The organism is Streptomyces sp. NPDC042364 (assembly GCF_056437585.1).
In genome coordinates this window covers 57,672-173,014 of record NZ_JBWKAJ010000007.1, presented here as the reverse complement: position 1 = coordinate 173,014, position 115,343 = coordinate 57,672, and the positions used below count along the sequence as shown (strand labels likewise).

Genomic DNA, 115,343 nt, shown 5'->3' with positions numbered 1-115,343 from the left:
GGCGGCGACCCAGCTGATGGCGACCGCCGTCGTCACCATGCTGCTGGCCAAGCGGGCGGCGCGGCCGGGGCGGGTGCGGATGGCCCGACTGGGGCTGGCCGTCTCGGGCGCCGGCTTCCTGGGCGCGGCGGCCGTCAATGACCCGGTGAGCCTGGTCCTGGCCAACCTGGTCCTCGGCGCGGGGCTCGGCGCGGTCTACGCGGCGGCCACGGCCGCGCTCGCCGCCACCGACGACGCCGACAAGGCCTCCGCGGTCACCGTCTGCGGTGTGGTCGGCGTGACAGCGCTGCTGATCATGGGCGTCCCCGCGGCCAACCACGACCTGGGGGAGGGCACCGGCTTCCTGCTCATGGCGCTGTGCTGTCCGGTCGCCTGGCTACTGCTGCGCCGCCTTCCCGACGGCCACGCCGGTCCCGCGGCAACGGATTCCGGGCCCGCCGGTACGCGAGGGGTGGCCTCCACGAGACCGTCGTTCGTGCTGCTCGCCGGCACCGGGCTGCTGTGGGCCGTCACCCAGGGCGCGTGGTCGTACGCCTCGGTCCTGGGGCGCCAGCACACCGGGATGTCGCACTCCGCCGTGTCGGCCGTCCTCGCCGTCTCCAGCGTCGCGGCACTCGTCGGCGCCGCGGTGGGACCCGTCGCCGCACGGCGCTTCGGACGTATGCGGTCGATGGCCGCCTTCGTCATGGCGCAGGCCCTCGCGATGGCGGCGCTGATCTTCACCCGCGACCCCGTGTTCTTCACCGTCGCGGCCGTCCTCTGGCAGGCCTGCCAACTGGCCGTCCTGGTGCAGATGCTCGCCGCCGCCGCGCTCATCGACCCGACCGGCCGCCTGGTCGCCTCCCTCAGCGGTGCGGGAGCGCTGGGCACCGGCGTCGGACCGTTGGCCGTCGGTGCCGTCCTGGACGGTGCCGGGGCCGGGGTGCTGAGCCTCGTCCTGGCGGCCGGCACCGCCCTCGCCTCGCTGCCCCTGCTGAGGATGACGGTGGCCGGCGGTCAGGCCACCCGCGAACCGTGGCCCGGACGCGTCCCGACGGCCTGAGGACGCGGTCTCGTCCGCGCGGGCGGGTCGCCCGGGCGACGAAGGTGCTCAGCTCGTCAGCTCGTCGGCAGGGGCACAAGGTCCATCCGGCCTCCCGCGAGGGCGACGACGGCGGAGACCAGGGCCTGCAGACAGGTGAGTTCGGCCGCCTCGTCGGGCAGCGAGAGGCGCTGCGACGAGAGGCCGTCGAAGCCGGCCAGGAAGAACCGCGCGAGGGTCTCGGCAGGCTGGGCCAGCCGGTACCCGGTGCGCTCGGCCGCCTCGGTCACCAGCTTCGTCGTCACGGCCGTCACCTCACGGTAGTGGTTCTCGAGGGCCTCCTGCAGTCGTGGTGTCCGGAGCGCGAACATGGACAGTTCCGTGAGGAGCTGATGGGTGGTCGGCTGCTCGCGCACGGTCTGCCACAGGGCCGCGGCGAGTGCCGCGACCGTCTCCTCGAAGCCGGCGTCCGCGGGCGCCGCCCGTTCCACCTGTGCGATCAGAGCGTGGGTGAGCTGCTCCATGACGGCCCGGTACAGGTCTTCCTTGGTGCCGAAGGTGTAGTGCACCGTCGCCTGGGCCACGCCCAGCTCGGCCGCGATGGCACGGGTGCTTCCGGCAGCCACACCCTCCCTCGTCATGAGGTCGATGGCGGCCTTGATCAGCTGGGGGCGGCGCTCCGCCGCGGAAACGTGAGCCATGAAGGCATCATATCGACTTGGTCCAGGACCGACTTAGTCCGACGAACAAGTCGTTCGATCACGTCAGGGGCGGGAGACGCCGTCGCCCCCCGCGAAAGGGTCCCTCTCACCTGCCGTCCGCGGGTGGGAGGGACCTTGCACGGACCTTGCACGGACCTTGCACGACACTCCCAGGAGCCTCGCGGCAGTCGGGATCACCGCACCGGCCGTCGCCCCCGCGACAACGCGGAGACCGGGTGACGCCGCGGGACGCCGGCGGACTGACCGTCGGTCAGGTCTCCACGCGGCTCGGCGACCGTCCGCGCGCTGCACCCGCGCCTACGGCTTCGGAGCGGGCTGTTCGCCGGAACCCCGGATGACCAGTCGGGTGGGGACGGTGATCGTCCGGGCCCGGCCGCGGTCCCCGTCGAGGCGGGCCAGGGCGGTCGTCGCGGCCGCCCGGCCGAGTTCCTCCGCGTCCTGCGCGACGACGGTCAGGGCCGGCTCCAGCGCCTCGGCGAGCGCCACGTCGTCGAAGGCGACCACGGCGACCTCCTTGCGCTTGCTGCGGGCCAGTTCGGCCACTATGCCCAGCGCCATGATGTTGTTGCCGGCGAACAGGGCGGTCGGGGGATCGGCCAGAGCGAGGAGTCGGGCGGTCGCGGCCTCGGCGCCCCGCTGGTCGTGGGCGTTGGCGACGAGGGCGCGGTCGTAGGGGATGTCGGCCTCCGACAGCGCCGAGCGGTAGCCCGCCTGGCGCTCACGGCGGGTGTACAGCTTCGGGGGCAGGTCGCCGACGAAGCCGATCCTGCGGTGTCCGTGGGCGATGAGGTGCGCGACGCCCTCCTGCGCCCCGGCCCGGTTGGAGCTGACGATGCTGTCCGTGACCAGGCCGACTCCGGGCCGGTCGAGGAAGACCACGGGCAGTCCCGCCGTGCGGTGGGACTTGAGGTGGGAGTGGTCGGCCCCGACGGACGGGACGACGATCAGGATGCTGACCCGGCGGGCCAGGAACTTGTCCGTCAGGGCGCGTTCGCGCTCGGGGTCGTCCGCGGAGGACCCCATGAGCAGGGTCAGTCCGCGTTCTCCGACGGTGTCCTCGATGGCTCGGGCCACCGCCCCGAAGAAGGGGTTGGCCAGGTCGGGGATGACCAGTCCGATGGTGGTGTCCGGGCCGCCGACGCGGATGTTGCGGGCCATGAGGTTCGGCTGGAAGCCGAGCTTCGCCACCGCGGCCAGTACCTGTTCCCTGGTCCGCGCGGAGACGGGGCCGTCCTCGTTGAGGACCCGGGAGACCGTCTTGGCGCTGACCCCTACCTCTCGGGCGACATCGGCCAGGGTGGGGCGGCGGTTCGCTGCCATGGAGGAAACCGTCTCCTGAAGGGCTCTCCTCTCCGGCCGCGGCCTTCGGCCGGAGACGGGAGAGCGGGGTTGAGCTGTCAAGTGGCCCGGACACCGGCGGCCTTCGCGGCCTCCGAATCCGCAACGACAGTATCTCCGGCCGCGTCGACGGTGAGTGCGCCGGTCATGATGGCGACGACCTCGGCCATGGAGTAGTCGGACGGCTTGATCACGGCGGCCCGCCGGCCCAGCCGGTGGACGTGGATGCGGTCGGCGATCTCGAAGACATGGGGCATGTTGTGGCTGATGAGGACCACCGGCATGCCCTTGTCGCGGACCCGGCGGATCAGATCGAGGACCTGGCCCGACTCCTTGACGCCGAGGGCGGCGGTGGGTTCGTCCATGACGACCACCGAGCGGGCCCAGGCCACGGCGCGGGCGACCGCGACCGCCTGGCGCTGTCCGCCGGACAGGGTCTCCACCGACTGGGTGAGCGAGCGCAGACCGATCTTGAGGTCGGCCATGTGCTCGGCGGCCTCCTGCCGCATGCGCTTCTTGTCGAGCATGCGGAAGGCGGTGCCGAGGACACCGGGGCGGCGCAGCTCACGGCCGAGGAACATGTTCGAGGCGATGTCCATCGACGCGGCGACCGCGAGGTCCTGGTAGACCGTCTCGATGCCGTGGGCGCGCGCGCTCTGCGGCCCGGAGAAGGTGATGGGCTCGCCGTTCAGCCGTATCTCGCCCGCGTCCGGGACCACGGCGCCGGTCAGGGCCTTGATGAGGCTGGTCTTGCCGGCTCCGTTGTCGCCGATGACGGCGAGGACCTCACCGGGCAGCAGATCGAAGTCGGCGCCGTCGATGGCGGTGACGTGTCCGTACCGCTTGACGAGGCCGCGGGCCTGCAGCACGGGCGTGGGGGCGGGGGTCGCGGTCATCGTGCCTTCTTCCGGGAGATCTGGTCGACGGTCACCGCGAGGATCACCAGGACGCCCGTGATCAGGGTCTGGTAGATCGAGGCGACGCCCATCAGCTGGAGCCCGTTGCGGAACACACCGACGATGAGGACGCCGATGAAGGTGCCGAGGACCGAACCGCGGCCGCCGAAGAGGCTGGTGCCGCCGAGGACCACGGCGGTGATGCTGTCGAGGTTGTCGGTCTGCCCGGCCTGCGGATCGCCCACACCGGTGCGGGAGATGAGCAGCAGCGCGGCGACGCCGTACAGCAGACCGGCCACCGTGTAGACGCCGACGGTGAGCCGGGAGGTGCGGATGCCGTTCAGCCGCGCGGCCTCGGCGCTGTTGCCCAGGGCGTAGACGTGCCGGCCCCAGCCGGTGCTGCTGAGCGCGTAGGCGAAGAGGAGGAACAATCCGATGGTGACCAGCGAACCGTAGGTGATGTCCGTGTTGCCCAGCGGGAAGGTCTCCCCGAGGGCGGTCAGCGGGCCGGGCAGGTTGCTGACCGTCTGCTCCTCGGAGTAGATGTGCGTCAGCGCGAACGCCACGTTCAGCATGCCGAGGGTGACGATGAACGGCGGCAGCGGGATCTTCTGCACCAGCAGGCCGTTGAGCAGCCCGAAACCACCGCAGACGACCAGACCCAGCGCGATCGCGACCAGCGGCGGGACGGAGCCCTCGGCCGCCATCTTGGCGATCACGATGCTGCCGAACGCCATCACCGCCCCGCACGACAGGTCGATCCCGGCCGTGAGGATGATCAGGGTCTGCCCGATGGCGAGGGTGCCCACGACCATGACCTGCTGCACGATCAGCGAGAAGTTGCCGCCGGTGAGGAACTGGTCGGTGGAGAACGAGAAGAAGGCGCAGGCCAGGAGGAGGGCGGCCAACGGGCCGGTGGTCGGTGCCGTGAGCAGTCTGCGGACCGTGGTCGGCGCTTTGAGCTCCGAGTACGGCGATGTCGTCGCTGTCATGCGAAGTCCTTGTCGGAAGACAGATGTCCTGGTCGGAGGACGTGGCGTCCTGGTCGGAGGACGAAGGGAGCTCCCGCCACCGGGGCGCGGGGGCGGCCGTCCCCGGTCAGGGAGGGGGCGGCCGCCCCGCTGAGGTCGGTGCCGGGGTCGTACGGTCCCGGGGGTGGGGCTCAGCCCCAGCAGTTCTCCAGGCCGTAGGCGGTGTCCTTCGACGTGACCCCGTCCTGCGCCTTGTCGGTGATCAGCGTGACGCCGGTGTCGGTGTAACCGGACGCCTTCTTGCCGTCCTTGGCGAACGTCACGACGGCCTTCACGCCCTCGGCGGCCATCTTCAGCGGGTACTGCTGCGACGTGGCGGCGATCTTGCCGTCCTTGACGGCCTGGGTGCCGGTGCAGCCGCCGTCGACGGAGACGATCAGCACGTCCTTCTCCCGGCCCTTGGCCTTCAGGGCGGTGTAGGCGCCGAGGGCCGCCGGCTCGTTGATGGTGTAGACGACGTTGATGTCGGGGGCCTTCTGCAGGCAGTTCTCCATCGCGGTCTGGCCCTTGGCCTGGTCGCCGCCGGTGTCCTGGGCGCAGACGACGTCCTTGTCCGAGGCGCCGAAGCCCTTCAGGAAGCCGTCGTGCCGCTGGACGCCGACCGAGACGCCGGGCGCCAGGTCGAGGGTGGCTATCTTCGCCGTCTTGCCCTTCATCGCGACCTTGGCGTACTCGCCGATCAGCTCACCGGCCTTGAGGTTGTCGGTGGCGAAGAGGGCGTCGACCGCGCTCTCCGGGTCGGTCGGGGTGTCCAGCGCGATGACCAGGACGCCCTTGGCGCGGGCCTTCTCGATCGCGGGAACGATCGCCTTGGAGTCGCTCGGGGTGATCAGGATGCCCTTCACGCCGGCGGCGACCATGTTCTCCAGAGCGGTGACCTGCCCGGCGTTGTCCCCGTCGAACTTGCCGGCCGCGGTGGACAGTTCGGCGCCGTTCTCCTTGGCGGCCTTCTCCGCGCCCTCCTTCATCTTCACGAAGAACGGGTTGGTGTCGGTCTTGGTGATCAGGCCGACCTTGACGGTGCCGGAGCCGGAACCGGAGGAGGAGTCCGAACCGGAGCCGGACCCGCAGGCCGTCAGGGTGAGGGCCGCGACGCCCGTGACCGCGGCCGCTCTGAGGAGGGAGGAGGACAGACGAGTGGTGCGAGACATGATCGACTCCTGTGGGATAGCGAGCGGCACGGGGCTGGGATCGGAGCATGCCGCCCGGGGTGTCATCGTTGACTTATGTCATCGTTGACACTGCATGGCGAGGATGATGGACTCCGGATCCGGGCAACGTCAATGCCTTCCACCCGTCACAAATCGGCAACGTACGCAGTCGTCAGCTCCGTGCGGCCGGTGAGCCCCCCGTCGTCGCGCCGGCCCCTTCGCCCGGCCCTTCCGAGCCTTCTTTCGAGAGAGAGCAGCCCATGAGTCCGAGTCGGATCACTGTTCTGGGAGAGTGCGTCGCGGACGCCTTCACCGAGCCGGCCCACGCCTCCAACGAACTCGCCCTGCGGGTGCTGCCCGGCGGCGGACCTGCGAACACGGCGGTGGCCCTGGCCCGGCTCGGTACTCCGGCCCGCTTCCTCGCCCGTCTGTCGGGTGACGTGTTCGGCCGTCTGTTCCGGACTCACCTGGAGGCGTCGGGCGTCGACCTGTCGTACGCCGTCGCCGCCGCGGAACCCAGCACGCTGGCGGTGGCCGAACTGGACGCCACCGGGCAGGCCGCCTTCTCCTTCCACGCCCAGAACACCGCCGACTGGCAGTGGACTTCCGAGGAACTGGCCCGGGTGGACCTGTCCGGGACGGCCTGTGTGCACACCGGATCGCTGGCGCTGGTCCGTGAGCCCGGCGGTGCGGTGGTGGAGCGGTTCCTGGAGTCGGCGGCCGCGCGTGCCACCGTCAGCATCGATCCCAACGTCCGGCCGCTGCTGGTGCGCCCCGAGGTCTACCGAGCCCGGCTGGCGCACTGGTGCGCTCTCGCCGACATCCTGCGTCTGAGCTCGGACGACCTGGACCTTCTCCTGCCGGGCACCTCGCCCGAGCAGGCGTGCGACACCTGGCACGCCGCGGGGGCGCGGCTCGTCGTGATCACCCTCGGCGCCGGCGGCGCCCTGGCGTCGCTCGACGGTGAACGGCTGCGGGTGCCCGCGGTGGCCACGGAGGTCGTCGACACGGTCGGCGCGGGGGACTCCTTCACGGCCGGCCTGCTCCACCACCTCGGCACCCTCGGACTCCTGGGCGGCCGACTGGACGGCCTCGGTGTCGAGGAGGTCGCGGATGCGTGCCGGTTCGGTGCCCGGGTGGCGGCCCTGACCTGCTCGGTCGCGGGCCCGAATCCGCCGTGGCAGGAGCAGTTGGCGCAGCCGGCGCCCGCCGGGGGTGCCTGAGCGGCGGGCGGGCGCGCGGGGGATTCCCCGCCGACCGTTGACGTGCCGACCGGATGCAGCTCATCATCGGGCCACTCGATGTCATCGATGACATGGGTCGGCGATGACGCACGGCCGGGGCGGCCGCCCCGGCCGAGGCGGTGATGACTGCCCCTGCCCCTGCCCCTGCGCCTGCCCGGGCCCGACGACGGGCTCGTGTCGTGTGCGGACCGCGCCCGGGAGCGTGGTTCCGGCCGCCGGTCCGGGCCGCGGGCGGGACCCGCGCGCAGGACACCCACCACTGAACCGACAAGGACCCGAAACCGTGAAGAAGACCCTGCTCGCCGAGTTCACCGCCCGTGAAGGGGCGCGGGACGAGGTGGCCCGCCTGATCGGGGAGTACGCCCTGAAGGTGCGCGAGGAGGAAGGCAACCTCGCCTTCGACGTCTACACCAGGTCGGCCGAGCCGCGCGCCTTCTGGATCTTCGAGGTGTACCGGGACGAGGACGCCTTCCAGGCTCATCTGAACGCCCCGTACGGCGGCCCGTTCAACGCCGCGCTCGCGCCGCTGATCGAGGAGGACGCCTCCGTGCTGACGTTCCTCGATCCACTGGCGTGACCGGGCCGAGCACTGCGGGGCGAGGTGTGTCCCGGGCGGGTGGGGCCGACCCGCCCGGGGAGGCGTGCGCTGCCGGGCGGCCGGGTCAGCGCCGGGTGTAGATGAAGCCGATCTTGTCCACCTCGACGCCCGCACGGCCGTGGAAGCCGGCGATCTGCCAGCCCGACGGTGCCGTGCGCGTCACACACGTCGAGGTGGTGGTGCCACCGGCCAGGGTGCGGCCCTGATTGGTGGTGAACTCGGCGGAGAAGATCCGGGTGCGGCCGTCCTTCTGGCCCTGGCAGAGGGTGGCCGCGGTGAGGTACTCGCCGCTGCCCAGGGTGAGGGAGGACGCGGTGCCCCCGGTGCCGCCGTGGGTGAGCGTGGTGCCGTTCGCGAGGGTGAGGCTCAACTGGTCGACGCGGGTACCGGCCCGCAGCGCGACGGTGGTGGCCCGGGCCGCGGCCGGCACGCCGGTGATGTCGTTGAAGTAGTCGCCGTGCGGCCCGCCGAACTGGTCGCTGAGCTGGAAGGCGGTGTTGCGCGACCAGGAGAAGTCCACCGTGAGCGGGTCGTGGTCGGAGAGCATCAGACCACCGTCGGTGAGGAACTCGGCGTGCTCGTTGTCGTAGCGCGTCGCGTTCAGCGAGACGAGCTTGCTGCCCCGGTAGAGGATCTTGTCGACGACCTCGCAGGTGTTGGGCACGGTCGTCCCCGTCTGGTCGCAGACCAGTGCGTCGCTGCCCTTCGCGGGGGCCACGCCGCCGCGGATCAGCTGGACCCAGGCGTCGGTGAGGCCGTTGGCGGCGGCGAACTCGGCGATGGTGTCGCCGGAGCGGGTGTACCGGGTGTTGGTGTCGCCCATCACGACGACCGCGTTGCCCGCGGAGTGGGTGGCGATGAAGTCGGTGAGCTGGCTGAGGTTGGCCCTGCGGGCGGCGAGGTCGTCGTCGTTGGTGCCCGCGTTCGTGTGCACGTTGTAGAAGTCGACGTAGACGCCCTCGGCGAGGCGCTCGCGCATGAAGGTGAAGCCCTTGGGGGTCAGGCAGTCCCCCGAACCGTAGGTGCAGTTGTTCCAGCGCACACGCTCGAAGTCGTCCTCGTCGTAGGGGAGTTTCGAAAGCGTGTTGAGACCGCTGCCGATGCCGGCGCCGCCGCTGGTGGGGGTGCGGTAGGGGTGCGCGGTGTCGGCGGCGTAGAGGAGGGCGTGGTAGTTGAAGTCCTCCTGGGCGTGCACGACGTCGTACGGCGCGATCCGCCGGCCGATCGTCGTGGTGCTGGACTCGCGGGGCGTCGGCGCGCTGGATATCGCCTCGGGGAGGCCCGCGACGTTGTAGCTGAGGACGTTGAAGGTGCCGGAGTCGGCGGCCGCGGCGGAGGGGGCGGCCGCCGTGAGCCCGCCGAGGACGGCGGCTGCCGTCGTCAGACAGGCGAGGAGTCTGCGCATGGGGAGTCTCTCCTGGACTGGATCGTTGGGGGGCGGAGGTTGGGGGTTGGGGGTTGGGCTGGCTCGTTGGAGGTTGGTGCTGGGCTGGGGAAACCGGGCCGGGGTGGGGCGGGTACTGCCGGGGGAAAGCGGTTGCATGTTGATCGTGGCTGAAGTTACCCCCGGTTACCCCTGCTGTGTCGAGAGTTCGGGCGGCATTCAAAGGGAGTTGCCGGCTCGTACACCCGGGCTCGGCGGCTCACGCGGGGCGTGTGATGCTGGCGGCATGACTGAGCAGCCCGAGCTCGTGGTGGTCCGCCGGCCGGGGCGGGACCCCGGCGACGAGGACGGGCTCGCCCGCTTGTTGGCGGACTACCATCTGCGCACCGAGGCGGAGAAGGGCCGGGCCGTCACCGGCGTGGACGGGCTGCCCGACCGTTACCGGGCGGAGATCACGGATCCGCTGACCGCCTTCGCCACCGATGTCGTCCTGCTCGCGTCGAGCGGGCGGGCCGCGGTGGGCTGCCTCGTGGGGACCGCTCCCGTCGACGGGCGGTCCGAGATCAAGCGGCTCTGGACGGACCCCGCCCACCGCGGCCGAGGCGTCGCGTCCCGCCTGATCGGCGCCGCGCTGGCGCATGCCGCGGAGAACGGGGTGGCCACCCTGCGGCTGTCGGTGTGGCGGTGGCGCACCGGAGCCATCGCCCTCTACGAACGGCTCGGCTTCACCGTCACCGAGTCGTGGGACGCACGGGACCAACTGGTCTGCATGCAGCGGGAGGTGTGAGCCCCGGGACGGCGGCGGCTGCCCTGGTGGCCCCGGTGTCCCTGGCCGGTCCCGGCGTCGCCGCACGCCCGCACCGGGCGGTCATCGCCGAGCCCGGCCCATGGACGGACCCAACGGGCTGCGGACCGGACGGGCTGCCCCCTGCGCGCGGACCGCACAGGCCGTCCCTTCTGCGCGCGGGCCGTACAGGCCGTCCCTTCTGCGCACGGGCCGTACAGGCCGTTCCTTCTGCGTGCGGGCCGACGCCGGGCCGGCCCGGGATCACCCCGCCCCGGAGGTCGGTGATCCCGGGCCGGCCTGCCTCGCTCCCGCACCGCTCCGCTCGGCCGACGGGGCGGCGGACGGGGTCGGCGTCGCCGACGGTGCCCCGGCCGGGGCGGACGAACCGGCCGTCACGGGCGCGTCGGTGGCGGGGGCCTCGGTCGGGGTGGGCGAACCGGGCGTCGTGGAAGGGGCGGTGGAGGGGACCTCGCGGGGACCTGGTGTCGCGGGTGAGGGTGACGCCGAGCGGGACGGAGGGTGAGAGGAACTGCTCGCCGGCGGCGGAGCGAGAGGCGGCGAGGGGGGTGTGCGCGTCTCGGACGTGGAGAACAGTGTCGGTACGGCGACGAGGGCGGTCACCGCGCAGGTGACGGCGGTTCCGGCGGCGGCACGCAGCAGGCGGCGGCGCGCCGCGGTGCGGCGGATCGCCTCGTAGCGGCCGGGCGGCGGACCGAGATGCTGGGCGGGCGGGCGCAGGACGACGGTGAGCGGGTCGTCCGGCTCGGACTCCGGGCCGTCGTCAGCGGGTGTGATCAAGGCTTCTCCTCAGATGGGCGCGGAGCAGTTCGCGGGCCGCGTGGAGGTCGGCCTTGACGGTTCCTTCCTTGCGTCCGGTCAGTGCGGACACCTCCCGGATCGGCATGTCAGCGTAGTAGTGCAGCAGGATCGGAACGCGCAGTCGCTCCGGCAGCGACTGCACCAGCAGCCGCACCGAGGGGTCGGCCTGCTCGCTCTGATCGCCCTGCGGGCGCACCGCCGCCTCGGCGGTGGCCCGGTGCATCGCCCGGCGTTCCCGTTCGAGCTTGCGCCAGTGGTCCCGTACCAGGTTGGCCGCGGTGACGTAGAGGAAGCCGTGGGGTTCGGCCACGGAGGTCCAGCGGGCCCAGAGCCGGGTGAACGCCTCCGACGCGATCTCATGGGCCGTCTCGTCGTCGTCGACCAGCCTGCGGCACCAGCCGGCCAGGCGGGGGTAGAGGGCGGCGAACAGTTCGGACGCGGCCTTCTCGCGGGACCGTTTCAACGCTCTCCAGGGTCGGGGGGCCGCCGTGCCGTACGGGCGGAGGTCGGGGTGGTCGTGCGGGTGTGCGGCAGGGGAGGGACGATGGGTCACGGGGCCGGCTCGCCCGTACGGCCGGTGGCGCTCAGCGAAGCGAAGACGATCACGTTGTCCCGGTACTCCTCGCCGGTGCGGGGGCCGCCGCAGGTGATGAGACGGAGTTCGGGTCGGTCGACGTTCCCGTACACCTCCCGCGCCGGGAAGTCGGCCTTGGCGACGGTCCGTACCCGGTCGACGGTGAACTCCGCCGTCGAGCCGTCCGCCCGTCGAGCCGTGATCCGCGCGCCCCGCCGCAGTCGCGCGAGACGGAGGAAGACACCGTCGCCGTAGGGCCCGACCGTGACATGGCCCAGGATCACCGAGGGGCCGGTCTGGCCCGGCGTCGGTGAGTGCCGGTACCACCCCGCCCGGTCGTGCGCCGTCACCGGCGGCACCTCCACGCTCCCGTCCGCCGCCAGCCCCAGCCCCATGACCGGCGTGTCCACCCCGATGGCCGGGATCAGCAGCCTGACCGGCGCCGAACGCCCCAACGGACGTGGTGACCCGCCCGGGGAAGGCGGCCGCCGGGACGCGTCCGGCGCCGGCGGAGACGGAGCCGGGTCCGCCGGCGGAGCGGCCTCGTCCCGGCCCCCGGCCCCGCCGCTCCCCTGGCACCCGACGAGCAGCGAGGCCGCCGCGACGGCGACGAGGGAGCGCCGGGAGAGCGCCGCGGCGGGGGGACGCCGGGACGGAGTCGCGGGGGTGGCCCGCCGGGAGAGCGCCGCGGCGGGGGTGTCCGCGGCGCGTCCGGTGGGCGGCGGGGCGGGCGGTGTCATACCTCGTCGGCCCGGCGGCGCCGGACGAGGACGATCGCGCCGACGCCGCCCACGAGGGCCGCCGCGGCGCCCGAGCCGACGAGCACGGCCCCGGTCGAGGAGCCGCCCGACCCCGGTGCCTCCCCGGTGTCGGGCGCTCCGCTCGGCACCACGGAGACCTGGCTGGGGACCGGTGACGGGTCGGTGCCGTCCGTGTCCTCCGCGGGCGCGGGGGTGGCAGATTCCTCGGCGGGCCCGGCGGTGGACGGCACCGGGGTGGGCGTCGTCGAGGTCGCCGTCCGCGGCGCGGCGGACGGGGCGGTGTCGTCGGCGAACGCGGGCACCGCACCCGCCAGGACGGCGGTGCAGGCCAGGGCCGCGGCACTGAGGACGGTACGGCGCATGAGTCGCTCTCTCTCGTCGGGCCGCCCCGGCCGGTGGCCCGGCTGGGGCGGCGTTGCGTATCGAGCGGAGAGACGAGACAGCGGGGGACCCCGTTGTAAAGAGATGGCAAAGCCGTGGTCGGTCGTCGTCGCCGGACGGCGGTGGGCTCAGACGAGGAACTGCGGCTCGCCAGACGAAAAACTGCGGCTCCACCGCCACCGCGGCGTCCACCACCCCGCACCACTCGGCGAGGGCGGGCGCGACACCGCCCCCGGCATCGCCGCCTCGGCGCTCACCGACGACGACTGGTCCCTCCGCGACCGCGAGCCTCAGGTCCCGCGCGCCGCTCGCACCGGAGCCTCGGTCGCCGAGATCGCCACCGAGGTGCATCTGGCCCCCGGGCACCCTCCGCGACCACCTCTCCGCCGCGACGCTCAGGCTGGGCGCCCCCGCCCTTCCCCATGCTCGGCTTCGCTCGCGCGGGTGGACCCCACCGCGGCCACCCACCACGCGGGGCAGCAGGGCTGGATCCCACCCAGGGCCAGGGCCGGATCCGATCCGGCGCCAGGGCCGGATCCGATCCCGGGCCCGGCGAGTCCCGTCAGTACACGTCCCGCACGTACCGCTTCTCGTTCGCCAGCTGCTTGACGTACGCGGCGGCCTCCGCCTCGCTCAGTCCGCCGTGGGCGACCGCGATGTCCCGCAGCGCCCGGTCGACGTCCTTCGCCATCCGGGAGGCGTCACCGCAGACGTAGAAGCGGGCGCCGTCCTGCAACCAGTGCCACAGCTCCGGGCCGTGCTCGCGCATCCGGTCCTGGACGTACACCTTCGCCCGCTGGTCCCGTGAGAAGGCGGTGTCCAGCCGGTCCAGCACCCCGGCCCGCCGGAGTTCCGTCAGCTCGTCCTCGTAGTAGAAGTCCGTGGCCCGGTGCTGCTCGCCGAAGAACAGCCAGTTGGGGGCCCGGTGTCCGAGGGCCTGCCGCTCCTGGAGGAAGCCGATGAAGGGGGCGACACCGGTGCCGGGGCCGACCATGACCATCGGGGTCGCGGCGTCGGCCGGCGGCCGGAAGTGCGGCGACCGCTGCACGAACACCGGCACCTCCATGCCCGCCTCGCCGTCCGCCAGGAACGGCGAGCAGACCCCGCCGCGCGGCTGCCCCCGCAGGTTCTCGTACCGCACCACCGACACCGTCAGCGACACCTCGTGCGGGTCGACGAGCGGGCTCGACGAGATGGAGTACAGGCGGGGCTGGAGCCGCCTGAACACCCCGGCCCACTCGTGCGCGGAGGCCCGCACCGCGAACTCGGCGACCACGTCGACGGCCTGCCTGCCCCATGACCACTGGGCGAGCCCGTCCTTGTTGTCGGGCCGCATCAGCTTCTTCAACTCCCGGTTGTCCCGCGTGCGTTCGGAGACGAAGCGGAGCAGGTCCGGGGTGATCCGGGTGATGTCGAGATGCCGGTGCAGCGCCTCGGCGAACGGCACCTCGCCGACACCGCCGACCTCGACGGGGGCGGAGCCGTCCAGCCCGGTCACCGCCAGCCACTCGTCGACCAGGCCGGGCGAGTTGACCGGCCGCACCCCGAGCGCGTCACCGGCCTCGTACGACAACCCCGTCCCCTTGGTGTCGAAGGTGAACCGGCGTACTTCCTTCGCCGCCCCCGGCAGGCTGAGCAGCCGGTTGCCGACCAGCCGGGCGTGGGCGGGCGCGGGCCTGGCGGACCGGGCGGCGCCGGGCACCGTGACGGGCGCGGTCTGCGGGCTCGCCTCCGTGAGCCCCCGCGGAGCCGCGGTCCCGGTCCCGGTGCCGAGGGCGGTGAGCACCTGGCCGAGCCAGGCATCCGCCGACGGCTCGTAGTCCGGCTCGCAGTCCGTGCGGGGCGCGAGCCGTACCGCGCCCAGTTCGTCGAGCCGGGCGTCCAGCCGCCTGCCGTGCCCGCAGAAGTCGTCGTACGACGAGTCCCCGAACGCCAGCACCGCGTACCGCACACCGTCCAGTCGCGGCGCCTCCCGGTGTGCGAGCGCCTCCCAGAACCCGGAGCCGTTGTCGGGTGCGTCCCCGTCGCCGAAGGTACTCGTGATGAGCAGCAGGTCTGCGTCGCGCGGCAGTTCACCCGGGGCGGCCTCGTCCATGCCGATCAGTGTCGCCCGGTGCCCCGCCGCGCCAAGATGCTCGGCGGCGGCCACCGCGAACTCCTCCGCGGTGCCGGTCTGCGAGGCCCACAGCACCACGACGTCCCGCCCCGCCGTCCCGGCCGAGGGGGCGGCAACCGGCTCGGCCGACCGCGAGTACATCCCGGCCAGCACCCCGTTCACCCACAGCGCGTGCTCGGGGCTGAACGGCGCGTCCGGCGGCAGCACGGGCACCCCGGCGACCCCGGACCCGAGCCCGGCGAGGAAGCCGGTGAGGTACTGACGCTCCTGCGCGGAGAGGACGGGCGGGGGAGCGGGTTCGAGACCGAAGGGGTCGGCGCCGGGAGCGACCGTGGCCGGGACGAGCGTCTCGACCGGCCGGGCGTCGACTGCCCGCGCCCTGGCCGGCTCGGCGGCGACCGGCACCGGCGCGGGCGCCGCCACCTTCGTCAGGCTTACCGCGCACACCTTCAACTCGGGCTGGAAGGACAGCGGGTCCACGGCGTCGCTGGTCACCGCGTTGATGCTCAGGTACTCCCCGAACAGGTCGTTCCAGTGGAACGGCGCGAACAGGCACCCGGGCCGCACCCGGTCCGTCACGACGGCCGGCAGCACGGCCCGCCCCCGCCGCGAGGCGACCTCGACGGAGTCGCCGTCGGCGATTCCCAGCCCTTGCGCGTCCTCGGGATGCACCTCGACGAACGGCCCGGGGTTCAGCTTGTTGAGCTTGGCGACCTTCCCCGTCTTCGTCAGCGTGTGCCACTGGTGCTGCAACCGCCCGGTGTTGAGCACGAACGGGAAGTCGTCGTCCGGCAGTTCGGCGGGCGCCATGTGCGGCCGCGCGTGGAACACGGCCCGCCCGCTCGCGGTGGGGAACGTGAGCCCCCCGTCCGCGTCCGCGTACCGGATCGGGTTCCGCGCGGGACCGGTCTCCTCCGCGGCCGGCCACTGCACCGTCGTGGACCGCAGCCGCTCGTATGTCACGCCGCGCAGATCCCAGCCGGTCTTCGGGTTCCACGCCCGCTTGATCTCCTCGAAGACCTGCTCGGCGCTGTCGTAGGAGAAGCCCTGCCCGAAGCCCATCTCCCGCGCGACGGCGGCGATGATCCGCCAGTCGGCCATCGCCTCGCCCGGCGGGTCGGCGGCGGCGGAGGCCAGCGTCAGATTCCGCTCGCTGTTGACGAGGACGCCCTCGGACTCGGTCCACAGGGCGCCGGGCAGCACGATGTCGGCGTACGCGTTGGTCTCGGTGTCGGCGAAGACGTCCTGTGTGACGACGAACTCGGCGGCCTCCAACCCCTCGATGACGGTCTTCCGGTTGGCCACGGACGCCACGGGGTTGGTGCAGATGATCCAGCAGGCCTTGATCTCGCCGTCGGCCATCCTCCGGAACATCTCCACGGTGCCCTTGCCGGTCCCGTCCGCGCGCAGTGTCTCCGGCGCCAGCCCCCACAGCTCCTCGACGAACGCCCGCTCCTCGGCCACGAGCACCGATCTCTGCCCCGGCAGCCCCGGCCCCATGTACCCCATCTCGCGTCCGCCCATGGCGTTGGGTTGCCCGGTCAGCGAGAAGGGCCCGCTGCCCGGCCGGCAGATGGCGCCGGTCGCCAGGTGGAGATTGACGAGGGCGTTGGTGTTCCAGGTGCCGTGCGTGGACTGGTTCAGCCCCATGGTCCAGCAGCTCGTCCACTCGCCCGCCTCGCCGATGAGCCGCGCGGCCTCCCGTATGTCGTCCGCCGCGAGCCCGGTGACGGCGGCGACGGCGTCCGGCGCGTAGTCGGCGAGGAAAGCGGGCATCGCCTCCCAGCCCTCGGTGTGCGCGGCGATGAACTCCGGATCGGTGTGCCCGTTCTCGTTCAGCAGATGCAGCAGCCCGTTGAGCAGCGCGAGGTCCGTGCCCGGACGTATCTGCAGGAAGAGATCGGCCTTCTCGGCGGTCGCCGTCCGCCGCGGATCGACCACGATCAGCTTCGCTCCCGCCTTGACCCGGTCCATCATCCGCAGGAAGAGGATGGGGTGGCAGTCGGCCATGTTCGAGCCGATCACCAGGAAGACATCGGCCCTGTCGAGATCCTCGTAGGAGCCGGGCGGCCCGTCGGCGCCCAGCGACAGCTTGTAGCCGGTGCCGGCGCTCGCCATGCACAGCCGGGAGTTCGACTCGATCTGGTTGGTGCGGATGAAGCCCTTGGCCAGCTTGTTCGCCAGGTACTGCGCCTCCAGGCTCATCTGGCCGGAGACATAGACCGCGAACGCGTCGGGCCCGTGCTCGTCGATGATCGCGCGCAGCCGCCGGGCCGTCTCGGTGATGGCGTCCGCGACCGGCGCGGGCACCGGCTCGTCGCCCCGGTCGTCCCGCACAAGGGCCGTGGTGAGCCGACCGGGCGCGGCCAGCATGTCGGCGGTCGTCGCGCCCTTGGTGCACAGCCGGCCGAAGTTCGCCGGGTGGGACTTGTCGCCGGTCGCCTTCAGGACCGTACGCCGCCCGTCGGGACCCGTCCCGACGTCCAGCAGCATGCCGCAGCCGACACCGCAGTACGAGCACACGGTCCGCACCTGGGTGGTGGTGCTCTGCGGGCCCTGTGCGGCCACGGGCGGCCCCTCTCTGTCGGCGTGGGGGTGTCCGGTCGTCTTCCGGTACGGCAGTCGGACTGCCTCCGCTCGGCGTCCTGGTGACCGCCGGGCAGGCTCGATCGTACGAATTGCCCGTTACGCCGATGTCACATGACCTGATCATGAGGCGTTACGCCCGCCACACACCGTGCGGCGAGAGGGTGTGAGGGTGAGATCCGGCCGATGTGCCGGGCGGGGGGCCACCCTCCGTGTCGCGGTCCATGTCGCGGTCCGTGTCGCGGTCCGTGTCGCTGTTGGGCCGAACGGGTGACCATGGGTAAGAATTGGCCGATGCAGTCAATCAGTGCGCGCCAGGGGGAAGGCCGGTGAACAGGGTGAACAGCCACGATGTCACCGACGAACAGTGGGAGGGGCTCGCACAGGTCGTGCCGCTGCGGGGCCGGGACGCATGGCCGTCCGCGGTCGACCACCGGACCATACCGGAGGCCGAGACCGAGGCCCGGCGCCGTTTCGTCGTCCTCCGCGTCAATGTCTTCGCGGACGCCCGCGATGTCGCGGAGACGCTCATGGCGGGCATTCCGGTCCTCCTCGACCTCTCCGGCGCGGAGACCGAGGTGGCCAAACGGGTCCTCGACTTCAGCACCGGCGTCGTCTTCGGCCTCGCCAGCGGAATGCACCGCGTCGACCGCAACGTGTTCCTCCTCACACCCCGGGGGACCGAGGTCCGGGGCCTGATGGAGAACGCCGGGGTCCCCGGGATCTGAGCCCCGCGGGGCCGGCCGGAGCCCGGGTCCGCCCGCGTCCTCGCCCCGGCCGCCCGCCCCGGGCTGTCGAGCCCCCGGGTGCCGCCCGAGCCCCACGGATTCTGTGGGGCTCGGGCGGCCTCCCCGAAGCCGCCCGGCATCCGGCGACGGGCATCGGCGGGGGCGATCACCGGGGCAGCCTCCTGCGATCACCGCCGGCCCCGTCGAGGAGCACAGCCCGGGCGGTCGGGCGCCCCGGCGGTACCGGTCCGCCCACACCCGGCAGCGCGGCGCCGCCACGCAGCCACGCCCCGCCCGCGGCTCGGCGCATCTCCGGGTGCCACCGCCCTGTCGGCGCCGGGGGCGCCGCCGCGCCTTGCGACCCGGCGAATCCCCGAGTGCCGTTGAAGCCTTGGGGCGGGGGTGCCGCTCCTCCGCTCGGGGCCAGGTACTCGGCGCACCTCTGAGTGCCTCCGACCTGCCGGGGTTGGGGTGCCGTCCGCCCCCGTCCCCGTCTGCGGCCAGGCGAATCCCCGAGTGCTGCCCGCTCGGCCGGGGTTGCTGGTGCCTTTCCGCTCGGCTCGGGTCTCGGAGATCTCCGGTGCTGCCGATGTCCCGGGGCGGGCTCGGAGAGTCCCCCCGGGGCCGCCCCCTCGGCTGGTGGCTCGGCAGTCTCGCGGGTGCCGCCGACGCCCCGGGGCCGAGTGCCGTGCCCCGTCACGGGGGTTGCCCGTACCCTTCGCCCGGCGCTCCACCGACCGGTCGGGCGCGCCCCCGCGTGGAAGCGCTCCCTCGTACGTAGGAAGACCGTGCGGTGGAACGGTTCGCCGGACTCGGCGGCCTCTACGGTCCGCATATGACCGTGTCACCCCCGTCACCGACGCTGCCCGGCGTGCACGCCGGTGTCCGCTCGGAGCGGCCGAGCGTCACCGAACTGCGGCTCTCCGCCTTCGCAGGCCATCGCGGCGCGGCCTTCCCGCTCAGCCCGCTGACCCTCCTCGCGGGACCCAGCGGCAGCGGCAAGACGACTGCGCTCAGGGCGTACGAGGCGCTCGCCCGGCTCGGCGGCGGTGCCCCTCTCGACGAGGCGTTCCCCGACCCGTACGGCTGCGTGCCCGAGCGAGCCCGCCCGGACGCCCAGCTGCGCCGCGGATTCCGCCTCGGCTGCACCGCCGACGGCCCCGAGGGCCCCGTCCGGCTCGACATCGCCGTGCAGGCGGAACCCGAACTCCGCATCGTGGGGGAGCGGTTGACCTCAGGCGGGCTGACCCTCCTGGAGACCGCACTGGTGGACCCGAGCCGTGCCGTCGTGCAGGCCGCCTGGCACACGGCGGGCGCGTCCCCGGTCACCCGCGGCCCCCTGCCCCACGACCGCCTCGGCACCGCCCTGCTCCCCCTGCGCGTCGCCGGCAAGACCGCCGGCCAGCGCCGGGTCCTCGCCGCCGCCGAACAGATGGTGGTCGCCCTTCGCTCGGTCTTCGCCTGCGACCCTCACCCCCGCCGGATGCGCGACGCCGTACCGCTCGGCACCGGCCGTCTGCTGCCCGGCTGCGACAACCTCGCCGACGTGCTGTGGCGTACGCGCACGGAGTGCGGCCGACGCCACGCCCAACTGGTCGCTGCGGTCCGGGACGGCTGCGCGGGGCCGGTCGTCGACCTCCTCGCGGAGCCGTCCCGGGGCGAGGGCGGCCGGGGAAACGAGCGTGGGGCCGGGTACGGCGACCGATGGGTGCGGGCGGTGCTCGACCGGGGTGACGGCGTACGCACACCCCTGGCCCTGCTGGGCGACGGAGAGCTGCGGTATCTCGCCCTGGCCCTGGTGCTGTTCACCGGCCCCGGCGTGCTGGAGGTCGACCCGGTCGCCGAAGTACCGGCGGCGCTGCAGACCCTGACCGTCCTGGCCGACGGCCTCGACCGCTGCCTCGACCCCCGGCAGCGCGCCCAACTGCTGCGTGTGGCGGCCCGCATGGGCGAGCGCGGCCATATCCGGTTGGTGGGCGCGGTGAGCGACGCGTCATGGGCCGCCGGGGTCCCGGGCGCCACGGTGGTACACCTGGACCGTGACAGATCCTGAAGCCCCGGACGGACTCGACGTCCCCACCCTCCAGCGGCGGCTCGCCGAGTTCGCGGCCGTCCGCGACTGGGGGCCGTACCACACCCCGAAGAACCTGGTCTCCGCCCTCAGCGTCGAGGCCTCCGAACTCGTCGAGATCTTCCAGTGGTTGACACCCGAGGAGTCGGCCCGGGTCATGTCGGACCCTGACACCGCCGATCGGGTCAAGGACGAAGTCGCCGACGTACTGGCCTACTTGCTCCAACTCTGCGAGGTGCTCGGCATCGATCCGCTGGCCGCGCTGGACGCGAAGATCGACCGCAACGAACGGAGGTTCCCGGCGCCGTAAGGCCCCTGAGACCGACCCTTCCACCCATGGGTCACTCTCCGTAGCCGACGAGCCGTCCTCTGTCGACTTGTTATCCATAGATTTCAGGCTTCCTCTGGCTTTCTGTCTCAGTCGACCTCACTGTGGGTAATGAACAGACAAGAGGTCGGGCGGACGTGTGAGAGCGCGTCGGGACAGTCGGGAGCAGCGCATGGACGCGGTGCGGCTCATCTTGGCGAGCAGGCGCGCTCTGGCGGGCAGCGTCGAGGAACCCCAACTCATGGCGGAGGCATGGCAGGCGTACGCCCTCGCGCAGGCGATCGGCAGTCGCCTCGCCGTCTCCGGCCCACCCGAACTGCGCGGCGAGGCACTCGGGTTGACCGAGCTGGCCGGCAGCGGCTGCGGCATACTCGGCGCGCCCCCGCTCGGCGTCGGCGACTTACGTGCCGCCCGGCTCACCGAGTTGGGTGACGCCCATGACTCCCTCACCCGCCTCGGCGGCCTCCTCGGCGAGGTCGGCATCGCCCTCGTCGGCCTCGCCAGCGCCGCGGACGAGGAGTCGACGTACTGGCAGTGCATGGAGGCGATCGACGCCGCCGACGAGGCCCGTGACAGAGTCCTCGAAATGCTGCGCCGCCTGGCAGTGAGAGACCAGGTCCTCGCCGAACGGGACGCGGCCGCCGGCTGAACCGCTTCCGCGGTCGGGGGAGGGGCAGCGCGGTCCCCCGCGCCCGACGAGGACCGGCCCACAGGACAGTGCCGCGGGGGCGCGGGGAGCCGCGCGAGAAGGGCCCTGACCACCCGCCGGACAAGCGGGGCGCCCGAGCCTGACGGCGGAGACCGGTCAGACGGCGTCCGTGCCCTTCGCCGGGGCGCGAAGCGGCGCCGACAACTCGGCGTCGAACCGGGACAGGTCCGCGTTCAGGGCGGCCATCAACTCCTCCATCTGCTGGAGCACACCCCCGGGCTGCGCAGGTACGGCGGCCTGCTCCGGCACGGATTCCCGGGACATGTGACGGCCTCCTCGGCCCTCGCCCCCCAAGGGGCACGTGTGCGAACGCCCCGGCGGGGACCGCCGGCGGCGGGCGCCGGGCGGGCCGGCTCCTCCCGGGCAACGATCACCCTTCCCGCGGGTCACCGGCACCGCCCGCCACCTGCGTCGGGTCGGCGGATGTTCACCCGAACGGGCACCGCGAGCGGTCTCCGAACCGGTGGAGTCGACCGGCGTCCGAGCGTGCAGGATGGGGGTATGGATCTTCGCATCTTCACCGAGCCCCAGCAGGGGGCGACCTACGACACGCTGCTCACCGTCGCCAAGGCCACGGAGGACCTCGGCTTCGACGCCTTCTTCCGCTCGGACCACTACCTCAGCATGGGCTCCGTGGACGGTCTGCCCGGCCCCACCGACGCCTGGATCACCCTGGCCGGCCTCGCCCGTGAGACCAAGCGCATCCGGCTCGGCACCCTGATGACCGCAGGAACCTTCCGCCTGCCCGGTGTGCTCGCCATCCAGGTCGCGCAGGTCGACCAGATGTCCGGCGGCCGGGTCGAACTGGGCCTGGGCGCGGGCTGGTTCGAGGAGGAGCACAAGGCGTACGGCATCCCCTTCCCCAAGGAGAAGTTCGCGCGCCTGGAGGAGCAGCTCGCCATCGTCACGGGCCTGTGGGCCACCGAGGTCGGCAAGACCTTCTCGCACCAGGGCACCCACTACCAGCTCACCGACTCGCCCGCGCTGCCCAAGCCCGCCCAGGCCAAGGTGCCGGTCCTCATCGGCGGGCACGGCGCGAGCCGCACCCCGCGCCTCGCCGCACGGTACGCCGACGAGTTCAACATGCCGTTCGGCTCGATCGAGGACAGCGAGCGGCAGTTCGGGCGGGTCCGAGAGGCGGCCGAGGAGGCCGGCCGCAAGGGCGACGACCTCGTGTACTCCAACGCCCTCGTCGTCTGCGTGGGCAAGGACGACGCGGAGGTCGCCCGCCGCGCCGCCGCGATCGGCCGCGAGGTCGACGAGCTCAAGACCAACGGCCTCGCCGGTACCCCCGCCGAGGTCGTCGAGAAGATCGGCCGCTACCAGGCCATCGGCTCGCAGCGCCTCTACCTCCAGGTCCTCGACCTCGACGACCTGGACCACCTGGAACTGATCTCGTCGCAGGTGCAGTCGCAGCTGTCCTAGGGCCTGCCGTTTGGATCATGCCGACTTCGGGTTCCGTAGGCGAGGCGTCCTGTCGTCGTGCAAACGTTTCTCGGGCGCGCGGCCCCGGGTTCAGGCGGCGGGACGCGCGTGCACGCTCACCGCGTACCCGCCGCCCCGCTCGTAAGGGGCGCCGTCCCAGGTGGCGTAGCGCTCCCGCAGGGTCAGTCCGGCCTGTGCGCACCACTCGTCGAAGTCCGTCAGCGTCACCGTCGGCTCCGGCAGCGGCAGGTGCTCCGCGTCCAGCCCCATGCCCGTGACCAGCAGCCCGCCGGGGCGCAGTACGGCGGCCAGCTGCCGGACCACGGCCGGCTCGGTGCCGGGGGCCAGCAGCGGGATTACGTTCCCCGCGGCGACCACCAGGTCGAAGCCGGGCTCCAGGCCGAGGGTGTCCAGTCGGGCCAGGTCACCGTGGAGCCAGCGCAGGGCGGGGGCCTCGCGACGGGCCACGGCGAGCATGGAGCCGTCGACATCCACGCCCGTGCAGCGGTGGCCCAGTTCGGCGAGCCGGATCGCCACCCGCCCGGTGCCACACCCGGCGTCGAGGATCCGGACGCCGGGCTCCAGCAGCGCGGCGCAGAAGGCGGCCTCGCCGTGGACGTCCTGGCCGGACTCGGCGAGCCGCGCGAACCGCCGGGCGTACTCCTCCCCGCCCTGCCCGCCTGTCAGCTCCGCCCACCGGTCCCGCTGCGTCGTCATGTCCCGTGTGCCTTCCGGTCGGAAATTCCCGCGCTGCCGTCGAGGGTGTTCTCCAAGGGTTGTCCCGTGATTCCCGGCGTCGCGCGCCCGCCGGGAATCACGGGACAACCCTTAGGTTGTACACGCAGGTCAGGCGTCTACGAGGAGCCGACCCACGTGTTCCCGCACAGAGGGCGCCGCTCGCCGCGCGGATCCGCGTCGACCTTGGCGAATCAACGTCCGTCACACGGCGGCTGGAGAAGCGCCCGCGCGGGCCCAGGGGCTCGGCCGTCGGCGCGTCTCTCCGCCTCTCCCGGCGCACGACGAGAGCCGGAGCCACTGACTCCGCCGCTTCGAGCGGCCGGCCGGTCCCCCGAGGCCGCGGCCCCGGGCACCCGCGTACGGCCGACCGCCGGGCCGTCCGGCCGGGAGCAGAGCCACGTGCGGCCGCCGCACGAGCCTCCGGCGCGCACGGCCGCCGTACGAGGTGCTGCGGCAGGGTGAGAAGGTCCGCAGACCCCGGCGTCAGACCTTCCGGATCCGGTCGGCGATCTCCGGCCTCGCCGTGAACCCGGCCGCCTTGTACGTGGCGACGCCGCCGACGTTGGAGCTCGGCGTGCACACGCGCACGCTGGACGAGCCCATCTCCCGCAGTGCCGCCGCCCCGGCGACGGTGATCGCCCGGCCGTAGCCGCGGCCGCGGTGGTCCGTGTGGACGCCCATCGGCTCGACCAGACCCGGCTTCCCCGGCCCGGCCGACCAGACCGTCACCACTGCCGCGGGGTTGCCCCGGTCGTCGTAGGCGCCCAGGCAGCGGGCGTCGGCGTGGCACGGTGCCGCGGCCATCCTGTGCCGGTACTCGCGCGTGGGCTTCGTGGTGTCGAACGCGGACCGCAGGACGTCGGCGAAGTCCTGTGCCTGCTCCGGGCCGATCTCCTTGATCCGCACGCCGGGGTCCTCCACCGCATCGGCGAGGTCGCGGAAGAGCGGTGTCCACGGCTCGTCGACGCCCCAGCCCTCCTCGGTCAGCAGGTCGTGGAGCAGCAGGCCCTGCGGTGCCTCGACGGACACCGCTCCTTCCGGCAGCACACCGCGCTCGGGCAGCGAGAGGTCCTCGACGAGTCGCCGCGCCAAGTCCTCGTCATGGAAAGCGTCGGAAGCGACCGTCATCCGCACGAGTGTCGGCGTATCCAGCATCCCGACGGCGAGGATCCGCCCGTTCCGGCTCCAGGTCCGTACCGCCGCGGCCGTCTCGGCCGTCCCGAACCGGTAGTTCCAGCCGATGTCCCCGGGATGCAGCTGCATCGGCGTTCCGTCGTGCTGCCACTCCCGCAGCGCCGCGACGGCCTCGCGCACACCGTCGGGCGTCGGCGTCCTCAGCACCATCGTCATAGCCGGGATCAGACACCCCGTCACGGCGGCGCGCAACCGATTACGGAGCCTCGCACAACCCCGCCGACATGGCGGAGGTCTTCTGCCGTTCCGGGGTAATCCGGTACCGCCATGGGGTCGACGGCACTCATACTCGGTCACGTGTTCCTGACGATCTCCACCACCGGCAATGAGCAGCACCCGGCTACTGACCTCGGGTTTCTCCTCCACAAGCATCCTGACCGAGCGTTCTCGACCAGCCTGTCCTACGGCAGGGCGCACGTCCTCTACCCCGAGGCGGACGTCGCGCGCTGCACGGCCGCGCTGTTGCTGGAGGTGGACGCGGTGGCGCTGGTCCGGCGGGGCAGGGGGAAGGGACGCGGCGGCGCGCCCGACGCGGCGCTCGCCCAGTACGTCAACGACCGCCCCTACGCGGCCTCCTCGCTGCTCGCCGTCGCGCTGAGCAGCGTGTTCTCCACCGCGATGAGCGGCCGCTGCAACGCCCGGCCCGACGCTCCCGGCGAAGCCCGCCCGCTGCGCATGGAGATACCCGCGCTGCCGGCACGCGGCGGCCCCGCCCTCGTCGCCCGGCTCTTCGAGCCGCTCGGCTGGACCGTGACCGCCGAAGCGGTGGCGCTGGACGCCCGGTTCCCGGAGTGGGGTGCCTCCCGTTACGTCCACCTGGTCCTGGAGTCGGAGTCCCTGACGCTGGCCGAGGCACTTCGCCATCTGTACGTCCTGCTGCCGGTCCTCGACGACGCCAAGCACTACTGGGTGTCGTCCGACGAGGTCGACAAGCTGCTGCGGGCCGGTGAGGGCTGGCTGCCCGACCACCCGGAGCAGAAGCTGATCACCAGCCGCTATCTCTCCCGCCGCTGGTCGCTGACCCGCCAGGCCATGGAGCGCCTGGAGCTCGTACGGCTCGCCGAGGCGGACGACAGCGAGGTCGAGGAGATCGACAACGCCGTCGAGGAGCCGGAGGAGCCGGAGGAGACGGGGGAGACGGGGGCGGCCGAGCAAGCGGAGGGCGCCGAGGCCGCCGCCGACGAGGACGGGCCCACACCGCTCGCCGTGCTGCGCCGCGACGCGATCATCGCCGCGCTGAAGGACGCCGGTGCCGCCCGGGTGCTCGACCTCGGCTGCGGGCAGGGCCAGCTGGTGCAGGCGCTGCTCAAGGACCCGCGGTTCACCGAGATCGTCGGCACCGACGTGTCGATGCGCGCGCTCACCATCGCCTCCCGCCGTCTCAAGCTCGACCGCATGGGCGAGCGGCAGTCCTCCCGCGTCCAGCTCTTCCAGAGTTCGCTCGCCTACACCGACAACCGGCTCAAGGGGTACGACGCCGCCGTGCTCTCCGAGGTCATCGAGCACCTCGACCTGCCCCGGCTGCCCGCCCTGGAGTACGCCGTGTTCGGCTCGGCCCGCCCCCGGACCGTCCTCGTCACCACCCCGAACGTCGAGTACAACGTCCGCTGGGAGACCCTCCCGGCCGGCCATGTCCGCCACGGCGACCACCGTTTCGAGTGGACGCGCGAGGAGTTCCGCGCCTGGGCGGCGACGGTGGCCGAACGACACGGCTACGACGTCACGTTCGCGCCCGTCGGGCCGGACGACCCGGAAGTGGGACCCCCCACCCAGATGGCCGTGTTCAGCATCGGCGACGTGAACGAGAAGGAGGCGAAGGCGGCATGAGCGACACCATCGTGGAGACCGGCGCGCGGAAGGCCGCCGGGCGCACCCTGCCCGTCACCGATCTCTCCCTCGTCGTGCTCATCGGCGCCTCCGGCTCCGGCAAGTCGACCTTCGCCCGCAGGCACTTCAAGCCCACCGAGGTCATCTCGTCCGACTTCTGCCGGGGGCTGGTCTCCGACGACGAGAACGACCAGAGCGCGACGAAGGACGCCTTCGACGTGCTGCACTACATCGCCGGCAAGCGGCTCGCCGCGGGCCGCCGTACCGTCGTCGACGCGACCAGCGTGCAGCCGGAGTCCCGCAAGCAGCTGATCGACCTGGCGCGGAAGCACGACGTGCTGCCGATCGCCATCGTGCTGGACGTGCCCGAGGAGGTGTGCGCCGAGCGCAACGCGGCCCGCACCGACCGCGCCGACATGCCGCGCCGCGTCATCCAGCGCCACATCCGCGAACTCCGCCGCTCGCTGCGCCACCTGGAGCGCGAGGGCTTCCGCAAGGTGCACGTCCTGCGGGGCGTGGCCGACGTCGACAACGCCACGATCGTCACCGAGAAGCGCTACAACGACCTGACCCACCTCACCGGCCCGTTCGACATCATCGGCGACATCCACGGCTGCGCCAACGAGCTGGAGGCGCTGCTCGGCAAGCTCGGCTACGTCGACGGCGTCCACCCCGAGGGCCGTACGGCCGTCTTCGTCGGCGACCTCGTCGACCGGGGCCCGGACAGCCCGGGCGTGCTGCGCCGGGTGATGTCCATGGTCGGCTCGGGCAACGCGCTGTGCGTGCCCGGCAACCACGAGAACAAGTACGGCCGCTACCTCAAGGGCCGCAACGTCCAGCACACCCACGGCCTCGCCGAGACCGTCGCGCAGATGGAGGGCGAGAGCGAGGAGTTCAGGAAGCAGGTCCGGGAGTTCATCGACGGCCTCGTCAGCCACTACGTCCTCGACGGCGGCAAGCTGGTCGTCTGTCACGCCGGACTGCCGGAGAAGTACCACGGCCGTACCTCCGGCCGGGTGCGCAGCCACGCCCTGTACGGCGACACGACGGGGGAGACCGACGAGTTCGGGCTGCCCGTGCGCTACCCGTGGGCGGAGGACTACCGGGGCCGCGCGGCCGTCGTCTACGGCCACACCCCGGTGCCGCAGGCCACCTGGCTGAACAACACCATCTGCCTCGACACGGGTGCCGTGTTCGGCGGCAGGCTCACCGCGCTGCGCTGGCCGGAGCGCGAACTGGTCGACGTACCCGCGGAGAAGGTCTGGTACGAGCCGACCAGGCCGCTGGCCACCGAGGCGCCCGGTGGCCACGAGGGCCGGCCGCTGGCCCTGGCGGACGTGCACGGCCGCCGCATCGTCGAGACCCGCTACGACGGCCAGGCCCGCGTCTCGATCCGCGAGGAGAACGCGGCCGCCGCCCTGGAGGTCATGAGCCGGTTCGCCGTCGACCCGCGGCTGCTGCCGTACCTCCCGCCGACCATGGCCCCGACGGCCACCTCGCACATCGAGGGCTATCTGGAGCACCCGGCGGAGGCGTTCGCCCAGTACAAGGAGGACGGCGTCGCTCGGGTCGTGTGCGAGGAGAAGCACATGGGCTCGCGGGCCGTCGCCCTGGTCTGCCGTGACGCGGACGCGGCCCGCCGCCGCTTCGGTGTGGACGGCCCCACCGGCTCCCTCTACACCCGTACCGGCCGCCCGTTCTTCGACGACGAGGCCCGCACCGAGCTGGTCCTCTCCCGGATGCGCGAGGCCATGACGGCGGCGGGGCTGTGGGAGGAGCTGGCCGCATCCGACAGCGCCTCCGGTGCGGTCGACTGGGTGCTGCTCGACGCCGAGCTGATGCCGTGGTCGCTGAAGGCGTCCGGGCTGCTGCGCACCCAGTACGCGGCGGTCGGCGCCGCCTCCGGAGCGGTGTTCCCGGGGGCGCTGGCCGCCCTGGAGAGCGCGGCGGCCCGGGGCGTCGACGTGGGTGAACTGCTGGACAGGCAGCGGGAGCGGGCCGCCGACGCGGCCGCGTTCACCGAGGCCTACCGGCGCTACTGCTGGCCCACGGAGGGCCTGGACGGCGTGCGGCTCGCCCCCTTCCAGATCCTCGCCGTCCAGGGCCGCAGCCTCGCCGCGCTGCCGCACGACGAGCAGCTCGCCCTGATCGACCGGCTCGTGGAGTTCGACGCCAGCGGCCTGCTGCAGACCACCCGGCGCCTCTTCGTCGACACCGGCGACGCGGACTCGGTCCGTGCCGGCGTCGACTGGTGGCTGGAGATGACCGGCCGCGGCGGCGAGGGCATGGTCGTCAAGCCGGTCGGTGCCGTGGTCCGTACCGAGCAGGGGCGGTTGGTGCAGCCCGGCATCAAGTGCCGGGGCCGGGAGTACCTGCGCATCATCTACGGCCCGGAGTACACCCGTCCGGACAACCTGGCCCGGCTGCGCGGCCGTTTCCTCAACCACAAGAGGTCGCTCGCCATCCGCGAGTACGTCCTCGGCCTGGAGGCCCTCGACCGGCTCGCCGAGGGCGAGCCGCTGTGGCGGGTGCACGAGGCGGTGTTCGGGGTGCTGGCACTGGAGTCGGAGCCGGTCGACCCCCGGCTGTGACCGCCGGGCCCGCGCCGGTACGGCGACTTTACGGCTGATAATGTCGCAGACAGGCGTGGCCGTGCTCCGCGTTCGAATGGTTTCAGCGGTTCCGGCACTGCTCGGGGGCAGCGATCGCAGCCAATCGCAGGCGATCGCTGTCACCCGAGTCGGTCCCATCGGTCCCATTCGAAGGTATGCGGGGTAACCCATGCGTCGCAGCGCAGCGCAGTCCGGGCGAGAGCGGTCGGCGCTCGACGCCGCCTACGACGAGTGCCGCCGCCTGGTCCGCACGACCCGGCCCACCGAGTACGCCCTGATGGGGTTGATGCCCCCGGCGGCCCGGCCCGCCTGCTGGGCCCTGTACGCGGCGTTCGCCCACGCGGACGACCTGCTCGACGCCACCGACGGCACCCCCGAGCAGCGCGCCGCCCGGCTCCAGGAGTGGCGGTCGGCGCTGGAGGCCGATCTGACGAGCGGCACCAGCGACGACCCGATCCGGCTCGCGCTGACCGACGCGGTCTGGCACTGGGGGCTGGACCTCGGCGACCTGCTGGGCGCGCTGGAGGCGGTCCAGCGGGACGGCGACCGGCAGGGCGTCGCGACCTGGCAGGAGTGGCGCGAACGGGCCCACGCCCAGAACATCAGCTGGCCCGAGCAGTTCATGCGGCTGCTGGTGCGGTGCGGCCTGCCCGTCCCGGTCCGGCTGCGGGACGTACCCGGCTTCACCCGGTTCGTGGAGGGGCTGTTCCTCGCGGACATGCTCCGTGACCTCCCCGAGGACCTGGACGGCGGACACGTCTGGTTCCCCGCCGAGGTGCTCGACCGGTTCCAGGTCGCTCCGGACGACCTGATCGCCCGCCGGTGGACCCCCGCCGTCCGGCGGCTGATCGCCCACCTCACGGGTGAGGCCCGCGCCTGGCTGGAGGGCGCCCGCCGGGTCCTGCGCGGCAGCCTGCCGCTGGGGCCCGCGATCGTGCTGGACACCACCGTCGACCTGTTCGCGGCGGAGCTCGACGCGATCGCGGGTGCGGGACCCGCCGCGCTGAGCCGGCCCGTACGCGTCCCCCGCCACAAGCAGTGGCGCGTCCTCGGCCCGGCCCGCGTCCGCGCCGCCGCGGTCTGGCGGCTGACCCTCCCGCCCACGACGGCCGCCCCCGGCGTCCGCCCGGCCGGCGGCCCCGACGACGGTGCCGAACCCACCCCGCCCGAGTGGCAGGCGGTGCCGGTCGCCGATCCGCCCCTGCCGCCGCGCCCCCACGCCGAGGGCGTCCGCCCGCCCGAGATCGAGCCCGCCCAGCTGCCGCACCACGTGGCCATCGTCATGGACGGCAACGGCCGCTGGGCCACCGGCCTCGGCCTGCCCCGCGACGAGGGCCACCGCGCCGGGGCGGTCGCCCTGCGCGACGTCGTCCAGGGCGCCCTGGAGGTCGGCCTGCGCCATCTGACGGTCTACGCCTTCTCCACGGAGAACTGGAAACGCTCACCCGACGAGGTCTCCAAGCTCTTCGCCATCATGCGGGCCGAACTGCTCGACGGCGAGCTGCTCCAGCACGATGTCCGCCTGCGCTGGATCGGTTCCCCCGACGGTCTCCCGGACGACGTCGCCGACGTCCTCCGCGCCCAGGAACGCGCCACCCGCCACCGCACGGGCCTCACCCTCAACGTCTGCGTCAACTACGGCGGCCGCGCGGAACTCGCCCGGGCGGGCGCGGCCCTGGCCCAGGCCGCCCTCGCGGGCGACATCGACCCCTCCCGCGTCACCGAGCAACTGTTCGCCGCGCATCTCCCGCACCACGCCATGCCCGACGTGGACCTCCTGTGGCGCACCAGCGGCGAACTCCGTATCTCCAACTTCCTGCCCTGGCACGCCCACTACGCCGAACTCCACTTCACCGACGCCCCCTGGCCCGAGGCGGACCGCCGAGACCTCTGGCAGGCCCTGGAGACCTACACCCGGAGAAAACGCCGCAAGGGAGCGGAGACGGAGACGAAGTAGGCCGGGGGTCCGGGGGCGGAGCCCCCGGAAGGGGCGCGGCCCCCAGGAGGACGGGAAGGGTAAGGGCGGCGGGGGCGTAAACCTCACCCCAGAAGCCGCAACCGAACCCCCGCCACCCCCACCTCCACCGTCTGCCCCCACGTCAACTCCAACGCATCCCCCTCCATCCCGTCCCCGAACACGATCAGCCGATCCGACTCCACGGTCATCCGCAGCCGCGCCCCCGCCCCCAGCGACCCCGCCACCATCGACGTACCGGTCACCGGCGACGGCCACGCCTCCCGCACGAACCACAGCAGACGCGCCTCCCTGGGCCCCGGCAGATCCAGCCGGCTCGCCCGCTCCTGCCACACCGACCGGATCCACCCGGTCGCCCCCGTCCCCGTCCCCACCAGCACCCCCGACGAGGCCTGGGGCTCGACGACACCCCTGTCGCCGTCGAGCCCCAGGCGGTACCGCGCGGTCTGGTGCCCCGCCGCGCCCAGATAGACCTCGTTGAGCGCCACCAACCGCTGGGTGTCGTCGGCGACGGCCTCCACCATGGTCAGCTCGTCGACCGCCGCCCCCCGCCCCACCGCCGAGCCGAGCAGCTTCCCCACGTCCGCGACCCCGTGCCGGACCAGCACCCCCGGATTGCGCCGAGGATCGGCGTTGACCCCCACCACGGGCTGTCCCGCGAGGTACTTGGCGACATTGGCCACCAGCCCGTCCTGCCCGACGACGACCACGACGTCCTCGGGGGCGAACAGGAACCGGTCCAGGTCCGCACGCTCGACCCGGGCCTGACGCCAGGTCAGCGGTACCGAGGACGTGACCTCGGCCAGCGCCCGCCGCTCCCGGCGGTGCCGCTCGGCCACGTCCTCGATGTCCCGCCCCCGTGACTTCAGGAAGAAGGCGGCCTGCCCGTGCGTGCCGTGCCGGGCCACCAACTCCTCGTACTCGGTGGTGCGATGGACCAGCACCACCCGGGGCGCGAGACTCACGCCGGGTCCCCGGAACCGCCCGCCCCGCCCAGCTTCGCCAGCAGCCCGGTCAGCACGTCCGGTGAGACGGTCACGCTCTCGATCCGCGGCAGGTTCTCCGCGAGCCGCGTCCCGGTCAGCGCGTGCAGCGTCGCCGCGTCCACCTCGCCGTGCACCCGCAGCCACGCCGACTGAGCCTCGGCCCGCGCCGCCCCGACGGCCCGCGCGGCGGCCGCCTCCGCCTCCGCGAGCTTGACCTGCCGAGCCGCCTCCGCCTCGGCGAGCCGTACGTTCCGGGTGGCCTCCGCGTCGGCGAGCTGCACGGTGCGCGTGGCCTCCGCCTCGGTGAGCCGCAGCGTGCGGGCCGCCTCCGCGCCCGCCCGCACCGCGTCCGCCGCGGCCTTCTCCTCGGCCTCACGGCGTGCGTTCGTCCCCCGCTGCTCGACCAGCTGCTCCTCGCGACGGGCGAGTTCGATCTGGCTGGCCAGCTCGTTCTCCGCGATGGCACGCTCCCGCTCGACGGCCACCGCCCTCCGCTCGTAGGTCGCCCGGTCCGCCTCCTGCTGGATCTGCTCCCGCGCGGGGGTCCGCAACGCCCGCTCCACCTCGGGCTCGGGCCGCAGCGCCACCACGCGTACGGCGACGATCTCGATGCCGGTGGCCGGCAGCCGGGGCTCGGCCGCCAGGCCGCTCGCCACCCGCTCCCGTACCGCAGCGACCCCGTCGACCAGCGCGGACGACAGCGCCGTACGGGCCAGGACGTCCAGGGCGTGCTGCTGGGCCGTCTCCGTCAGCAGCGTCGACAGCTGCTCCAGGGGAGCGCCCCGCCAGACGCCCGTGTCGGGGTCGATGGAGAAGTCGAGCCGCGCGGCGGCGATCGCCGGGTCGCTGACCCGGTAGGTCACCGTCGCCTGCACCGCCACGTCCTGGAAGTCGGACGTACGGGCGTGGAAGGTCATCGCCAGTTCGCGGTCGTCGACCGGGACCTCGGACAGCGCGGCGGTCAGCGACCGGTACCAGAAGCTCAGCCCCGGACCGTCGTGCACAAGCCGTCCGGAGCGGTGGTGACGGATGTGCGCGGTGGGTGCTCCGCGCAGATGCCGCCAGCCGAACCGTCTGGTGATGTCGGCCATGAGTGTGATCCCCCTCGTCTGTCCCCACGGACTCGTTCGCGTCAGTTGGACGATAATGGCTGGACCTGCTTATCGTCAAGGGGACGACATCGGGGAACCGTTCCGGTCGACCAGTGGGTGAACACACGCCCGAATGGTCAGGATGAAGGCATGGGATTCCACGTCGACTCCGAGGCCGGGCGGCTGCGCCGCGTCATCCTGCACCGGCCCGATCTAGAGCTCAAAAGGCTCACCCCCAGCAACAAGGACCTGCTTCTCTTCGACGACGTGCTGTGGGTGCGCCGGGCGCGCGCGGAGCACGACGGTTTCGCGGACGTGCTGCGCGACCGGGGGGTCGCCGTCCATCTCTTCGGCGACCTGCTGACGGACGTCATGCGCGTCCCTGAGGCCCGGGAGCTCGTCCTCGACCGGGTCTTCGACGAGAAGGAGTACGGCCCGCTCGCCACGGACCACCTCAGGGCCGCCTTCGAGTCCCTGCCCCTCGGTGAACTGGTCGAGGCGCTGATCGGCGGGATGACCAAGCGGGAGTTCCTGGACGCGCACCCGGAGCCGGCGAGTGTCCGCTTCCATGTCATGGAGCTGGACGACTTCCTCATCGACCCGCTTCCCAACCACCTCTTCACCCGCGACACCTCCGCCTGGATCTACGACGGGGTCTCCATCAACGCCATGCGCTGGCCGGCCCGCCAGCGCGAGACGGTCCACTTCGAGGCGATCTACCGGCACCACCCCCTCTTCCGTGGCGAGGCGTTCCATCTCTGGTCCGAGGGGCAGGCCGACTATCCCTCGACCATCGAGGGCGGTGACGTCCTCGTCATCGGCAACGGCGCCGTCCTCATCGGCATGAGTGAGCGGACCACGCCGCAGGCCGTCGAGATGCTCGCCCACAAGCTGTTCGCCGCCGGTTCCGCCCGGACCATCGTCGCGCTGGACATGCCGAAGCGGCGGGCCTTCATGCATCTCGACACGGTCATGACCATGGTCGACGGTGACACCTTCACCCAGTACGCCGGACTCGGCATGCTCCGCTCGTACACCATCGAGCCGGGCGTCGGCGAGAAGGAGCTCAAGGTCACCGACCACCCGCCGGAGCACATGCACCGCGCGATCGCCGCGGCGCTCGGGCTGAACGAGATCCGCGTGCTCACCGCCACCCAGGACGTCCACGCCGCCGAGCGCGAGCAGTGGGACGACGGATGCAACGTGCTGGCCGTGGAGCCGGGGGTCGTGGTGGCCTACGAGCGGAACGTCACGACCAACACGCATCTGCGCAAGCGGGGCATCGAGGTGATCGAGATCCCCGGGAGCGAGCTGGGGCGGGGGAGAGGCGGTCCGCGCTGTATGAGCTGCCCGGTGGAGAGGGCGCCTGTATAGAAATGTGGAACATCGTATAGACTTCCATCCGTCGTTCGTCCTCCCGTCCCCCGACCCTGGAGCGTCCTCATGGCGACCGCCCTCCCCGCCCTCGCCGGGCGCCACTTCCTCAAGGAGCTGGACTTCACCGCGGAGGAGTTCCGCGGGCTGATCGAGCTGGCCGTGGAACTGAAGGCGGCGAAGAAGGCGGGGACGGAGACCCGGAGTCTGACGGGCCGGAACATCGCACTGATCTTCGAGAAGACGTCGACGCGTACGCGCTGCGCGTTCGAAGTGGCCGCGGCCGACCAGGGGGCCTCGACCACCTACCTCGATCCCTCCGGCTCGCAGATGGGGCACAAGGAGTCCGTGCGGGACACCGCCCGAGTGCTCGGCCGGATGTTCGACGCGATCGAGTACCGCGGGGACAGTCAGGCCAACGTGGAGGAGCTCGCCGCGTACGCCGGGGTGCCCGTCTACAACGGCCTCACCGACGACTGGCACCCCACGCAGATGCTCGCCGACGTGATGACCATGACCGAGCACAGCGACAAGCCGCTGACCGGGATCGCCTTCGCCTACCTCGGGGACGCCCGCTTCAACATGGGCAACTCCTACCTGGTCACCGGCGCGCTGCTCGGCATGGACGTCCGCATCGTCGCCCCCCGCTCCTACTGGCCCGCCGAGGAGGTCGTCACCCACGCCCGCAAGCTCGCCGAGATCAGCGGGGCGCGCGTCACGCTCACCGAGCAGGTCGACGAGGGGGTGCGCGGCGCCGACTTCGTGGCCACGGACGTCTGGGTGTCGATGGGTGAGCCGAAGTCGGTCTGGGACGAGCGGATCGCGGCGCTCTCCCCGTACGCGGTGACCATGGACGTGCTGCGCGCCACCGGGAACCCCGACGTCAAGTTCCTCCACTGCCTGCCGGCCTTCCACGACCTGGGCACGAAGGTGGGGCGGGAGATCCACGAGCGCCACGGGCTGGACTCGCTGGAGGTGACCGACGAGGTGTTCGAATCCGAGCACTCCGTCGTCTTCGACGAGGCGGAGAACCGCCTCCACACGATCAAGGCGGTACTGGTGGCGACCCTGGCCTGAACCCGGCCCTGCCCGGGCCGGTGCACGCGGCCCGCCGCTCGACGGTGATGCGCCCCCCTCGGCGTCCAGGACGGTTCATCGGGAGGGACCCCGGGACGGTCGCGTGGTGCGCGAGGGGTGCGGCGTAGACTGCTGCCGAGTCGTTATGGGCATGGGGCCGAGGGGGAACCGTGGGGGCTGGCGATCACGAGTCGACGCCTGCAACGAGGCGCAGGGTGCTCGGTCGAGCGGCAGTACACCTCGCCGCCATGCATGTGAGCGGAGCACTGCTGCTGCTCACCTTCCTGGTGGCACCGTTCTGGGCTCTGGACGCTTATGGGGCAGCCCCGGCCGGTGATCCCTCGGCGGACCTGCCGCCGTTCGCGATCTACGCGGCGGTCCTGTTCGGCTGCGTGAGCTTCCACGTGGCGGTGCAGATCCCCTCCGGACTGCTCGGTACGTGGCTGGGCCGGAACTGTACGGCCGGCGTCAGTTACGTACTCGTCCTGGCGGTGGCGGGTGTGCTCACGGCCGTACTGCTGTGGGGAGTCCTGGAGGCCGGCAGCGCCGGCGAATTCCTGCCCTTGTGGGGCGACTTCATGGCACGCGGCTCCTTGGCCATGGCTGCGTACGTCTGGCTGAGCCGCCGCCTCCGGACTCGGCCTGCTGCCGGATAGCAGAAGAAGCGTCACCGGTCGCGCTGCTTCTCCCGCCGTAGAACCGGTCTCCCTTGAGGGCTGGGCGGAGCCGGCCTCCCGGCGGGGCCGGCCGCGAACCGCCATCCCGGTCGCCGATCCGGCGAACCCGCGCGGCCACACCCCAGCCAGCCGCGTCGCCAACCTGTCCGGACAGCGCACCTAGGGCCGCTGCTGGTGCGGCACCGACGGGAGGCGGAACCAGACCGCCTTGCCCGAGTCCGTGGGGCGGTGGCCGCAGGCCGAGCTGAGGGCGCGGATCAGCAGCAGACCCCGGCCGTGCTCCTGCCAGGGGTCCGGCTCGTCGTACCCGGGCGCCGTGAGATCACCCGGCGGCGCCGGGTCCGGATCGTGCACCTCGACCGTACAGCCGGACGGCATCAGCTCGACGACCAGCTCTATCGGGCCCTCTCCCGTCGCGTGCTCCACGGCGTTCGCCACCAGCTCCGCCGTGAGCAGCTCCGCCGTGTCGCAGTCCGTCCCGTGCTTCAGATCGGTCAGAGCCGTCCGGACCAGCGCGCGGGCCGCGGGCACGGCCGCAGCCGTGTGCGGCAGCGCGATGCGCCAGGAGGAGGGGGCGGAGGGCTCGTGCAAGGTGGCGGGTCCGTTCATGGAGCAGGTCATGGCTCGTCCTGCTTTCAGCGTTACGAATGGTACGGCTCGCCCTTTCGCGATCACTCGGCGGGCGCCGTGCGGGGCCTTCGGCCCCGTTGTCGGGCGGTGTACCCATACGGACGTCCCGCCGCTCACCGCCGAGCCCGCCGTTACCTGCTTGTCGAACGTCCGTGACCGAGTCACGGAGCCGGCCGGCCAGGGCACGCCACCCATCCCGTCTATCGCGCCCCCGTGACGACAGTCAGATATCGGTGATAGCTTCAAGGGGGCAGGTAAGCAGCCGCAGCGTCGCGGTAGCCCCCGAGGAGGCCGCCCGTCATGAGTCCCTTCACCGGCTCCGCCACCCGCACCTCCGACTGGCGACATCTGCGCTGTTCGATCGCCGACGGCGTCGCCACCGTCACCCTCGCCCGGCCCGAGAAGCTCAACGCGCTCACCTTCGGCGCCTACGCCGACCTGCGCGATCTGCTCGCCGAGCTGTCCCGCGAGCGGTCCGTGCGCGCCCTGGTGCTGGCCGGCGAGGGCCGCGGCTTCTGCTCGGGCGGCGACGTCGACGAGATCATCGGCGCCACCCTCGGCATGGACACGGCCCAGCTCCTCGACTTCAACCGCATGACCGGGCAGGTGGTACGGGCCGTCCGGGAGTGCCCCTTCCCGGTGATCGCCGCCGTGCACGGGGTGGCGGCCGGCGCCGGAGCGGTCCTCGCCCTCGCCGCCGACTTCCGTGTGGCGGACCCCACCGCTCGCTTCGCGTTCCTCTTCACCCGCGTCGGCCTCTCCGGCGGCGACATGGGCGCCGCCTATCTCCTGCCCCGCGTCGTCGGCCTCGGCCACGCCACCCGCCTCCTCATGCTCGGCGAACCCGTCCACGCCCCCGAGGCCGAACGCATCGGCCTGATCAGCCGGCTCACCGAGGAGGGTTCCGCCGACGAGGCCGCCCACGCCCTGGCCCACCGCCTCGCCGAGGGCCCGGCCCTGGCCCACGCCCAGACCAAGGCCCTCCTCACGGCCGAGCTGGACATGCCGCTCGCGGCGGCCGTCGAACTGGACGCCGCCACCCAGGCGCTCCTGATGAACGGCGAGGACTACGCGGAGTTCCACGCGGCGTTCACGGAGAAGCGCCCACCGAAGTGGCGGGGCCGCTGAATGACACCCCAGGGGACAGCAGACTCAGGGGCGCGGGACGTCGTCGACACGCGGCTCCGCCGCGGCGCGCGACCGGCCCCCGCCCGCCCGCGGACGCCCTCGCACCGCAGCCGGCCCCACCGCATCGCGATCATCGGCGGCGGACCTGGCGGCCTCTACGCCGCCGCCCTCCTCAAACGCCTCGACCCCACCCGCGACATCACCGTCTGGGAACGCAACGCCCCCGACGACACCTTCGGCTTCGGAGTGGTCCTCTCCGACGAGACCCTCGGCGGCATCGAGCACGCCGATCCGGTGGTCTACGAGGCCCTGCAAGGGGACTTCGTGCGCTGGGACGACATCGACATCGTCCACCGAGGCACCCGGCACACCTCCGGCGGACACGGCTTCGCCGCCCTCGGCCGCCACCGACTCCTCCAGATCCTCCAGGACCGCTGCCGCGCCCTCGGCGTCGCCCTCCACTTCCGTACGGAGGCCCCGTACCCGGAGTGGCTCTGCCGGACGTACGACCTGGTCATCGCGGCGGACGGGGTGCACAGTGCGACACGCGAGGCGTACGCGCCGGTGTTCCGGCCGGCCGTCGAGACGCACCGCTGCCGTTACATCTGGCTGGCCGCCGACTTCGCGTTCGAGGCGTTCCGCTTCGAGATCGCGGAGACGGCACACGGCGTGATGCAGCTGCACGGCTACCCGTACTCCCGGCCGTCGCCCGACCACCACCCCTCGACGAGACCCCCCGGGTCCCGGAGGCAGCCCGGCGCCTCCACGGTGATCGTCGAAATGCGGGAGGAGGTGTGGCGGGCCGCCGGATTCGAGGAACTGGACACCGCCGAGTCGGTGGAGCGGTGCGCGAAACTCTTCTCGGACGCGCTCGGCGGACGGCCGCTGCGCTCCAGCAACTCCACGTGGACGACGTTCCGCACGGTCGTCAACGACCGCTGGTCCCACGGCAATCTGGTGCTCCTCGGTGACGCCGCGCACACGGCGCACTTCTCGATCGGCTCCGGCACGAAGCTGGCCGTCGAGGACGCCCTGGCGCTGGCCGCCTGCCTGGAGGAACAGCCCGACCTGGAAAGGGCGCTCGCGGCGTACGAGGAGGAGCGGCGCCCGGTGGTCGCCTCGACGCAGCGCGCGGCGCGGGCCAGCCTGGAGTGGTTCGAGAACATCGGCCGGTACCGGCGCCAGCCCTCCCGGCAGTTCGCGTTCAACCTGCTCACCCGCAGCCGCCGCGTCACCCATGACAACCTCCGGCTGCGCGACGCGCACTTCACCGGCGCGGTGGAGCGGGAGTTCGGCTGCCCGCCGGGCACGCCCCCGATGTTCACCCCGTTCCGGCTGCGCGGTCTGACCCTGCGCAACCGGGTCGTCGTGTCCCCCATGGACATGTACTCGGCGACCGACGGCCTCCCCGGCGACTTCCACCTCGTCCACCTGGGAGCGCGGGCGCTCGGCGGTGCCGGGCTCGTGATGACCGAGATGGTGTGCGTGAGCCCCGAGGGGCGCATCACCCCCGGCTGCACCGGACTGTGGAACGCCCGGCAGGCAGAGGCGTGGCGCCGCGTCGTCGCCTTCGTGCACGAGCAGGCTCCCGGCACGGCCATCGGCGTCCAGCTCGGCCACTCCGGCCGCAAGGGCTCCACCCGGCGCATGTGGGAGGGCATCGACGAGCCCCTGGCCGACGGCAACTGGCCCCTCGTGGCCGCCTCCCCGCTCCCGTACAAACCGGCGAGCCAGACCCCGCGCGAACTCTCCCGCGCCCAACTCACCGACATAAGGGAGCAGTTCACGGCAGCCGCCTGCCGTGCCGCCCGCAGCGGCTTCGACCTCCTCGAACTCCACTGCGCCCACGGCTATCTGCTCTCCGGTTTCCTGTCCCCGCTGACGAACCGCCGCACGGACCGGTACGGCGGCCCGCTGGACCGCCGGCTGCGCTACCCCCTGGAAGTGTTCGACGCGGTGCGGACCGTGTGGCCCGAGGAACGGCCGATGACGGTCCGTATCTCCGCCACCGACTGGGCGGAGGGTGGCACGACCGCCGACGAGGCCGTGGAGATCGCCCGTGCCTTCTCCGCGCACGGGGCGGACGCCGTCGACGTCTCGACCGGGCAGGTGGTGGCCGACGAGCGCCCCGAGCACGGCCGCTCGTACCAGACGCCGTACGCCGACCGGATCCGCCACGAGGTGGGGGTACCGGTGATCGCCGTGGGCGCGATCTCCTCCTGGGACGACGTCAACTCGCTGATCCTCGCGGGCCGCACGGACCTCTGCGCCCTGGGACGCCCCCACCTCTACGACCCGCACTGGACCCTGCACGCGGCGACCGAACAGGGCTACGAGGGCCCGGCCGTGACCTGGCCCGCCCCCTACCGGGCCGGAAGCCGCCGCCCGAACACCGGCCGCACGGACGCGCCCAGGCCGCGGCTCACCCTGGGGGGCGCCCCGTAGCCCCGGACGGTCACACGAGGCCCCGTTCCGCCGGCAGCGCGCACACCGCGCCTGCCGATGCGACAAGCCCGGTCCTTTGCGGGGTCTTACGTGCCGAGGCCCGCGAACACCGCCCCCGCGTCCCGCAGCCGCTCGTGCAGGGCCCGGAACACGGCCGCCGAGCGCACCCCCGGCCAGTCCGCCGGCAGCAGCGCCGCCGGCAGTCCCGGATCGACGTAAGGCAGCTGACGCCAGGAGTCCAGGACCAGCAGATAGTCGCGGTAGGCCTCCTCCGGCGGGGTGTCGGCCCGGCGCTCCCAGCCGTGCAGCACGGGCGCGTGCCGGTCGAGGAACGACTCGTGCTGCTTGGCGATCCCGGCCAGGTCCCACCACCGGGACACCGCCTCGGCGGTCGCCGCGAACCCCAGGTGCTCGCCCCGGAACAGCTCCACGTACGGGTCGAGCCGCAGCCGGACGAGGGTGTGGCGGGTCTCCTCGTACAGGCGGGCGGGCGCGATCCACACCCCCGGCGCGGCCGTGCCGAAGCCCAGTCCGGCCAGCCGGGAGCGCAGCACGTGCCGCTTCTGCCGTTCGGACTCCGGTACCGAGAACACGGCGAGCACCCAGCCCTCGTCCTGTTGCGGTGCCGTCGCGTAGATCCGCCGGTCGCCGTCCTCCAGGAGCTGCCGCGCGTCGCCGGACAGCGCGTACCCGGCGGCGCCCGCCGCCGTACGGGCGGGCAGCAGCAGCCCCCGGCGCTTCAGCCGGGACACCGAAGAGCGGACGGAGGGCGCGTCGACACCCACCGCGGCGAGCAGCCGGATCAGCTCGGAGACGGGCACGGGACCCGGCACCGAACGGCCGTAAGCGCCGTAGAAGGTGACGATGAGCGAACGTGGTGCGTGCTGTTCGGACACGTTGATCATTTTAGGTCTTCGGTATCACCACTGGTCACCCGTGGTACGCAGTCGGAACCGCTGGAGTTTGCCGGTCGCCGTCCGCGGCAGGGCGTCCAGGAACACGATCTCGCGCGGACACTTGTACGGCGCCAGCTCGGCCTTGAGGAAGGCGCGCAGCGCCCCGCCGTCCCGGTCCGCCCCCGCCGCGACGACCACGTACGCCACCGCGACCTGCCCGCGCGCCTCGTCGGGCCGTCCCACGACCGCCGCCTCCAGCACCTCCGGATGACGCAGCAGGGCGTCCTCGACCTCGGGACCCGCGATGTTGTACCCGGCGGAGATGATCATGTCGTCGGCGCGGGCGACATAGCGGAAGTACCCGTCCGGCTCACGGACATAGGTGTCACCCGTGACGTTCCAGCCGCCCCGCACGTACTCCCGCTGCCGCTCGTCCGCGAGATAACGGCACCCCACCGGACCGCGCACCGCGAGCAGCCCCTGCTCCCCGTCCGGCACCGGCACCCCGTCCGCGTCCTGCACCCGGGCGTGCCATCCCGGCACGGGCACCCCGGTCGTCCCCGGCCGTACGGCGTCGTCGGCCGCGGAGATGAAGATGTGCAGCAGCTCGGTCGCCCCGATGCCGTTGATGATCCGCAGCCCCGTCCGCTCGTACCAGGACCGCCAGGTGGCCGCCGGCAGGTTCTCGCCCGCCGACACGCACCGCCGCAGCGCCGACAGGTCGTGTCCGTCCAGCTCGCCCAGCATCGCCCGGTACGCGGTCGGCGCGGTGAACAGCACCGACACCCGGTGCTCCGCGAGCGCCGGCAGCAGCTGCCTCGGGCCCGCCTGTTCGAGCAGCAGGGCGCTGGCCCCGGCCCGCATCGGGAAGACGACGAGACCGCCGAGACCGAAGGTGAAGCCCAGCGGGGGAGACCCGGCGAACACGTCGTCGGCCCGGGGCCGCAGCACATGCCGGGAGAAGGTGTCGGCGATCGCCAGGACGTCCCGGTGGAAGTGCGCGCATCCCTTGGGCCGCCCGGTCGTACCGGAGGTGAACGCGATCAGCGCCACGTCCTCGGCCGCGGTGTCGACCGCCGGGAAGGGCCCGTCCGGCGCGGGCAGGCGCAGCAGGTCCTCCGGCCCGTCCCCGCCGTACGTCGTGATCCTCAGCCCGGGCACCTCGGCCTTCACCAGGTCGTCCACGGACCGGATGTCGCACAGCGCGTGCGAGACCCGGGCCAGCTCACACACCGTCACCAGCTCGTACGGCCGCTGCTGTGCGAGCACCGTCACCGCGACCGCCCCCGCCTTGAGCACCGCCAGCCAGCACGCGGCCAGCCAGGGTGTGGTGGGCCCGCGCAGCAGGACCCGGTTGCCCGGGACGACCCCGAGCGCGGAGGTCAGCGCGTGGGCGATGCGGTCGACCCGGGCCGAGAGCTCGCCGTACGTCCAGGTCTCCCCCGCGGGGGTGCGGAAGACGGGCCGGGCGGGGTCGGTGCCGCCGAGCAGTTCGGCGGCGGCGTTGAGCCGGTCGGGATAGCGCAGCTCGGGAAGGTCGAAGACGAGCTCGGGCCACTGGTCCGGGGGCGGCAGGCTGTCACGGGCGAAGGTGTCGACATGGGCGGTGACCCTGGAGTTCATGACGTTCGCCCCCTGCTCGGTCCTGCGGTGGTGGACTCGCACGTCGTGGTGGGCTCGCACCTGGAGCGTATCGCCTTGGTGACGACAGTCAACAGACCGCGATAACCTGAAGCGGCCCGATGGGGAAGAGGGGACGGCAATGACCGCATTCTCGCTCGAACCGGATCAAGTGACCCGGTGTGCGGCGCTGCGCGCCCTCGCCGCCGAACGGCTGCGCCCCCTCGCCGACAAGGGCGAGCCGGGTCGCGTCAACCGCCCCCTGGTCGCCGAGCTCGGCCGGCTGGGTCTGCTGCGCGGCCTGTTCACCTCCGGCGCCCTCGACCTCTGCCTGATGCGCGAGTCCCTGGCGTACGCCTGCACCGAGGCCGAGACCGCGCTCGCCCTCCAGGGCCTGGGCGCCCACCCCGTGCACGCCCACGGCACCGAGGCCCAGCGCGCCCGCTGGCTCCCCCGGGTCGGCGACGGTGACGCGGTCGCGGCCTTCGCGCTCAGCGAGCCCGGGGCCGGTTCGGACGCGGCGGCGCTGGAGCTGCGGGCCGAGCCCGACGGCACCGGCCGCTGGCGGCTCACCGGTGAGAAGTGCTGGATCTCCAACGCCCCCGAGGCGGACCTCTACACCGTCTTCGCCCGCACCACCGTCGGCGCGGGCGCCCGCGGTGTCACCGCCTTCCTGGTCCCCGCCGACCGCCCCGGCCTGACGGGCACCCCCCTCGACATGCTCTCCCCGCACCCCATCGGCACCCTCGCCCTCGACGCCGTCCCCGTCACGGCGGACGACGTCCTCGGCACACCCGACCGCGGCTTCCGCGTCGCCATGGGCACGCTCAACCTGTTCCGCCCCAGCGTCGGCGCCTTCGCGGTCGGCATGGCCCAGGCCGCCCTGGACGCCACCCTGACGCACACCTCCGGACGCGAGGCGTTCGGCGGGAAGCTGTGCGACCTCCAGACCGTCGCCCACCAGGTCGCCGAGATGGCACTGCGCACGGAGGCGGCCCGGCTCATGGTCTACGCGGCGGCCGCGGCGTACGACTCCGGCGCCCCGGACGTCCCCGGCCGGGCCGCGATGGCGAAGCTGCTGGCCACGGAAACGGCTCAGTACGTCGTCGACGCGGCCGTCCAACTGCACGGCGCCCGGGCACTGCGGCGTGGCCATCTCCTCGAACACCTCTACCGGGAGGTGCGGGCACCACGGATCTACGAAGGGGCGAGCGAGGTGCAACGGGCCGTCATCGCAAAGGAGTTGTACGCGCGGACCGCGGAACGGGAGCCGTCCGCATGACCATCGAACGGGTGAACCCGGTCGAGCTGTCGCCGCCCACCGGCTTCTCGCACGCCGTGGTCGCCACCGGCGGCCGGGTCGTCTTCCTGGCGGGTCAGACCGCGCTCGACGCGGACGGCAAGGTGGTGGGGGAGACACTGGTCGAGCAGTTCGAGCGGGCCCTCCGCAATCTGCTGACCGCGCTGGCGGCCGCCGGCGGCACACCTGCCGACCTGGCCCGCGTCACCGTCTACGCCACGGACGTCGCCGACTACCGCGCCCACGCGTCGCTGCTCGGCCGGGTGTGGCGGAGGCTGGCGGGGCGGGAGTATCCCGCGATGGCGGTCGTCGGTGTCGTACGGCTCTGGGACGAGCGGGCCCTGGTGGAACTGGACGGCTTCGCGGTCCTGCCGTAGCCCCGGGGGGCGCGGAGCGGCCGCGGCCCGGGGAGTGCCGGGCGCTCCGGGGGAGTCCCGGGCGGACCGGCGGAGTCTCAGGCGGCGACGGCGAGACGGCTCGGGGCGACGACACGGCCGTCGGGCAGGATCTCACCGGTGTCGTCGAAGACGATCGCCCCGTTGCACAGCAGGTTCCAGCCCTGCTCGGGGTGGAAGGCGACGATGTGCGCTGCGTCGCCGTTCGCGCTGTCGGCCGCGGGGCACAGGGGCTGGTGTGAACACATGGCGCACCTCCACGTCATTGTGAGTGCCGGCGGCGAGTCACCGCCTCGCAGTACCGACGATGCACGCCCCCGGAACCCACCCACAAGGCGTCGCGGCGAGACGTGACAACACCCGGACCTCTTGTGACACGACGCGGACACAACCCGGGGGTCGCGGGCGTCGGCGACCCCGCCGATCCCACCCGGGCAGGCCGAGGGCCGAGCCCCCGCGGCATTGAAGGGGCCCCTGGAAACCGCCACTTGCCCGGGGCCCCTTCCGTCCGTCCGGCGCCGCCCTACTTCAGCAGGTGGACGCGCTGGGTGGTCAGGTCGTAGCGGGCGCCGACGATGGCCACCTCGCCCGCCTTCACCTTCGCCGCGAGGTCGGGCTCGGCCGCCAGCTTCGAGCGGACCAGCCGGACGTTCGCGTCGATGGTCGCCGCCACCCGGGCGTCGCCCTCCACATGGTGGTCGATCGCCGGCGCGATCTGGTCGGCCACGTACTGGATGTGGGCCGGCAGCCTCTCACCGGTGCCGTCCGCCTGGACGGCCGCCTTCACGGCGCCGCAGGACTGGTGGCCGAGCACCATCACCAGCGGGATGTCCAGTTCGAGCACGCCGTACGCGACACTGCCGAGCACCGCCTCGTCCAGCACCTCGCCCGCGCTGCGCACGGTCATCAGGTCGCCGAGACCCTGGTCGAAGACCAGCTCCGGGGGGACACGGGAGTCGATGCAGCCGAGGATGAGCGCGAAGGGGTGCTGGCCGATCGTCACGGCCTTGCGGGTGGCGGCGTCCTGGTCGGGGTACCGCTGGTGGAGGGTCCGCCAGCGGCGGTTGCCCTTCGACAGTTCCTTCAACGCCTTCTCGGGGGTGTCCGGCCGGGTGGGGGTGGCGGCCGGGGTGGAGCGCTCGGCGCGTGAGACGGGCTCCGCTTCGGCGGGGAAGGCGCCGACCGCGAGTCCGCCGCCGAGGACGGCGGTGCCGGCGAGCGCGGCGCGCAGCAGCGATCGCCGGCCACGGGGCCGCGGGAGGGATATCGGGCCGTCGGCGGAACCGGGTGCCTCGGTGCCGTCGCCGCTGTGGGGTGTCTGGTCAGAGTTCACGCGGAGGAAGGTACGTCCGGCCAAACGTCCAAACGTTCGCGTTGCGGAATCATGGACGAGCGTTGATCAATCATGGCCGGCCGTTGAATCGTTCTTGGCCGGCCGCAGGAAAGGTCTTGGCCAGTCGGTCACCTGACGTTCGCCCGGAGGCCGGGAGCGCTCCCAGGGCTCTGCCCGGACCCCGTGCGGGTCCGGGAACCGGCGGGTTCAGAGAAGGTGTCCGAAGACCACCAGATTCTCCGTGTAGTCCTTGGCCACCCGGTCGTAGGTGCCGGCGCAGGTGATCAGCCGGACCTCCGCGCGGGGCGTGTCGGCGTACACGCGCTCGTCCGGGAAGTTGTCCTTGTCGAACCTCTCCACGTCGTCGACGACGAAGTTCGCCTTGCTCCCGTCGGCCCGTACGACATTGAAGACATCGCCCTTGGCGAGCTTGGCGAGTCCGGCGAACACGGCCGGGGACGTGGTCGTGTCGACGTGACCGGCGATGATCGACGTGCCCGCCTCGCCCGGGGTGGCGCCGTCGGCGTACCAGCCCACGAGGTTGACGTCGTTGGGGGGCGGGGCGTCCAACTGCCCCGTGCGGCCGATCTTCAGCGGGGTGAAGGGGGCGTCGACGGAGATCTTCGGGATGCGCAGCCGCACCGGTTGCGAACGGGGCAGAGACTTGCCCACCGGGCGTGCGGAGGGGGAGGCCGGCACGGAGGGGGAGGTTGTGACGGAAGGGGATGCCGGCACGGAGGGGGAGGCCGTCGCGGAGGACTGCGCGGCCTGCGGGGCGGGCCGGGCGTCCGGCGGCCTGGCGGTGTCGGACGAGGAACCCTCGCGTCCGAACAGGATCAGGGAGAGGACCAGCAGGCCCAGGGCGAACAGCAGGGTGACGGTCGACCGGGAACCACGGCGGGTCGGCTCCGGACCGGTGTCGCCGGGGGAAGAGGGATGGGCTGCCATCGGACACCACCTCACAAGGCACGGCAGCGGACGGGCGGGGCGGGGGGTGCGCGCCGGGCGGCCGGGCCGTCACACGATGCACGGTGTGACGGCCCGGCTGTTATCGGACCGGATATCGCGCCGGGCATGGGTCAGGCCGCGCTTCCGCCGGCGTTCTTGCGGCGCAGGGCGTACAGGCCGGTGCCCGCCACCGCGAGGACGGCCAGCCCGCCCGCGGTCGTGGTCGGTGAGGCGAGCCCGCCGCCGCCGGTGTGCACCCCGCCACGCGGCTTGTCGTGGTCGCGCTTCCAGCCACCCTTGTCGTGGTCGCCCTTCCAGGAGCCCTTGTCGTGGCCCTGCTCCTTCTCCTTGCCTTCCTTGCCCTCCTTGCCCCAGGACTCCTTACCGCTGCCCTCGCCGGAGCTCCACTCGTCTTCGCTGACCGCGCTCAGGGCGCCGCCGCCGGTGTGCACGCCCCCGCGGGGGCCCTTGTGCCAGCCGTCCTTGTGCCAGCCGTCCTTGTGGTGTTCCTTCTTGTCGCTGTCGCCGCCGCCGACCGCGGTGAGGGCGCCGCCGCCGGTGTGCACGCCCCCGCGGGGGCCCTTGTGCCAGCCGTCCTTGTGCCAGCCGTCCTTGTGGTGTTCCTTCTTGTCGCTGTCGCCGCCGCCGACCGCGGTGAGGGCGCCGCCGCCGGTGTGCACGCCCCCGTGGGGACCCTTGTGCCAGCCGCCCTTGCCGTGCTCCTTCTTGTGGTGCTCCTTGCTGTACCCGGAGTCCTCACCGTCCCACTTCTCCCCGTCGGCGTAGGCGCCGGGCGCGGTGATGGCGAGAACGGCCGTGGCCGCCGCTGTCGCGAAAAGCATGCGGGCTGAACGCATTTGATGGTCCTTCCGTCCCGTCCGGGCAGCTGGCGCTACATCAGCTGAAGGGACCCGGACTTGACTGATCCACCGTCAGCCGGTTTTCCGCTCGCCACCACTCGGGGCGGTCAGCCGGGTGAACCCGGGGGCCTCGGGCCTCCCGGGACCACCCGTTCGGCCCCGGCCGGCCCCCAGGGGCGGCCGGAGCCGAACGGGCGGGCGTCAGTGGTAGGCGTGGACGACGGCGTGACCCTTGCCGCGGCCGATCATCCACTTGTTGACGGGCGTGGTGATCAGGAAGGCGACCGCGAACCCGCCGAGGAGCGCCGACCAGAACAGCCCGTCCGACAGGTGGGCGTCCATCGCTCCCGGAGTCAGGGCGATGATCGCGTTGTCGACCAGCTCCATCACGGCGATGGAGACGGTGTCGGCGGCCAGCGCCACCCGGATCGCGCTGCGGAGGCCCAGACCCGCGCGGCGCACCGCGAACAGCGTGAACGAGTACCCGAACACGAACGCGAGGGCGATGGCCAGCGCCATCGTCGGCACATTGCCCCACCGCAGGGCGGTGCCGATGACCATCCCGAGGATCTCCCCGATGGCGCACCCGGTCAGGCAGTGCAGCGTCGCCTTCACCGCCGTGCCCCAGGAGGCTCCGCCGTGCCCTTCGTGCGCGGTGCCGTCATGGTGAGCGCTGTGGTCCATGACCCGTCATCCCCGTCCTCGTCCGTGGTGATCCTTTGCCTGACACCCGCCACCATATACCCCTGGGGGGTATATGGCGAGGGGTGGCGAGCCGGTGCGGGCGACTTCCCGTCACGAGGTTCCGCCTGCCCGGCTGAGCGGGATCGCCGACCGCCACGTACTAAGGAGATACGTAGTGATCGACGAGCGGTGGGGGCGATGTGACGGGACACCTTCTGGGCTGGACGCTGGTGGTGCTGGGGGCCGGGGTCGCCGCCGGCAACCTCGTCCGGATGGCGCTGGTCGTCGGCTGGGCCCGGTTCGAGGCGGGAGCCGAGGTCGTGATGGGCGCGGGCATGGCCGTGATGGCGGCGCCCCCGACAGCGGTCCTCTACGGCACGTACGGCCTGTGGTGGGCGGCGGTCTTCGCCCTGCTCTGTCTCGGTGGCGTGGCCCTCTCCGTACGGCATGCCGTACGCGATGGTCTACGGCGGCTCCGGCACGGCGCCCATCTCGCGGTCGGGAGCGCCGCGATGGTGCTCATGACCCTGGCCATGCCCGGTGCGACCTCCGGACCGACACTCGTCCTGGCCGGCGCCTCCGGGCACGGGCACGGGCACGGGGTGGCCGCCGGCATGGGCGGTGGTCATGGAGTGAGCGAAGCCGTCGCGTCCTCTGGGTCCGCCGTGCTGTGGCGTGCCGCCTTCTGGGTGCTGGCCGCCTACTTCCTGGCCTCCGTGGCCCTGGCCGTACGGGCCCGGATGCGGGGCCCGGCCCCGTCGTCCGCGGCGACCGTTCCGAGGGCCCGCCACCGCCGCGCCGCCCGTACCCCCGCGGTGCTCTCGGTGCCGAACGCCCGTCTGGCCGGTCACATCGGCATGGGCGGCTCGATGGCGACGATGCTGCTGATGATGACGGCGTGACGGCGTGACGGCGTGACGGCGTGACGGTGTGAGGGCGTGAGGGCGTGACGGTGTGAGGGCGGGTCAGCCGAGGCCGGGCGGGCAGACGACGAGCAGGGGCAGCAGCGGCACCGTCACCGCCATGACGGCCATGGCGGCAGACAGGGCCCGATGAGGAGTCGTGCGCGGGCCGAGCACCCGCCGCATTCGGATCAGCACCGCCCGGCCTCCCGCCCCGAACGCGCCGCGCGGAGCCCGGGCCGCCGCCATCTCGTACATCGCGGTCGCCAGGGCCTCACGGGAATGCCCGTGCAGGGCGCGGTCGTCGGCGACCATCTCCAGCAGCAGCGCCGTCTGCTCCCGGACGTGGCGGGCCACCGGGAGCCGGCGGAACAGGGAGTGGAACGCCTCCGCGGCGGCCAGGACCAGATGATGACGGCCCGCGACATGGGCCTGCTCGTGCTCCAGTACCGCGGCGAGCTGCTCGGACGTCAGCTCCCGGACGGCCCCGTCGCTGACCACGATCCTGGGCCGGCGGCCAGGCAGGCAGTAGGCGGCGGGCACGTCGTACGGCAGGACGACGGCACCCAGCCGGGCCGACCGGCGGCCCACCAGGTCCACCGCCCGGCGGTGCCGGGCCCGCGCCCGACGGGCCCGGACGAGATGGAAGGCGAAGCTCCCCGCCAGGGCGAGTCCGAGCGTGGCGGGCAGGGCGACGGCGAGCCGGGCGGCGGTCCGTGGATCGGCGCCGTTCCCGAGGGCGGCGAGCCCGCAGGAGTGCAGCAGGCCCAGCAGGCCCTCGTGCGGATGCCCGGCGGGCATCGCCAGGTGGTACGCGGTCAGCGCGACCCCCAGCGAGAAGGACAGGGCCAGCGCGTGCCAGACCGCGAGGGCCGTCGCGGGCGCCCGGTGCGGCCAGTCGGCCCGCACGAGCAGGGGAGGGCCGACGAAGCCCACGAGTGCCGTGTAGGCGACCAGTACGGGCGTCGCGTTCACGGCTTCGCCTGTCGTCCCACGGTCCGCAGGGCCTTGCGGAGGGCGGCCACCTCGTCCTCGGTCATGTTCTCCACGAAGTGGACCAGCGCGGCCGGGCGGTCCTTGCTCGCGCCCAGGCCGTCCTCCATGAGCGCGGCGGCATACGCCTCACGGCTGCGCACGGGCGAGTACAGCCAGGCGCGGCCCTGCTTGCCCCGGAGCAGCCAGCCCTTGTTGTAGAGGATGTTGGTGACCGTCATCACCGTCGTGTAGGCGACGGGCCGGGTCCGGTTGATGTCGTCGACGACCTCGCGCACCGTCGCGGGACGGTCCCATGTCCAGAGGCGGTCCATGATCTCCGCTTCCAGTTCCCCCAGCCGCCGCATGCCCCGTCTTCCTCTCCCCGCACCGGATGTGCGCTGTGATTACGTAAGTCCATAGTAGGTTAGTAGAACGGTCGGCCCGCGCGCCGCCCTCGGCAGCGGGCCCGCCTCGGCGGCGCCCGCGACGTACTCACCACACAAGGGACCCATGAACCGTGCCGACGACGAGGCCGTGACCGGCCTCGGGGCGCCGCACAGCCGGCCGCGTCCGCCCTCGCGGGCCTGCGGACTGCTCGTGTGCGCGCTGCTGCTGGGCCTGCTCGGCATGCACGGTCTCGGACCGGTCCCCCCGCACGGTGCGACCGCCGGACACCACCGGACGACGGCGACCGCGCACACGGGCGCGGAGATGCCGACGCCCGGCGGGGCCGCCGGCGATCGGGTGTGGACGCCCGGCGCGGAGGCGGCCGTTCGCGCGTCGATGGCGGGCATGGAGGCGGCCGTTCGGGCGTCGATGGCGGGCATGGAGGCGGCCGTTCGGGCGTCGATGCCGGGCATGGGGGCGGCCGTTCGGGCGTCGATGCCGGGCGCTTGTGGTCATGACGCCGACGGCGGCACGGGCCACCTGCAGCACGCCGATCCGGCCTGCGCCTCGGCGTCAGTGGGCCAGGCCCCGGTCGTCGCCCCCGTCCTGGTGCCCGATGTGGTGGCATGGTCCGCGCAGGCGGACGCACGGGCCTCGATGACGGGCTCCGGCCCCGAAGGAGGCCGCGCCCCACCGTCGCTCGCCGAACTCCAGCTCCTGCGGATCTAGAGAAGCCCGCACGCCGCCGCACGCCCAGGTGAACGGCGCCGTGCTCCGGAAAGCCCTTCTTCCGACTTCTCCATTCGAAAAGCGCAGGAGCTCCACCATGACCGCATACCGCGGGTTCTTCCGTCGTGCCGCCCTCACCGTCGCCGCCGGTGCGGCCGCCCTCGTCCTGACCGCGTGCGGCGGTGACGGCGACGGCCACGACATGGGCTCGATGAACTCCGAGTCCGGCTCGCCCAAGGCCGGTTCGTCCGCCTCGGCGAAGGCCGGCGGCCACAACAAGGCGGACGTCGGCTTCGCCGAGGAGATGATCCAGCACCACCGCCAGGCCGTGGAGATGGCCGAACTGGCCGAGAGCCGTGCCGCCGCGCAGGAGGTCAAGGACCTCGCCACCAAGATCAAGGGTGCCCAGGACCCGGAGATCGAGACGATGTCCGGCTGGCTTACGGCATGGGGCGAGAAGGTCCCCGAGGACATGTCCGGCATGGGTCACGACATGGCGGCCGCCATGCCCGGAATGATGAGCGGCGAGGACATGGCCGCCCTGGAGAAGGCCTCCGGCGCCGCCTTCGACAAGAAGTTCCTGGAGTTGATGGTCGAACACCACGAAGGTGCCGTCGAGATGGCGAAGGCCGAGAAGTCCGACGGTAAGTACGGCCCCGCGCTCGACCTCGCCGACGACGTCATCACGGCCCAGACGGCCGAGATCCAGCAGATGAACAAGATGCTCGACAAGAGCTGACGCCCTTCAGGACGTCCGAGCGGGCGGGGCGGGGTGCGGTGGTGGCGGCCGGGGACCCGGAACGCCGCCACCGCCACCGCCACCGCAGGAGACGCCGCCACCGCCGTAGAAGGGGCCACCGCCGGTGAACGCCGTCACTCAGGCCTCGGGCCCGGTGGCGATGGCCGAGGGCCAGATCCCTGAACACGGCGGGCCGTCGGGCCGTACCCCGTGCCACACGCCCCGGTGGCGCCGCCCCTCGGCGGGCGCGGCCCGGGGAAGAGAGCGACAGGAGCGACCCCGATGGCGGACAAGATCTTCACCGTGGAAGGCATGACCTGCGGCCACTGCGCCACGAGCATTACCGATGAGGTCGTACGCGTGGCCGGTGTCACGGCGGTCGACGTCGACGTCAGGTCGGGCCTGGTGATCGTGTCGGGAACGTCGGTCGAGGACGACGCCGTACGCGCGGCCATCGTGGAGGCGGGGTACGAGGTCGCGGAGGTCGTACGCCGTACCGCGGCCTGAACGAGGTCTCCGGCCGCCCCCACGGGCTGCCCGAAGCCGAGGTGCGTAGGTGGTGTGGTGGTGCGTTCAGTCGCGGTGCGCAGTGCGGGGAGCGATGGCGTCCGCGGTGGCGACCAGGGCTACACCCAGGCCGGTCAGTGCGGCGCCGAGGCCCGTGACCAGGGTCGTCAGGTGCCATGCCTGGTAGGCGGACATCAGTGACGCGCGCAGGGTCTGGCCCATGAACGCGGTCTGGCGCAGTTCGGCGAGCTTCTCGTCGTCGCCTCCGGCGGCGTGCAGTTCCGCCGTGATCTCGGCGTAGGTACGGCCGCCGGTGGCGTGGGCGAGGTTGCCCTTGATGAACTGGGCGTAGGCGTGCGCCGCGGTGCCGGTTTCCACGCTGGTGCCGGCGTAGGGGGCGAGTTCGGCGGGCAGCCCGTGGCCGGGGAAGGTGATCTTCTGGGCAGCCAGTTCGGTGCGGATCTCCTTCCTGCCGCTGCGGCCGCGCAGAAGCATGACCGGTCCGGCGACCGAGAGGGCGATACCGACCGCCCCGAGCAGGGCGGCGGCACGCCGGTGTGGTCCGTTCATGACGTGGTCTTCTCTTTCCTTGGGTGCGTGCGGGTTCGGCAGTGCGTCCACACCGGATGGGGCAGACGCCGTACTCCGCCGAGGAGTGTTGTGGTCAGCGGTGGCTGAGCCGCAGCCGCCAGGCCTCCGGGCCGCGTTCCAGGTACTCCACCGAGAAGGCCCCGGGGGAGCGCTGTTCGATCTGAGCGAGCAGCGGCAGCGGGTCGTGCGGGGCGACCAGCACCATCGCGGTGCCGGCCGGTACGGCGTCGAGCGCTCCGAAGACCGTGGCGTGACGCAGGGAGTGCGGGACCTCCCGCACGTCCAGCTCTGGTTCGGCTGCCTCCTCCGCGCCTCCACAGCCGCAGACGCCGCCGCAGCCGTCGGCTTCCTCGACCTCGACCTGTTCATGGCGCATGTCGTGCCCGTCCGCCGCGTGATGCTCTTCTGCGGCGCCTCCGGCGCGCGTGCCGTCGGTGAGTCGGTGGTGCATGTCGGTGAGCAGCCCGGCCAGGGAGACCTCGGGTGCCATGGCGAGCAGCGGCAGCACGAGGCCGTTCTCCTTGGCCACGTGCTCTTCGAAGAGGACCTGAAGAGCCCGGGCGTCGGCCGCGGCTTCCGCCGGGACGCGTGCGACCCGCAGGGCGTCGACGAGCGCGGTGAGGCAGCGGTGCTCACCGATCAGGCTCTCGATGAGCAGGCGGGCCTCGGGCAGGCCGCGAGCGGCGGGATAGAGCGCGGCTTCCTCGGCCGCGGCGTGCGGCAGCAGCGCCCGCTCGCAGAAGGCCACCAGCCCGGCGTGGATCTTCTCGGCGGCGCCCGGGTCGCGGTCCACGGCGGTGAGCAGCATCTTTACCCGACCGGCCAACTCCCCTGCCAGGCGGGCGTGATGCGCCTCGGCGCCTTCGAGGGCGGTGGCGTCCTCGGGAGTCGAGGCAAGGGTGAGCATGCTCATGATGGTGTCTCCAGCAGGTCGCGGTCGGCTCGGCCGGCCGATGCGGGTGTTGTCGTCCAGGAGCGTCTGCCCTGGAGACGTTGCGTCCGGCCGCCGGTGCGGCCGGACGCACGACCGAACCGGGGCGCCGCGCGCCGTACGCGCTGCACCTGCGGCGGCCGGGGACGGGTGAACGGCCGCCCGGCAGGCACGGAATACGGTCGTACAGATGGGCATCTGCGGCTCGATCAATGCCCAGCATGCAACGCGGACCGCATCGGCTCCCCGGCCGACCGGGCCCGACCATCGGGACCATTGGTCCCTATCCCGGCCGACCGGGCCGGGCCGGGCCGGAATGCCGTTCCGCGGGAACGCCGGCCCAGGCGCACCGCGACCTGCGCCGCCCGGCGTTCCCGGCCATGGAGGACGATCAGCACGGGCGACGTACGTGGACGCCCCGCTGACCGCTGACCGCTGGCCGCCGACCAGGAGGCCGCTGACGGCCGACCAGGAGGCCGGGCTCGGCACCCCGGCGGGCGGCCGCGCCCGCCGCGCCCTGCTCCACGGCCCTACGGGACGTGGCGGACCTCGACGAGCTGGGGGCACCGGCGGCGCAGCAGGCGCTCCAGCCCGTGGTGCAGGGTGAGCCACGCGGCGGGGCATCCGTGGCAGGCGCCGACGAGGCGCACGGTGACGACACCGTCCCGCACGCCGACCAGCTCGATGGCACCGCCGTGGGAGCGGGCTCGTTCACCCACCGGTCCGGCGATGAGGTTCCGTGCGGCCGTGTGCAGCGACGTATCGTCACGGGCCCCTTCGGCGTCCGCCGCGGGGCTCCAACCGTCCGGATCCTCCAGGGCGTTGTGCAGCGCGGTGCGAACCCGGGATCCGTCCGCCCGCCAGGAGCGGCCTTCGCCCAGTCGGGTGACGATGCCGGCGGGTTCGACACCGACGTGGGCGAGGGTGCCGTCGGCGAGCAGCGCCGCCAGCGGCGGCGGCACCGAGGCGGGCGCACCCGTCCAGGTGAGGACACCGGTGGGGATGATCCAGCGCAACCGGTCGGGATGGCCGGGGACGGGCTGTGGATGCAGGGGGATCATGGGCGCCGTTCACCCGCCTGTCAGCGCGGCAGTGAGGGTGCGTGCCAGGTAGGCCATGAGCCAGGCCGTCACGGTCAGGTAGGTGAAGGCGATCGTCGGCCACTTCCAGGTGCCGGTCTCCCGCCGGATGACCGCGACGGTGGCCATGCACTGCAACGCGTAGGCGAAGTAGACCAGGAGCGCCGCGACGGTGGGCGCGGTGAACACCTCCTGGCCCGCGCGGGCTCCGTCCTGGTAGGTCATGGTCCGCAGGGCGACCGCGGGATGGTCGGGGCTCTCGGCGGCGGCGACCTGCCCCAGGGTGGCGACGAAGGTCTCCCGGGCCGACTGGGCCGACAGGACACCGACGTTGACGCGCCAGTCGAAGCCCAGCGGGTCGAAGACCGGGGAGACCAGCCGGCCGAGATCGGCTGCGTAGCTGTGGTCGATGGTGTAGGCGGACACCGCCACGGAGTCGCCGGTGTCGACACCGGCCGCCTGCAGCTGTGCGGGGGAGTGCAACGGCAGGTTCAGCGCCAGCCACAGCGCGATGGAGGTGGCGACGATGACGGTCGAGCACTTGCGCAAGAATGCCCGGGCGGAGGACCACATCGCCAGCAGTACCGCGCGGGGCGCGGGCAGCCGGTAGGGCGGCATCTCCATGAAGAACGGCATGGGCGTGCCGTCGCGGTCGGTGACCTTCTTGATCACCCAGGCGGCGGTCATCGCCGAGACCGCGCCGAGCAGATACAGGCCGAACATGATGAGCCCCTGTGCGCCGAACGGCCCGATTCCGGCGGACGGTTCGACGAGCATGCCGATCAGCAGCACATAGACCGGCAGCCGCGCGGAGCAGGTCATCAGCGGGGCGGCCATCATGGTGGCCAGGCGGTCCTTGGCCGAGGGCAGGGTGCGGGTGGCCATGATGCCGGGGATCGCACAGGCGAACGACGAGAGCAGCGCCACGAACGCCCGCCCTTCCAGCCCGGCACGCGCCATGACCCGGTCCATCAGGAACGCCGCCCGTGACAGGTAGCCGACGCCTTCGAGCAGGGCGAGGAGCAGGAACAGCAGCATGATCTGCGGGACGAAGACGAGGACGCCGCCGACGCCGCCGATGACGGCGTCACCGAGCAGTCCGGACAGCCACCGGTTGGTGACGTGGCCGGAGACGAGGCCGGACAGCCATCCGAACAACGACTCCACATACCCCTGGAGCGGTGCCGCGAGGGTGAACACGGTCTGGAAGAACGCCATCATGACCGCGAAGAAGACGACCGTGCCCCACACGGGGTGCAGCAGTACGGCGTCGAGCCGCTGGGTGGCCCTGTGCCGCTCGGCGGGGCGGAAGTCGGCGAAGGCGAGCACCGACTCCGCCCAGGCGTCCAGCTCGGCCGGGTCGGTGGGCGGTGCGAGGACGGGGACCGGCCAGGACCGCCAGGCGGCGATCTGCTCGCGCAGCTCCCGGACGCCGAGGCCGCGGTGGCCGATGACGGGGACTACCGGGGCGCCCAGCGCCTGGGAGAGCGCGTCGAGGTCCAGATGGCCCTGTCGCGCGGCCAGTTCGTCGGTGAACGTGACCACGACGCAGGTCGGCAGGGCGCGGGAGAGGACCTGCGCGACCAGCGTCAGCGACCTGCGCAGGGTGGTGGCGTCCACGACGACGAGGAGCGCGTCCGGCCGCTGCGTGCCGCCCAGCCGGCCGTCCAGGACGTCGACGGTGATCTGCTCGTCCGGGCTGATCGGCTCCAGACTGTACGTGCCGGGCAGATCCTCGATCACATGACCGCGCCCGCCGACGCGGCAGGCCCCCACGTAACGGGACACGGTCACGCCGGGGTAGTTGCCGGTCCTGGCGCGCAGGCCGGTCAGCGCGTTGAAGACGCTGGTCTTGCCCGCGTTGGGGCTGCCGACCAGCGCGATACGCGCCTCCGCGGTCACCGCCGCGTGCGTGCCACCGGGCTCGTGGCAGCCGGCGGTCACTGATCCACCTCGGTCGTGTACACGCAGGCGGCCTGGGTCCGGCGCAGGCACACCTCGTAATCCTTGACCTGGTAGACGACCGGGTCCCGCAGCGGGGCACGGCGTACGACCTCCACCACCGTCCCCGGCGTGAATCCGAGGGCGCTCAGCCGGCGGGCCGTGTCCGGCGCACCGTCTGCGACGACCTCGACCACCCTGGCCCGCGCACCGGGCACAAGGTCGGCCAGCGCACACAGCGCGCCCCCCGACACTGCCGCGCGCCGTCCCGCCTGCACGGCATCCCCACCACCCACGCTCATCTGCGTCTCCGCTGCACCATGCCGGACGGGAGCCGCCGGCCACCCAGTTGGTAGATAAGGCGAGGCTAGCCTTATGCGGGGCTGTCGACGGCGGGCATTCGGCCTGGATGGACAGGCCGTCCGGTCCGGGTCCCAGAACCACCCGGCCCCTGGACGGGGCTCGTACGACGCCGACCGCTCCAGCGATCCGACACGTCAGTTGGACGGCCCCGGGCATTCCGCCGCGGCGCTTCCCGCCCCCTCCAGCGTGGTCACGCCGTCTGTCCTGGACGGAGACGCTCACGCCACCGGGCGCGGGTGAACACGTCATCGAGCCGACCGGAGGTCCCCGCAGCCACAGCCCATCACGGCTTGGTGGGCTCGGCCGCTTCCCGCCCGCGGGCGTGACCCGCCGCACCCAGGGATCCGTCGTTCCCGCATTCCCGGCAAGTGCCGTCGCCCGGTCAAGCGGGCGATGCCTTGCCGGCCAGGCAGGAGTCAGAAGCGCCGGCGTCGGCTGCGGCGCACTGCGTGGTGTGTGCCCCGGTGAGTTCGCGCCCGGTGACCAGTTCGGACTCGATCCGCACGAAGACCCCCTCGCGCATGGGCATCCAGGAGTGCGGTCCGGTCAGCGACAGGCGGTGGTGCTCGGCGGGGTCGGTCACCACGGTGGCCCGCCCGGTGACGACCACGCTCCAGCCGGACCGGGTCTCCGCGTCGAACTCGTCCGCCTCGAAGGCGACGACGACACCGTCGATGGCTTGCACGAGACCCGAGCCTGCCGAGGTGAACAGCAGCACGGAGGCGTCGTCGTCCAGAGAGAAGTTGATGGGCAGGACTGCGGGCAGGGCCTGCCGGGTGTAGACCACGCGGCCGACCGGCACCTCGGCCAGCAGGCGCAAGCACTCCTGCCGACCGAGAGCGCGAAAGGCATCCTTCTCGAGCATCAGCCCATGGTCGGCGTGTACCCCGGCGCCCGGTAGGGCCGGACGGCCCTCTTCCGCGCCCCTCATCGAGCGGCGCCGGCGCCAGGATCGAACGGTTGCCCTGAGCTGTTCGGGGCACCCCCAGGGACTCGACGAGGCGGTGCCGACCGAGGCCCGATGACGGCGTGACCACCGCGCGGCGCCGGCAGTGGCGGTGGCACAGCAAGCCGGGGCCGGCCGGGCCTTCCACCCCTGGCTCCGGGGCCGGTGACGGGACGCAGGCCCGGTGCCGGCACCGGGCCTGCGTCCCGCGGATCGGGCTCCCCCGCCGCGAGGATCACCAGTGGCCGAGGACCTTCAGCCACAGGGCGCCGACGCCCATCCAGATGACGATGTTGGCGCCGGCGGCGATCAGCCCGGTGCGCCACCATTCGGCGAGGGTGACGTAGCCGCCGCCGAACAGAACGGGGGCCGGCCCGGAGGCGTAGTGGGTCAGGCCGCCGTACAGGGAGCTGATGAAGCCGAGGACCAGGGCTGCCATGACCGGCGGTGCACCGGTCGCGGTGGCGGCGGCGAGGAAGGCGGCGTACATCGCGGCGACGTGGGCGGTGTTGGACGCGAACAGGTAGTGGGAGAAGAGGTAGACCAGGGTCAGGATCACGAAGGCGGTCTGCCAGCCGATGCCGGAGGTGGCATCGGTGATGCTGTCGCTGAACCAGCCGATCACGCCGAGTTCCTGGAGTTGCCCCGCCATCATCACCAGGACGGCGAACCACACCAGCGTGGTCCAGGCGGCCTTCTCCGCCACCAGGTCACCCCAGGCCAGTACGCCGGTGACGAGCAGCAGGGCGACACCGGTGAACGCGGAGACGGTGGCCGACAGGTCCCAGACCTGGCCGCCGACCGACCACAGCAGGAGCAGCAGCACGAACACGCCCGCCATGGTCCACTCCTGCCGGGACATCCGGCCGAGTTCGGCGAGCTGGGCACGGGCCTGCGCCGGTGCCTCGGGGGTGGCGCGGACGGTGGGCGGGAGGACGCGGTACATCAACGCGGGCAGCACCAGCAGGGCCACCAGCCCCGGCACGAGCGCGGCCAGCGCCCAGGAGGTCCAGGTGAGGTGGATGCCGTGGTCCGCGGCGAGCTTCTGCACCAGCGGGTTGGCCGCCATGGACGTCAGGAACATGGCGCTGGTGACCGTGTTGATCTGCATCGCGGTGACGCTGAGGTAGGCGCCGAGCCTGCGGCGGCTCTCGTCGCCCGGGTGCGAGCCGGCGTTGGTGCTCAGTGAGCGGATGACGGGGTGGATCACACCGCCGGAACGGGCGGTGTTGCTGGGGGTGGCCGGGGCCAGCACCAGGTCGGTCAGTGTGATGCCGTATGCCAGTCCCAGGCTGCTGCGGCCGAGCGCACGCACGAACAGCAGGGCGATGCGCCGACCCAGCCCCGTCTTGGTGAAGCCCAGGGAGATGAAGAACGCGGCCACGATCAGCCAGATCGTCGGCTCGGAGAAGCCGCCGAGCGCGACGTCCGGCTCCAGAGTGCCGGTGATCATGGTGGCCGTGAGGCCGACCAGAGCCACGGCACCCAGCGGCAGCGGCTGCAGGATCAGCCCCAGCACGGTGCCGACGAAGATCGCGAGTACCGCCCAGCCGCCGGACTCGACTCCGTCCGGCTGCGGCAGCAGGAAGACGGTCAGACCGGCCGCCACGGGAATGATCCACTTGAGCGCCGACCACACGGCGGCGGTGCGCGCTCCGGCGGGGGCGGGGGCGGGGGCCGGGGCGGGGGCCGACCGGGCCGGTGTTCCTTCGGTGTCCCGGAAGGGGCTCATCGTTGCCATCCCATGAACGGGGCCCGGCACGTCTCTCGAAGTGGCCGACCGGACCGAGGGGGAGTCTGCACCTCTACGGTGGCGCAGGGACACCAGACCTGGCGGGTGGCAACCGGCCTTTGTCGTAGGGCCGGACGGCACCAACGGCGGGGGCACCGGACGCAGCGCCGGTCCACCGGCACCGGCCGACCGCCATCCGGCTCATACGAGTCGGTCCACGTGCCGCCTACGACGGCATGGTGAGCGAGGATCACGACGGCGTGCGTCGAAGTCCGCCTGCCCGCCCGGGACTCGGCGCCCGGCTCACCGAGCGCGGGTACGCCCGCACCGGCCCGCGCCGGCTCGCACCGCGAGGCGTACTACGCGAAGGGCATATCGCCGCGTACCAGCACGAGTCGAACCGCGTCACCACGGGGCCCGGCGAGCACGGGGCCCGGCGAGCACGCGGCCGACATCGCCTGCCCGTTCCAGCCGCGCTCCACGGCGGCGGTGCCTGCCGCGTACCCGCGAGTCCCCACGCCGAGTGTCAGCCGTCCGTCCGGGCGGGGAGAGGCACGGTCCATTCCACGACCGTGCCGGTGGGTTGGTTCGCTGTGACGGTGAAGCTGCCGCCGAGGTCGGTGGCGCGCCGACGGAGATTGTCCAGTCCGCTGCTGCGGGTGACGGCCGGGTCGATCCCTGATCCGTTGTCGGCGACACGCAGTTGGAGCCGGGTGCCGTCCGTCTCGGCGGTGACCTCGACGGCGGTCGCGTGTGCGTGCCGGGCGGCGTTCGACAGCGTCTCGCGCAGCACCGCCAGCACCTGCTCGGCATGGCCGGCGGGTACGTCGGTGTCCAGCAGGCCGGTCATACGCAGGGCGGGCGTGAAGCCGAGCGCCTCGGAGGCCTGGTCGGTCTCGGCGAGCAGCGTGGAGCGCAGCCCGCCGCGCCCGTCGGTACGGTCCCGCTCGCGCAGCGCGTAGATCGTGCCCCGCACGGTCTTGATCGTGTCGTCGAGATCGTCGACCACCCGCTGGACGCGCTCGGCCACCTCGGGCCGGTCGGAAACGCGGCCGACCACCGAGTTCAGGGTCAGTCCGGAGGCGAACAGCCGCTGGATGGCCAGGTCGTGCAGATCGCGGGCGATCCGGTCCCGGTCGCTGAGCACCAGCAACTGCTCGGCCTCGCGCCGGTGCTCGGCGATCTCCAGAGCGAGCGCGGCCTGGGCGGCGAAACCGTCGATCATCGTCATGGTGGCCTCGGAGAACTCCGCACCGCCGGGCAGGTTGGCGACCTGCAGCACCCCGCGCACGTGCTCAGCCCCTCCCAGCGGGAGCAGGAATCCGGGCCCCAGCTCGATCTGTGCCGCGGAACCGCCACCGGCCTGCGGCTCCTGCGACAGCGCGCTGCTGGATATCCGTTGATTGGAGTGGTGGACCTTCGCGGCCAGCGTGGTGGACGGCAGCACCAGCCCCTGCACCCGCTCCGCGCCCGCGCCGTCCGCGGCCTCGATCACCAGTTCCTCGCCGCAGTCGAACGGCACCGCCAGTGTCACCAGGTCGGCCTCGGACAGCTCCCTGACGGTGGCCGCGACCCGGTGCAGCACCTGCGTGGGGTCCGTACCCGACAAGAGGCTGCGGGTCAGTTCACTGCTCGCCGCCAGCCACCGCTCCCGGCGCCGCGTCTCGTCGTACAAGCGGGCGTTGTCGATCGCCACGCCGGCCGCGGCGGCAAGAGTACGCAGTACCGCCTCGTCCTCTTCGTCGAACTCCGCCCCACCGCGCTTGTCCGTCAGATACAGGTTGCCGAACACCTGCTCCCGTATCCGAACCGGCGCTCCCAGGAACGTGGTCATCGGAGGATGTCCCTCGGGGAAGCCGACCGACGCGGCATGGCTGCCCAGGTCGGCCAGCCGCAGTGGCTCCGGCTCCTTGATCAGCAGGCCGAGGATGCCCTGACCCTCGGGATAGTGGCCGATGGACCGCACGGTGTCCTCGTCCATGCCCACGGTGATGAACTGCCGGATCCGTCCCTCGTCACCGAGCACTCCCAGCGCCCCGTACCGGGCGTCCACCAGAGTGACCGCGGACTCGGTGATCCGCCGCAGCACCACGTCGAGGTCCAGGTCGGAGCCGATGGAGAGCACGGCGTCCAGCAGGGTGTGCACCCGGTCCCGGGTAGCACGCACCTGCGTGATCTGCGCCTGCAGGCCCTCCAGCAGCTCATCCAGCCGCAACTGGGGCGCCGCCGGGCCGTCGCCGCGTTTGTCGGCCGGCCTTTCCGCCATCTCCGCTCCCTCCGGAAGGTGCCACGAACACCCCCTGATCATGCCCGGACGGCCCTGCCCGTACTCGAACGCATGTAGTAAGGGCGGATGTCCCGGCACTCAGATCCTATGACCCCGCGAAGTCGCCGACGGAGGCGCCGCCCGCGTGCGAAGCCGAACCCTCCTGACTCGCGTACACGGTCAGGAGGGGTGTGGCGGTGTCCTTTCGGCTCGCGGAGGCGCGGGCCGGGTGATCTGGAGGGCGCAGCAGGCGTGGGCTGCGGAGACGAGGGTGACGTGGTGGTGCCGGCCTCTCCGAGTGCGGCCCTCGAGTCCGGCGGGCCTGATCCGCAGGGCCACGAACGTCCCGTAACCCCCGGTGGGTCAGCGCGCGGCGTCGGACGCGGTGCATCGCAAGGCGGAGGAGCGTCCGCATACTTGGATGCATGCGGACGCTCCGACAGCGCGGCGGGGTGCCGTAGCCGGCGTCACGCGCCCGCCGGGGGACGGCGGATGTGTTCGCGTGTTCGCGCGCTCAGTCCCAGATCAGCCCGTCGTCATCGCCGGCCTGGGCGGGCGACTGCAGCTGCACGCTGGTGCTCTCGACCGATGTGGCAAGGGTGCCCACGGCGAGTACGGCGGTGGCGGCGCTGAAGGCGACGGCGGCGAGACGAAGGCGAAGAGACATGGCTGTTCCTCCAAACGAAATCGAAGGGATGACCGCGACGCATCGATGACGAGTAATCCTCGCGGTGTTCCGAAGCGCTGTCCCAGAACTTTACATTTCAGAGTTCCGTCCGTGGCTTCGCCCTCGATTCTGCCGACCCGGAAGGCCCCGAAGAAGGGAAAGGGGGTGGTCAAAAACGTCCTGGCCGCTTTGGTCCAGGACCGGGGGGCCGGGGTCCCGCGGGGTCGGCAGAGAAGCGTTCTCGCTGCTCACACGGGTCTGATGGTGCTCGACGGGGGGTGGCCTGATCCGTCCACCGCGCCCTGGGCCCGTTGATCACTCCGCACCGCCGGGCGCATCGTTTCCCCGCGCCCACCCTGCTCTGTGGAGGAGACAGTGATGAATTCCGTGCGGGACCCGTTCAGCGCGCCGGCTGCTTCGGGCTTTCTCGGTGAGCTGCACGCGGGCAGGCTCCGCTGGGATCTGCTCGCCCCTTTCCCGGCCCGGGACGCGGAGGACCGGGCGGCCGGTGACCGGGCGGTGGCGGAGGTCACCCGTTTCGTGGCGGAGCGGATCGACCCCGAGGCGGTGGACGCGACAGGGGCCCTGCCGGCGGGGTTCATCCAGGAGTTGCGAAGGCGCGGGCTGCTCAAGCTGGGAGCCGACCGGGAGATCGGGGGGTGGGGCCTCTCCCCGGCGGACGTCTCGCGGGTGATCACCGCGGTGGCTGCCCGCTCGCTCGCCGTAGCGCTGGTCCTCGCCACCGACAACGCCTTCGGCCTCAGCGCCCATCTGCCTCATCTGCCGCCGGGGCCGCTGCGTGACCTCGTCCTCGGACATGTCGTACGCGGCGCGGTCTCCTGTGCGACGGACATCGCGCTCGAAGGCGCGGCGAGGTTCTCGCGCCGTATGGTCGCGGTGCCCACCAGGGACGGTCGCGGGTACGAGATCAACGGTGACCAGGTCTTCGTGGGCAACGCCCCCATCGCCGACGTCGTGATCGTGTCCGCGGTCGTGACGGAGAACGGAGCAACGGGGAGGCGGCTGTTCTTCGTGGACGCCGCCACGCCGGGGCTGCGCGTCCACGCGCGCCACGAGTTCATGGGTGTCAGGGGATTCCCCAACGGAGGGCTCACTTTCGACCGGGTGCGCGTGCCGCGTACCCGCACGCTGGCCCAGGACAGTGGAACGGGGTTGACGGTTCTCGGGGCGTCACCGCTCGCGGCGTTCGGCCTCCACCATCTGATCGCCGCCCCGTCACTGGCCCTGGCCCGGCTCGGCACGGCGTGGGCACGGGACCACGCCACCCGCAGGAAGGCCGACGGACGACCGCTCGGCGAGTACGACGAGGTCCAGCGGCTGCTGGCATCCTCGGCCGCCGACACCTTCGCCGTGGAGAGCCTCATCGCCTGGGCCACCACGCGGCCGGCCCCGGACGACCCGGTCCAGGCCCTGCTCGAACAACTGGCCGTGAACAACATGAGTTCCGTCGCCGCCGGGCGGGTCCTGGACCGCACGGTGTCGCTGCTCGCGGCCGAGGGCATCGAGACCAGCCGCAGCAAGGCACGCCGTGGGGCCTCTCCCGTACCCCTGGAGCGGGCCGTCCGCGACGCCACGGCTTTGCGGATCGCCGGCGGTGTGGACTTCCGACTCGACCTCGAGGCGGGGCGGGCGATGCTCCGCGCCCAGACCGCCCGGCCCCTGGGTGCCGGGGATCTCCTCGGCCCGCCCGGTCCCGGACTGCCGCGGGGCGGGAAGCTCAGCGGCCGCAACGCCGGTCACGCGCGGTATGCCGCCCGGCAGGCGAGAGACATGGCCAAATTCCTACGGGGGCTGCGGGAACACCATCAGCGGACCGAGGCTCTGTCGGCCCGGGAGGGAACCGTCATTTCGGCCAATCGGATCATCAACGAGATTTTTACCATGGCCGTGGTGCTCGCCCGTGCGGCAAGTCTGGCCGAGGCCGGTAACGACGGTGCGCAGGGCCTCGCCGATGTCCACTGCGCCGACGCCCGGAGGCGGATCGCCGACCTGTGGGCCGCGGCCCGTGCGGCTCAGACCGGCGATGAGCCCGACTACCCGGCCGTGGCCGCTCTGCCGGTGGCTGTCGGCAGGCCCGAGGAGATCGTCCGGGACATGGTCCTGGCGTCCCGCCGTGGAACGAGGAAGCAGGACCGCGCTGACGCGTTCCGGCATCAGGCTCCGGCGTCCAGGGCGGGAAGAGGGAACACGACTGTCTGAGGGCCTCGTACGGGAAGTCGAGCGTCGTTCGGAACCCGGCGGTGCGCAGCGGCTCGTTCTATTCGTGATGTCAGTTCCGTGAACTGCCGTGGAATTTTCGAACCGTGCTGTGAAGGACGGCGCACCATGGTGGATTTCGGCCGAGTCACCGGTCGGGATCTCCACTCGGAGAGGCCTCGTTCACGGGTCCCGGCCTAAGGCGCGGGCCCGGTGATAGGGCGGCGATAGCGGAAGGAAAGCGGCGCCCCTTTTGGTGGTGGGTGTTCGATGATCACGTCGACTTGGGGGGGTCGGACATGACGCGTCGTGTGTCACCGGTTCGGTGGGAGGTCTTCGGTAGATGTGGCGGTGGAGGTTGGTGTCTGCGGACGAAAAGCGGTGCCACGGGCCGGTATCCGGCGAGGGGCCGGACACACCGACCCGGCAGCGCGGCAGACGGTTCGGCATCGGGGGGCCACACCGGAGAGCAGGGGGCGCTCCGTCCGTCCGGTCTCTCGGCGAAAGGTAGATCACGGTGTTCGGGATCCTGGGACTCACGTCCGTTCAGGAAGCTGTCTACCGGACCGCCCTCGACGGTCCCCACCTGTCCGACGAGGAAATCGCCCAGAAGCTCGATCTGGGCGTCGACGAGGTCCGAACGGTCCTTGTCACCCTGCTCGACATGCGGATCATGCGAGAGTCGCACGAGGAGCCGGGGCGACTGGTCGCGGTGGACCCCGTGGTGGGTCTGCAGGATCTGCTGGCCCGCGAACACGAGCAGTTGATGGAGCGTCAGCAGCAGATCGCGGCCAGCCAGTCCCTGGTGCTGCGGATGCTGGCGGAGCGTGACCTGAGCATCGGCGCAGCCACCACCACCGGGGGCGGTGTGCAGCGGCTCGTCGGAGTGGACGTGGTGCAGCAGAGACTGGAAAGGCTGTCGCGGGACGTCCGGCGTTCCGTCATGACGTTCATGCCCGGTGGGGCGCAGTCGAGCGCCGCACTGGAGGCCGCGAGGGTCAATGACACGCGTGCGCTGAGCCGAGGGATCACCATCAGGACCATCGGGCTGGATTCCATCCGTGAGCACGACGGCACCTTGTCCTACGCTCGTTGGCTTGCCGACGGCGGCGGTGAGTTCCGTACGGCGCCGGTGCTGCCGCCCAGGATGGTGGTGGTCGACCAGCGGATGGCGCTTGTGCCGATCGACCCGCGCGACACCCGGCGTGGCGCGTTGTTTCTCACCGAACCGGGTCTGGTGGTCTCCTTGGTGGCTCTCTTCGAGCAGGTCTGGGAGGTGGCGACCCCGCTGGGCGCCGACCGCCATCCGGAGCGCGACGGGTTGTCGCCGCAGGAGAAGAAGCTGCTCATGCTCATCGCGCAGGGCCACACGGACGAGTCCGCGGCCGGGAAGATGTTCATCTCGCCGCGCACGGCACGTCGGATGATGGCCTCCATCATGGAACGCCTCGGGGCCCGCAGCCGGTTCGAGGCCGGAGTGAGGGCGGCTCAGAACGGTTGGCTCTAGTGCCGGTCGTTCGGAGCACTCCGAGTTCGGGTCGCGGTGCTCGGTGCCCGTGGACTGCCGGGCACCGTGACCCACCCCCGTCGAGGGCGGCGGTCGTGGGGCGGTCCGCCTTCCGTACCGGTGCAGGAGGACCCGGCGCCCCCTGACGGCGGCCGGCCCATGTCCCGCCGCCGTCAACCCGGCAAGCCGCGATGGTCCGCCGGTTGAACTGACGAGCCGTCATAAAAAGGGGAGGACAATGAGAGCAGTTGCAGGACTCCAAAATTCTGGAAGTTCTTAATGACTTGAGTGGCGCCCCGTCTCACCTGCGAGTACGGGTCGTGTACGCTCTATGTCCCTTGGGTCTGCCGTCTGAAGGGGGCGAGGCATGGAACCTGTCTTTCGTGTTCTCGGGCCACTTCAGGTGACAGGTCCGAAGGGAGGAGTGACCCTCTCCGCCGCTCGGGAACGCACCATCATGGCGCAGCTGGTGCTCAACGCGAACAAGGTGGTTTCGGTCGGGCGGCTGATTGCGGCGGTGTGGGGTTATTCCGAACCCTCGACCGCCAGGACGCAGATTCAGATCTGCATATCGAGGCTCCGTCGCTTACTGGACGGGGCTGGACTCTGCGGAAGAATTGTCACCGTCGCGCCCGGGTATCGGCTGGTGGCGAATGAGGATGAAATCGATCTGCTCATTTTCGAAAGGGAGGCGTCGGCCGCCCTTCAGGTGATCAGGCAGCGCCCTCTCCCCGGCCCGGAGCTCGTGTCCGAAGGTGTGGCGGCCGCCCGCCGCGCCCTCGAACTGTTCACGGCCGAGCCGCTGGTGGACGTCAGCAGCGAGGTGGTGCAGTCCATCGCGCGGCAGCTGTCCGAACGCCGGCTCCATGTCCTGGAGGAATGCCTCAGGGCGCAGCTGGATCTGGGCCAGGAGGCCGACGCGGTCCACGAGATCGCCAGGCTGGTCGCCGAGCATCCCCTGCACGCACGCCTCCGTGCCATGTACATGAATGCCTTACAGCGCCTGGGAAGGCGGGCGGACGCCCTCGCGGCCTACCGCGAAGCGCGGCGGGAGTACCGGGAGATCCTCGGCGTTGAGCCCGATCCGGAGCTCCGCAACCTGTACGAAGCGATTCTGCATGACATGAGTCATCGATCGCCCGTGGTGTACGACGACCGGGAGACACACCGGGGCGAACGCGAGACGACGCCGGCGTCGCACGGCATCCTGCGCAGACCCACCCTGCGACTCCCTCGGCAGTCACCCCATCTGGCCGCCCGGCCCGAGGAGTTCGACGACCTGAGAGCGAGCCTGGGCGTCCGCCCCCGGAGCGAGCGGGTGTCGGACGGGCCGAGGATCGTGTCGGTCTACGGAGCGGAAGGGGTGGGCAAGACCGGGTTCATGGTCTCGGCCGCCCGAGAGCTGGCCGCCGAATTCCCGGACGGCCAGCTCTTCGCCGACCTGCGCGCCGAGAACGGAAAGCCGCTCGACCCCAACCCGGTGCTGGCGAGATTCCTCAGGGCACTGGGCGTGCCCGACGCCCTGCTGCCCTCGGGCCGTGCGGAACGCGTGGCCCTCTACCGCCGCCTGATGAACGGGCGCCGCGCCCTCGTCGTCCTCGACAACGCCACCAGCCACGGCCAGTTGGACCCGTTGCTGCCCGGCAACCCGGAATGCGGCGTCATCGTCACCGGCAGGCATCCCGTGGGAGCGATTCCATACGTGTACCGCATAAGACTCGCCCCTCTCGGTGCCGAGACCGCGGTCGGATTCCTGGGAGAGCTCGTCGGGCACAAACGCTTGGCGGCCGAACCGGAGCACGCGCGCACGCTGGTCCGTGAGTGCGCAGGCCTCCCCGTCGCGCTGTCGGATCTCGCATGCCTGTTGAACCGGCACCCCCACTGGTCGCTGGCCCAGTGTGTGGCGCGCGTACGGGGCGAGGCCACCAGACTCGACCGTCTCGCCCGGAGCCGGGGCGAGATGCCGCAGCCCCTGAAGGACGACCGCGGGGAGCTCAGTCCGCAGGCGCGCCGGGTACTGGGCCGGCTTGACCGGGCCAGGGACCAGAGGCGCTGCCGACCGCCGACGCCCGGCGCGGAGGCCGGTGGACAGCCCCCGAAGGCGTCCGGAAACTGCACCTCGTCGGCGTGCTGTGTGGCGGCGCTGCCCGATCTCCTCGACGCCAGCTGGTCGGCCTGACGGGCCAGGGCCTGTCGTTAGGATCACGCCTGGACCGCGGGGGGTGTCCAGTACCCGGCGCGGTGGTGGGGCCGGGCTCCCAGGGAGATCGGCTGTGTCCGACCTGAGTGATGAGCGCTTCGCCGCGCAGTACGACCGTGGGAGCGCGTCCAACCCGTTCAACACCCTGCTGGAGCTCCCCGCGATGCTCGATCTGCTTGGCCCGCCCGGCGGTCTGAGGGCTCTGGAGGCGGCTGCGCCGGAGGACAACTGACCCGGCGTCCGGTCAAGGACGGTGCCCGGGTGGCGGCCGTGGACGCCGGCCTCACTCTGGTCGAGCCCGCCCCCCCGGCGGCCGGGTGCTGGTCTCCACGCACCACCCCTCACCGACGGCGGTCTGACCGGCGACTACAAGCACGCCGTGGAGAGCGGCGGTCCGCGGTACCCGGGCGCCGTGCGGCTCTCGGCCCAGGTGATCTTCAACCGCGCGGACGACGTCCCCGGCGCCCCTTCCGTCGCCGCCGCGCGGGGAATCCGTTTCACGTCACGGAACCGGCCATGGAAGAGGCCGGGAAAGGACAGTAACCTCTGAACCACCGGCGAGATCGGAAGGCCGCGCGGGGGCGGCGTGAACGCCCCTTTACTCCTGGCCCTCTTGCCGAGCGCGGCAACCTCGCGCGCCCAGATTCTCCGGCTCTTCCGATCTCGCCGGTTCCCCTACCACCCGGCCGCCGGAGCCGACTCCGTTCCCCGGACGGGTCGGCCCGACCAGACACTTGGGAAGTGCAATGGGAAACCCCGTGGTGAAAGCGGTCCCCGAGGACTTCATCGTCAACGAGGTCATGGCTCTTCCCGACCGGAACTCGGACGATCGGCGGTACCAGTACCTGCGGCTGCGCAAGAAGGGCTACACCACCTTCGAGGCGTTGGACATGCTGGCCCGGCACCTCGAACTCCCGTCCGACGCCCTCTCCGCGGCCGGGCTGAAGGACGAGGACGGCGTCACCGAACAGACCGTCTCGGTCGAGGCCGAGGTGTCGTCCGCACAACTGGAGGAGTTCAACGGCCGGTGGTCCACCGGCACCATCCGTTGGCTCTCCCTCAGCCCCGCGGGATGCGGCGCCCGGCGCCTCGGCATCGGCGAACTGCTGGGCAACGCCTTCCTCCTGACGCTGCGAGGGCTCGACGCGGAACAGGCCGGGCAGCTGAGGGACCTGCCGCGGGGCGAGGCCGGTGTCCTGTTCGCCAACTACTACGACACCCAGCGCTTCGGCGTCGCCGGCGGTCCGAAGGTGACCCATCTGATCGGTGAGGCCCTGCTGAACCGCGACCACGAGCTGGCCCTCGCGCTGCTGCGCACCTCCCTCTCCCACGAAGGGGAACTCGCCCTGCGCCACACCGGGGACGCCCGGCGGTTCTTCGACGGGCTGGACCAGCGGGTGGCCGCCTTCTACCGGACCGCCCACTCCTCGTACCTGTGGAACCACCAGGTGGCCCGGCTCCTGGAGCAGTACGCGCCCGACGTCGAGACGACCGACCGGGAGGGGCTCGGCTACGCCTTCCCGAGGACACCGCGGGCCCTGCTCGGCCTGCTGGCTGACCTGCCCGAGCTTCAGTACGAGAAGTGGCGCTGGACGGACGGCGCCATGCGCCGCCTCGTCTCGCGCCGGCCCACGGTGCTCCAGACGGTGGTCAGCGTGAGGGAGATCGAACCGGACGACATGTTCGGCGGTCTGTGGAAGTGCGAGGTCTCCTTCATGCTGCCGTCCGGGTGCTACGCCACCAACGTCGTCTCCCAGTTCCTCTTCCAGCTCAGCCACGGGGTCCACGTCCCGCGGCACGAGGCGACGGTGCCCACCGCGGGCGCGCTGAGCAACTGACACGAGACGCCCGCGCACGCAGCGGCTCATCCCCGGCTCCGGTCGGCGGGGTGGGCCGCTGCCGTTTCCCGCTCCCCGCACCAGGGGCCTGTGGACGGAAACGTCCTGGCCGGTTCCGCCCCGACCGGGTCACTTCCTGGCGTGCCATCAGGTCGGCAGACTCTTCCGCAGAGACGAAACGGTGGATCGGGACCGGGAACGTCCTTCGCGGCCCGGGCATCCGACGTCCGCCTCCGTCACACCGACGGTGTCTCCAGATCCCCACGAACACATCACGGAGCCCCCCATGCCCCTTTCTGCCGCCTGTGTTCCCGGCGCCCTCAGCGCGCGCTCTCCCCTTCTCGCATGGCCACCGGCCGTCGGTGGGCGGTGCTCCGCCCGGACCGTCACCGTCGAGTCCCCGGAACCCGTACCGGTGTACGCGGTGACCGGCCTGGGGACGGCCGGCCTCCGATGACCTGCACCGGCGGTCAGGAAGAGACGACACAGGCGCGGACCGGAGGGATCTCGCGGCCCATCATGGTGGCGCACGGCACCACGGCGCTGGCGGAACCGCGCGGAGCGGTCCCGCACCGGGCCCGCAAGCGCGACTCCATGCTGACCCGGGGGCTGGCGATCCTCAACGCCTTCCGGGCGGGCGAAACGGAGTTGTCGCTCTCCGAACTGGCCCGACGCGTCGGCCTGCCCAAACCCACCGCACATCGCCTCGTCGCCGAACTGCTCGACTCCGGTTTCCTGGAGCGCGGGCAGCGGGGTCTGCTGCTGGGCCGGCAGATGTTCGTCCTGGGCACCCGACTGCCCCGCGACCAGAAGATCCGCGTGCTCGCCCTTCCCCATCTGCAGCGTCTGCGCAAGGCGACCGGCGCCGCCGCGTACCTGTCGGTCGCCCACGGCCGGGAGGTGATCCACCTCGTGCGGGTGGGCGTGGTCGGGGCGGCCGACGACTCCTGGGAGAAGGTCGTCGGCCTCGGCGCCCGCAGGGCGCTGTCGCAGACGGCCGGCCCCGTGGTCCGCGTGGAGGACGTCACCCAGTCCCGCTTGGTGCTGGCCTGCCCCGTCGGGCTGCCCGGAACGGGTGTGGTCGCGGCCGTCTCCGTGGCGTGCGCCGCCACCCGGGACAGCCGCCGGGCCGTCGCCCCCGAAGTGCACCGCACCGCATGCGAACTCGCGGCGAGCCTTTCGGCGCTGCCCGAGTTCCAGGCAGCGGCCGCCGACCCCACGGCGGACGTCGGCGGCGCCGCGTAGGCGGGCCGGCCGGCCGCGCGGCGACCCACGAGACGGGACCCCCAGTGACCTCGACACCGCACCGACCGAAAGGAACCCGACCCCGGTCATGAACAGCTCTTCCCACGCCGTCGATCCCGACGTCCTGAGGGGCGGCTCCCTCAACACCTAGCCCCTCGTCCGGGGCACCGTCCGCGGCATGCACCTCACCCCGCTGTGGGGGGACCTCGTGACGACGCTGATGTCGGCCGAGTCCGGGCGGCGGTCGGCGAACTGATCGCCAAGGATCTCTCCCGTGCCGTGCTGGAGATCGGGGCCGTCCGGTACTCCCGGGGTGCCTGGATGGATCCGCACACCGACCGCGCCGACAGGCTGGTGACCCGGACCTGGTACGTCAACGACCACCGGCCGCCCACGAACCACGGCCAGTTCCACGTCCTGCGCTCACCCGACGTCGACGACGTGGAGACGGAGGTGCTGCCGCCGGCGGGCGAGTCGATCGTGCTGTGCCCGTCGGTCAGGTCGGCTCCAGGAAGGCCTGACCCGAAAACTTGGTGCGAGCGGTGCCGTCACGGGGTTTCCTGTGGCGGCACCGCTCGATTTCACCACTTTTCGAGAAGGAAGGAAATCGCATGGCTCCCGCCGGAAATGCGCTCGCGATCGCGCCGGTACGAAGCCGCGCTCGGGTCATCGAGGCGTACGACCCCAGACCGGAGACCACCGGCATCTGTCTGTCCGCCGGCTACGGTGCCCGCCTCGATCCCCCGGGCCGACGCGGCATCGCCCGCTTCCTGGAGCACCTGCTCTTCTCGCTCCCGGCCGGAGGCCACCCGTCCATCGCCGAACACGTCGAGCGCCTGGCCGGATACGTAAACGCGGAGACCGGGCTGGAGACGATGCTCTTAGAGCTCCGAACAAAAGTGGAGCCCGGCTCGCGACGCCTGGCACGCACGCTCGCCGCGTTGCCGAAAGCCCCTGGTAGCCCCGCTACAAGGAGCTTCCGGCGCCTTGCGATCGCACGCACCAGACGCCGCGAGCCGATCGGACTCCACTTATGTGCGGAGCTCTTATGCGCCCAGGTTGCCGCCGACCCGAGCGACCTCGTGCAGGACGTCGTCTTCGCGAGGCTGTTCCCCGGCCATCCGCTCAGCCGCCCGGTCGGCGGGCGCATCGGGGAACTGCGGGCGCTCACCCCCGCGGAGATCGAACAGGCCCACCGCGAGCACTTCCCGAGCCTGCCCCGTGCCCTGGTCGTGGTGTGCCCGCGCCCCGTCGACGGACTGGTGGAACGTCTCGGTGCGCCCACCTCGGCACACGGCACAGCCGTGCCGGACCCGCCGGCGCTGCCGGAGCCGGACCTGACCCTGCCCGTCCCGGCGCCCTACAGCGAGCTCAGCCGGGTCTGCCTCGCCGGGCCGCCGGATGCCCTCGACGCCACCGGCCCCGGCCAGGAGGCCCCCGGTGTGCCGGCCGGCCTCCTGGGCTCCAGCCCGTCGTCGCTGCTCTACCGCAGACCGCGCGGCGAGGAGGCACTGTCGCACTCCTTCGAGGACTGGTCGTTCGATCAGGCCCGCGCCGCGCTGCTCGCCGTGACGCCCGAGCGGGTCGCCGAGGCCGCCGCCCGGCTGCGCGGCAACCTCGCGGTCGCGGTCCGTCCGGAGGCGGCGTGACCAGCCCCGCGAACCCGCCGGACCTCACCGGCCCGCTGTCCGGCGTCACCGCCGGCCCCTACACCGACGCCGTCACCGGAGAACGGCACGTCCTGATCCAGGACCCCGGAAGCCGCGTCCTGAAGGACCCGGCCCTGCTCGCCGCCGCCCGCCGGACCCTCCACGCGGTACACCCCCGGGCGGAGAGCACCCTGATGCGCACCCCGCCGGAGACCGAGTTGCCGCCGCCGTGGCGGCGCCATCTGACCTACGTCCGGTGCGCGAACCCGGCCCGCCTGCCCGACCTGACCGGCGGACCCGAGGTGACGCCGTCGTCGGGCCCCGAGGACGACGCACTGGTGCGCGCCTGGCTGGCCCGGGCGTTCGTCGCCGCGGGCGAGGACATGCGCCGCCCGGTGTCCGAGGTCGTGGCGCTCGCCGAGGCCGCCGCCCTGTGCGGACTGCCGGACCGCGTCTCCCTCATGGCCCGCCGCGACGGACGGACGATCGGCCACGCCACGCTGCGAGTCGACAGCGAGGACGAGGTGACCGGTGAGCCCATCGCCGAACTCGTGGACATCCTTGTCGAGGGCGTTCCCGACACCGGCTTCGTGACGTCCGTACTGAGCCGGGCCGCCGTCGCCCACGCCCACGCCCTCGGGCGGCCGCTCATCGGGAACGTCGTGCACCCGGTCGGTCCAGGACCGGACGCGGGCACCGAGGACCCTTGGCGGGTCGTCACCCGACTGCTGCAGCAGGGGTGGACGGTGGACCACGAGTACTGGTGGGCCCCGGCCCCGGAGGGGGAGAACCCGGGAGCGGAACGGCCATGACAGAGACGTCCCGGGGGCGGACGGCCGGGCCCGCGTCAGAGGCCGCCGACGACCCGTGCCCCGATCTCCTCGGCCGCCGCCGGTCCGTAGGTGTCGGCGATGCGCGAGGTGAACTCGGCCGGGACCAGCTTGTACTCCTGAGTGCCGACCGTTTCCAGGACCGTCGTCGCCAAGGCGCAGCCCAGCTGCGCCGAGCGCCTCGGGGACAGACCGTGGCCCAGACCGGCCAGGTATCCGGCCCGCACCGCGTCACCGCCGCCGGTGGGGTCGGCCACGTGGGCGGCGGGCACGGCGGGGACCGCGACCTCGGGGGCGTCGGCGGCCCTGACGGTCAGTCCGGCCGAGCCGCGCGTGGTGATCCAGGTGCCGACCCGGTCCAGGATCTGCCGCTCGGTCCAGCCGGTGCGTTCCTGGAGCAGCGCGGCCTCGTACTCGTTGGTGAACAGCAGTAGGGCACCGTCGACAAGCCGGCGGGCCTCGTCGCCGTCGACGCGGGCGAGCTGCTGCGAGGGGTCCGCGGCCCGGGGGACCCCCAGCTCGCGGGCCTCGGCGGTGTGGCGGACCATGGCCGCCGGGTCGTCGGGGGCCACCACGACCAGATCGAGCCCGCCGGTGCGTGCCGCGACCCGTGAGAGGGAGATGTCGCCTGCTTCGGCCATCGCTCCCGCGTAGAAGACGGCGATCTGGTTCTGGTCCGTGTCCGTCGTGCACATGAACCGCGCCGTATGGCGGGTCCGGCTCACCTGCACCGACTTCGTGTCGACGCCGTGCTCGCGCAGCCAGGTGTCGTAGTCCGCGAAGTCCGTTCCGGCGGCACCCACCAGCACGGGGGTGAGGCCGAGCACGGCGAGTCCGAAGGAGATGTTCGCGGCGACCCCGCCCCGCCGCACCTCCAGCTCGTCGACGAGGAAGGAGAGCGAGACCGTGTCCAGTCGGTCGGCGAGCAGGTGGTCGGTGAAGCGGCCGGGGAAGCTCGTCAGATGGTCGGTGGCGATGGAGCCGGCGACGGCGATCCGCATGTCAGCGCCCCGCCGCGTCGCGGAGGGCGTCCACGCGGTCCGTGCGCTCCCAGGTGAAGTCCGGGAGCTCACGCCCGAAGTGGCCGTACGCGGCGGTCTGGCCGTAGATCGGGCGGAGCAGGTCGAGGTCGCGGATGATGGCGGCCGGGCGCAGGTCGAACACTTCCGTGACCGCTTCCTGGATGCGGTCCACCGGCACCTTCTGCGTGCCGAAGGTCTCGACGAACAGGCCGACGGGCTCGGCCTTGCCGATGGCGTAGGCGACCTGGACCTCGCAGCGGGAGGCCAGGCCCGCCGCGACCACGTTCTTGGCGACCCAGCGCATCGCGTACGCGGCGGAGCGGTCGACCTTGGACGGGTCCTTGCCGGAGAAGGCGCCGCCGCCGTGGCGGGCCATGCCGCCGTAGGTGTCGATGATGATCTTGCGGCCGGTCAGGCCCGCGTCGCCCATCGGGCCGCCGATCTCGAAGCGGCCGGTCGGGTTGACCAGGAGGCGGTAGCCCTCGGTGTCCAGCTTGATGCCGTCGTCCAGGAGCGCCTTCAACTCCGGCTCGACCACGAACTCGCGGATGTCCGGAGCGAGCAGGGACTCCAGGTCGATGTCGCCGGCGTGCTGGGAGGAGACGACGACGGTGTCGAGGCGGACCGCCTTGTCGCCGTCGTACTCGATGGTGACCTGGGTCTTGCCGTCGGGACGCAGGTAGGGGATGGTGCCGTTCTTGCGGACCTCGGAGAGGCGCTTGGACAGGCGGTGCGCCAGGAAGATCGGCAGCGGCATCAGCGTCGGCGTCTCGTCCGTCGCGTAGCCGAACATCAGGCCCTGGTCACCGGCGCCCTGGCGGTCCAGCTCGTCCTCGTCACCCTCGACCCGGTTCTCGTACGCCGTGTCGACACCCTGCGCGATGTCCGGGGACTGCGAACCGATCGACACCGACACACCACAGGACGCGCCGTCGAAGCCCTTCTTCGACGAGTCGTAGCCGATGGCCAGGATCGTGTCGCGCACCAGCTGGGCGATCGGCGCGTAGGCCTTGGTCGTGACCTCGCCGGCCACGTGCACCAGGCCGGTCGTGATGAGCGTCTCCACCGCGACACGGGACGTGGGGTCCTCGCGCAGCAATGCATCGAGAATGGCATCGCTGATCTGGTCGGCGATCTTGTCGGGGTGACCCTCGGTCACGGACTCCGAGGTGAACAGGCGACGGGCGCCGTTCAGGGCGGGATGTGTACCGGTCATTTACGCTTTCCCCTTTTTCTCCGTCGGTCTGCTATCCCGGCGTTTCCTCCGCGCAGTGAAACACGGAATTTCCGGTGCCATGGGTCGCGCGGGAACAGTTCCGGTATCTTCCGTGCACTGGTGAACCGGGACGTCGATCCCTTGAACGCTATATCCGCATCCGGTGGCCGGCCAACCCCTCAGTCGTTCCGGACGTTTCGGCTCGGTGTGGGATTCGGATGGACGGAAAAGGGGTTCACAGGGGCTTGATAGGGGAGGGGTGCAGGCCCGCGGTGGCCGACGGCGCGGACCTCTCCCATGGACACGGCCAACACCCCGGAAAGAGGGGCGAGTCGGGGTCCGGTAGGGGTGGTCGATGAATCGCGCCGACGAATACGGTCCGAGTGCGGCAGGGCGGGAGGCCCCGGTGGGCACCACGCCCGACGGACACCGGCCCCGATGGATACCACCTGCCGCCTTTCCGGGTGCCGCCGCGATAAACGCGTGCAATTCACGTAGACCGAAGAAAGGCATGGGCCTGCACATGTCCAGCATCGATTCCACACAGCCGATCGTCGCCGAAGAGGTCGGGCAGCTCTACGACCGTCTCACCCAGTTGGACACCGAGGAGGCCGGGGGAAGCCTCCACCTCGGCTACTGGGATCTGGACGACGACACCACGCCGCTCGTGGAGGCGGCCGACCGGCTCACCGACATGATGACCGACCGGCTGCGGATCACCGGCGGTCAGCGGCTGCTCGACGTCGGCTGTGGACTCGGGCAGCCCGCCATGCGGATCGCGCAGCGTGTCGGCGCCCATGTCAGCGGGGTGTCGATCAGCGAGGGGCAGATCGCCCGTGCCAGCAAGCTCGCCGCCGCGCAGGGGCTCAGCGACATGGTGGAGTTCCACCACGCGGACGCCATGCGGCTGCCCTTCGACGACGAGTCGTTCGACGCGGCCATCGCCATCGAGTCGGTCTTCCACATGCCCGACCGCGAGCAGGTCTTCCGCGAGATCCACCGGGTTCTGCGCCCCGGCGGCCGTCTGGTGCTGACCGACTTCTTCGAGCGGGGGCCGATCCCGGCCGACAAGCAGACCGCCGTGAACCGGCTGCTCCGCGACTTCATCATGACGCTCGCCGACCCCGGCGACTACGTGTCCATGCTCGCCCGCGCCGGACTCCGCTTTGTCGAACTGCTCGACATCACCGAGCAGAGCGTGCGCCAGACCTTCTCCCAGATGGCCAGGGACGGCGAACGCGACCTGGACCCCATCTTCGAGGAGGAGACGGACAGCAAGTTCAGCCCCGCCGACATGATCGACGTCGACGAGTTCGGTTCGCTCCTGCTGGTCGCGCGGAAGCCCGCCTGAGCGGCCTCGCACCAGGATCAGGAGCAGCACACCATGTCCGAGACGAACGAGGGCGAACCCGCCCCCGCCTTTCCCCTGCCCCGCAAATGCCCCTACCGGCTGCCCGCCGAGTACGCCGAACTCCGTACGCACGCGCCCGTGTCGAAGGTGACCCTTCCCACCGGAAGGCAAGCGTGGATCCTGACCCGGTACGAGGACGTACGCGCGGCGCTGAACGACCGCCGGCTGAGTTCCGACCGCGGCAACCCGGACTACCCGATGCTGGCCGAAATCGCCAAGAGCGACCGGGACTCCACGCTGTCCCTTGCGGGGATGGACGCGCCCGAGCACACCAGGGCGAGGGCCGCCGTGGTCGGGGAGTTCACGCTCCGGCGGATGGAGGCCCTGCGGCCACGGGTCCAGGCCATCGTCGATCAGTGCGTCGACGAGATGCTGGCCGGCCCCAACCCGGCCGACCTGGTCAGGGCGCTGTCCTTCCCGGTGCCGTCCCTGGTCATCTCCGAGCTGCTGGGCGTCCCCTACGCCGATCACGAGTTCTTCGAGGACCGTACGTCGACCATGCTCAGCATGACGCTGCCTCCGCTGACCCGGCAGAAGGCGTTCTTCGACATCCAGACCTATCTGGACGAGCTGGTGACCGGAAAGGAGGCGGACCCCGGGGATGATCTGCTGGGCCGTCAGATCGTCAAGGCGCGCAAGAAGGGCACGTACGACCATCACGCCCTGGTCGACCTCGCCTTCCTGCTCCTGACGGCCGGGCACGACACCACCGGGAACATGATCTCGCTGGGCACCCTGGCGCTGCTGGAACGACCGGATCTGCGGGCGAGGGTCGTCGACGATCCCGCCGGCACGCCCGCGGTGGTGGAGGAACTGCTGCGGTACTTCACCATCACGGACATCATCACCGCCCGCGTTGCCACGGAGGACGTCACGATCGGCGGGCGGACCATCAGGGCCGGCGAGGGCGTCTTCGCGCTCGGCGGCGCGGCCAACCACGACCCCGAGGCGTTCGCGGACCCCGACGAGATCGACGTGGAGCGCGGTGCCCGTCAGCATCTGGCCTTCGGGTACGGCCCCCACCAGTGTCTGGGACAGAGCCTGGCGCGGATGGAGCTGGAGATCGTCTACTCCACTCTGCTGCGCAGGGTTCCAGGTCTCCGGCTGGCCGGGAGCGTCGAGGACCTGCCGATGAAGAACGACGTGGCGATCTTCGGGCTGCGGGAACTTCCGGTCGCCTGGTAGGGGAGCGGAGGAAACCTGGCGGGTAAGTGAACGGAAAGGCGGGGGGGTTTGGGGGGGGGGGGGGGGGGGGGGGCGCCCCCCGCCCCGGGGGGGGGGCGGGGGGGGGGGGGGGGGGGGGGGGGGGGCCCACCGGGGGGGTTTTTGTGCGCGGGGGGGGGGGGGGGGCCCCGCCCGCGGCGCCCCCCCCACAACCGCGCTTTGACATGCCGTGATGTCGTTCCGCGGCATGGAACGCCGGTTGACGGGGCCACGTGCAAAGGAGTTCCGTGAATTAAATGCACTCATCGGGGGTCGCGCTCCGCGTTTATCGGCGAAGTGCGGTGAAACGATCGAGAGAGGCGTCGGACAGTGCTTGACAGCCACGAAAGGGTAATGTCGGGACTCTGGGGGCACATCCAGAAGCTACGCCGGAACGGCGGTGGGACAGCCCTCCTGAAGGGGTTCCCAGGAGCTGGAAAGACAGCGCTTCTCGATCGGTTCGCCGAACGGACCTCCGCAGCCGGAATGGTGACCCTGTACGCGACCGGTTGCCCGAACGAACAGAACGTCCCCTTCGGAGTCGTCGAGCAGTGGTTCGACGACGACCGCGGCGGCTTCGGCGTCCCGTCCCGGCTGGCCGCACTCGCCCACGCGTACCGGCAGGCCGCCTCGCGCGGCGACGTGCGCGACGAGGAGCGGCTGATGCTGGAGGCGCAGGCGCTCGCCGAGAACGCTCTGCGGGACCTCGCCGGGCAGGGGCCCGTGGTGGCCGTGGTGGACGACGCGCACCACGCCGACGACGCCTCCATGCAGATCCTCCAGTTCCTCGCCAAGCGCCTCGTCCGCCTGCGGGTCTTCATCGTGCTGGCCGGCAGCACGCATCCGCGCAAGGAGTACCGAACCTTCCAGGCCGCGATGATGCGCAACGCCCGGCTGTTCGTGGCGGAACTCACCGCCCTCGATCCGCAGGACACGGCACGGCTGCTGCGCGAGGTGACGGGGCACCCTCCCACGCCCGGATACGTGCGGGACGTCCTGGAGGTCACCGCCGGCAACCCCCGCCTGCTGTGGGCGGTCGCGCACGACACCCTGCACGCGTATCCGGACGTTCCCTCCGCGCGGTGGGTCCCCGTGACCGGGGCCGCCTTCAGCGAGGCGGTCTCCCTCATGGTGTCCGCACAGCACGGTGAGTGCGTCGAGAAGGTCGCCCGGGCCCTGGCGGTTCTGGGTGACGCCCGGTCACCCGACCTGATCGCCAGGCTGATCGGGGTCGAGCCGGTCCAGGTGGCGACCGCGCTGGACCTGCTGGAGACCACCGGCCTGGTGACCGGCGGCCGCTTTCGGCATCCGGCGGTGCGGACAGCCGTGCTGGAGGACATCGGCTTCACGGACCGCACCGAGCTGAGCCGGAGCGCGGCACGACTGCTGTACCGGGGCGGAGCGGCGCCGCTGGAGGTCGCCCGGTGCATCACGGCCACGGGCAGCGTCGTGGCGGACTGGGAGGTGTCCGCACTGCGCGAAGCCGCCCGGCAGGCGCAGTCCGAGGGGCGTTGGGAGGAGGCCGTCGACCTGCTGGAACTGGCCCAGGGCTTCCGGGGTGCCATGGACGACCCCTCCGGGCTGCTGGTGCAGACCGCGCTCGCACAGTGGCAACTGGACCCCTACATGGCCTCGCGTCACCTCGCCGATCTCGTGGACCTGGGACGGGAGGGCCGGCTGTCGGCGCGTGAACTCACCCTGCTCGTACAGATGCTGGCCTGGCACGGACGCCTGGACGACGTCGACGCGGTGATGGTGCTCCTGCGGGACCGGGGCGAGAAGGACGCGCGGGCGGCGGTCGAACTGCGCCTCGTCGACGCCCTGCTGAGCCTCGTCTTCACCGGGCACCGCGAAAGCGCGGCGGGGCGCCGCCCGCTCGACGAGGACGCGGGGCCGGACCTGCCCCTGGACATCCCGCCGTGGCGGGAGGTGCTGCTCTCCCTGCCCGCCCTCGGCCGCACCGGGGGGGACGGCTCCTTCTTCTTCCTCGTCGACCTGATGCAGCAGGCGCTCTACACGGCCGGTGACGCCGAGGCCCGGGTGACGGACATCGTCCACTGCTATTTCCGGCTGCTGCACCAGGTCAGCGGCGACTGGGCGGTTCTGCCGCAGATCGACGCCGTGTCCGTGGACGCGGTCGAGCGGCTGAGCCCCTTCCACCAGCTTCTCCTGCACTGTCTGCAGGCCATCAGCGCCATCGCCCAGGGCGATCTGGCGCGCGCCGAGCGCAAGGCGCGGGCCGCGCTCGACCGACCGCGTGCCTGGGGGGTGGCCATCGGTCTGCCGCTGAGCGTCCTCATCGTCGCCATGACCCGGCGCGGCAAGAGCGAGGAGGTGGCCGAACTGCTCAACATCCCTGTCCCGTCAGCGATGTTCACCTCACATTTCGGCCGGCTGTATCTGAACGCCAGGGGGATGCACTACCTTTCCGTGAGAAGTCACGGCGCCGCTCTCAGCGATTTCCTCGGCTGCGGGGAGGCCGAGCGGCAGGGCGGGTTCCCTCCCGTACCGGCCTGCCCCTGGCAGGCTCACGCCGCCGAGGCGTATCTGCTGCTGGGACAGCGGGACGATGCGGTGCGGCTGGCCGAGGAGGCATCGGGTACCGGCTTCGTCCATGCCAAGGCCATCGCTCTGCGAGTCCTCGCGCTGGCCGGACCCGTCGAGCGGCGCGGGACTCACCTGCGCGAGGCGATGAGCCTGCTGGAGGAAGCCGGTGAGCGCGTCGAACTCGTCGAGTGCATGGTGGAGCTGGGCCGCACCCATCACGCGCTCGGCAACGCCCGGGCCGGCCGTTCCCTCATCCAGCGGGCCGTGCGCGCGGCCCGCACCGCCGGCTTCGAGGACGCGCTGAAACGCAGGCTCGGGGAAACGGCAGCCATCAGATCCGCCGCCCCGGAGCCGGTCCCATCGCCCGACCGGCCCGCCCCGTCGGGCCCCGAACCCGGCCCCGGACCGGACGGCACCGAGTTGTTCACCGCCCTCAGCCCGGCCGAACAACGCGTCGCCTGGCTGGCCGCCGTCGGATACAGCAACCGTGAGATAGCCGCCAAACTCTTCGTCACCGTGAGCACCATCGAGCAACACCTCACCCGTATCTACCGCAAACTCAAGGTCAAACACCGCGACGAACTCGCCACCGCCTGTCCACCGTCCCTTGACGCGGCCTTCTCGTAAGGGCTGTCCATTGCCGGGTGTCGTCCCTCCCAGGGGGCGGCACCCGGTTTCTGCGTTCCAACCGCCTTCGGGGCCGCTCCGGTCTTATTCCTCCAGGAACCCCAGATCAGGGGACGGGTGGGGTGGGCTAGGGGTGGCTGGTGAACAGCGGCGACAATTAGGGTCGATACCGCGGATCGAATCTGCCGCCTCGAATTTCCGTCGTCACTCGACGAGCCGAGAGCGATGTCGCCGAGCTGGCCGTAACTCGAATTCACGGGATGACCATGAGAATGCAAACAGTCGAAGCGGGGCCGATGTGAGGCCCAGTTCCGCCGGAACGCCCTGTGTGCTTTTCCCCGGACAGGGCTCCCAGTCGAAAGGGATGGGAGCAGGCGTCTTCGACTGCTTTCCCGAGATGACCTCGATGGCCAATGACGTGCTTGGATACGACATCTCCAGGCTCTGCCTCGAGGACCCGGACGGGAAGCTCGACGAGACCTCCCACACCCAGCCCGCACTGTATGTGGTCAACGCGTTGTCCTACCGGAAGTCGCTGGAGCAGGGCGAACCGGAGGCCGTGTACCTGCTCGGGCACAGTCTCGGCGAGTACAACGCCCTGCACGCCGCGGGAGCCTTCGACTTCGAGACCGGCCTGCGGCTCGTCCTCAAACGCGGCGAGCTCATGGCCCGCGCCGCGGACGGCGCCATGCTCGCCGTCGTGGGCCTTGACGAGAGCGGACTGCGCGACTTCCTCGCCGAGGAGGACCTGACCGGGCTGGACATCGCCAACATCAATACCGGCACCCAGATCGTGCTCTCGGGCGCCCGCGACGAGATCGAACGTGCTGAGCGCCTGCTGGGCGAACGGCGGACCAGAGCGGTCCGGCTGAAGGTGTCGGCCGCTTTCCACTCACGGTTCATGGCGTCCGCCCGTGACGAGTTCCGCGCGTTCCTCAGAGGATTCCGGTTCTCCCCGCTGCGGGCGACGGTGATCGCCAATCTCACGGCGCGGCCGTACGACGACCACGACATCGCCGAGACCCTGGCCCGGCAGATCTCCGGGTCCGTGCGGTGGCTGGAGAGCGTCCAGTACCTGCTTCGGCGCGCCACCGCCGACGACTGCCGCGAGGTGGGTGGCGGACAGATCCTGACCCGCATGGTCCGGCAGATCGCCGCGTCGAACCCTCCCGACGGCGGGGAACGGGCCGTCGCCGGAGCACCGGAGCCCGCGGCGGCCCGGCCCGCCGTGCCGACGTCCGCTCCGCGCCCGGCCGCCGCGACGAAGCCACGGCTGTTCTGCGTCGCCTACGCCGGCGGTGACGAACGGGCCTACGCCGGGCTGGCGGAGCACTGCCCGGGGATCGACGTCGTGGCCCTGGAGCGGCCCGGCCGCGGCCGCCGGACCTCCGAACCCCTGCTGCGGGAGCCCGCCGCCATCGTCGACGACCTGCTCGCGCAGCTGAGGGACCGGCTCGACGGCCCGTACGCGCTGTACGGGCACAGCCTCGGCGCCCGGCTGGCGTTCCTGCTCTGCCACCGGCTGCGCGCCGAGGGCCTGCCCGAGCCGGCCCACCTGTTCGTCTCCGGGGAGAGCGGCCCCGCGATCCCGAGCCGGGAGCGCGACACCTGGCGGCTGCCGACCGAGGACTTCTGGCAGCGCCTCAAGCAGTTGGGCGGCATCCCCTCGGAGCTGTGGGACTACGCGGACCTGATGGTGTTCTACGAGCGGGTCCTGCGGGCTGACTTCGCCGCTCTGGGCGCCTACGAACACACCGACCAGCCACCGCTGGACCTCCCCGTCACCGCGATGTACGGCGAGGACGAGTGGTTCACCCGGGCCGACATCGACGCCTGGCAACGGGAGACCACCCGGCCCCTGACCGTGCACCGGTTCCCCGGGGACCACTTCTTCATCCGGGAGCAGTGGCCCGCGCTGGGCCGCATCGTCACCTCCCGGCTCGCGGCTCGCTAGGCCGCCCGGTTCACACCGGTTCACGCACGCCGGGTGTCGGCGTGCCCTCGATCGACGATTTCACGGCAAGGGGCGGTCAGCCATGAGGCAGCGACTCAAGACGTACCTGGAAGAGCAGTTCATGTTCGAGTTCGGAGAGGAGATCACCGAGGACACCGACCTGTTCAAGGCAGGCATCCTCGACTCCTTCGGCTATGTGTCGCTGATGGCGCACCTGGAGCAGGAGTACGGCGTGCGGATCGGCGAGGGCGGCTTCCTCGACAACGTCGCGGTGTCGTTCTCCGGCATCGCCGGGCTCGTCGAAGAGGCCCGCGTCCAGGCCGCGGAAGGCCGGTGACGGCATGTGCGGCATCGCAGGCTTCTACCGAAGTCCCCTTCCCCCGTCGGAGTACCCCGAGCTGATCCACGGCATGCTGGCGCAGATCGAGCACCGCGGTCCCGACGAGGCGGGCTGCCTCGTCGACGACACGCTGGCCATGGGCACCGTACGGCTCAGCATCATCGACGTGTCCGCCGGCTCCCAGCCGATCGGCAGCGCAGACGGCCGCTACTGGCTCTGCTACAACGGCGAGCTGTACAACTACCGGGAACTCCGCGAGGAACTGGCCGCCAAGGGCTTCGCCTTCCGCACGGAGTCCGACACCGAGGTCGTCCTCCAGGCGTGGGCGGCCTGGGGCCGCGACTGCCTGCCCCGGTTCAACGGCGCCTTCGCGTTCGCCCTCCACGACAGCGTCACCGGTGAACTGCATCTGGTCCGCGACCGGTTCGGCAAGCGGCCCCTCTTCGTGGCCCGGCACCACGGCGCGTGGCTGTTCGCCTCCGAGATGAAGGCGTTCCTCGCCTACCCCGGCTTCCGCTTCGAGTTCGACCCGGAGCAGCTGGCGTCCGTCTTCGCCACCTGGACCCCGCTGCCCGCGCAGAGCACGTACCGGGGCATCGAACAGATCCCCATGGGCGAGTACCTGACCGTGCGAGGGGACCGGGCCGAACGCGGCCGCTGGACCACCCTCGACCTGACGGCGGGCCCGGCGCCGGCCACCGAGCGGGAGGCCGTCGAACTGGTCCGCGCCGAGTTGCAGGCAGCCGTCGACGTGCGGCTCCGCAGCGATGTCGAGGTCGGCGTGTACGCGTCCGGCGGGCTGGACTCCTCGGTCATCGCCCACCTCGCCGCACGCCGGACGGACCGGCCGCTGCGCACCTTCTCCGTCGAGTTCGAGGACGACGAGTTCGACGAGTCGGCCGAACAAGCCGCACTGGCGGCTCACCTGGGCACACGTCACTCCACCGTACGGGTCACGGACGCCGGCCTGGTCGAGGCGTTCCCCGACGCCGTACGGCACGCCGAGGTACCCGTCTTCCGCACCGCCTTCGTACCGATGTACCTCCTGGCCCGCCATGTGCGCGAGGAGGGCGTGAAGGTCGTGCTCAGCGGCGAGGGAGCCGATGAGGCGTTCCTCGGATACGGCATCTTCAAGGACACGCACCTGCTGTCCGCGTGGCATGAGCTGGACGACGACACCCGGCTGAACCGGATCGGCCGGCTCTACCCGTATCTGCGTCACCTGAGCGGTGAGGACGGCCACCGCCGCATGCTGGGGCTCTACCGGCAGTTCGCCGAGGAGCGCCTGCCCGGGCTGTTCTCGCACCAGATGCGCTTCCAGAACGGCCGGTTCGCCGCCCGTCTGCTCCGCGACGGCAGCGACCCCTTCGCCGCCATCGGACACCTGGTCGCACAGGAGCCCGGATACGCGGAGCTGCCGCCGGTGGGCAAGGCGCAGTGGCTGGAGTTCAGGACACTGCTCAGCGGCTACCTCCTCTCCAGCCAGGGCGACCGGATGACGCTCGCGCACGGCGTGGAGAACCGCTGCCCCTTCCTCGACCCGGCCGTGGTGCGCCTGGCCGCCTCGCTCAACTGGCGGTTCGGCGACCCCTACGACGAGAAGTACCTGCTCAAGCGCGCCTACGCGGACGTACTGCCGGAACGCATCGTCAAGAAGGGGAAGTTCCCCTACCGCGCCCCGGACAGCGCCGCGTTCGTCCGGTCGGGAACCGACCACCGCGACCTGCTGGGCGACCACCGCACGCTCGACGAGATCGGTGTGCTGGACCCGCTCTTCGCGCGCCGGCTCGTCGACCGCGTCTTCGACAGTCCTCCCGAGCGGATCGGCACCAAGGAGAACCAGGCGTTCGTCTTCCTGGCCTCCACGGTCTGGCTGCACCACTGGTACGTACGCGGGCGCGCCCGTCGCGAGGCCCCGCTCGGTGTCCCCCTGCATGTCGTCGACCGGCGCGGCGGTGCCCGGCCGGCCGGAACGGAGAACGCGTCATGAGGAACGAGTCCGGCCTTCCCGACCGCGAGCCGGGCCCGCACGGCGACCGGCCGGGCCTTCCCGGCGAGGATCACGACATCGCCGTCGTCGGCATCTCTCTGCGGCTGCCCGGCTCCCGCGACGCGGACGAGTTCTGGGACCATCTGGCCGCCGGCCGCTCACTGATCACCGAGGTGCCCGAACGGCGCTGGCGCAAGGAGGACCACCTCGGCCATCCGCGCCGGGAGTTCAACAAGACCAACAGCGCGTGGGGCGGTTTCGTCGACGACATCGACTGCTTCGACGCGGACTTCTTCCAGATCTCGCCGCGCGAGGCGCAGGCCATGGACCCGCAGCAGCGGCTGGCGCTGGAACTGAGCTGGCACGCGCTGGAGGACGCGGGGTACCGGGCCGACCGGCTCGCCGGTTCCCGTACCGGGGTCTTCATGGGCGTCTGCCACTGGGACTACGCCGAGCTGATGGAGCAGCAGGTCGAGGAGATCGACGCCTACTACCCGACCGGGGCGGCCTACGCGATCATCGCGAACCGGGTGTCGCACCACTTCGACTTCCGCGGCCCCAGCGTCGTTAACGACACGGCGTGCGCCAGTTCGCTCGTGTCCGTGCAGCAGGCGGTGCAGGCACTGCGGTCCGGCGACTGCGACCACGCGCTCGCCGGCGGCGTCAACCTGATCTGGTCGCCCCGCCACTTCATCGCCTTCGCCAAGGCGGGCATGCTCTCACCGGACGGCCGCTCCCAGACGTTCGACGCCGCCGCCAACGGATACGTGCGCGGCGAGGGCGGCGGCGTGGTGCTGCTCAAGCGGGCCGCGGACGCGCGGCGCGACGGCGACGCGATCCACGCGCTGATCAAGGGCGTGGGCAGCAACCACGGAGGCCGCACCAGCTCCCTGACGGTCACCAACCCGGCCGCCCAGGCCGAGCTGATCACCGACGTCCTGCGCCGCGCGGGCGTCGCGCCCGAGACCGTCACCTACGTCGAGACGCACGGCACCGGCACCCCGGTCGGCGACCCGATCGAGATCCGCGGGCTCCAGCACGCCTTCGCGGAGCTGGGCGCGGACCGGGCGGACGAGGCCGACGCGGCGGACGAGGCCGACGCGGACCCGGCACGGGACGTCCCCGCCCACCGCTGCGGCATCGGGTCGGTGAAGACGAACATCGGTCATCTGGAGGGGGCCGCAGGCGTGGCCGGTCTGCTCAAGGTGATCCTCGCGATGCGCCACCGCAAGCTCCCCGCCACGGTCGGATTCCGCAGGCTCAACCCGCTGATCAAGCTGGACGACAGCCCGCTGTACGTCGTGGACCGCCTCACCGACTGGAACCCTGAGGGCACCGCGCCGCTGCGCGCGGGCGTCAGCTCGTTCGGGTTCGGCGGGACCAACGCCCACGCCGTCCTGGAGGCCGCCGAGGCGGTCCCCGCCACCGAGGACACCGGTGAGCAGTGGCTGCCGGTGTCGGCGAAGGACGAGGACCGGCTGCGGGAGGTGTGCGGCCGGCTCGCGCGCTGGGTGCGGACCCGCCTCGCGCAGAACGAGCCGGTGTCCCTGACGGACGTGGCGCGCACCCTGCGCGAGGGCCGTGTGCCGATGCGCGAGCGCGTGGTGTTCCGGGCGGACGGCCCGCAGCGGTGGGCGGCCCAGCTGGAGGCCGTGGCCGCGGGGGAGGAGCCGCCCCCGGGCTGCGTACGCGGCCGCGCCGGCGTGAACACTCCCGAAGGACTGGACGACGACGACCTTGCGGCCCTGGCCGCCCGCTGGCTGGAGCAGGGCCGTGCGGAGAAGTTCGCGACGGCCTGGGCCCAGGGCCTGCAGCTCGACTGGGCGCGGTGGCCCGAGAACGGCCGGCGCGTTCATCTGCCGGGGTACGCGTTCGCCCGCACCCGCCACTGGTTCACGCCCACCGCGCCGTCCCCCCGCGGTGTGGCGGCGGTGCCGCCCGGGCCGAAGCAGACCCCGGCGCTCGGTGAGGGGCGACCGGACGGCGCAGGCTGGTCGTTCCCGCTGCGCTTCGACACCACCCAGGACTACGTCCGCGACCACCTCGTGGGCGGAGACCGGATCGTTCCCGGCGTCGTGGCGCTCGAACTCGCCACGGCGGCCGCACGGGTGGCCGCCGGGGACGGCCTCGCCGGACGCGTGCCGCAGATCCGCAACGCGGTGTGGATCCGGCCGCTGCTCGTCGGCGAGGACGGACTGTCCGCACGGCTCCGGCTCACCGGCGCGGGCGAGGGCTTCGACTACGCGATCACCGACGAGCAGGGCACGTCGTACACCAGCGGCCGCGTCGAGTACGCCGAGGCCACCGAGGAGACCACGGACCTTGACACGCTGCGCGGACGCTGCCCCGAAGTCCTCGACGTGGCCCAGGGATACGCCGCCCTGCGGGCGAGCGGCATCGAGCACGGCCCCGCTCTGCGCGCGCTGCACACGGTGCGCCGCGGGCCCGACGGCGTCCTGGCCGAACTGCGGCTGCCCGCCGGGGCGGACCACGGCCCCGCGCTGCAGCCCGCCGTTCTGGACAGCGCCGTACTCGCCGCCCTGGCCGTCGGCCCGGCCGGCGGAGGCTGGCGTGCGCCGGCCATGCCCGCGGTGCCGTTCGCGCTGGGCCGCCTCGCCGTGCACGGGCCCACGACAGCGCGGATGTGGGCCTGGCTGCGGCCCGCCCGCGGCGGACGGCCGGGCGGCACCTCCGTGGACATCGACCTGTTCGACGACAGTGGTCGACTGCGCGTACGGTTCGCGGACTTCACCAGCCGCGAGCTGTCCGCCGCCACCGCCCCGAGCACGGCACTCCCGCACGAGGGACTCCTGGAGGTCACCGGTGTCTGGGCCGAGACCGAGGTCCCGGCCCACGGCCCGGCCGCTTCCGTGACGGTGCTGAACGCCGCGCTCGACGCGGGCCTCGCCGCGGCGAGCGCCGCACGCCTCGGCGCCGACGTCCTCCCACTGGAGGTGCCGGGCGATGCCACCGACGCCGCGGCGATGAAGGCGGCCTTCGCGGCCTGCTACACGCATGTCCGGCGATGGGTGGGCGAAGGGCGCCGGGTCCTCGTCGTCGCGCCCGGCGCGCCCGACTCCCCGGTGCACGCCCCCCTGGCGGCGCTGCTGAAGACGGCGCACCAGGAGAACCCCGCGTTCTCGGGCACGCTCGTGCTCCTCGACGGGTACGACGCGCGCGACGCCGATCTCTTCGAGGCCGTCGTACGGGCCGAGGCCGGGGCACGGGAGGACACCGAGGTCTGCTACACGGCCGACGGACGCCGTCTGCGCCACGAGACCGTCGAACTGCGCCGGGCCGACGACACCGGAGCGCAGGGCGACGGCGGGAGCCTGCTGCGCGAGGGCGGTGTGTACTGGATCACCGGCGGTGCCGGCGGTATCGGCCTGCTGCTGGCCGAGCGACTGTGCCGCCGGTACGGCGCGACGGTGGTCGTCAGCGGACGATCCGCCGGGAGCCCGGCGGTCGACGCGCTGCGGACCGGACTGGACCGGGGCACGGTGGAGTACCGGCCCACGGACGTGACGGACGCGCGGAGCGTACGGGACACGGTGGCGGACGTCCGCGCGCGGCACGGGCGTCTCGACGGCGTGTTCCACGCGGCGGGCGTCATCGACGACGGCTACCTGGTGAACAAGCCGCTGGAGCGCACCGTGGCCGTCCTCGCCCCGAAGGTGGACGGCACCACCCACATCGACGACGCGACCCGCGAGCACGGCCTCGACTTCCTTCTCCTGTTCGGGTCCGTCGCGGGCGCGTTCGGCAACGCCGCGCAGGCCGACTACGCCGCGGCCAACGCCTTCCTCGACGCCTTCGCGGCGCGACGGCAGGCCACGGGGCGCGTCACTCGTGTGATCGACTGGCAGCTCTGGGCCGAGGGAGGTATGCGCGTCGACGACGCCAGCCTGACCTATCTGCGCAAGCGCACCGGCACCGTGCCGCTGCCGACCGGGATCGGCCTGGACGCGCTGGAGGACGCCCTGCGCGCCGACGCGCCCGTCCGCCGGGTGGTCCTCTACGGGGAGCGCGCCGGACTGCGAGCGTACGCGGGCCTGGACCGCATCGAGCCGGCTCCCGCCACGAACCCGACAGCAGCCCCGTCGGGCGCGCCTGCCGCGCTCGACGAGAGCGAACTCACCGCCCGGACGCAGGACCTCCTGCGGCAGCTCTTCGCGGAGGTGACCCGGCAGGAGACGGAGCACATCCTGGTGGACGAGCAGCTGGAGACGTACGGCATCGACTCGATCACCATCGTCGAGCTGACCAGCAAGCTGGAGGACACCTTCGGCTCGCTGCCCAAGACGCTCTTCTTCGAGCACGTGGACCTGCGCGGCGTGGCGGGCTACTTCGTCACCGAGCACCGCGACCGGCTGCTCGAACTCTTCGCCCCGCGGCCCCCGGCAGAAGCGGCGCAGGAGACCAGGGCCGCGAGGACCGCCGAGGAACGGCCCCCGGCGGACGTTGCCCCGGCGGACGCCCCGGCACGGGCCGCAGCCGCACCGGCGCCGCAGGCCACCGTCCCCGTCTCCGTCCCCGTCTCTGCCGCGTCCGTCCACGCGCGGCCGGCCGACCACGAGGACCGGCACGACATCGCGGTGATCGGCATGGCGGGGCGCTACCCGGGCGCCGACACGCTGGAGGAGTTCTGGCAGCTGCTCAGCGAGGGCCGGCACAGCTTCGAACCGGTCCCGGAGTCGCGGTGGCGGCACAGCGACATCTACCTCGACGAGCGGGACGTCCTGGGCAAGACCGTGGTCCGAACCGGCACGTTCCTCCGGGACGTGGACGCGTTCGATCCGCGCTACTTCAACATCTCCCAGCGGGACGCCGAACTGCTGGCCCCGGAGGTCCGGCTGTTCCTGCAGGCGGGCGTGACGGCGCTGGAGGACGCGGGCTACTCGCGTGAGACCCTGCGCCGCCGCTACGACGGCGACGTCAGTGTGCTCGTCGGCTCGATGAACAACAGCTACTCGCTCTACGGCTTCCAGAACATGCTGACGCGCGGCACCGCCACCAGCGGCAGCGAGATCGGCGTGATGGCCAACATGCTGTCGTACTTCTACGGGTTCACCGGCCCGTCGATGTTCCTCGACACCATGTGCGCCTCGTCCTCGACGTGCGTGCACCAGGCGGTGCGCATGCTGCGCGGCGGCGAATGCCGGGTGGCCGTCGTCGGCGGCATCAACCTGATGCTGCACCCCTTCGACCTGATCGCCACATCGCAGGCGCACTTCACCACCAAGTCCGCCGACGTGGTGCGCAGTTACGGCCTCGGCGCCGACGGCACCATCCTCGGCGAGGGTGTCGGCGTCCTGGTACTGAAGCCGCTGGCCGAGGCCGTCGCCGACGGCGACCATGTCTACGGCGTCATCAAGGGCAGCGGCATGACGAACGCGGGCGTGCGCAACGGTTTCACGGTGCCGAGCCCGCGGCAGCAGGCGCGCGCCATCGAGAAGGCGCTCGACGACGCGGCCGTCGACGCGCGGACGATCAGCTATCTGGAGGGCCACGGCTCGGCGACCTCCCTCGGCGACCCGATCGAGATCAAGGGCGCGAGCCTCGCCTTCGGCCGCGACACCGAGGACCTGGGGTTCTGCGCGATCGGCTCGGTCAAGTCCAACATCGCCCACCTGCTCTCCGGCTCCGGCATCGCCGGCCTGACCAAGGTGCTGCTCCAGCTCAAGCACCGGACCCTGGTCCCGTCGCTGCACTCGGAGACGCTCAGTCCCGCGATCGACTTCGACAGGACGCCGTTCGTGGTGCAACGCCACCGCGAGGAGTGGCGGCGTCCCGTGATCCACGGGACGCAGATCCCGCGCCGCGCGGGCGTCACGTCCATCGGCGCCGGCGGCGTCAACGTGCACATCGTCGTCGAGGAGTACGAGGCGCACGGGGAGCCCGGCGGGCGGGCCGGCACGGCACCCCACGGCGGCCGACCGCAGCTCCTGGTGTTCTCCGCCACGAGCCCGCGGGCCCTGCGCGGGGTCCTGGGCTCCATGCACGCGTACGTGCGGGACACCGCCGTGGGACTGGACGCGTTCGCGTACACGCTCCAGACCGGCAAGAACGAACTGCCGTGCCGGCTCGCGTTCGTCGCGGACAGCCTCGCCGACGCCCGGCGCCGCCTGGCCGGACTGCTGGAGGTGGACTGGGAGGCGAAGACCCCCGAGGTGCCCGCGGACACGTACTTCACCGTGAGCACGCTGAGGCAGCGGGGCTCCGTGGACCCCGAGGCCGTCCGGCAGGCCCTGGACGACCGCGATCAGGCCGCCCTGGCCCGGTACTGGACCTTTGGCGCGGGCCTCGACTGGGACCGGCTGTGGCCGGTGGAAAGCCGCCCCGCCAAGCTGTCACTGCCCGGTTACCCCTTCGACAGGGTGCGGTGCTGGTACCCCGAGTACGACGACGCGCCGAGCGTGCTGAGCCCGCTCGCCTTCACCCGGCGGGCACACCCCTGGGTCGGGGTCAACCGGTCGGACCTGAACGGGGTGCGCTACACGCTTCGGCTGCGCGGTGACGACCTCCTCGACTACGTCTGGACCGTCGGCCGCAAGCGTCGCTACGCCACCGTCGCCCTGCTGGACGGGGCACTGGCCTTCGCGGGCCTCGCCGGGCTCACCGGGCCGCTGCGGTTGCGGGACGCGCGGTGGGCGGAGCTGCCCTCGCCCTCGGAGGCCCCGGAAACCCTCGAGTGGCGGCTCGGGGCGTCCACGTCCGGTACCGGGACGCACCGCGTCGAGCTGTGGCACGTCGACGAGGGCACGCTCCGGTTCAGCGCCGAGGTGCTGCCCGTCGGCCCGGCCGAGGAGGACCCCGGCGCGTCGGTGCCACGGCTGCCGATGCCGGACGTCGAACTGGACCACGACGGCTTCTACCGCCGCCTCGCCGCCTCGGGCGTCGACGCCCGGCCGTACGCCCGCAGCGTCGAGGGCGTCACCCGGCTCGACGAACACCGGCTGCTGGTACGGGTGGCCGAGCCCGCCCTGTGCCAGGACCCGCACAAGCAGCGCGTCCACCTGCCCGCCTGGGTGCTCGCCGGTCTCCTCCAGGGCTTCCAGTACGCGCTGGACCGCCCGGACCCCACCCTGGCGCGAGCCGGTTCCCTGCACGGCACGGACTTCGCACGCACCCACGCGATCCTGCTGTCCCGGGTCTCCGGCACCGTCTTCCACGCGACCTTCCTCGACAGGGCCGGCCACGTGCTCGGCCGGATCGAGGACGCGGAGTGCACGGTCGACCCGCTGCCGTCGTCCCTTCGCGGCGAGGCCCTTCCGGTGCGCGCGGCCCTGCCCGGCCCGGCGGCCGAGGCCACCGGCGGGCCGTTGAGGCCGGCCCCCGGGGACGAGGCCCGGCCCCCTTCGGCGGTCGCCGTCACGGTCCAGGACCCGGCCGAGGGGCTGCGGAGGGTCCTGCGCGAGACGGTCGCCGACCTGCTCAAGTTCGACGTGGCGGAGATCGACGACGACACGCACTTCCACGCGTACGGCTTCGAGTCCATCGCGCTGGCCAAGCTGGCCGCCGACCTCAACGGCGCCCTCGGCGTGGACCTGGCCCCCGCGCTCTTCTTCGAGTGCCCCGACATCCGCAGCCTCGCCGAGCACCTGCTCGACCGGTACGGCGCCGAACTCACGGCCTCGGCCGCGTCCACGGCGACACTCACGGCACCGGCACCGGCACCGGCGACGGGACCCGCCGTCCCGCAGCCGCCCGAGCCGACCGAACCCGCCGCTCTGCGGCCGACGGTCTCCGCCGCGGTCCTGCCCGAACCGGTCCGGCCCACCGAACCGGTGCCCGGGGCCGAAGCCGCGCCCGCGCCGGACGACGACGCCGTGGCGATCGTGGGCGCGGCGGGGCGGTTCCCCGGCGCCGACGACCTCGACGCGTTCTGGGCACGGCTGCGCGCGGGTGAGGACCTGGTCGGGGACTATCCCGGCGACCGGTTCGACGACCGCTACGCCGCCACGGTGGACAAGGCGGACTTCCCGAAGTTCGCCGGCTGCATCGACGGCGTGGATCGCTTCGACGCCGACTTCTTCAGCGTGTCGCCGCTGGAGGCCGAGCTGATGGACCCCCAGCACCGCCTGGCGCTGGAGACGGTGTGGGCGGCGCTGGAGAACGGCGGCTACGCCCCGGCCCGGCTGCCCGCGGACACCGGCGTCTACTTCGGTGTCTCCGGCAGCGACTACCACCATCTGCTCAACGCCAGCGGTGTGGCCCCCGACGGTTACACGGCCACCGGGAACGCGCACTCGATGCTCGCCAACCGGATCTCGTTCCTGCTGGACGTGCACGGGCCGAGCGAACCGATCGACACGGCCTGCTCCAGCTCGCTCGTCGCGCTCCACCGGGCCGTGGAGAGCATTCGCTCCGGGCGCTGCTCCATGGCCATCGCCGGCGGAGTCAACCTGCTGCTCAGCGTCGACACCTTCGCCGCCGCGCAGATGTCCGGGATGCTCAGCCCCGACGGCCGCTGCAAGACCTTCTCCGCCGACGCGGACGGCTACGTCCGTGCCGAGGGCGTCGCCGCACTGCTGCTCAAGCCGCTCGCCCGGGCGCGGCGGGACGGCGACGCCATCTGGGGCGTCGTACGCGGCAGTGCCGAGAACCACGGAGGGCGCGCCGGCTCCCTGACCGCCCCCAACGGCAGGGCGCAGGCGGCCCTGATCGAGGAAGCCATGCGCGGCATCGACCCCGACAGCATCGGCTATGTCGAGGCGCACGGCACGGGTACCGCGCTGGGCGATCCCGTCGAGGTCAACGCCCTCGACCGCGCCTACCGCGCGTTGCGCGTCGCCCGCGGCCGCCCCGCCGAGCCGGTCCGGCCGGTGGCGCTCGGCTCGGTGAAGACGAACATCGGCCACGCGGAGTCGGCCGCCGGTATCGCCGGTGTGCTGAAGGTGCTGCTGGCCATGCGCCACGGGGAGCTGCCGCCGACCCTGCACTGCGATCGGCTCAACCCCCAACTGCCGCTCGGCGACGGAGGGTTCGAGGTGGTCCGCGAACTGCGTCCCTGGGCGCCGCACCTCGACGGCACCGGCCGGGCGTGGCCACTGCGCGCCGGGGTGAGCAGCTTCGGCTTCGGCGGCGCCAACGCCCACGTCCTCCTGGAGGCACCGCCCGCGCCCGCCGCCGTGGCGACGCGTACGAGGGAGCCTCAGGTGATCGTCCTCTCCGCCCGCGACGACGACCGGCTGCGTGCCACGGCCCGGCGGCTGCGCGCCTTCCTGGCACAGGCGCACGAGACGGGACACGCACCCGACGTGGCGGACCTGGCCTACACCCTCCAAGTCGGCCGGGAGGCGATGGAACGGCGTCTGGGCTTCGTCGCCGACAGCCTCGACGAGGTACTGCCCGCCCTGGACCGGTTCCTCGCCGGCGACGCACCGTCCGGCCTGCACACCGGCGGCGTCGGCCGCTCCCGCGGCGGGGTGCGGCGGGAGCCACAGCAGTCACCGGAGGTCACCGACGCGCTGCGCCGGGGACGACTCGACACAGTGGCCGCCCTGTGGTGCGGCGGCGCGGTCGTCGACTGGCGGGTGCTGCACCCGGCCGGTGCCCGCAGCGTCGTGCGGCTGCCCTCGTACCCGTTCGCCCGTGACCGCCACTGGGTCCCCGGGAGCGACGCGACGTCCGCCCCGCCCCGTGCGCCGGAGCCCGCGTTCGACGCCCGCGCCCGCGCGGCGCTGCTCGACGCCGTGCTCGACGGCCGGGCCGCCCCGGACGCCCTGACCGATGCCTGAGGCACCCCAGCCCCCTTCGCCTTCTTCCCGACCGGGCGGCCCGACCGTCCGCGACCCCGAAACGGAACTGACAGTGAGTCGAGACATTCTTCGCGTTCCCCGGTGGCGCGACGAACCGGTGCGCGGGCGGGCCGTGCCGACGGGAGCACGACGGCTCGTCGTGCTGTGCGACGCCCCCGACGCCGAGGCGGCCGTCGTCCGCCAGTGCCTGCCCGGCGTCCCGCTCGTCCGGGTGGACAGCCGCGACGACGCGCCGGCGCGAGGCTACGAGCACGCCGCGACCCGGCTGCTGGCCGAACTCCAGCGGCTGCTCAACCAGCCGGCCGGCGGCGCCTGCCATGTGCAGGTCGTCTGCCGGACCGGCACCCCGTACGGCTACGCGGGGCTGCTGGGCATGCTGCGCACGGCCGCGCACGAGGACCCGGCACTGCGAGGCCAGCTGATCGAGTTCACGCGGTGGCCGTCGGGAGGGGACCTCGCCGAGGCGCTGCAGGACGAGTTCGGGCAGCCGCAGGACCACGTGCGCCACACCGACGGCCGCCGGCAGGTGCCGGAGTGGGCCGCCGCTCCCCGTACCGAGGGCACGCCGGTGTGGCGGCCCGACGGCGTCTACCTGGTCACCGGGGGATCGGGCGGTATCGGGCGGCTGCTCGCCGCCGACATCGCCCGGCACGCCCCCGAAGCCAGGACCGTCCTGTGCGGACGCTCGGAACGGGGCGAGCCCGGTCCGGGTGCCGAGTACCGCGCCGTGGACGTCACCGACGCCACCGCCGTGACAGCGCTGGTCGACGACATCGTGCGGACCTACGGCAGGCTCGACGGCGTGGTCCACGCCGCCGGCCTGATCAGCGACGACTACGTGATCCGCAAGTCCCACCAGGACGCCCAGCGGGTCCTGGCGCCGAAGACCGCGGGCCTGGTCAACCTCGACCTGGCCACCCGTCAGCTGCCCCTGGACTTCCTCGTGGCCTTCTCCTCCGCCGCGGGGACGCTCGGCAACGCCGGCCAGGCCGACTACGCCGCCGCGAACGGCTTCCTCGACGCGTACCAGACGTACCGCGCGACCCTGGTCGCCGCCGGTGAACGCCACGGCCGGAGCGTCTCGATCGGCTGGCCGCTGTGGCGGGACGGCGGGATGAGCGTGCCGGCCGAGGAACTGCCCGCGCTCGTCGCCCGCTTCGGCCGTCCGCTGGCCACCGACACCGCGCTGCGCGCCCTGCACGACGCCCTCGCCGTCGGCGTCCCCCACCTGCTGGTCGCCGACCCGGAGGGCCCGGAAGGCACCCAGGACACGCGGGCCGCGGGGGACAGCCGGGCCGCGGCGGACACGGACGGCCGGCGGGAGAGGGAGGACGACATGACGGCGGACGGCGAGCGGGACGGGGACGGACAGGACACGAGGGCCGCCGTCGCGGAGCTGAGCGCACGGGTGCTGCCCCGCCTGAAGGAACTGGTGGCCGAGACGGTACGGGTCGACGCGGCCCGGCTGGACGCCGCGGCCCCCCTGGACACCCTGGGGATCGACTCACTGGCCGTCACCCGCCTCAACCAGAGGTTCGCGCGGTGGTTCGGCGCCCTGCCCAAGACCGTGCTCTACCAGTACCCGACCCTGCGGGACCTGGCCGGCCATCTCGCCGAGCGGCACCCCGACGGATGCCGCCGCTGGCTCGCGCAGGCGCCGTCCGGCGAGCCCGCCACCGCCGCGCCCCGCCCGGTCCGGTCCGCCGCCCCGGCGGCCCGGACCCGCCCGCTCGCCGCCGGCGAGCCGATCGCCGTCATCGGCCTGAGCGGGCGCTACCCGGACGCACCCACCCTGGACGCGCTGTGGGACAACCTGCGCGCCGGCCGCGAGAGCGCGCGCGAGATCCCCGCCGAGCGCTGGGCGCTGGACGGCTTCTACGAACCCGACGCGCAGCGCGCGGTCGAGCGCGGGGCCAGCTACGGCAAATGGGGCGCGTTCCTGGAGGGCTTCGACCGCTTCGACGCCGCCTTCTTCGGCATCGCGCCCCGCGACGCCGCCGACATGGACCCGCAGGAACGGCTGTTCGTCGAGACGGCGTGGTCGGTGCTGGAGGACGCCGGCTACACTCGGCAGCGGCTGGCCGAGCAGCACGGCTCGCGCGTCGGTGTCTTCGCGGGGATCACCAAGACCGGGTTCGACCGCCACCACCCGCCCGCCGCGGGCGGGATACCGTCGGCCCCGCGCACGTCGTTCGCGTCGCTCGCCAACCGTGTGTCGTACCTTCTCGACCTGCGCGGTCCGAGCATGCCGATCGACACCATGTGCTCCTCGTCCCTGACGGCGATCCACGAGGCGTGCGAGCACCTGCGCCACGGCGCCTGCGAACTGGCCATCGCCGGCGGCGTCAACCTCTACCTGCACCCCTCCACCTACGTCGAACTGAGCCGCTCCCGCATGCTCTCCAGCGACGGGCGCTGCCGCAGCTTCGGCGAGGGCGGCGACGGGTTCCTGCCCGGCGAGGGCGTCGGCGCGGTCCTGCTGAAGCCGCTGTCGCGGGCCGAGGCCGACGGCGACCCCGTGCACGCCGTGATCCTCGGCTCGGCCGTCAACCACGGCGGACGCGGCAACGGCTACACCGTGCCCAACCCGCGCGCCCAGGCGGCGCTCATCCGGGAGGCACTCGACCGGGCCGGTGTGTCCGCCGCCGACATCGGCTACGTCGAGGCACACGGCACGGGCACCCGGCTCGGCGACCCCGTCGAGGTGGACGGCCTGACCCAGGCATTCGACCCCGACGCCCACGGCGCCGGGAAGTGCGCCCTCGGTTCGGTCAAGCCGAACATCGGCCACCTGGAGGCCGCCGCCGGAATCGCGGGTCTCACCAAGGTCGTGCTGCAGCTGCGGCACGGCGAGCTGGTGCCCACCCTGCACGCCGAGCGGCCCAACCCCGACATCGACTTCGACGCGACCCCGTTCACCCTGCAGACCGGCGTCACCCCCTGGCCGCGACCGGCGAACGGCTCACCCCGGCTGGCCGGGATCTCCTCGTTCGGCGCGGGCGGCGCGAACGCGCACGTCGTCGTCGCCGAGTACGAGGGCCGCGCCGCCGAGCCCACCACCCCGGACCGGCCCCTGCTGCTGCCGCTGTCCGCCCGCACGGACGACGATCTGCGTGCCCGTGCCACCCAACTGGCCGGCTGGCTCGACACTGCGGAACCGGTGGACCTGCCCGCTGTCGCGGCCACCCTGCAACTGGGCCGCGAGGCGATGGACGAGCGCGTGTGCTTCGTCGCGAGCACCCCCGCCGAATGGCGTGAGCAGCTGAGCGCCTTCCTGGCCCGGCCCGACGGCGAAGGCCCCTGGTGGCGCGGGCAGGTCAAGGCCACCCGCGAGACGCTGGCCGCCCTGGCCGAACAGGACGAACTGCGCGAGCTGGTCGGCCAGTGGATCGCCCGCCATGACTGGAGCGAACTCGCCGCGTTCTGGGCGAAGGGCATGCCCCTGGACTGGAGCGGGCTGTACGACGGCGACCGCCCGCCCGCCCGCGTCCACCTCCCCGGCTACCCCTTCGCGGGCCGCAGCTACTGGCCCGGCCCGGCCGGCAGCGCACCGGCCGAGCCCGCGGCCATCGCCCCGCGAGCGGCCGCGGCCGGGCCCGAGGAGGTCGAGCGGGTCCTGCTCGACGCCCTCGGCGAGGCCCTCCAGATGCCGGTCGCCGAGATCGAGCGCGGTCGTCCCTTCGCGGACTACGGCCTGGACTCCATCCTCGGCGTGAACCTGGTGCACACGCTCAACGAGGCCCTCGGCACCACCCTGGAGACCGCCGACCTCTTCGACCACGGCTCCGTGGCACGTCTGCACACCCACATCACCGACACCTACGGCGACACGCTGCGCGCCCCGAGAGCCGTGACACCCGCGGTGACGCCCGCCGCCCACCCCGCACGCCGCGGCGCCGGGCCGTCGGCGGAGACGGACGACGCCATCGCCGTCGTGGGCATGGCCGCCCGCTACGCCGACGCCGAGGACCCGCGCGCGCTGTGGGACCACCTGATGGCCGGCGCCGACCTCGTCGAACCCGTCACCCGCTGGGCCCTCGGCCCCGACGTGACCTGCCGCGCGGGCAGCTTCGTCCGCGACATCGACCGGTTCGACCCGGTGTTCTTCGCGATCTCCGGGGTCGAGGCCGCGGCCATGGATCCGCAGCAGCGCATCTTCCTGGAGCAGTGCTGGAACGCGCTGGAGGACGCCGGCTACACCGGCGAACGACTGCGCGAGCGCAACTGCGGCGTGTACGTCGGCGCCTACGCCGGCGACTACCACACCCACCTCGACGCCCGGCCGCCCGCACAGGCGCTGTGGGGCACCATGGGCTCCCTCGTGGCGTCCCGGATCGCCTACCACCTCGACCTCAAGGGCCCCGCCCTCACCGTCGACACCTCATGCTCCAGCTCGCTCGTCTCGCTGCACCTGGCCTGCCGCGACCTGCGTACCGGCGAGGCGGACATGGCGCTCGCGGGCGGTGTCTTCATCCAGACCACCCCCCGGCTGTACGAGTCGGCGAGCCGGGCGGGCATGCTCTCCGCCAGCGGACGCTGCCACAGCTTCGACGCCCGCGCCGACGGATTCGTACCGGGCGAGGGCGCGGGCGTGGTCGTCCTCAAGCGGCTCGCCGACGCCGTGCGCGACGGCGACCACATCTACGGCCTCGTCCGCGGCTCGGGCGTCAACCAGGACGGCACCACCAACGGCATCACCGCCCCCAGCGCCGCCTCGCAGGAACGGCTCCTGCGCCAGGTCCGGGAAGGCTGCGGCGTGGCGCCGGACGGCATCCAGTACGTCGAGAGCCACGGTACGGGCACCCAGCTGGGCGACCCCATCGAGTTCCGGGCACTCACCCGCGCGTTCGCGGGCGCTCCCGCCGGGAGCATCGTCCTGGGGTCGATCAAGGCCAACCTGGGACACACCCAGTTCGCCGCCGGCATCGCGGGCGTCATCAAGGCGCTGCTCGCCCTGAAGCACCGGCGGATCCCACCGACCCCGTTCTTCGAGCGGGCCAACCAGGCCATCGCGCTCGACGGCAGCCCGTTCACCGTCGCCACCACGCCCCGGCCCTGGCCGACACCCGGCCGTGGACCGCGCCGGGCGGCCGTCAGCTCCTTCGGGGCCAGCGGCACCAACGCGCATGTGGTGCTGGAGGAGTACCCGGCCCGCGAAGTCACCGAACCCGGCGGGGAGTACCCCTTCCTGCTGTCGGCACGCACCCCCGCCGCGCTCCGCGCCGTCGTGGAGCGCCTGCTCGAACACCTCGACCGCGAGCCCGGCCTGCCCGTCGGCGCCGTCGCCCACAGCCTGGCCGCCGGCCGCAGCCACTTCGCCCACCGGCTCGCCGTCGTCGCCGCCGACCTGCCGACCCTCGCCGCACACCTGCGCGCCTGGCTGTCCGGCACCGCCGACGACAAGGTGGTGTACGGGGAGACGGCGGCCGACCCGCGTCCGGCGACCGGTGACGCGCACGTGTCGACGCCGGCCGAACTGGCCGCGGCCTACGTCCATGGCACGACCGGCCACCTCGGCGGGAGTTTCCCCGCCGAGGCGCGCCGCCAAGTGCCGCTGCCGACCTACCCGTTCGAGCGCCGGCGCCACTGGGCCCCGGGGGCGGCCCCCGAAGCGGTGTCCGCGGCCGGATCCCCGCCCGCCGCCCCGGAGCGGCCCGCGTACCGCATCCGGCTCAGCGGCGAGGAGTTCTTCCTCGCCGACCACCATGTGGCCGGGCGGGCCGTGCTGCCCGGTGTGATGTCGCTGGAGGCGGTGCGGCGTGCCGTGGCCGGTGACTCCTTCGCCCCGCTCGGGCTGCGGGACATCGTGTGGCCCGAGCCGTTCCCGGTCGGCCAGGCCGGTGCCGAACTCCGCGTCGACCTGGCCGACGGCGCCTTCCGCGTCCTGCGCGACGGCGCCGCCGTACACGCCCAGGGGCGTGTCACCGAGGCGAGCCCGTCCGCCCCGACGGCGCCGGCCGACCTGTGGGCGCGCTGCGGCGGACGCACCCTCACCCGGGAGCAGGTCCGCGCCGCCCTCGCCGGCGTGGGCATCCACCACGGCGACCGCCTGCGCGCCATCGACACCCTGGCCGTCGGCGACGGCGAGGTCCTGGCCCGGCTCGTCCTGCCCGATGGCGCCCGCGACGGCGTGTTCGGGCTGCATCCGGCGATGCTCGACAGCGCCATCCAGGCCGTCGTCGGACTGCACGCGGACGCCACCGGCAGGCTCCCCGAACACCACGGCGCCCCCATGCTGCCCTTCGCACTGGACGCCGTCGACATCCTCGCCCCCACCTCCGAACGCATGTGGGCCCATCTGCGCCACACCGAGGACTACGGGCCCACGGCCGACCGGGACGTGACCAAAGTGGACATAGACCTGTACGACGACGCCGGCCGGCTCAGCGCGAGCCTGCGCGGCTACACCTCGCGACGCATGACGGCGCCGTCCTCGGCGACCGCGCCGACCGACCCCGCCGCGACCGGCACCGCGCCACGCGCCACGCTGCTGGCACCCGTGTGGGACGCCCTGCCCGAGACGCCCGACGCCGCCGCCTGGCCGGCGCCCGGCTCGCGGGTCGCGCTGGTGGGCGGCAGCGCAGAGGACCGGGCCGGGCTGCTGCGCCACCATCCGCGGGCCACGGTCCTCGACGCCCGCGACGGAGAGTCGGCCGAGCGGCTCGCCGCCCGGCTGCCGAGCGGCACCGAGCACGTCTTCTGGCTGGCACCGGACCCGGCCGCGGACCCGTCCGACGCGGGGACGGGTGCCGCCGTCGCCGCCTTCCGCCTGGTCAAGGCGCTGCTGGCCGACGGTGCGGACGCCCGTGAGCTGGGGCTGACCCTGGTCACCCGGCAGTCCCGCCTGCTGCCCTGCGGCACCGACGCCCACCCGGCCCATGCCGGTGTGCACGGCCTCGCCGGCACGCTGGCGAAGGAGTACCCGCACTGGCGGGTGCGCGTCGCCGACATCGAGGCCGGCGCCCCTGTGCCGTGGCGGGAGCTGCTGGCACTTCCCGCCGACCCGCGCGGGGAGACCCTGGCCCACCGGCACGGCGAGTGGTACCGCCAGCGCCTGCTGGAGGTGCCCGACCCCGGCACCGTGACGGACCCGCCCCGACCGGGCGGCGTGATCGTCGCCATCGGCGGTGCCGGCGGCATCGGCGCCGTGTGGACCGAGCACGTGATGCGCCGGCACGGCGCCCAGGTGGTCTGGATCGGCCGCCGCCCGCTGGACGCCGACATCGCGGCGCGACAGGACGCCCTGGCGGCCTACGGACCACGGCCCGACTACATCCAGGCCGACGCGACCGACCGCGACGCCCTGCGGCGCGCCCGCGACGAGATCGTGCGACGGCACGGCCCCGTCCGCGGCGTCCTGCACACCGCGATCGTCCTCGGTGACCAGACCCTGGCCCGCATGGACGAGGAGCGCTTCCTCACCACGTACCGGGCCAAGGCGGACGTGGCGGTGAACCTGGCCGAGGTCTTCGCCGGGCAGCCCCTGGACTTCGTCGCCTTCTTCTCGTCGATGCAGTCCTTCTTCAAGGCACCCGGCCAGGCCAACTACGCGGCCGGCTGCACCTTCGCCGACGCCTTCGCCGAAGGGCTGGCCACCCGGTTCGACTGCCCCGTGAAGGTGATGAACTGGGGTTACTGGGCCGGCGTCGGCATCGTCACCGCCGACGACTACCGGCAGCGCATGGCCCGCCTCGGCCTCGCCTCGATCGAACCGCGCGAGGGCATGGCCGCGTTCGACGCGCTGCTGGCCTCCCCGTACCCGCAGCTCGCGCTGCTCAAGGCCACGGACACCCGCAGCATCGACGGCATCCACGGCGACGACGCGGTCACCCACCTCCGCGACGGCGCGCCGTCGCGGATCGCGGCCCTGCGCCGGGCCCGGCCGGACCGGCGGGCCGAGATCGAGCGGCTGCGGGCCAGGGCCGGCGGGCACGCCGGCGCCATGCACGACGCGCTCGTCCGGACGACGTGGGCGCTGCTGCGGTCGATGGGCCTGTTCGCCGACGGCCGCGCGGCCACGGCGGCCGAGTGGCGGGCCGTCGCCGGCATCGACGACCGCTACGAACGCTGGACGGCCCACACCTTGGCGGTGCTGGCCGACGCGGGCCTCCTGCGCCAAGAGGGGGACGACCGCTATGCGGTCCTCGACCCGGCCGCCCCCTCCCTCGACGACGCCTGGGCGCGCTGGGACCGGGAGCGTGCGGCCTGGCTGGCGGACGACGCCAAACGGCACCAGGCCGTGCTCGTCGACACGACGCTGCGCGCCCTGCCCGCCATCCTCACCGGCCGCCGTCCGGCCACCGACGTGATGTTCCCCAACGCCTCGCTCGAACTGGTCGAGGGCGTCTACAAGAACAACCCGGTCGCCGACTACTTCAACGAGGTGCTCGCCGACACCCTCGTCGCCTACGTCGAACAGCGGCTGGCCGACGACCCCGCCGCCCGGCTGCGCATCCTGGAGATCGGCGCGGGCACCGGAGGCACCAGCGCCGTGCTGTTCCGCCGGCTGCGCCCGTGGGCCGACCGCATCGAGACGTACTGCTACACCGACATCTCCAAGGCGTTCCTCCTGCACGCCCGCAGGGAGTACGGCGCGCTCGCCCCCTACCTCGACCCGCAGCTCTTCAACGCCGAGAAGCCGTTGGCCGGGCAGCCCGTGGCCGTCGGCACGTACGACGTCGTGGTCGCCACCAACGTGCTGCACGCGACCCGCAACATCCGCACCACCCTGCGCAACGCCAAGGCCGCCGCGCGCCCCAACGCCCTGCTGCTGCTCAACGAGCTCAGCGACAACATCTTCTTCAGCCATCTGACGTTCGGCCTGCTGGACGGCTGGTGGCTCTACGACGACCCGGCTCCGCGTATCGCCGGTTCGCCGGGCCTGGCGCCCCGCAACTGGCTGCGGCTGCTCGGCGAGGTGGGCTTCCGCGACGCGTTCGTCGCCGCCGAGGGCGCCGACGACCTGGGCCAGCAGGTGATCGTCGCCGAGAGCGACGGCGCGGTCCGCCAGCCGCGCCCGGAGGGGCACTCCGCCTTCCGCGGCACCCGGCCCGAGCCGCCGGAGCCCGCTCCGGCCGCGGCGGCACGGTCCGTGTCCGTCCCGGCCGGGCCGTCGGTCCCGGCGGACGGCCGCGCCGACCGGGAGGAGCGTTTGCTGGACCTGGCCCGCGACTACTTCCGGGGCCTGGTCGCTGACATCCTCCAGCTGCCGGTCCGCGACATCCGCGCCGACGTGACGTTCGACCGTTACGGCATCGACTCCATCCTGGTCGTCCAGCTCACCGACCGGGTCCGCAAGGACTTCCAGAACGTCGGCAGCACCCTGTTCTTCGAGGTGCGGACCGTCGACGGCCTGGCCCGCCACTTCCTGCGCGCCCAGCCCGCCGAGCTCGCGGCCGCCGTCGGCTTGCGCGACGAGCCGGCGACACCGACCGCGCCTACCGCGCCGACCACATCCGAGACACCCGAGACGCTCGAGACACCCGAGACGCTCGAGACACCCGAGACGCTCGAGACACCCGAGAAGCCCGGGACGCCAAGGACGCCTGACACGTCCGTCCGGCCGGACCCGTGGCCCCAGGCCCCCGCCGCCCCGGCCGTCATCGGGCAGGCATCCACCCCGCAGACCCACCCGCGACAGGACACGGCCGTCGCGATCATCGGCATGGCGGGGCGCTACCCCGGCGCTCCCGACCTGGACGCCTACTGGGACAACCTGGTCAACGGACGGGACAGCGTCACCGAGATCCCCGCCGACCGCTGGGACCACAGCCGCTACTACGACCCGCGCCGGGGCGTACCCGGCCGGACGTACAGCAAGTGGGGCGGCTTCCTCGACGGGATCGACGAGTTCGACCCGCTGTTCTTCGGTATCTCACCGAAGGCCGCGTCCACCATGGACCCGCAGGAGCGGCTCTTCCTGCAGTGCGCCTACGCCACCCTCCAGGACGCGGGCCACACCCGGGACTCCCTGCGCGCCGCCGCCCGCGCCCGGGTGGGCGACGACGCCGGCGACATCGGGGTGTTCGTGGGCGCCATGTACTCGGAGTACCAGCTCTACGGCGCCGAGTACAGCGTGCGCGGCGAGCCCGTCGTCGTCCCCGGCAGCCTCGCGTCGATCGCCAACCGCGTCTCGTACTTCTTCGACGCGAACGGCCCCAGCGCCACCGTCGACACCATGTGCGCCTCGGCGCTCTCCGCGATCCACCTGGCCTGCGCCGCCATCCAGCGCGGCGAGTGCGGCGCGGCCCTGGCCGGTGGTGTGAACCTCTCGCTGCACCCGGCCAAGTACCTGATGATCGGCGAGGGACAGTTCGCCTCCAGTGACGGTCGCTGCCGCAGCTTCGGCGAGGGCGGCGACGGCTACGTACCCGGCGAGGGCGTCGGCGCGGTGCTGTTGCGCCCGCTCGCGGACGCCGTCGCGGACGGCGACCGCATCCTCGGTGTGATCCGCGGCAGCGCGGTCAACCACGGCGGTCACACGCACGGCTTCACCGTGCCCAACCCCCTCGCGCAGGCCCAGGTGATCCGCGCCGCCTGGCGGCGGTCCGGCGTGGATCCGCGCGACATCGGCTACATCGAGGCCCACGGCACCGGCACCGCGCTCGGCGACCCGATCGAGATCGCGGGCCTGACCGCCGCGTTCGCGGAGTTCACCGACGCGCGCGACTTCTGCGCCATCGGTTCGGCGAAGTCGAACATCGGCCATCTGGAGTCCGCCGCGGGCGTCGCCGGCCTGGCCAAGGTGCTGCTCCAGATGCGGCACGGCACGCTGGCACCGTCGCTGCACGCCGAGCGGACCAACCCGGAGATCGACTTCTCCGCCGGCCCGTTCGTGCTCCAGCGCGAGGCGGCGCCCTGGCCGAGGAACGGCGGGCGCCCGCGCCTCGCGGGCCTCTCCTCCTTCGGCGCGGGGGGCGCGGGCGCGCACCTCGTGATCGAGGAGTACGTCGCGCCCCCGACCGACGAGCCCCGGCCCGGCCCCGCCGTGGTCGTCCTCTCCGCCCGCGACGAGGAGCGCCTGCGCGAGTCCGCCGGCCGGCTGCGCGACACGCTGCGGACCGGCGGCTGGAGCGACGACGACCTCGTCGACATCGCGTACACGCTCCAAGTCGGCCGGGAGGCGATGGCTGCCCGTTTCGCCGTGGTGACCGCCGACCTCGCCGCCCTGGTCTCCGCGCTCGACGCCGTCGCGAACGGCGGCAACCCGCCCGAGGGCGCCTACCTCGACGCCGGCGACGGCCGGGGCGGCGAGACCAGGGGCTTCCTGGCGGACGAGGACTTCCAGGAGACGGTCGTCCGCTGGGCCCGGCGCGGCAAGCTGGCACCGCTGGCCGAGGCGTGGACGAGCGGGCTCACGGTCGACTGGGCCCGGCTGTACGTCGAGGGGCCCCGGCCCCGCAAGGTCGGTCTGCCGGGCTACCCCTTCGCCCGTGAGCGGTACTGGTACACCGACGGCCTGCCGGAACTGCCGCCGGCGGAGCCCGCGACCCCCGCGACCCCCGCACATGCCGACACCCCGCGGACGCGGCTCCCGCAGCCCGGCCCCGCCGACGTCCCCGCCGTACCCGAGGCACCCGTACCCGAGGCACCCGTACGAGAGGCACCCGTACGAGAGGCACCCGTACGCGTGTCGGACTCCCATGAGATCCCCGCGGGCGACCTCACCCTGCGCCCCGTCTGGGAGCCCGTGCGGCTGCTGCGCGGCAAGCCGTACCCGGCGGCGACGGCCCGCGTGGTGGCGATCGGCCTCGAAGAGCAGGCCCTCGCGGCCCTGAGCGCGTACTGCCCGAACGTCGTCACCGTGCGCGTCGACGCGTCGTCCTCCGCGGAACAGGTACGGGAGGAACTGGCGGCGGCGGGCCCGTTCGACCACGTGATCATGCAGTTCCCGACCGACCCCGCCGCGGACCGCGGCGCCCGGCACCTGATCACCGCCCAGCGCACGGCGATCCGCCGGCTGTTCCGCACGCTCACGGCACTGCCGGCGCTCGGCCTCGGCGATCAGCGGCTCGGGCTCACCCTCGTGACGCGTGACGCCTTCGATCCGGGCGGCCGGTCCGCCGCCGACCCGGTCCAGGCGAGCCTGCACGGCCTCGTCGGCGGACTGGCCAAGGAACAGCCGCACTGGCGGGTCCGCGCCGTGGACCTGGCCGACGGCGAGCCGTTCGTCGCCGCGGAGATCTTCGCCCTGCCCGCCGACCGCCGGGCGCACCCGCTCGCGCGCCGCGCCGGCCAGTGGCTGCGCAGGCAGCTCCTGCCGGTGGACGAGACCCCGCCCCCCGCCGTACCCGCACTGCGCCGTGGCGGTGTCTACGTGCTCATAGGCGGCGCCGGTGACCTCGGCGTGCTGCTCACCGAGTACCTCGTGCGCCAGTACGACGCCCGTGTGGTCTGGGTGGGCCGCCGGCCCGAGGACGACACCATCCGGACGAAGGCGGAGCGCGTCCGCGAGGGCGGACACGCCCCTGTCTACCTGTCCGCCGACGCCTCCGACCCGGCGGCGCTGGCCCGGATGCGGGACGAGACGGTCCGCCGGTACGGACGCCTCGACGGTGTGGTGCACCTGGCCATGGTGTTCAGCCACACCCCGCTGGCCCGGATGAGCGAGGCGGAACTGGACGCCACCCTGTCGGCGAAGGTCGACCCGGTCGTGCACTTCGCCGATGTCTTCGCGGGCCGGGAACCCGACTTCATCCTGCTGGTCTCCTCACTGGTGAGCTTCATCCGCAACTCCGACCAGGCGCACTACTCCGCTGCCTGTGCGTTCGAGGACGCCCACGCGGAGCGGCTGCGCGCGGTGCTCGACTGCCCGGTCAAGGTCGTCAACTGGGGCTACTGGGGCAATGTCCCCGACGAACTCCTGCGCGACGTGACCTCCATGGGGCTGGCCCCGATCGACCCGGCCACGGCGATGGGCGCGCTGGAACGCCTCCTGGCCGGTCCGCTGGACCAGATCGGGTTCATGCGCCTGGGGCGGCCACTGCCCGTCGAGGGCGCGCTGACGGGGGAGACGTTGAGCATCCAGCCGTGCGGCGCGACCGCACCGGGCAGCGCCGCGGCCGTGTCCCTGCCCGAGGACCTGGCCGCGTACCACGCGGGCCCCGTTCCCGCCGAGATCGACGCCCTGCTGCACCGCTGCCTCGCGGCGGAGCTGCGCCGGGCGGGCCTCGACGCGCCGCACGAGGGACTCACCCCGTGGAAGGAGCGCACCGGCGTCGACCCGCGGTTCGACGGCTGGCTGTCGGCCACCCTGCGCACCCTCGCCGGCCACGGGCTGATCGACGCCCGGGGACACTGGGCCGCGCACAGCCCCGCCGCGGCGGACGCCGAGGCATGCCACGCCGAGTGGGACCGGGCCGCGACGCGCTGGGCCGACCACAACGCCGATCTGCGCGCGCCGCTGAGGCTGCTGGGCCGGACCCTGCCCGCGCTGGCCGACATCCTGGCCGGGCGGGTGCTCGCCACCGACGTGCTCTTCCCCGGGGGTTCCTTCTCCCTGGTGGAGGACATCTACCGGAACAACCGCGTCGCGGAGCACTTCAACGCGGTGCTCGCCGAACACGTGGCGGCCTTCCTGCGCGCACGCCGGCAGGCCGAGCCGGACGCCCGCCTGCGGGTCCTGGAGATCGGCGCCGGGACCGGCGGCACCACCCGGCCCGTACTGGACCGCCTCCGCCGCGCCGGGGCGGAACCCGCCGAGTACTGCTTCACCGACCTGTCGCAGGCATTCCTGCACCACGCCCAGGACACCTTCGGGCCGGGCCGTGACTACCTGACCACGCGCGTCCTCGACGTGAGCAGGCCGCCGCACGTGCAGGGGCTCGACATCGGCGCGTACGACGTCGTCATCGCGGCCAACGTGCTGCACGCCACGGACAACATCCGCACCGCGCTGCGTCACGCCAAGGCACTCCTGCGCGGCGGCGGGCTGCTGGCGCTGAACGAGATCAGCGACTTCTACCTCGTCAACCATCTGACGTTCGGCCTGCTCGACGGCTGGTGGCTGTACGACGACGCGGAACTGCGCGTCCCGGGCAGCCCCGCGCTGTCCCCGGCGGGCTGGCGTCGCGTCCTGGAACAGGAGGGCTTCACCGGCGTCGGCCACCCGGCCGAGGACGCCCTGGCGCTCGGACAGCAGGTGGTGGTCGCCCACAGCGACGGGCTGGCGCGCGCCCCGCGCCTCGCCGCCCGGGAGCCGGACCGGAGCGCGACTCCCGCCCCGTCGCGGCCCGAGCGGACGGCGTCCGCCGCCCCGGCGCCGCAGCCGACGGTCGCGGACGTGGTGCTGGAGGAACTCGGCGAAGCGCTGCGCATGCCCACCGACCGGATCGACGCGGATCTGCCGTTCGCCGACTACGGACTGGACTCCATCGTCGGCGCCAGGTTCGTCCAGCGCCTCAACGAGCGACTCGGCACCGACCTGCCCACCGTAGTCATCTTCGACCACCGCAGCGCGGCGGGCCTCGCCGCGCACATCGTCGAAAGCCACCGCCCCACGCTGCCCGCACCACCCGAGACGTCCCTCGCGGCCCAGGCCGAACCGCCGTCGACGGCACCGGCCGGAAATGACGCGAGCCCCGTGCCGCACCCCGCCGGGCGGGAGCCGATCGCCATCGTCGGGATCAGCGGCCGGTTCGCGGACTCGGACGACGTCGACGCGCTGTGGCGGCACCTCGCCGCCGGTGACGACCTCGTCGGCCCCGTCGAACGGTGGGACCTCTCCGGCTACAGCCAGGAGGAACTCTCCTGCCGCGCGGGCAGCTTCATCGACGGGATCGACGCGTTCGACGCGCGCTTCTTCAACCTGACGGGTCTGGAGGCGACTTACACCGATCCGCAGCAGCGCCTCTTCCTGGAGGAGTGCTGGCACGCCCTGGAGGACGCCGGCTACGCGGGCTCCGCGCTGAGCGGCAGCCGCTGCGGTGTCTACGTCGGCTGCACCGGCGGCGACTACACCCAGTGGTTCGACGACGCGCCGCCCGCCCAGGCCGCCTGGGGCAACGCGCCTTCGGTCGTACCGGCCCGCATCGCCTACCACCTGAACCTCCAGGGCCCGGCCATCGCCGTCGACACGGCCTGCTCCAGCTCGCTCGTCGCCGTGCACCTCGCCTGCCAGGGGCTGTGGAGCGGCGAGACCGAGCTGGCCCTCGCCGGCGGAGTCAGCGTCCAGACCACCCCGGACACCTACCTGGCGGCGAGCCGCGGCGGCATGCTGTCCCCGACCGGCCGGTGCCACACCTTCGACGCCGCCGCCGACGGTTTCGTACCCGGCGAGGGCGTGGGCGTGGTGGTGCTGCGCCGCCTGTCGGACGCGCTGGCCGACGGAGACCACATCCACGCCGTGATCCGCGGCTCGGCGGTCAACCAGGACGGCGCGACCAACGGCATCACCGCGCCGAGCGCCCTGTCCCAGGAGCGCCTGATCCGCCGGGTGCACACCGAGTTCGGCATCGACCCGGCCGAGATCGGCATGGTCGAGGCGCACGGTACCGGCACCCAGCTCGGCGACCCGATCGAGTGCCGGGCCCTGGTCAACGCGTTCGCCGGGACGAGCGCACCGGGCTCCTGCGCGCTCGGCTCCATCAAGACGAACCTGGGGCACACCACCTCCGCCGCGGGTGTGGCGGGTCTGCTGAAGATCGTGCTCTCCATGCGCCACGGCATGATTCCGCCGTCGCTGCACTTCGAACGGCTCAACCCGGAGATCCGGCTCGCCGGCAGCCCGTTCCAGGTGAACGACCGGCTGCGGCCCTGGCAGCCCAACGCCCGGGGCAGGCGGGTCGCCGCCCTCAGCGCGTTCGGCTTCAGCGGGACCAACGCCCATCTGGTGGTCGAGGACGCTCCGGACCGGGACGGCCACGGCCGCCGGAACACCGCGGGCGAGCATGTGTTCGTACTCTCCGCCCAGCAGCCGGAGGCACTGCGCCGGCGGGCCGAGGATCTGCTGACGCACCTGCGCGCCACCCCCGACGCCGTACCGGCCGACATCGCCTACACCCTCGCGGTCGGCCGGGAGCACTTCGCCCACCGCGCGGCCTTCGTCGCCGACGGCCGCGACAGCCTGGTACGCCGGATCGAGGCATGGCTCGCGGACGGCACCGAGGCCCGGGGCGACTCCCCGGTGTGGGAGCGCGCGCGGACCGAGTACCTCGCGGGCTCCGCCGTGGACTTCGCCGCACTGTTCTCCGGCCTGGACGTACGCCGGACGCCGTTGCCGACGTATCCCTTCCAGCGCAAGAGCTACTGGGCGGGCACCGCGCCGACCCGACGTGTGCGCACCGCCCCCCTGCCTCCGGTCGAGGAGCCGTCGACGGTGCCGGCCGCCGTGCCCGCAGACCCGGCCCCCGTGCCGCGCCACGTCATCGGTGACCGCCTCCTGGCCGAGCTGTCCCGCGTGCTCCTGATGGAACCCGACGAGATCGATCCGCAGGCGTCGTTCTCCGACTTCGGCGTGGACTCCGTCCTCAGCGTCAAGCTCGTCCAGGCGGTCAACGAGATGCTCGGCATCGACCTGCCCGGTACCACCCTCTTCGAGCACAGCTCCCTCGACCGGCTCACGGACCACGTCGCCACCCGGTACGGGGACCGGCTGCGCACTTCCGCAGTCCTCGGCGGCGAGCCGGCCGAAGCGGCACCGGAGGCCCGGCAGGAGCCGACGGCCCAGGTCACGCCGACGGCCGCGGCCACGCTCGTGGTGCGGCCCGAGGCGGAACCGGGTGACGTGCCACGAGCGGCGCGGCGCCCCGCACCGGCCCCGCGCGAGGTGCCGGCCGACGACGGCATCGCGGTCATCGGACTGGCCGCCCGGTTCGCGCAGTCACCCGACGCCGAGGCGCTGTGGGCACACCTGGCGGCGGGGGACGACCTCGTCGGCGAGGTGACCCGCTGGGACATGGACGAGGCGCTGGGCGCCGGCGCGCCGCGCCAGTACGGCAGCTTCCTGGACGACATCGAGCGCTTCGACGCCTGGTTCTTCCGTATCTCGGGCAAGGAGGCGACGTACATGGATCCGCAGCAGCGGATCTTCCTGGAGGAGTGCTGGCACGCCCTGGAGGACGCCGGCTACGCCGGCGAACGGCTCGACGGCAGCGGCTGCGGCGTCTACGTCGGCGGCTCGCCCAGCGACTACCAGCAGCTGATCGGCGACGACGCGCCCCCGCAGACGCTGTGGGGCAACATCTCCTCGGTCATCGCCTCGCGCATCTCCTACTTCCTCGATCTGCAGGGACCCGCGCTGTCCGTGGACACGGCCTGCTCCAGCTCGCTGGTCGCCATCCACCAGGCATGCCAGGACCTGCGCGAGGGCACCACGACGATGGCGTTGGCCGGCGGGGTGTTCGTCCAGTCCACGCCGATCTTCTACCGGTCCGCGGTACGGGCGAACATGCTGTCCGCCAGCGGGCGCTGCCACACGTTCGACGAGCGCGCCGACGGTTTCGTGCCCGGAGAGGGCGCCGGAGTGGTCGTCCTCAAGCGGCTGGCCGACGCCCTGCGGGACGGCGACCAGGTGTACGGGGTGATCCGCGGATCGGCCGTGAACCAGGACGGGACGACCAACGGGCTCACCGCGCCCAGCGCACGTTCGCAGGAACGCCTGCTGCGCGGCGTGTACGAGCAGACCGGCGTCGATCCCGCCGACGTCCAGTACATCGAGGCGCACGGCACCGGCACGCCGCTGGGCGACCCGATCGAGTTCGACGCGCTGCGCGCCGTCTTCGGCGACGCCCCGACGGGCGGCTGCGCCCTGGGCTCGATCAAGACCAACGTCGGGCACACCCAGTTCGCCGCCGGCGTGGCCGGGGCCATCAAGGTGCTGCTGGCGCTGCGCCACGAACAGCTGCCGCCGTCGCTGCACTTCGGCCGGCGCAACCCGGCGATCGACCTGGAGGGCAGCCCGTTCCACGTCAACACCGAACTGCGGCCATGGCCCGCGCCCGCCGCGACACCGCGCCGCGCCGGCGTCAGCTCGTTCGGCGCCGCGGGCACCAACGCGCACGCTCTGATCGAACAGGCGCCCGCGCTGGACGGCACCACGCACCCGGCCCGCGCGCACTGGCTGATCGTGCTCTCCGGACAGGACGACACCGCACGCCGGGCCCAGGCCGAGCGCCTGCTGGACCACGCGCTCTCCCACCCCCACCTGGACCTGGGCAACGTGGCATACACACTGGCCACCGGCCGCCGCCACTGCGCCCACCGCTGGGCGGCCGTGGTGTCCGACCGTGAGCACCTCGTGGACGTCCTGCGGACCTGGCTGCACAGCGGCCGGGCCGAGGGCGTGGTCACCGGGGAGGTCGCGGACGGGCACCGCCGCCCGGACCCGGCCGTGGCGGAGCGCGCCGGCCGGCTGATGACCGAGGGCGACCGCCGAAGCAGCCTCACCGAGCTCGCCGAGCTGTTCGCCCGGGGCCTGGAGCCGCGCTTCGCCCCGCTCTTCGACCACATCGGCTTCCGCGTTGTGTCCCTCCCCCCGTACCCGTTCGGCGGCGAGCGGTACTGGGTCGGACGGCGTGCGGAGCGGGCCGTGGCTCCCTCCCCCGCCGGCTCACCCCTCGACGGCCGCAGGGAA

At 72.6% G+C, this 115,343-nt stretch carries 76 protein-coding genes and 1 pseudogene (2 of these 77 cut by a window edge); 40 read left to right on the top strand and 37 right to left on the bottom strand.

Annotated features, from left to right (window positions below; all coding sequences use genetic code 11):
• A protein-coding gene (locus tag AC067N_RS16815) for an MFS transporter (protein WP_478679638.1) crosses the window boundary here: on the top strand, positions 1-1,042 show its 3' portion. The gene continues 155 nt to the left of window position 1, outside the view; only the last 1,042 of its 1,197 coding nucleotides appear in the window; its start codon lies off the left edge, out of view; its stop codon occupies positions 1,040-1,042.
• Positions 1,043-1,098: 56 nt separating this feature from the next.
• Here AC067N_RS16815 and AC067N_RS16810 read toward each other — a convergent pair whose 3' ends face one another.
• The 5 genes from AC067N_RS16810 to AC067N_RS16790 all read right to left on the bottom strand — a co-directional run bounded on the left by AC067N_RS16810 (position 1,099) and on the right by AC067N_RS16790 (position 6,159).
• Positions 1,099-1,722: a TetR/AcrR family transcriptional regulator gene (locus AC067N_RS16810; RefSeq protein WP_478679637.1), complete on the bottom strand. Its 624-nt coding sequence runs from the start codon at positions 1,720-1,722 to the stop codon at positions 1,099-1,101.
• Between the two features lie 318 nt (positions 1,723-2,040).
• A complete protein-coding gene (locus AC067N_RS16805; protein WP_478679636.1) occupies positions 2,041-3,063 on the bottom strand; it encodes a LacI family DNA-binding transcriptional regulator in 1,023 nt (340 codons plus the stop codon).
• Between the two features lie 77 nt (positions 3,064-3,140).
• On the bottom strand, positions 3,141-3,977 hold the full coding sequence (locus AC067N_RS16800; RefSeq protein ID WP_055712371.1) for an ATP-binding cassette domain-containing protein: 837 nt from the start codon (positions 3,975-3,977) through the stop codon (positions 3,141-3,143).
• Positions 3,974-4,969, bottom strand: a complete 996-nt coding sequence (locus tag AC067N_RS16795; RefSeq protein ID WP_478679635.1) for an ABC transporter permease — start codon at positions 4,967-4,969, stop codon at positions 3,974-3,976. The genes AC067N_RS16800 and AC067N_RS16795 overlap by 4 nt, the downstream gene beginning before the upstream one ends.
• Positions 4,970-5,139: 170 nt before the next feature.
• Positions 5,140-6,159: a substrate-binding domain-containing protein gene (locus tag AC067N_RS16790; protein ID WP_478679634.1), complete on the bottom strand. Its 1,020-nt coding sequence runs from the start codon at positions 6,157-6,159 to the stop codon at positions 5,140-5,142.
• Between the two features lie 260 nt (positions 6,160-6,419).
• On the opposite strand from AC067N_RS16790, the gene AC067N_RS16785 reads away from it, so the two are divergent.
• Positions 6,420-7,382 (top strand): carbohydrate kinase family protein, encoded by a 963-nt coding sequence (locus AC067N_RS16785; RefSeq protein WP_478679633.1) that lies wholly within the window; start codon positions 6,420-6,422, stop codon positions 7,380-7,382.
• Between the two features lie 304 nt (positions 7,383-7,686).
• Positions 7,687-7,980, top strand: a complete 294-nt coding sequence (locus AC067N_RS16780; RefSeq protein ID WP_478679632.1) for a putative quinol monooxygenase — start codon at positions 7,687-7,689, stop codon at positions 7,978-7,980.
• A gap of 85 nt (positions 7,981-8,065) precedes the next feature.
• Here the strand turns inward: AC067N_RS16780 and AC067N_RS16775 are convergent, their stop codons facing one another.
• On the bottom strand, positions 8,066-9,406 hold the full coding sequence (locus AC067N_RS16775) for a jacalin-like lectin (protein ID WP_478679631.1): 1,341 nt from the start codon (positions 9,404-9,406) through the stop codon (positions 8,066-8,068).
• Positions 9,407-9,671: 265 nt separating this feature from the next.
• Here AC067N_RS16775 and AC067N_RS16770 point away from each other — a divergent pair, with 265 nt between their 5' ends.
• Positions 9,672-10,172, top strand: coding sequence for a GNAT family N-acetyltransferase (locus AC067N_RS16770; RefSeq protein WP_478679630.1), 501 nt, complete (start codon positions 9,672-9,674; stop codon positions 10,170-10,172).
• A 261-nt stretch (positions 10,173-10,433) separates the two neighbouring features.
• On the opposite strand, the gene AC067N_RS16765 is transcribed toward AC067N_RS16770, so the two are convergent.
• The 5 genes from AC067N_RS16765 to AC067N_RS16745 all read right to left on the bottom strand — a co-directional run bounded on the left by AC067N_RS16765 (position 10,434) and on the right by AC067N_RS16745 (position 17,391).
• The gene (locus AC067N_RS16765) at positions 10,434-10,970 is read right to left on the bottom strand and encodes a hypothetical protein (RefSeq protein WP_478679629.1); all 537 of its coding nucleotides are present in this window, start codon (positions 10,968-10,970) and stop codon (positions 10,434-10,436) included.
• Positions 10,954-11,454: an RNA polymerase sigma factor gene (locus tag AC067N_RS16760; RefSeq protein WP_478679628.1), complete on the bottom strand. Its 501-nt coding sequence runs from the start codon at positions 11,452-11,454 to the stop codon at positions 10,954-10,956. The genes AC067N_RS16765 and AC067N_RS16760 overlap by 17 nt, the downstream gene beginning before the upstream one ends.
• Before the next feature lie 86 nt (positions 11,455-11,540).
• Entirely contained in the window at positions 11,541-12,305 is a 765-nt protein-coding gene (locus AC067N_RS16755; protein ID WP_478679627.1) for a class F sortase, read from the bottom strand.
• Complete coding sequence (locus AC067N_RS16750; RefSeq protein ID WP_478679626.1) at positions 12,302-12,688, bottom strand: sortase-dependent protein; 387 nt, start codon at positions 12,686-12,688, stop codon at positions 12,302-12,304. Before AC067N_RS16750 ends, AC067N_RS16755 begins: the two co-directional genes overlap by 4 nt.
• A gap of 581 nt (positions 12,689-13,269) precedes the next feature.
• A complete protein-coding gene (locus AC067N_RS16745) occupies positions 13,270-17,391 on the bottom strand; it encodes a molybdopterin-dependent oxidoreductase (RefSeq protein WP_478679625.1) in 4,122 nt (1,373 codons plus the stop codon).
• 356 nt (positions 17,392-17,747) lie between these two features.
• On the opposite strand from AC067N_RS16745, the gene AC067N_RS16740 reads away from it, so the two are divergent.
• From AC067N_RS16740 to AC067N_RS16725, 4 genes are all read left to right on the top strand, one after another.
• The gene (locus AC067N_RS16740) at positions 17,748-18,137 is read left to right on the top strand and encodes a cell division protein SepF (RefSeq protein WP_478679807.1); all 390 of its coding nucleotides are present in this window, start codon (positions 17,748-17,750) and stop codon (positions 18,135-18,137) included.
• A gap of 835 nt (positions 18,138-18,972) precedes the next feature.
• Positions 18,973-20,190 carry an AAA family ATPase gene (locus AC067N_RS16735; RefSeq protein WP_478679624.1) on the top strand — a complete coding sequence of 406 codons (1,218 nt, stop codon included), beginning with the start codon at positions 18,973-18,975 and terminating at the stop codon, positions 20,188-20,190.
• Entirely contained in the window at positions 20,177-20,518 is a 342-nt protein-coding gene (locus AC067N_RS16730) for a nucleotide pyrophosphohydrolase (protein ID WP_478679623.1), read from the top strand. The genes AC067N_RS16735 and AC067N_RS16730 overlap by 14 nt, the downstream gene beginning before the upstream one ends.
• 190 nt (positions 20,519-20,708) lie before the next feature.
• Positions 20,709-21,185, top strand: coding sequence for a DUF6099 family protein (locus tag AC067N_RS16725; protein WP_478679622.1), 477 nt, complete (start codon positions 20,709-20,711; stop codon positions 21,183-21,185).
• A 156-nt stretch (positions 21,186-21,341) separates the two neighbouring features.
• Here the strand turns inward: AC067N_RS16725 and AC067N_RS16720 are convergent, their stop codons facing one another.
• Positions 21,342-21,509, bottom strand: coding sequence for a hypothetical protein (locus AC067N_RS16720; RefSeq protein WP_478679621.1), 168 nt, complete (start codon positions 21,507-21,509; stop codon positions 21,342-21,344).
• Between the two features lie 237 nt (positions 21,510-21,746).
• Between AC067N_RS16720 and AC067N_RS16715 the strand changes: the two genes are divergently transcribed.
• Positions 21,747-22,670: an LLM class F420-dependent oxidoreductase gene (locus AC067N_RS16715; protein WP_478679620.1), complete on the top strand. Its 924-nt coding sequence runs from the start codon at positions 21,747-21,749 to the stop codon at positions 22,668-22,670.
• 90 nt (positions 22,671-22,760) lie between these two features.
• Here the strand turns inward: AC067N_RS16715 and AC067N_RS16710 are convergent, their stop codons facing one another.
• Both AC067N_RS16710 and AC067N_RS16705 read right to left on the bottom strand, forming a co-directional pair.
• On the bottom strand, positions 22,761-23,387 hold the full coding sequence (locus AC067N_RS16710) for a class I SAM-dependent methyltransferase (protein ID WP_478679619.1): 627 nt from the start codon (positions 23,385-23,387) through the stop codon (positions 22,761-22,763).
• A 504-nt stretch (positions 23,388-23,891) separates the two neighbouring features.
• On the bottom strand, positions 23,892-24,758 hold the full coding sequence (locus AC067N_RS16705) for a GNAT family N-acetyltransferase (RefSeq protein ID WP_478679618.1): 867 nt from the start codon (positions 24,756-24,758) through the stop codon (positions 23,892-23,894).
• 141 nt (positions 24,759-24,899) lie between these two features.
• Here AC067N_RS16705 and AC067N_RS16700 point away from each other — a divergent pair, with 141 nt between their 5' ends.
• The 3 genes from AC067N_RS16700 (at position 24,900) to uppS (ending at position 30,998) form a co-directional block, all read left to right on the top strand.
• The gene (locus AC067N_RS16700; RefSeq protein ID WP_478679617.1) at positions 24,900-26,429 is read left to right on the top strand and encodes a 3' terminal RNA ribose 2'-O-methyltransferase Hen1; all 1,530 of its coding nucleotides are present in this window, start codon (positions 24,900-24,902) and stop codon (positions 26,427-26,429) included.
• Positions 26,426-29,020 (top strand): polynucleotide kinase-phosphatase, encoded by a 2,595-nt coding sequence (locus AC067N_RS16695; RefSeq protein WP_478679616.1) that lies wholly within the window; start codon positions 26,426-26,428, stop codon positions 29,018-29,020. Before AC067N_RS16700 ends, AC067N_RS16695 begins: the two co-directional genes overlap by 4 nt.
• A gap of 190 nt (positions 29,021-29,210) precedes the next feature.
• The gene (uppS, locus tag AC067N_RS16690; protein WP_478679615.1) at positions 29,211-30,998 is read left to right on the top strand and encodes a polyprenyl diphosphate synthase; all 1,788 of its coding nucleotides are present in this window, start codon (positions 29,211-29,213) and stop codon (positions 30,996-30,998) included.
• Between the two features lie 83 nt (positions 30,999-31,081).
• Here uppS and AC067N_RS16685 read toward each other — a convergent pair whose 3' ends face one another.
• Positions 31,082-31,981 (bottom strand): NAD(+)/NADH kinase, encoded by a 900-nt coding sequence (locus tag AC067N_RS16685; RefSeq protein ID WP_478679614.1) that lies wholly within the window; start codon positions 31,979-31,981, stop codon positions 31,082-31,084.
• On the bottom strand, positions 31,978-33,093 hold the full coding sequence (locus AC067N_RS16680) for an SPFH domain-containing protein (protein ID WP_478679613.1): 1,116 nt from the start codon (positions 33,091-33,093) through the stop codon (positions 31,978-31,980). The genes AC067N_RS16685 and AC067N_RS16680 overlap by 4 nt, the downstream gene beginning before the upstream one ends.
• 150 nt (positions 33,094-33,243) lie before the next feature.
• Between AC067N_RS16680 and AC067N_RS16675 the strand changes: the two genes are divergently transcribed.
• The 3 genes from AC067N_RS16675 to AC067N_RS16665 all read left to right on the top strand — a co-directional run bounded on the left by AC067N_RS16675 (position 33,244) and on the right by AC067N_RS16665 (position 36,200).
• Positions 33,244-34,467 (top strand): arginine deiminase, encoded by a 1,224-nt coding sequence (locus AC067N_RS16675; protein WP_478679612.1) that lies wholly within the window; start codon positions 33,244-33,246, stop codon positions 34,465-34,467.
• Between the two features lie 69 nt (positions 34,468-34,536).
• A complete protein-coding gene (argF, locus tag AC067N_RS16670) occupies positions 34,537-35,544 on the top strand; it encodes an ornithine carbamoyltransferase (RefSeq protein WP_478679611.1) in 1,008 nt (335 codons plus the stop codon).
• Positions 35,545-35,792: 248 nt separating this feature from the next.
• Positions 35,793-36,200, top strand: coding sequence for a hypothetical protein (locus tag AC067N_RS16665; protein ID WP_478679610.1), 408 nt, complete (start codon positions 35,793-35,795; stop codon positions 36,198-36,200).
• Between the two features lie 180 nt (positions 36,201-36,380).
• On the opposite strand, the gene AC067N_RS16660 is transcribed toward AC067N_RS16665, so the two are convergent.
• Positions 36,381-36,830: an ATP-binding protein gene (locus AC067N_RS16660; protein ID WP_478679609.1), complete on the bottom strand. Its 450-nt coding sequence runs from the start codon at positions 36,828-36,830 to the stop codon at positions 36,381-36,383.
• Positions 36,831-37,151: 321 nt separating this feature from the next.
• Between AC067N_RS16660 and AC067N_RS16655 the strand changes: the two genes are divergently transcribed.
• Positions 37,152-37,979, top strand: coding sequence for an enoyl-CoA hydratase family protein (locus AC067N_RS16655; RefSeq protein ID WP_478679608.1), 828 nt, complete (start codon positions 37,152-37,154; stop codon positions 37,977-37,979).
• A complete protein-coding gene (locus AC067N_RS16650; RefSeq protein ID WP_478679607.1) occupies positions 37,980-40,424 on the top strand; it encodes a bifunctional salicylyl-CoA 5-hydroxylase/oxidoreductase in 2,445 nt (814 codons plus the stop codon).
• A gap of 86 nt (positions 40,425-40,510) precedes the next feature.
• On the opposite strand, the gene AC067N_RS16645 is transcribed toward AC067N_RS16650, so the two are convergent.
• Both AC067N_RS16645 and AC067N_RS16640 read right to left on the bottom strand, forming a co-directional pair.
• Positions 40,511-41,329 (bottom strand): PaaX family transcriptional regulator, encoded by an 819-nt coding sequence (locus AC067N_RS16645; protein ID WP_478679606.1) that lies wholly within the window; start codon positions 41,327-41,329, stop codon positions 40,511-40,513.
• Positions 41,330-41,344: 15 nt separating this feature from the next.
• A complete protein-coding gene (locus tag AC067N_RS16640) occupies positions 41,345-42,943 on the bottom strand; it encodes an AMP-binding protein (RefSeq protein WP_478679605.1) in 1,599 nt (532 codons plus the stop codon).
• A gap of 139 nt (positions 42,944-43,082) precedes the next feature.
• On the opposite strand from AC067N_RS16640, the gene AC067N_RS16635 reads away from it, so the two are divergent.
• Together AC067N_RS16635 and AC067N_RS16630 are read left to right on the top strand one after the other, a co-directional pair.
• Positions 43,083-44,222, top strand: a complete 1,140-nt coding sequence (locus AC067N_RS16635) for an acyl-CoA dehydrogenase family protein (protein ID WP_478679604.1) — start codon at positions 43,083-43,085, stop codon at positions 44,220-44,222.
• The gene (locus tag AC067N_RS16630; RefSeq protein WP_478679603.1) at positions 44,219-44,617 is read left to right on the top strand and encodes a RidA family protein; all 399 of its coding nucleotides are present in this window, start codon (positions 44,219-44,221) and stop codon (positions 44,615-44,617) included. The genes AC067N_RS16635 and AC067N_RS16630 overlap by 4 nt, the downstream gene beginning before the upstream one ends.
• Positions 44,618-44,694: 77 nt before the next feature.
• Here the strand turns inward: AC067N_RS16630 and AC067N_RS16625 are convergent, their stop codons facing one another.
• The 5 genes from AC067N_RS16625 to AC067N_RS16605 form a co-directional block, all read right to left on the bottom strand.
• The gene (locus AC067N_RS16625) at positions 44,695-44,883 is read right to left on the bottom strand and encodes a DUF5999 family protein (RefSeq protein ID WP_478679602.1); all 189 of its coding nucleotides are present in this window, start codon (positions 44,881-44,883) and stop codon (positions 44,695-44,697) included.
• A gap of 275 nt (positions 44,884-45,158) precedes the next feature.
• Positions 45,159-45,968, bottom strand: coding sequence for a carbonic anhydrase (locus AC067N_RS16620; protein WP_478679601.1), 810 nt, complete (start codon positions 45,966-45,968; stop codon positions 45,159-45,161).
• A 207-nt stretch (positions 45,969-46,175) separates the two neighbouring features.
• On the bottom strand, positions 46,176-46,916 hold the full coding sequence (locus AC067N_RS16615) for a class F sortase (RefSeq protein ID WP_478679600.1): 741 nt from the start codon (positions 46,914-46,916) through the stop codon (positions 46,176-46,178).
• A 131-nt stretch (positions 46,917-47,047) separates the two neighbouring features.
• Entirely contained in the window at positions 47,048-47,773 is a 726-nt protein-coding gene (locus AC067N_RS16610; protein WP_478679599.1) for a hypothetical protein, read from the bottom strand.
• 204 nt (positions 47,774-47,977) lie between these two features.
• Positions 47,978-48,460 (bottom strand): DUF4396 domain-containing protein, encoded by a 483-nt coding sequence (locus tag AC067N_RS16605; protein WP_478679598.1) that lies wholly within the window; start codon positions 48,458-48,460, stop codon positions 47,978-47,980.
• Between the two features lie 200 nt (positions 48,461-48,660).
• On the opposite strand from AC067N_RS16605, the gene AC067N_RS16600 reads away from it, so the two are divergent.
• Complete coding sequence (locus AC067N_RS16600; protein ID WP_478679597.1) at positions 48,661-49,362, top strand: DUF5134 domain-containing protein; 702 nt, start codon at positions 48,661-48,663, stop codon at positions 49,360-49,362.
• Positions 49,363-49,425: 63 nt separating this feature from the next.
• On the opposite strand, the gene AC067N_RS16595 is transcribed toward AC067N_RS16600, so the two are convergent.
• A complete protein-coding gene (locus AC067N_RS16595) occupies positions 49,426-50,337 on the bottom strand; it encodes a M56 family metallopeptidase (RefSeq protein WP_478679596.1) in 912 nt (303 codons plus the stop codon).
• Complete coding sequence (locus AC067N_RS16590) at positions 50,334-50,702, bottom strand: BlaI/MecI/CopY family transcriptional regulator (RefSeq protein ID WP_478679595.1); 369 nt, start codon at positions 50,700-50,702, stop codon at positions 50,334-50,336. Before AC067N_RS16590 ends, AC067N_RS16595 begins: the two co-directional genes overlap by 4 nt.
• Positions 50,703-50,847: 145 nt before the next feature.
• Between AC067N_RS16590 and AC067N_RS16585 the strand changes: the two genes are divergently transcribed.
• The 3 genes from AC067N_RS16585 (at position 50,848) to AC067N_RS16575 (ending at position 52,699) form a co-directional block, all read left to right on the top strand.
• Entirely contained in the window at positions 50,848-51,453 is a 606-nt protein-coding gene (locus tag AC067N_RS16585; protein WP_478679594.1) for a DUF6153 family protein, read from the top strand.
• Positions 51,454-51,550: 97 nt separating this feature from the next.
• Positions 51,551-52,192: a DUF305 domain-containing protein gene (locus AC067N_RS16580; RefSeq protein ID WP_478679593.1), complete on the top strand. Its 642-nt coding sequence runs from the start codon at positions 51,551-51,553 to the stop codon at positions 52,190-52,192.
• A 282-nt stretch (positions 52,193-52,474) separates the two neighbouring features.
• The gene (locus AC067N_RS16575; protein WP_478679592.1) at positions 52,475-52,699 is read left to right on the top strand and encodes a heavy-metal-associated domain-containing protein; all 225 of its coding nucleotides are present in this window, start codon (positions 52,475-52,477) and stop codon (positions 52,697-52,699) included.
• A gap of 66 nt (positions 52,700-52,765) precedes the next feature.
• On the opposite strand, the gene AC067N_RS16570 is transcribed toward AC067N_RS16575, so the two are convergent.
• The 9 genes from AC067N_RS16570 to AC067N_RS16530 all read right to left on the bottom strand — a co-directional run bounded on the left by AC067N_RS16570 (position 52,766) and on the right by AC067N_RS16530 (position 63,215).
• The gene (locus AC067N_RS16570) at positions 52,766-53,269 is read right to left on the bottom strand and encodes a hypothetical protein (protein ID WP_478679591.1); all 504 of its coding nucleotides are present in this window, start codon (positions 53,267-53,269) and stop codon (positions 52,766-52,768) included.
• A gap of 94 nt (positions 53,270-53,363) precedes the next feature.
• A complete protein-coding gene (locus AC067N_RS16565; protein WP_478679590.1) occupies positions 53,364-54,203 on the bottom strand; it encodes a DUF2249 domain-containing protein in 840 nt (279 codons plus the stop codon).
• Between the two features lie 548 nt (positions 54,204-54,751).
• Entirely contained in the window at positions 54,752-55,282 is a 531-nt protein-coding gene (locus AC067N_RS16560) for a NifU family protein (RefSeq protein WP_478679589.1), read from the bottom strand.
• A gap of 9 nt (positions 55,283-55,291) precedes the next feature.
• The gene (feoB, locus tag AC067N_RS16555) at positions 55,292-57,244 is read right to left on the bottom strand and encodes a ferrous iron transporter B (RefSeq protein WP_478679588.1); all 1,953 of its coding nucleotides are present in this window, start codon (positions 57,242-57,244) and stop codon (positions 55,292-55,294) included.
• Positions 57,241-57,543 (bottom strand): FeoA family protein, encoded by a 303-nt coding sequence (locus AC067N_RS16550; protein ID WP_478679587.1) that lies wholly within the window; start codon positions 57,541-57,543, stop codon positions 57,241-57,243. The genes feoB and AC067N_RS16550 overlap by 4 nt, the downstream gene beginning before the upstream one ends.
• Before the next feature lie 443 nt (positions 57,544-57,986).
• On the bottom strand, positions 57,987-58,469 hold the full coding sequence (locus AC067N_RS16545; protein WP_478679586.1) for a pyridoxamine 5'-phosphate oxidase family protein: 483 nt from the start codon (positions 58,467-58,469) through the stop codon (positions 57,987-57,989).
• Between the two features lie 316 nt (positions 58,470-58,785).
• Entirely contained in the window at positions 58,786-60,291 is a 1,506-nt protein-coding gene (locus tag AC067N_RS16540; protein ID WP_478679585.1) for a DASS family sodium-coupled anion symporter, read from the bottom strand.
• A 517-nt stretch (positions 60,292-60,808) separates the two neighbouring features.
• Entirely contained in the window at positions 60,809-62,548 is a 1,740-nt protein-coding gene (locus tag AC067N_RS16535; protein WP_478679584.1) for a sensor histidine kinase, read from the bottom strand.
• A gap of 514 nt (positions 62,549-63,062) precedes the next feature.
• Positions 63,063-63,215, bottom strand: a complete 153-nt coding sequence (locus AC067N_RS16530) for a hypothetical protein (protein ID WP_478679583.1) — start codon at positions 63,213-63,215, stop codon at positions 63,063-63,065.
• Between the two features lie 378 nt (positions 63,216-63,593).
• On the opposite strand from AC067N_RS16530, the gene AC067N_RS16525 reads away from it, so the two are divergent.
• From AC067N_RS16525 to AC067N_RS16485, 9 genes and pseudogenes are all read left to right on the top strand, one after another.
• Positions 63,594-65,435, top strand: coding sequence for an acyl-CoA dehydrogenase family protein (locus AC067N_RS16525; protein WP_478679582.1), 1,842 nt, complete (start codon positions 63,594-63,596; stop codon positions 65,433-65,435).
• A 514-nt stretch (positions 65,436-65,949) separates the two neighbouring features.
• Positions 65,950-66,939 (top strand): helix-turn-helix transcriptional regulator, encoded by a 990-nt coding sequence (locus tag AC067N_RS16520; RefSeq protein WP_478679581.1) that lies wholly within the window; start codon positions 65,950-65,952, stop codon positions 66,937-66,939.
• A gap of 367 nt (positions 66,940-67,306) precedes the next feature.
• Positions 67,307-67,573, top strand: a pseudogene (locus AC067N_RS16515) (AfsR/SARP family transcriptional regulator); the annotation flags it as partial.
• 111 nt (positions 67,574-67,684) lie between these two features.
• Positions 67,685-69,118 carry an AfsR/SARP family transcriptional regulator gene (locus AC067N_RS16510; RefSeq protein WP_478679806.1) on the top strand — a complete coding sequence of 478 codons (1,434 nt, stop codon included), beginning with the start codon at positions 67,685-67,687 and terminating at the stop codon, positions 69,116-69,118.
• A 94-nt stretch (positions 69,119-69,212) separates the two neighbouring features.
• Positions 69,213-69,371, top strand: coding sequence for a hypothetical protein (locus AC067N_RS16505; protein WP_478679580.1), 159 nt, complete (start codon positions 69,213-69,215; stop codon positions 69,369-69,371).
• A 514-nt stretch (positions 69,372-69,885) separates the two neighbouring features.
• Entirely contained in the window at positions 69,886-70,977 is a 1,092-nt protein-coding gene (truD, locus tag AC067N_RS16500; protein ID WP_478679579.1) for a tRNA pseudouridine(13) synthase TruD, read from the top strand.
• 453 nt (positions 70,978-71,430) lie between these two features.
• The gene (locus tag AC067N_RS16495; RefSeq protein WP_478679578.1) at positions 71,431-72,222 is read left to right on the top strand and encodes a helix-turn-helix domain-containing protein; all 792 of its coding nucleotides are present in this window, start codon (positions 71,431-71,433) and stop codon (positions 72,220-72,222) included.
• Between the two features lie 611 nt (positions 72,223-72,833).
• Positions 72,834-73,871 carry a M16 family metallopeptidase gene (locus AC067N_RS16490; protein ID WP_478679577.1) on the top strand — a complete coding sequence of 346 codons (1,038 nt, stop codon included), beginning with the start codon at positions 72,834-72,836 and terminating at the stop codon, positions 73,869-73,871.
• Positions 73,868-74,683, top strand: a complete 816-nt coding sequence (locus AC067N_RS16485; protein WP_478679576.1) for a hypothetical protein — start codon at positions 73,868-73,870, stop codon at positions 74,681-74,683. The genes AC067N_RS16490 and AC067N_RS16485 overlap by 4 nt, the downstream gene beginning before the upstream one ends.
• A 35-nt stretch (positions 74,684-74,718) precedes the next feature.
• On the opposite strand, the gene AC067N_RS16480 is transcribed toward AC067N_RS16485, so the two are convergent.
• Both AC067N_RS16480 and metK read right to left on the bottom strand, forming a co-directional pair.
• Entirely contained in the window at positions 74,719-75,702 is a 984-nt protein-coding gene (locus tag AC067N_RS16480) for a carbohydrate kinase family protein (RefSeq protein ID WP_478679575.1), read from the bottom strand.
• A gap of 1 nt (position 75,703) precedes the next feature.
• Complete coding sequence (metK, locus tag AC067N_RS16475; protein ID WP_478679574.1) at positions 75,704-76,939, bottom strand: methionine adenosyltransferase; 1,236 nt, start codon at positions 76,937-76,939, stop codon at positions 75,704-75,706.
• Positions 76,940-77,462: 523 nt separating this feature from the next.
• Here metK and AC067N_RS16470 point away from each other — a divergent pair.
• From AC067N_RS16470 to AC067N_RS16435, 8 genes are all read left to right on the top strand, one after another.
• Positions 77,463-78,290: an SAM-dependent methyltransferase gene (locus AC067N_RS16470; protein ID WP_478679573.1), complete on the top strand. Its 828-nt coding sequence runs from the start codon at positions 77,463-77,465 to the stop codon at positions 78,288-78,290.
• Between the two features lie 33 nt (positions 78,291-78,323).
• Positions 78,324-79,535, top strand: coding sequence for a cytochrome P450 (locus tag AC067N_RS16465; RefSeq protein ID WP_478679572.1), 1,212 nt, complete (start codon positions 78,324-78,326; stop codon positions 79,533-79,535).
• A gap of 372 nt (positions 79,536-79,907) precedes the next feature.
• A complete protein-coding gene (locus AC067N_RS16460) occupies positions 79,908-82,727 on the top strand; it encodes a helix-turn-helix transcriptional regulator (RefSeq protein ID WP_478679571.1) in 2,820 nt (939 codons plus the stop codon).
• A gap of 133 nt (positions 82,728-82,860) precedes the next feature.
• Positions 82,861-84,681 carry an ACP S-malonyltransferase gene (gene fabD / locus AC067N_RS16455; protein ID WP_478679570.1) on the top strand — a complete coding sequence of 607 codons (1,821 nt, stop codon included), beginning with the start codon at positions 82,861-82,863 and terminating at the stop codon, positions 84,679-84,681.
• Positions 84,682-84,763: 82 nt separating this feature from the next.
• Positions 84,764-85,018 carry an acyl carrier protein gene (locus tag AC067N_RS16450; RefSeq protein WP_478679569.1) on the top strand — a complete coding sequence of 85 codons (255 nt, stop codon included), beginning with the start codon at positions 84,764-84,766 and terminating at the stop codon, positions 85,016-85,018.
• Between the two features lie 4 nt (positions 85,019-85,022).
• On the top strand, positions 85,023-87,011 hold the full coding sequence (asnB, locus tag AC067N_RS16445) for an asparagine synthase (glutamine-hydrolyzing) (protein ID WP_478679568.1): 1,989 nt from the start codon (positions 85,023-85,025) through the stop codon (positions 87,009-87,011).
• Positions 87,008-96,751, top strand: coding sequence for an SDR family NAD(P)-dependent oxidoreductase (locus tag AC067N_RS16440; RefSeq protein ID WP_478679567.1), 9,744 nt, complete (start codon positions 87,008-87,010; stop codon positions 96,749-96,751). Before asnB ends, AC067N_RS16440 begins: the two co-directional genes overlap by 4 nt.
• A gap of 73 nt (positions 96,752-96,824) precedes the next feature.
• Positions 96,825-115,343: the 5' portion of an SDR family NAD(P)-dependent oxidoreductase gene (locus AC067N_RS16435; protein WP_478679566.1), read on the top strand. It continues 5,775 nt past the right edge of the window; 18,519 of the gene's 24,294 nt are visible here — the first part of the coding sequence; it begins with the start codon at positions 96,825-96,827; its stop codon lies beyond the right edge, outside the window.

Bases quoted from the DNA above. Each gene is read 5' to 3' on its own strand.
- AC067N_RS16675 (WP_478679612.1), top strand. From the start codon at position 33,244: ATGGGATTCCACGTCGACTCCGAGGCCGGGCGGCTGCGCCGCGTCATC.
- AC067N_RS16590 (WP_478679595.1), bottom strand. From the start codon at position 50,702: ATGCGGCGGCTGGGGGAACTGGAAGCGGAGATCATGGACCGCCTCTGG.
- AC067N_RS16540 (WP_478679585.1), bottom strand. From the start codon at position 60,291: ATGGCAACGATGAGCCCCTTCCGGGACACCGAAGGAACACCGGCCCGG.
- AC067N_RS16785 (WP_478679633.1), top strand. From the start codon at position 6,420: ATGAGTCCGAGTCGGATCACTGTTCTGGGAGAGTGCGTCGCGGACGCC.
- AC067N_RS16610 (WP_478679599.1), bottom strand. From the start codon at position 47,773: ATGCGTTCAGCCCGCATGCTTTTCGCGACAGCGGCGGCCACGGCCGTT.
- AC067N_RS16490 (WP_478679577.1), top strand. From the start codon at position 72,834: ATGGCTCCCGCCGGAAATGCGCTCGCGATCGCGCCGGTACGAAGCCGC.
- AC067N_RS16580 (WP_478679593.1), top strand. From the start codon at position 51,551: ATGACCGCATACCGCGGGTTCTTCCGTCGTGCCGCCCTCACCGTCGCC.
- AC067N_RS16720 (WP_478679621.1), bottom strand. From the start codon at position 21,509: ATGTCCCGGGAATCCGTGCCGGAGCAGGCCGCCGTACCTGCGCAGCCC.
- uppS (WP_478679615.1), top strand. From the start codon at position 29,211: ATGCGTCGCAGCGCAGCGCAGTCCGGGCGAGAGCGGTCGGCGCTCGAC.
- AC067N_RS16680 (WP_478679613.1), bottom strand. From the start codon at position 33,093: ATGGCCGACATCACCAGACGGTTCGGCTGGCGGCATCTGCGCGGAGCA.
- AC067N_RS16650 (WP_478679607.1), top strand. From the start codon at position 37,980: ATGACACCCCAGGGGACAGCAGACTCAGGGGCGCGGGACGTCGTCGAC.
- AC067N_RS16440 (WP_478679567.1), top strand. From the start codon at position 87,008: ATGAGGAACGAGTCCGGCCTTCCCGACCGCGAGCCGGGCCCGCACGGC.
- AC067N_RS16575 (WP_478679592.1), top strand. From the start codon at position 52,475: ATGGCGGACAAGATCTTCACCGTGGAAGGCATGACCTGCGGCCACTGC.
- AC067N_RS16630 (WP_478679603.1), top strand. From the start codon at position 44,219: ATGACCATCGAACGGGTGAACCCGGTCGAGCTGTCGCCGCCCACCGGC.
- AC067N_RS16640 (WP_478679605.1), bottom strand. From the start codon at position 42,943: ATGAACTCCAGGGTCACCGCCCATGTCGACACCTTCGCCCGTGACAGC.
- AC067N_RS16480 (WP_478679575.1), bottom strand. From the start codon at position 75,702: ATGCGGATCGCCGTCGCCGGCTCCATCGCCACCGACCATCTGACGAGC.
- AC067N_RS16735 (WP_478679624.1), top strand. From the start codon at position 18,973: ATGACCGTGTCACCCCCGTCACCGACGCTGCCCGGCGTGCACGCCGGT.
- AC067N_RS16465 (WP_478679572.1), top strand. From the start codon at position 78,324: ATGTCCGAGACGAACGAGGGCGAACCCGCCCCCGCCTTTCCCCTGCCC.
- AC067N_RS16770 (WP_478679630.1), top strand. From the start codon at position 9,672: ATGACTGAGCAGCCCGAGCTCGTGGTGGTCCGCCGGCCGGGGCGGGAC.
- AC067N_RS16615 (WP_478679600.1), bottom strand. From the start codon at position 46,916: ATGGCAGCCCATCCCTCTTCCCCCGGCGACACCGGTCCGGAGCCGACC.
- AC067N_RS16665 (WP_478679610.1), top strand. From the start codon at position 35,793: ATGCATGTGAGCGGAGCACTGCTGCTGCTCACCTTCCTGGTGGCACCG.
- AC067N_RS16705 (WP_478679618.1), bottom strand. From the start codon at position 24,758: ATGACGATGGTGCTGAGGACGCCGACGCCCGACGGTGTGCGCGAGGCC.
- AC067N_RS16605 (WP_478679598.1), bottom strand. From the start codon at position 48,460: ATGGACCACAGCGCTCACCATGACGGCACCGCGCACGAAGGGCACGGC.
- AC067N_RS16645 (WP_478679606.1), bottom strand. From the start codon at position 41,329: ATGATCAACGTGTCCGAACAGCACGCACCACGTTCGCTCATCGTCACC.
- metK (WP_478679574.1), bottom strand. From the start codon at position 76,939: ATGACCGGTACACATCCCGCCCTGAACGGCGCCCGTCGCCTGTTCACC.
- AC067N_RS16560 (WP_478679589.1), bottom strand. From the start codon at position 55,282: ATGATCCCCCTGCATCCACAGCCCGTCCCCGGCCATCCCGACCGGTTG.
- AC067N_RS16805 (WP_478679636.1), bottom strand. From the start codon at position 3,063: ATGGCAGCGAACCGCCGCCCCACCCTGGCCGATGTCGCCCGAGAGGTA.
- AC067N_RS16565 (WP_478679590.1), bottom strand. From the start codon at position 54,203: ATGAGCATGCTCACCCTTGCCTCGACTCCCGAGGACGCCACCGCCCTC.
- AC067N_RS16810 (WP_478679637.1), bottom strand. From the start codon at position 1,722: ATGGCTCACGTTTCCGCGGCGGAGCGCCGCCCCCAGCTGATCAAGGCC.
- argF (WP_478679611.1), top strand. From the start codon at position 34,537: ATGGCGACCGCCCTCCCCGCCCTCGCCGGGCGCCACTTCCTCAAGGAG.
- AC067N_RS16655 (WP_478679608.1), top strand. From the start codon at position 37,152: ATGAGTCCCTTCACCGGCTCCGCCACCCGCACCTCCGACTGGCGACAT.
- AC067N_RS16725 (WP_478679622.1), top strand. From the start codon at position 20,709: ATGGACGCGGTGCGGCTCATCTTGGCGAGCAGGCGCGCTCTGGCGGGC.
- AC067N_RS16550 (WP_478679587.1), bottom strand. From the start codon at position 57,543: ATGAGCGTGGGTGGTGGGGATGCCGTGCAGGCGGGACGGCGCGCGGCA.
- asnB (WP_478679568.1), top strand. From the start codon at position 85,023: ATGTGCGGCATCGCAGGCTTCTACCGAAGTCCCCTTCCCCCGTCGGAG.
- AC067N_RS16795 (WP_478679635.1), bottom strand. From the start codon at position 4,969: ATGACAGCGACGACATCGCCGTACTCGGAGCTCAAAGCGCCGACCACG.
- AC067N_RS16545 (WP_478679586.1), bottom strand. From the start codon at position 58,469: ATGCTCGAGAAGGATGCCTTTCGCGCTCTCGGTCGGCAGGAGTGCTTG.
- AC067N_RS16495 (WP_478679578.1), top strand. From the start codon at position 71,431: ATGACCTGCACCGGCGGTCAGGAAGAGACGACACAGGCGCGGACCGGA.
- AC067N_RS16635 (WP_478679604.1), top strand. From the start codon at position 43,083: ATGACCGCATTCTCGCTCGAACCGGATCAAGTGACCCGGTGTGCGGCG.
- AC067N_RS16535 (WP_478679584.1), bottom strand. From the start codon at position 62,548: ATGGCGGAAAGGCCGGCCGACAAACGCGGCGACGGCCCGGCGGCGCCC.
- AC067N_RS16585 (WP_478679594.1), top strand. From the start codon at position 50,848: ATGAACCGTGCCGACGACGAGGCCGTGACCGGCCTCGGGGCGCCGCAC.
- AC067N_RS16710 (WP_478679619.1), bottom strand. From the start codon at position 23,387: ATGACGACGCAGCGGGACCGGTGGGCGGAGCTGACAGGCGGGCAGGGC.
- AC067N_RS16755 (WP_478679627.1), bottom strand. From the start codon at position 12,305: ATGACACCGCCCGCCCCGCCGCCCACCGGACGCGCCGCGGACACCCCC.
- AC067N_RS16625 (WP_478679602.1), bottom strand. From the start codon at position 44,883: ATGTGTTCACACCAGCCCCTGTGCCCCGCGGCCGACAGCGCGAACGGC.
- AC067N_RS16460 (WP_478679571.1), top strand. From the start codon at position 79,908: ATGTCGGGACTCTGGGGGCACATCCAGAAGCTACGCCGGAACGGCGGT.
- AC067N_RS16660 (WP_478679609.1), bottom strand. From the start codon at position 36,830: ATGAACGGACCCGCCACCTTGCACGAGCCCTCCGCCCCCTCCTCCTGG.
- AC067N_RS16775 (WP_478679631.1), bottom strand. From the start codon at position 9,406: ATGCGCAGACTCCTCGCCTGTCTGACGACGGCAGCCGCCGTCCTCGGC.
- AC067N_RS16695 (WP_478679616.1), top strand. From the start codon at position 26,426: ATGAGCGACACCATCGTGGAGACCGGCGCGCGGAAGGCCGCCGGGCGC.
- AC067N_RS16530 (WP_478679583.1), bottom strand. From the start codon at position 63,215: ATGTCTCTTCGCCTTCGTCTCGCCGCCGTCGCCTTCAGCGCCGCCACC.
- truD (WP_478679579.1), top strand. From the start codon at position 69,886: ATGGGAAACCCCGTGGTGAAAGCGGTCCCCGAGGACTTCATCGTCAAC.
- AC067N_RS16790 (WP_478679634.1), bottom strand. From the start codon at position 6,159: ATGTCTCGCACCACTCGTCTGTCCTCCTCCCTCCTCAGAGCGGCCGCG.
- AC067N_RS16570 (WP_478679591.1), bottom strand. From the start codon at position 53,269: ATGAACGGACCACACCGGCGTGCCGCCGCCCTGCTCGGGGCGGTCGGT.
- AC067N_RS16715 (WP_478679620.1), top strand. From the start codon at position 21,747: ATGGATCTTCGCATCTTCACCGAGCCCCAGCAGGGGGCGACCTACGAC.
- AC067N_RS16525 (WP_478679582.1), top strand. From the start codon at position 63,594: ATGAATTCCGTGCGGGACCCGTTCAGCGCGCCGGCTGCTTCGGGCTTT.
- AC067N_RS16750 (WP_478679626.1), bottom strand. From the start codon at position 12,688: ATGCGCCGTACCGTCCTCAGTGCCGCGGCCCTGGCCTGCACCGCCGTC.
- AC067N_RS16450 (WP_478679569.1), top strand. From the start codon at position 84,764: ATGAGGCAGCGACTCAAGACGTACCTGGAAGAGCAGTTCATGTTCGAG.
- AC067N_RS16800 (WP_055712371.1), bottom strand. From the start codon at position 3,977: ATGACCGCGACCCCCGCCCCCACGCCCGTGCTGCAGGCCCGCGGCCTC.
- AC067N_RS16470 (WP_478679573.1), top strand. From the start codon at position 77,463: ATGTCCAGCATCGATTCCACACAGCCGATCGTCGCCGAAGAGGTCGGG.